General features: G+C 24.5%; 102 protein-coding genes, 3 tRNA genes and 4 pseudogenes (1 of these 109 cut by a window edge). 42 read left to right on the top strand and 67 right to left on the bottom strand.

Going from position 1 to position 115,343, the window contains the following annotated elements; translation table 11 throughout:
- Nucleotides 1-1,096: 1,096 nt before the first annotated feature.
- From pgsA to AUT07_RS00495, 4 genes are all read left to right on the top strand, one after another.
- Entirely contained in the window at nt 1,097-1,645 is a 549-nt protein-coding gene (pgsA, locus tag AUT07_RS00480; RefSeq protein ID WP_066282716.1) for a CDP-diacylglycerol--glycerol-3-phosphate 3-phosphatidyltransferase, read from the top strand.
- A gap of 122 nt (nt 1,646-1,767) precedes the next feature.
- Nucleotides 1,768-1,840 (top strand) — tRNA-Gly (locus AUT07_RS00485).
- A gap of 41 nt (nt 1,841-1,881) precedes the next feature.
- Nucleotides 1,882-1,952 (top strand) — tRNA-Cys (locus tag AUT07_RS00490).
- A gap of 36 nt (nt 1,953-1,988) precedes the next feature.
- Nucleotides 1,989-2,073 (top strand) — tRNA-Leu (locus AUT07_RS00495).
- Between the two features lie 209 nt (nt 2,074-2,282).
- Here AUT07_RS00495 and mscS read toward each other — a convergent pair.
- Nucleotides 2,283-3,110 carry a small-conductance mechanosensitive channel MscS gene (gene mscS, locus AUT07_RS00500; RefSeq protein ID WP_395496602.1) on the bottom strand — a complete coding sequence of 276 codons (828 nt, stop codon included), beginning with the start codon at nt 3,108-3,110 and terminating at the stop codon, nt 2,283-2,285.
- A gap of 1,045 nt (nt 3,111-4,155) precedes the next feature.
- On the opposite strand from mscS, the gene rpiA reads away from it, so the two are divergent.
- The 3 genes from rpiA (at nt 4,156) to AUT07_RS00515 (ending at nt 7,882) form a co-directional block, all read left to right on the top strand.
- Nucleotides 4,156-4,821 (top strand): ribose-5-phosphate isomerase RpiA, encoded by a 666-nt coding sequence (gene rpiA, locus AUT07_RS00505; protein ID WP_066282726.1) that lies wholly within the window; start codon nt 4,156-4,158, stop codon nt 4,819-4,821.
- Between the two features lie 629 nt (nt 4,822-5,450).
- Entirely contained in the window at nt 5,451-6,614 is a 1,164-nt protein-coding gene (gene ubiH, locus AUT07_RS00510) for a 2-octaprenyl-6-methoxyphenyl hydroxylase (protein ID WP_066282728.1), read from the top strand.
- Between the two features lie 44 nt (nt 6,615-6,658).
- Nucleotides 6,659-7,882 carry an FAD-dependent monooxygenase gene (locus tag AUT07_RS00515; RefSeq protein ID WP_066282729.1) on the top strand — a complete coding sequence of 408 codons (1,224 nt, stop codon included), beginning with the start codon at nt 6,659-6,661 and terminating at the stop codon, nt 7,880-7,882.
- Between the two features lie 190 nt (nt 7,883-8,072).
- Here the strand turns inward: AUT07_RS00515 and ygfZ are convergent, their stop codons facing one another.
- From ygfZ to prfB, 3 genes are all read right to left on the bottom strand, one after another.
- Complete coding sequence (gene ygfZ / locus AUT07_RS00520) at nt 8,073-9,029, bottom strand: tRNA-modifying protein YgfZ (protein ID WP_066282730.1); 957 nt, start codon at nt 9,027-9,029, stop codon at nt 8,073-8,075.
- 494 nt (nt 9,030-9,523) lie between these two features.
- Nucleotides 9,524-11,035, bottom strand: coding sequence for a lysine--tRNA ligase (gene lysS, locus AUT07_RS00525; RefSeq protein WP_066282731.1), 1,512 nt, complete (start codon nt 11,033-11,035; stop codon nt 9,524-9,526).
- A gap of 7 nt (nt 11,036-11,042) precedes the next feature.
- Entirely contained in the window at nt 11,043-12,140 is a 1,098-nt protein-coding gene (gene prfB, locus AUT07_RS00530) for a peptide chain release factor 2 (RefSeq protein ID WP_066282734.1), read from the bottom strand.
- An 815-nt stretch (nt 12,141-12,955) separates the two neighbouring features.
- On the opposite strand from prfB, the gene AUT07_RS00535 reads away from it, so the two are divergent.
- Together AUT07_RS00535 and galE are read left to right on the top strand one after the other, a co-directional pair.
- Nucleotides 12,956-13,888: a cation diffusion facilitator family transporter gene (locus tag AUT07_RS00535; RefSeq protein WP_066282735.1), complete on the top strand. Its 933-nt coding sequence runs from the start codon at nt 12,956-12,958 to the stop codon at nt 13,886-13,888.
- Between the two features lie 574 nt (nt 13,889-14,462).
- Nucleotides 14,463-15,506 (top strand): UDP-glucose 4-epimerase GalE, encoded by a 1,044-nt coding sequence (gene galE / locus AUT07_RS00540; protein WP_066282738.1) that lies wholly within the window; start codon nt 14,463-14,465, stop codon nt 15,504-15,506.
- Nucleotides 15,507-15,829: 323 nt separating this feature from the next.
- Here the strand turns inward: galE and pta are convergent, their stop codons facing one another.
- The 10 genes from pta to AUT07_RS00590 form a co-directional block, all read right to left on the bottom strand.
- Nucleotides 15,830-17,989, bottom strand: a complete 2,160-nt coding sequence (gene pta, locus AUT07_RS00545; RefSeq protein ID WP_066282741.1) for a phosphate acetyltransferase — start codon at nt 17,987-17,989, stop codon at nt 15,830-15,832.
- Between the two features lie 68 nt (nt 17,990-18,057).
- Entirely contained in the window at nt 18,058-19,272 is a 1,215-nt protein-coding gene (locus AUT07_RS00550) for an acetate kinase (protein WP_066282744.1), read from the bottom strand.
- A 526-nt stretch (nt 19,273-19,798) separates the two neighbouring features.
- Complete coding sequence (der, locus tag AUT07_RS00555; protein ID WP_083495537.1) at nt 19,799-21,220, bottom strand: ribosome biogenesis GTPase Der; 1,422 nt, start codon at nt 21,218-21,220, stop codon at nt 19,799-19,801.
- Between the two features lie 103 nt (nt 21,221-21,323).
- A complete protein-coding gene (gene bamB / locus AUT07_RS00560) occupies nt 21,324-22,502 on the bottom strand; it encodes an outer membrane protein assembly factor BamB (RefSeq protein WP_066282747.1) in 1,179 nt (392 codons plus the stop codon).
- A 13-nt stretch (nt 22,503-22,515) separates the two neighbouring features.
- Nucleotides 22,516-23,136: a YfgM family protein gene (locus AUT07_RS00565; RefSeq protein WP_071889669.1), complete on the bottom strand. Its 621-nt coding sequence runs from the start codon at nt 23,134-23,136 to the stop codon at nt 22,516-22,518.
- 10 nt (nt 23,137-23,146) lie between these two features.
- Nucleotides 23,147-24,397 carry a histidine--tRNA ligase gene (gene hisS, locus AUT07_RS00570; protein ID WP_417903564.1) on the bottom strand — a complete coding sequence of 417 codons (1,251 nt, stop codon included), beginning with the start codon at nt 24,395-24,397 and terminating at the stop codon, nt 23,147-23,149.
- A 166-nt stretch (nt 24,398-24,563) separates the two neighbouring features.
- On the bottom strand, nt 24,564-25,685 hold the full coding sequence (ispG, locus tag AUT07_RS00575; protein WP_066282757.1) for a flavodoxin-dependent (E)-4-hydroxy-3-methylbut-2-enyl-diphosphate synthase: 1,122 nt from the start codon (nt 25,683-25,685) through the stop codon (nt 24,564-24,566).
- A 568-nt stretch (nt 25,686-26,253) separates the two neighbouring features.
- A complete protein-coding gene (gene rodZ / locus AUT07_RS00580; protein WP_066282758.1) occupies nt 26,254-26,769 on the bottom strand; it encodes a cytoskeleton protein RodZ in 516 nt (171 codons plus the stop codon).
- Between the two features lie 246 nt (nt 26,770-27,015).
- Nucleotides 27,016-28,128: a dual-specificity RNA methyltransferase RlmN gene (gene rlmN, locus AUT07_RS00585; protein ID WP_083495538.1), complete on the bottom strand. Its 1,113-nt coding sequence runs from the start codon at nt 28,126-28,128 to the stop codon at nt 27,016-27,018.
- 1,157 nt (nt 28,129-29,285) lie between these two features.
- Entirely contained in the window at nt 29,286-30,431 is a 1,146-nt protein-coding gene (locus tag AUT07_RS00590; RefSeq protein ID WP_083495539.1) for an IscS subfamily cysteine desulfurase, read from the bottom strand.
- A 1,249-nt stretch (nt 30,432-31,680) separates the two neighbouring features.
- Here AUT07_RS00590 and suhB point away from each other — a divergent pair.
- On the top strand, nt 31,681-32,460 hold the full coding sequence (gene suhB, locus AUT07_RS00595) for an inositol-1-monophosphatase (RefSeq protein WP_066282768.1): 780 nt from the start codon (nt 31,681-31,683) through the stop codon (nt 32,458-32,460).
- Nucleotides 32,461-32,744: 284 nt separating this feature from the next.
- Here suhB and AUT07_RS00600 read toward each other — a convergent pair whose 3' ends face one another.
- Complete coding sequence (locus tag AUT07_RS00600) at nt 32,745-33,614, bottom strand: YicC/YloC family endoribonuclease (RefSeq protein ID WP_066282770.1); 870 nt, start codon at nt 33,612-33,614, stop codon at nt 32,745-32,747.
- Nucleotides 33,615-33,739: 125 nt separating this feature from the next.
- Here AUT07_RS00600 and rph point away from each other — a divergent pair, with 125 nt between their 5' ends.
- Nucleotides 33,740-34,456 carry a ribonuclease PH gene (gene rph / locus AUT07_RS00605; RefSeq protein ID WP_066282773.1) on the top strand — a complete coding sequence of 239 codons (717 nt, stop codon included), beginning with the start codon at nt 33,740-33,742 and terminating at the stop codon, nt 34,454-34,456.
- 98 nt (nt 34,457-34,554) lie between these two features.
- Nucleotides 34,555-35,201: pseudogene (gene pyrE / locus AUT07_RS00610) on the top strand (orotate phosphoribosyltransferase).
- 36 nt (nt 35,202-35,237) lie between these two features.
- On the opposite strand, the gene dut reads toward pyrE, so the two are convergent.
- Together dut and coaBC are read right to left on the bottom strand one after the other, a co-directional pair.
- A complete protein-coding gene (gene dut / locus AUT07_RS00615) occupies nt 35,238-35,693 on the bottom strand; it encodes a dUTP diphosphatase (RefSeq protein ID WP_066282779.1) in 456 nt (151 codons plus the stop codon).
- Nucleotides 35,671-36,885 carry a bifunctional phosphopantothenoylcysteine decarboxylase/phosphopantothenate--cysteine ligase CoaBC gene (gene coaBC, locus AUT07_RS00620; RefSeq protein WP_066282786.1) on the bottom strand — a complete coding sequence of 405 codons (1,215 nt, stop codon included), beginning with the start codon at nt 36,883-36,885 and terminating at the stop codon, nt 35,671-35,673. Before coaBC ends, dut begins: the two co-directional genes overlap by 23 nt.
- A 594-nt stretch (nt 36,886-37,479) precedes the next feature.
- Between coaBC and rpmB the strand changes: the two are divergent.
- The 5 genes and pseudogenes from rpmB to AUT07_RS00645 all read left to right on the top strand — a co-directional run.
- A pseudogene (rpmB, locus tag AUT07_RS00625) lies at nt 37,480-37,698 on the top strand (50S ribosomal protein L28); the annotation flags it as partial.
- A gap of 46 nt (nt 37,699-37,744) precedes the next feature.
- Nucleotides 37,745-37,912, top strand: coding sequence for a 50S ribosomal protein L33 (gene rpmG / locus AUT07_RS00630; RefSeq protein ID WP_066282789.1), 168 nt, complete (start codon nt 37,745-37,747; stop codon nt 37,910-37,912).
- A gap of 614 nt (nt 37,913-38,526) precedes the next feature.
- Complete coding sequence (locus AUT07_RS00635; RefSeq protein WP_066282793.1) at nt 38,527-39,642, top strand: glycosyltransferase family 4 protein; 1,116 nt, start codon at nt 38,527-38,529, stop codon at nt 39,640-39,642.
- A 179-nt stretch (nt 39,643-39,821) separates the two neighbouring features.
- The gene (locus AUT07_RS00640) at nt 39,822-40,847 is read left to right on the top strand and encodes a glycosyltransferase (protein WP_066282796.1); all 1,026 of its coding nucleotides are present in this window, start codon (nt 39,822-39,824) and stop codon (nt 40,845-40,847) included.
- A 65-nt stretch (nt 40,848-40,912) separates the two neighbouring features.
- The gene (locus tag AUT07_RS00645; protein WP_066282799.1) at nt 40,913-41,863 is read left to right on the top strand and encodes a glycosyltransferase family 8 protein; all 951 of its coding nucleotides are present in this window, start codon (nt 40,913-40,915) and stop codon (nt 41,861-41,863) included.
- A gap of 253 nt (nt 41,864-42,116) precedes the next feature.
- On the opposite strand, the gene rfaL is transcribed toward AUT07_RS00645, so the two are convergent.
- Nucleotides 42,117-43,319, bottom strand: a complete 1,203-nt coding sequence (gene rfaL, locus AUT07_RS00650) for an O-antigen ligase RfaL (protein ID WP_066282801.1) — start codon at nt 43,317-43,319, stop codon at nt 42,117-42,119.
- Nucleotides 43,320-43,417: 98 nt separating this feature from the next.
- On the opposite strand from rfaL, the gene mutM reads away from it, so the two are divergent.
- Nucleotides 43,418-44,227, top strand: coding sequence for a bifunctional DNA-formamidopyrimidine glycosylase/DNA-(apurinic or apyrimidinic site) lyase (gene mutM / locus AUT07_RS00655; RefSeq protein ID WP_066282802.1), 810 nt, complete (start codon nt 43,418-43,420; stop codon nt 44,225-44,227).
- On the opposite strand, the gene coaD is transcribed toward mutM, so the two are convergent.
- Nucleotides 44,218-44,730 carry a pantetheine-phosphate adenylyltransferase gene (gene coaD, locus AUT07_RS00660; RefSeq protein ID WP_066282804.1) on the bottom strand — a complete coding sequence of 171 codons (513 nt, stop codon included), beginning with the start codon at nt 44,728-44,730 and terminating at the stop codon, nt 44,218-44,220. The genes mutM and coaD overlap by 10 nt on opposite strands.
- A 198-nt stretch (nt 44,731-44,928) precedes the next feature.
- On the opposite strand from coaD, the gene waaA reads away from it, so the two are divergent.
- The gene (gene waaA, locus AUT07_RS00665; protein WP_066282807.1) at nt 44,929-46,203 is read left to right on the top strand and encodes a lipid IV(A) 3-deoxy-D-manno-octulosonic acid transferase; all 1,275 of its coding nucleotides are present in this window, start codon (nt 44,929-44,931) and stop codon (nt 46,201-46,203) included.
- A 277-nt stretch (nt 46,204-46,480) separates the two neighbouring features.
- On the opposite strand, the gene rfaC is transcribed toward waaA, so the two are convergent.
- Genes rfaC through rfaD form a run of 3 tightly spaced genes read right to left on the bottom strand, consistent with a single transcriptional unit; the run spans nt 46,481 to nt 49,467 of the window.
- Nucleotides 46,481-47,461, bottom strand: coding sequence for a lipopolysaccharide heptosyltransferase RfaC (gene rfaC / locus AUT07_RS00670; RefSeq protein ID WP_066282809.1), 981 nt, complete (start codon nt 47,459-47,461; stop codon nt 46,481-46,483).
- Nucleotides 47,442-48,512 carry a lipopolysaccharide heptosyltransferase II gene (gene waaF / locus AUT07_RS00675; RefSeq protein ID WP_066282811.1) on the bottom strand — a complete coding sequence of 357 codons (1,071 nt, stop codon included), beginning with the start codon at nt 48,510-48,512 and terminating at the stop codon, nt 47,442-47,444. Before waaF ends, rfaC begins: the two co-directional genes overlap by 20 nt.
- Before the next feature lie 16 nt (nt 48,513-48,528).
- Nucleotides 48,529-49,467, bottom strand: coding sequence for an ADP-glyceromanno-heptose 6-epimerase (gene rfaD, locus AUT07_RS00680; protein ID WP_066282813.1), 939 nt, complete (start codon nt 49,465-49,467; stop codon nt 48,529-48,531).
- Nucleotides 49,468-49,997: 530 nt separating this feature from the next.
- Here rfaD and AUT07_RS00685 point away from each other — a divergent pair.
- From AUT07_RS00685 to wecB, 15 genes are all read left to right on the top strand, one after another.
- Nucleotides 49,998-50,435, top strand: coding sequence for a rhodanese-like domain-containing protein (locus tag AUT07_RS00685; RefSeq protein WP_066282816.1), 438 nt, complete (start codon nt 49,998-50,000; stop codon nt 50,433-50,435).
- A gap of 87 nt (nt 50,436-50,522) precedes the next feature.
- The gene (gene secB, locus AUT07_RS00690) at nt 50,523-50,996 is read left to right on the top strand and encodes a protein-export chaperone SecB (RefSeq protein WP_066282819.1); all 474 of its coding nucleotides are present in this window, start codon (nt 50,523-50,525) and stop codon (nt 50,994-50,996) included.
- Complete coding sequence (gene gpsA, locus AUT07_RS00695) at nt 50,996-52,021, top strand: NAD(P)H-dependent glycerol-3-phosphate dehydrogenase (RefSeq protein WP_066282821.1); 1,026 nt, start codon at nt 50,996-50,998, stop codon at nt 52,019-52,021. Before secB ends, gpsA begins: the two co-directional genes overlap by 1 nt.
- Before the next feature lie 910 nt (nt 52,022-52,931).
- Nucleotides 52,932-53,330: an FAD synthase family protein gene (locus tag AUT07_RS00700; protein WP_066282826.1), complete on the top strand. Its 399-nt coding sequence runs from the start codon at nt 52,932-52,934 to the stop codon at nt 53,328-53,330.
- The gene (locus AUT07_RS00705; protein WP_066282829.1) at nt 53,327-54,463 is read left to right on the top strand and encodes a CDP-glycerol glycerophosphotransferase family protein; all 1,137 of its coding nucleotides are present in this window, start codon (nt 53,327-53,329) and stop codon (nt 54,461-54,463) included. Before AUT07_RS00700 ends, AUT07_RS00705 begins: the two co-directional genes overlap by 4 nt.
- Complete coding sequence (locus tag AUT07_RS00710; protein ID WP_066282830.1) at nt 54,432-54,707, top strand: hypothetical protein; 276 nt, start codon at nt 54,432-54,434, stop codon at nt 54,705-54,707. Before AUT07_RS00705 ends, AUT07_RS00710 begins: the two co-directional genes overlap by 32 nt.
- Nucleotides 54,708-54,796: 89 nt before the next feature.
- Nucleotides 54,797-55,558 (top strand): glycosyltransferase, encoded by a 762-nt coding sequence (locus AUT07_RS00715; protein ID WP_157871120.1) that lies wholly within the window; start codon nt 54,797-54,799, stop codon nt 55,556-55,558.
- On the top strand, nt 55,555-56,604 hold the full coding sequence (locus AUT07_RS00720) for a glycosyltransferase (protein ID WP_066282836.1): 1,050 nt from the start codon (nt 55,555-55,557) through the stop codon (nt 56,602-56,604). Before AUT07_RS00715 ends, AUT07_RS00720 begins: the two co-directional genes overlap by 4 nt.
- Before the next feature lie 7 nt (nt 56,605-56,611).
- Nucleotides 56,612-58,003 (top strand): lipopolysaccharide biosynthesis protein, encoded by a 1,392-nt coding sequence (locus AUT07_RS00725; RefSeq protein ID WP_066282839.1) that lies wholly within the window; start codon nt 56,612-56,614, stop codon nt 58,001-58,003.
- Nucleotide 58,004: 1 nt separating this feature from the next.
- A complete protein-coding gene (locus AUT07_RS00730) occupies nt 58,005-59,159 on the top strand; it encodes an EpsG family protein (RefSeq protein ID WP_066282843.1) in 1,155 nt (384 codons plus the stop codon).
- Entirely contained in the window at nt 59,159-60,256 is a 1,098-nt protein-coding gene (locus AUT07_RS00735) for a glycosyltransferase (protein ID WP_066282866.1), read from the top strand. Before AUT07_RS00730 ends, AUT07_RS00735 begins: the two co-directional genes overlap by 1 nt.
- Nucleotides 60,246-61,454: a glycosyltransferase family 4 protein gene (locus tag AUT07_RS00740; RefSeq protein WP_066282869.1), complete on the top strand. Its 1,209-nt coding sequence runs from the start codon at nt 60,246-60,248 to the stop codon at nt 61,452-61,454. Before AUT07_RS00735 ends, AUT07_RS00740 begins: the two co-directional genes overlap by 11 nt.
- 2 nt (nt 61,455-61,456) lie before the next feature.
- Complete coding sequence (locus AUT07_RS00745; protein ID WP_066282874.1) at nt 61,457-62,491, top strand: polysaccharide biosynthesis protein; 1,035 nt, start codon at nt 61,457-61,459, stop codon at nt 62,489-62,491.
- Between the two features lie 2 nt (nt 62,492-62,493).
- On the top strand, nt 62,494-63,621 hold the full coding sequence (locus tag AUT07_RS00750; RefSeq protein WP_066282877.1) for a polysaccharide biosynthesis C-terminal domain-containing protein: 1,128 nt from the start codon (nt 62,494-62,496) through the stop codon (nt 63,619-63,621).
- A complete protein-coding gene (wecB, locus tag AUT07_RS00755) occupies nt 63,611-64,744 on the top strand; it encodes a non-hydrolyzing UDP-N-acetylglucosamine 2-epimerase (protein WP_066282879.1) in 1,134 nt (377 codons plus the stop codon). Before AUT07_RS00750 ends, wecB begins: the two co-directional genes overlap by 11 nt.
- A gap of 123 nt (nt 64,745-64,867) precedes the next feature.
- On the opposite strand, the gene lpdA is transcribed toward wecB, so the two are convergent.
- The 5 genes from lpdA to trmB all read right to left on the bottom strand — a co-directional run bounded on the left by lpdA (nt 64,868) and on the right by trmB (nt 73,484).
- Entirely contained in the window at nt 64,868-66,304 is a 1,437-nt protein-coding gene (gene lpdA / locus AUT07_RS00760; RefSeq protein ID WP_236860978.1) for a dihydrolipoyl dehydrogenase, read from the bottom strand.
- Between the two features lie 193 nt (nt 66,305-66,497).
- On the bottom strand, nt 66,498-68,135 hold the full coding sequence (locus AUT07_RS00765; protein ID WP_066282884.1) for a 2-oxo acid dehydrogenase subunit E2: 1,638 nt from the start codon (nt 68,133-68,135) through the stop codon (nt 66,498-66,500).
- 12 nt (nt 68,136-68,147) lie between these two features.
- The gene (gene aceE, locus AUT07_RS00770; protein ID WP_066282886.1) at nt 68,148-70,811 is read right to left on the bottom strand and encodes a pyruvate dehydrogenase (acetyl-transferring), homodimeric type; all 2,664 of its coding nucleotides are present in this window, start codon (nt 70,809-70,811) and stop codon (nt 68,148-68,150) included.
- 765 nt (nt 70,812-71,576) lie between these two features.
- On the bottom strand, nt 71,577-72,179 hold the full coding sequence (gene coaE, locus AUT07_RS00775) for a dephospho-CoA kinase (RefSeq protein ID WP_066282889.1): 603 nt from the start codon (nt 72,177-72,179) through the stop codon (nt 71,577-71,579).
- Between the two features lie 612 nt (nt 72,180-72,791).
- Nucleotides 72,792-73,484 (bottom strand): tRNA (guanosine(46)-N7)-methyltransferase TrmB, encoded by a 693-nt coding sequence (gene trmB, locus AUT07_RS00780; RefSeq protein ID WP_066282891.1) that lies wholly within the window; start codon nt 73,482-73,484, stop codon nt 72,792-72,794.
- Nucleotides 73,485-74,139: 655 nt separating this feature from the next.
- Here trmB and AUT07_RS00785 point away from each other — a divergent pair.
- Nucleotides 74,140-74,370, top strand: coding sequence for an oxidative damage protection protein (locus tag AUT07_RS00785; RefSeq protein WP_066282896.1), 231 nt, complete (start codon nt 74,140-74,142; stop codon nt 74,368-74,370).
- Between the two features lie 73 nt (nt 74,371-74,443).
- Nucleotides 74,444-75,514 (top strand): membrane-bound lytic murein transglycosylase MltC, encoded by a 1,071-nt coding sequence (mltC, locus tag AUT07_RS00790; protein WP_157871132.1) that lies wholly within the window; start codon nt 74,444-74,446, stop codon nt 75,512-75,514.
- A 426-nt stretch (nt 75,515-75,940) separates the two neighbouring features.
- Here mltC and hemW read toward each other — a convergent pair.
- The 5 genes and pseudogenes from hemW to AUT07_RS00815 all read right to left on the bottom strand — a co-directional run bounded on the left by hemW (nt 75,941) and on the right by AUT07_RS00815 (nt 80,609).
- Nucleotides 75,941-77,079: pseudogene (gene hemW / locus AUT07_RS00795) on the bottom strand (radical SAM family heme chaperone HemW).
- A gap of 102 nt (nt 77,080-77,181) precedes the next feature.
- Nucleotides 77,182-77,769 (bottom strand): YggT family protein, encoded by a 588-nt coding sequence (locus AUT07_RS00800; RefSeq protein ID WP_066282904.1) that lies wholly within the window; start codon nt 77,767-77,769, stop codon nt 77,182-77,184.
- A 614-nt stretch (nt 77,770-78,383) separates the two neighbouring features.
- Complete coding sequence (gene ruvX, locus AUT07_RS00805) at nt 78,384-78,803, bottom strand: Holliday junction resolvase RuvX (protein ID WP_066282907.1); 420 nt, start codon at nt 78,801-78,803, stop codon at nt 78,384-78,386.
- 280 nt (nt 78,804-79,083) lie between these two features.
- Nucleotides 79,084-80,040: a glutathione synthase gene (gene gshB, locus AUT07_RS00810; protein ID WP_236860974.1), complete on the bottom strand. Its 957-nt coding sequence runs from the start codon at nt 80,038-80,040 to the stop codon at nt 79,084-79,086.
- A 230-nt stretch (nt 80,041-80,270) separates the two neighbouring features.
- Nucleotides 80,271-80,609, bottom strand: coding sequence for a MaoP family protein (locus AUT07_RS00815; RefSeq protein ID WP_066282913.1), 339 nt, complete (start codon nt 80,607-80,609; stop codon nt 80,271-80,273).
- A 2,142-nt stretch (nt 80,610-82,751) separates the two neighbouring features.
- Between AUT07_RS00815 and nlpD the strand changes: the two genes are divergently transcribed.
- Nucleotides 82,752-83,813, top strand: coding sequence for a murein hydrolase activator NlpD (nlpD, locus tag AUT07_RS00820; RefSeq protein ID WP_066282916.1), 1,062 nt, complete (start codon nt 82,752-82,754; stop codon nt 83,811-83,813).
- Nucleotides 83,814-84,036: 223 nt separating this feature from the next.
- Here the strand turns inward: nlpD and mutS are convergent, their stop codons facing one another.
- The 29 genes from mutS to rpsJ form a co-directional block, all read right to left on the bottom strand.
- Nucleotides 84,037-86,604 (bottom strand): DNA mismatch repair protein MutS, encoded by a 2,568-nt coding sequence (gene mutS, locus AUT07_RS00825; protein WP_066282919.1) that lies wholly within the window; start codon nt 86,602-86,604, stop codon nt 84,037-84,039.
- Nucleotides 86,605-87,036: 432 nt separating this feature from the next.
- Entirely contained in the window at nt 87,037-87,429 is a 393-nt protein-coding gene (gene rplQ, locus AUT07_RS00830) for a 50S ribosomal protein L17 (RefSeq protein WP_066282922.1), read from the bottom strand.
- 40 nt (nt 87,430-87,469) lie between these two features.
- Entirely contained in the window at nt 87,470-88,459 is a 990-nt protein-coding gene (locus AUT07_RS00835; protein WP_066282924.1) for a DNA-directed RNA polymerase subunit alpha, read from the bottom strand.
- A gap of 24 nt (nt 88,460-88,483) precedes the next feature.
- Nucleotides 88,484-89,104, bottom strand: a complete 621-nt coding sequence (gene rpsD, locus AUT07_RS00840; protein WP_066282926.1) for a 30S ribosomal protein S4 — start codon at nt 89,102-89,104, stop codon at nt 88,484-88,486.
- Between the two features lie 37 nt (nt 89,105-89,141).
- Complete coding sequence (gene rpsK / locus AUT07_RS00845; protein ID WP_066282929.1) at nt 89,142-89,531, bottom strand: 30S ribosomal protein S11; 390 nt, start codon at nt 89,529-89,531, stop codon at nt 89,142-89,144.
- A 19-nt stretch (nt 89,532-89,550) separates the two neighbouring features.
- Nucleotides 89,551-89,907 (bottom strand): 30S ribosomal protein S13, encoded by a 357-nt coding sequence (gene rpsM / locus AUT07_RS00850; RefSeq protein WP_066282934.1) that lies wholly within the window; start codon nt 89,905-89,907, stop codon nt 89,551-89,553.
- Nucleotides 89,908-90,039: 132 nt separating this feature from the next.
- Nucleotides 90,040-90,156, bottom strand: coding sequence for a 50S ribosomal protein L36 (gene rpmJ, locus AUT07_RS00855; RefSeq protein ID WP_066282937.1), 117 nt, complete (start codon nt 90,154-90,156; stop codon nt 90,040-90,042).
- Between the two features lie 42 nt (nt 90,157-90,198).
- Nucleotides 90,199-91,527, bottom strand: a complete 1,329-nt coding sequence (secY, locus tag AUT07_RS00860; RefSeq protein WP_066282941.1) for a preprotein translocase subunit SecY — start codon at nt 91,525-91,527, stop codon at nt 90,199-90,201.
- Between the two features lie 7 nt (nt 91,528-91,534).
- The gene (gene rplO, locus AUT07_RS00865) at nt 91,535-91,969 is read right to left on the bottom strand and encodes a 50S ribosomal protein L15 (protein ID WP_066282943.1); all 435 of its coding nucleotides are present in this window, start codon (nt 91,967-91,969) and stop codon (nt 91,535-91,537) included.
- A gap of 24 nt (nt 91,970-91,993) precedes the next feature.
- Nucleotides 91,994-92,170, bottom strand: a complete 177-nt coding sequence (gene rpmD / locus AUT07_RS00870) for a 50S ribosomal protein L30 (RefSeq protein WP_066282944.1) — start codon at nt 92,168-92,170, stop codon at nt 91,994-91,996.
- 8 nt (nt 92,171-92,178) lie between these two features.
- On the bottom strand, nt 92,179-92,679 hold the full coding sequence (gene rpsE, locus AUT07_RS00875) for a 30S ribosomal protein S5 (RefSeq protein ID WP_066282947.1): 501 nt from the start codon (nt 92,677-92,679) through the stop codon (nt 92,179-92,181).
- 19 nt (nt 92,680-92,698) lie between these two features.
- A complete protein-coding gene (gene rplR, locus AUT07_RS00880) occupies nt 92,699-93,052 on the bottom strand; it encodes a 50S ribosomal protein L18 (protein ID WP_066282950.1) in 354 nt (117 codons plus the stop codon).
- Nucleotides 93,053-93,075: 23 nt separating this feature from the next.
- On the bottom strand, nt 93,076-93,609 hold the full coding sequence (rplF, locus tag AUT07_RS00885) for a 50S ribosomal protein L6 (RefSeq protein ID WP_066282952.1): 534 nt from the start codon (nt 93,607-93,609) through the stop codon (nt 93,076-93,078).
- Between the two features lie 15 nt (nt 93,610-93,624).
- Nucleotides 93,625-94,017 (bottom strand): 30S ribosomal protein S8, encoded by a 393-nt coding sequence (gene rpsH / locus AUT07_RS00890; RefSeq protein WP_066282956.1) that lies wholly within the window; start codon nt 94,015-94,017, stop codon nt 93,625-93,627.
- Nucleotides 94,018-94,045: 28 nt separating this feature from the next.
- On the bottom strand, nt 94,046-94,351 hold the full coding sequence (gene rpsN / locus AUT07_RS00895) for a 30S ribosomal protein S14 (RefSeq protein ID WP_066282959.1): 306 nt from the start codon (nt 94,349-94,351) through the stop codon (nt 94,046-94,048).
- Nucleotides 94,352-94,365: 14 nt separating this feature from the next.
- On the bottom strand, nt 94,366-94,905 hold the full coding sequence (rplE, locus tag AUT07_RS00900) for a 50S ribosomal protein L5 (protein ID WP_066284140.1): 540 nt from the start codon (nt 94,903-94,905) through the stop codon (nt 94,366-94,368).
- Nucleotides 94,906-94,921: 16 nt separating this feature from the next.
- A complete protein-coding gene (rplX, locus tag AUT07_RS00905; RefSeq protein WP_066282961.1) occupies nt 94,922-95,236 on the bottom strand; it encodes a 50S ribosomal protein L24 in 315 nt (104 codons plus the stop codon).
- A gap of 19 nt (nt 95,237-95,255) precedes the next feature.
- Nucleotides 95,256-95,627, bottom strand: a complete 372-nt coding sequence (gene rplN / locus AUT07_RS00910; protein WP_066282964.1) for a 50S ribosomal protein L14 — start codon at nt 95,625-95,627, stop codon at nt 95,256-95,258.
- 306 nt (nt 95,628-95,933) lie between these two features.
- Nucleotides 95,934-96,188 (bottom strand): 30S ribosomal protein S17, encoded by a 255-nt coding sequence (gene rpsQ, locus AUT07_RS00915; protein WP_066282967.1) that lies wholly within the window; start codon nt 96,186-96,188, stop codon nt 95,934-95,936.
- A complete protein-coding gene (gene rpmC, locus AUT07_RS00920; RefSeq protein ID WP_066282969.1) occupies nt 96,178-96,384 on the bottom strand; it encodes a 50S ribosomal protein L29 in 207 nt (68 codons plus the stop codon). Before rpmC ends, rpsQ begins: the two co-directional genes overlap by 11 nt.
- Nucleotides 96,385-96,387: 3 nt before the next feature.
- Nucleotides 96,388-96,798: a 50S ribosomal protein L16 gene (rplP, locus tag AUT07_RS00925; protein ID WP_066282972.1), complete on the bottom strand. Its 411-nt coding sequence runs from the start codon at nt 96,796-96,798 to the stop codon at nt 96,388-96,390.
- Entirely contained in the window at nt 96,798-97,511 is a 714-nt protein-coding gene (rpsC, locus tag AUT07_RS00930; protein WP_066282975.1) for a 30S ribosomal protein S3, read from the bottom strand. The genes rplP and rpsC overlap by 1 nt, the downstream gene beginning before the upstream one ends.
- Nucleotides 97,512-97,528: 17 nt before the next feature.
- On the bottom strand, nt 97,529-97,861 hold the full coding sequence (rplV, locus tag AUT07_RS00935; RefSeq protein WP_066282977.1) for a 50S ribosomal protein L22: 333 nt from the start codon (nt 97,859-97,861) through the stop codon (nt 97,529-97,531).
- Between the two features lie 20 nt (nt 97,862-97,881).
- Complete coding sequence (gene rpsS / locus AUT07_RS00940) at nt 97,882-98,160, bottom strand: 30S ribosomal protein S19 (RefSeq protein WP_066282980.1); 279 nt, start codon at nt 98,158-98,160, stop codon at nt 97,882-97,884.
- A 19-nt stretch (nt 98,161-98,179) separates the two neighbouring features.
- A complete protein-coding gene (gene rplB, locus AUT07_RS00945) occupies nt 98,180-99,004 on the bottom strand; it encodes a 50S ribosomal protein L2 (RefSeq protein WP_066282982.1) in 825 nt (274 codons plus the stop codon).
- A gap of 13 nt (nt 99,005-99,017) precedes the next feature.
- On the bottom strand, nt 99,018-99,326 hold the full coding sequence (rplW, locus tag AUT07_RS00950) for a 50S ribosomal protein L23 (protein ID WP_066282984.1): 309 nt from the start codon (nt 99,324-99,326) through the stop codon (nt 99,018-99,020).
- Nucleotides 99,323-99,928 (bottom strand): 50S ribosomal protein L4, encoded by a 606-nt coding sequence (rplD, locus tag AUT07_RS00955; RefSeq protein ID WP_066282986.1) that lies wholly within the window; start codon nt 99,926-99,928, stop codon nt 99,323-99,325. The genes rplW and rplD overlap by 4 nt, the downstream gene beginning before the upstream one ends.
- 6 nt (nt 99,929-99,934) lie before the next feature.
- The gene (gene rplC, locus AUT07_RS00960) at nt 99,935-100,585 is read right to left on the bottom strand and encodes a 50S ribosomal protein L3 (protein WP_066282989.1); all 651 of its coding nucleotides are present in this window, start codon (nt 100,583-100,585) and stop codon (nt 99,935-99,937) included.
- 31 nt (nt 100,586-100,616) lie between these two features.
- A complete protein-coding gene (gene rpsJ / locus AUT07_RS00965; protein ID WP_066282993.1) occupies nt 100,617-100,928 on the bottom strand; it encodes a 30S ribosomal protein S10 in 312 nt (103 codons plus the stop codon).
- 905 nt (nt 100,929-101,833) lie between these two features.
- On the opposite strand from rpsJ, the gene yihA reads away from it, so the two are divergent.
- Nucleotides 101,834-102,451: a ribosome biogenesis GTP-binding protein YihA/YsxC gene (gene yihA, locus AUT07_RS00970; RefSeq protein WP_066282998.1), complete on the top strand. Its 618-nt coding sequence runs from the start codon at nt 101,834-101,836 to the stop codon at nt 102,449-102,451.
- A 147-nt stretch (nt 102,452-102,598) separates the two neighbouring features.
- Here yihA and polA read toward each other — a convergent pair whose 3' ends face one another.
- The 4 genes from polA to glyQ form a co-directional block, all read right to left on the bottom strand.
- Entirely contained in the window at nt 102,599-105,421 is a 2,823-nt protein-coding gene (gene polA, locus AUT07_RS00975; RefSeq protein ID WP_066283001.1) for a DNA polymerase I, read from the bottom strand.
- Nucleotides 105,422-105,644: 223 nt separating this feature from the next.
- Entirely contained in the window at nt 105,645-106,271 is a 627-nt protein-coding gene (locus AUT07_RS00980; protein ID WP_066283008.1) for a DsbA family protein, read from the bottom strand.
- A 99-nt stretch (nt 106,272-106,370) separates the two neighbouring features.
- Nucleotides 106,371-108,440, bottom strand: a complete 2,070-nt coding sequence (glyS, locus tag AUT07_RS00985) for a glycine--tRNA ligase subunit beta (RefSeq protein WP_066283010.1) — start codon at nt 108,438-108,440, stop codon at nt 106,371-106,373.
- A 16-nt stretch (nt 108,441-108,456) separates the two neighbouring features.
- Complete coding sequence (gene glyQ, locus AUT07_RS00990; protein ID WP_066284142.1) at nt 108,457-109,356, bottom strand: glycine--tRNA ligase subunit alpha; 900 nt, start codon at nt 109,354-109,356, stop codon at nt 108,457-108,459.
- A gap of 539 nt (nt 109,357-109,895) precedes the next feature.
- On the opposite strand from glyQ, the gene gmk reads away from it, so the two are divergent.
- From gmk to AUT07_RS01005, 3 genes and pseudogenes are all read left to right on the top strand, one after another.
- Nucleotides 109,896-110,519: a guanylate kinase gene (gene gmk / locus AUT07_RS00995; protein WP_066283012.1), complete on the top strand. Its 624-nt coding sequence runs from the start codon at nt 109,896-109,898 to the stop codon at nt 110,517-110,519.
- 50 nt (nt 110,520-110,569) lie between these two features.
- On the top strand, nt 110,570-110,803 hold the full coding sequence (gene rpoZ / locus AUT07_RS01000) for a DNA-directed RNA polymerase subunit omega (protein ID WP_066283014.1): 234 nt from the start codon (nt 110,570-110,572) through the stop codon (nt 110,801-110,803).
- Between the two features lie 64 nt (nt 110,804-110,867).
- Nucleotides 110,868-112,349: pseudogene (locus AUT07_RS01005) on the top strand (RelA/SpoT family protein); the annotation flags it as partial.
- Between the two features lie 453 nt (nt 112,350-112,802).
- On the opposite strand, the gene mepM reads toward AUT07_RS01005, so the two are convergent.
- Together mepM and znuA are read right to left on the bottom strand one after the other, a co-directional pair.
- Nucleotides 112,803-114,137, bottom strand: coding sequence for a murein DD-endopeptidase MepM (mepM, locus tag AUT07_RS01010; protein WP_204200683.1), 1,335 nt, complete (start codon nt 114,135-114,137; stop codon nt 112,803-112,805).
- A gap of 27 nt (nt 114,138-114,164) precedes the next feature.
- The gene (gene znuA, locus AUT07_RS01015) at nt 114,165-115,094 is read right to left on the bottom strand and encodes a zinc ABC transporter substrate-binding protein ZnuA (RefSeq protein ID WP_066283018.1); all 930 of its coding nucleotides are present in this window, start codon (nt 115,092-115,094) and stop codon (nt 114,165-114,167) included.
- Between the two features lie 105 nt (nt 115,095-115,199).
- Here znuA and znuC point away from each other — a divergent pair, with 105 nt between their 5' ends.
- A protein-coding gene (gene znuC, locus AUT07_RS01020; RefSeq protein ID WP_066283021.1) for a zinc ABC transporter ATP-binding protein ZnuC crosses the window boundary here: on the top strand, nt 115,200-115,343 show its 5' end (the start). It continues 558 nt past the right edge of the window; the window shows 144 of its 702 coding nt (coding positions 1-144); it begins with the start codon at nt 115,200-115,202; its stop codon lies beyond the right edge, outside the window.

A 115,343-nucleotide genomic window follows, 5' to 3' on the forward strand; every position in this document is an offset into this window, starting at 1 on the left:
TAATGTAATTATATAATTTATCTGGACAATTATTTATCTAAAAAAATTAAAAACTTAAATTTAAAATACATAAAATTATCAGGATTAAAGATAAATTTTTAAAACAATGACAGAAAATTTATTTATAGATAAATAATATATATCATTGGCATGATTGTGAATAATTTGACAATGACATGCATAAAAATAATTTTTATTAAAAAAGTAATAAGTCTTTATTGTATAAATATTAAAAAAACAAAATTAAGTAAAATAAGATAAATGTTTTTAGATCGATTGTATTAGCAAAATCATGAATAAACTATTTTACAAAAATAATATTATTAAATTTCCACTTAACTAAAATATAATCAAAAAATATTAAAAATTCGATATTTAAAATTAACTAAAATGAATGTATTAATAGTATTAAAAATAAAAATTATACAACAAAACTACTATTATTTAAAAAAGAGACTCCAGTAAACTTAATAAAAATAAATTAAAAATTTATATAATAAAATACTTTCATTCTAATTAAATACTATAAAATAACAAAATATCAGATTTTTAATATTTTTATAAAATGGATAGTTATATTATAAGTATATAAAACACAATATCGTTCATACTCATTAAAGAAGTAATTGTGACTACATGTATAGAGTATTAATAATATATCACAATAAATATGTAAATATAAATAGTTACGAATATAATTATAATTAAGAAAAAATACAACTGAGCTAAATAATTAATATTTTCTAAAATTAAATATTAATTTTGATTTAATCTATTCTAGATTCATATGAATAACTAAAGAAAATAATAAAAAAATAAAATTATTTTTTTGAAAATCTGGTAGTAATAATATAGGATTATTATCCTACCCGCCTGCATTATGTTTTATTTAAATATTCGTGATAAATCTCACAACTATGTTTTAAAGAACAATAAAATGTTACTTAAATATATTAATAAGATTTCATATACTATGTGATATGATCATTAATCAAATTATAAATATACAACTTTTTCATATACACTAGTAAAAATTATAATCTACAATAACAAGACTAATGTAGTATAGATTTTATCTAGATAATTATAAAGCATTATGCAATTAAATATCCCAACTTGGTTAACACTATTACGTATTATTTTAATCCCGTTTTTTGTTTTATTTTTTTCTCTTCCATTTCATTGGGCACCTTTTATTTCTGCATTTCTTTTTATTATTGCTGCCTTAACTGACTTAATTGATGGTTTCATTGCCAGACTATGGAAACAAACAACAAAATTTGGCGCATTCTTGGATCCAGTAGCTGATAAAATCATGGTAGTAACAGCATTAGTTTTAGTAACAGAATACTATCATACCTGGTTAGTTACATTACCAACTATCACTATGATTGCACGTGAAATTATTATTTCTTCATTTCGCACATGGATGATTAAAGAAGGAAAAAATAGTTGCACAAATGTTTCTTGGATTGGAAAGTTTAAAACTGCAATACAAATGATTTCATTAGTTGGATTATTATGGCATCCTAATATATATGTTGAAATAATTGCTATTATATTACTTTATTTTGCAGCTATTTTAGCATTTTGGTCTATGTTTAAATATTTATTTGCAGCTTGGAAATATTTTAATATAGTTTAATTAAAAGAATTAACAACAATAATAATAATTAATAAACAATAGTATTGACTCAATAAAATAAAGAAGTAAAATACAAAATAAAATAATGTAAATTTAATATTTCTATAAAATATAATTAAAGTGCGGGAATAGCTCAGCTGGTAGAGTACAACCTTGCCAAGGTTGGGGTCGCGAGTTCAAATCTCGTTTCCCGCTTTAATATTTTTTACTAGTGGTATTTGTAAAAACAAAAAAAAGGCGCGATGGCAGAGTGGTCATGCAGCGGACTGCAAATCCGGTCACCTCGGTTCAATTCCGAGTCGTGCCTAGCTATTTTATCTTATAATACGCTTATTTATAAAGAGCCCAGATGGTGAAATTAGGTAGACACTAGGGACTTAAAATCCCTTAGCTTAAAGGCTGTGCGGGTTCAAATCCCGCTCTGGGCACTAAATATAAATATATGTCATTAATCAAAATGATATTCTTTTAATTATATTTTTAAAATACATAAATATTTTTAAAAATTAAAAAATAAATAATAATAGCAATTAACTACTTTATTAAAAAATAAAAAATTATTTAAATTTTAAATTGACAAATAATTATCTAGTTATATTTAATAAATATTTTTATAATAAAAATTAATTTAAATTTATTACTTCTCTTTAAGAGAATATAGATGAACATCTAATTGTGGAAATGGAATGCTAATATTATGTGCGTCTAATTGTTTTTTAAAATTTTCCATTAAATCCCAATAAACATTACGGGCATCTATATTAGTAGTCCAAAAACGGACTATAAAATTAAGAGAATTAGGCGCCATTTCATGTAATCTAATAATAATACCTTTATCATGTTGAATACGATTATCAATAGCAACAACATCACCTAATATTTTTTTAACTTTATCAATATTAACATTATAAGACACACTAACTATAATTTGAGTACGCCTATTCGGTAGGCGAGAAGTATTAATAATGTTATTATTAATTATTTTACTATTTGGTATAATAATAATACGATTTTCATTAGTCCTTAATGTAGTTGATAAAATCTGTATATTCTCAACAATTCCTTCTACTGAATCTAAAATTACATATTCTCCTGATCGTAATGGTTTGAAAATAACTAATAATACCCCAGCAGCAAAATTAGATAAAGAACCTTGTAAAGCTAATCCAATAGCTAAACCTGCAGTACCTAAAACAGTAATAATAGAAGCAGTTTGTATACCTAACTTACCTAATACTGATATTATAGTAACTGCAATTATTCCATAACGAATAATTGCAGATAAAAAATTACTAACCGTTTTATCTATAATATGTAATAACATTAATCTATTAGTGATATTAGAAATCCATCTAGCAATAATTAAACCCCCCAATAAAATAAATAATGCAAAAAAAATATTTATAATATATTCAATTAAAATATTATGACGATAAATAAACCAAGTTTTTAATATTTCTATCATTTTTACTAATATCATATTATTGTCATTCATATTTATGATCTCTATTAATAAATTAAAAATTTATTTTTTGGTAAAATTTATATGATTTTAGATAATCACTGACATTAAAAATATTTTTTAAATTACATTTACATTTAAAAAAATTCAATAAATTCAATGATTGAAATTAGTTACATCTTTTATATCAATTAAACCTTTTTATATTTTAAATAATTAATTTAAATTATATTATTAAATATATTGCTTTTAAAAATATAATATTATTTAAAAATGTATTTTTTTAAATACTACTTAAAAATAATAATCAGATAAATGATAAATTTTTTATCTTAAGTATTTAGTTAACCATTAATTAGTTTACTATATACATATAAAAGCTATCGTCATACTATAAAATTATTATTTATTATTAATTTTTATAAGTTAATTATTTTATTTAATAATAAAATATAATAAAGATTTGTTTTTATAAATAAATATCCAAAAATTTTTCTATATAAATACTTTATATTAGTAATAAATACTTATGTATTTTTAGTTATGTTAATATATATTATACTTTACAAATATTTTATATGTAATATCAAAAATAACTTTAGAAAAAGTTATCATGATTATGTAAAAATAATAAAAAAAAATTAGATAAACTAGTAATTATTTATTGTAATTGTAAAATTAGTTATTCATTTCAACTTTTTCTATAATTTAACTGAATACAGTAGTCAAGCATAATTTTATCATCTATCAGCAGCAAAAATAATCTTATTAATAGATTTATAATTTATTTTTAGTAATTTTTATAAAAAAATCTAAAATGATTTATATCATATATATATTTTACATCTTATTAAAAAAATAAAAATGACTAATTTTTATTATAAAATTAAATTATGCAATGATCGATATTAATGATACTTAATCACAAAATTTATTAAATATAAAAACATCAAAATAATATTGTTTTTATTTTAAATCAATAACTATGAGAATTTTTCTCTAATAATTAGTTGGTAAATTTTTTAAGAAATAATAAGGTGAACTTATCATGACACAAGATGAATTAAAAAAAATGGTTGGCTGGGCAGTATTAGAGTATATAATGCCTAATACAGTAGTAGGTGTTGGAACAGGTTCTACTGTTTCACATTTTATTAATGGTTTAGCAACACGGAAGCATTTAATTACAGGTGTAGTGTCTAGTTCATCTTCATCTACTTATAAATTAAATGAATTATCTATCCCTATTCTTGATAGTAATTACGTCAATAATATTGATATATATATTGATGGTGTAGATGAACTTAATCCATCTTTAATGATGATAAAAGGTGGTGGTGGGGCATTAACTCAAGAAAAAATTATAGCTGCTATGGCTAAACAATTTATTGTTATTGCTGATAAATCTAAGTTAGTTAATACGTTAGGTGGATTTCCATTACCAATAGAAGTAATTCCAATGGCACGTACTTATGTATCACATCAACTAATTAAATTAGGTGGAATACCGAAATATAGAAAAAATGTAATTACAGATAATGGAAACATTATTATTGATGTGCAGAATTTAAAAATTCTAGATCCTATTAATTTAGAAAATAAAATTAATACTATTCCTGGTGTAGTGACAGTAGGTTTATTCGCTAATCGACCAGCAGATATTGCATTACTAGCTACTCAATATGGAGTACAAAAATTAATAGCTATAAACTAATATAAACTAATAATTTTACTATCCTAAAATCAAATTTTCTTTTGATAAATAAATATTACTACTCACTTTAATATAAATAATTTAATAAAAAATCATATTTATTTTAAAATAATAAAAAATAAGAAGCCTATAAAGTTATATATTATATATAATATATAAAATAATAAATAATATTCATTATTAATCATTCTAATATTAATTATATATTTTACTATTTTATAATATAGTTTTTATTATAAATATATATTTATAATAAAAAATTAAATATTCTTTTAATTTTAATCCATAATATAACTTATGATAATTGTTAAAATAATAATTAAATAAAAGATTATTTTTGTTAATTTCTGTTCATATTATAAATTTAAAAATTTAATTAAATCTTATTAAATTATATTTTATATATTTTTTATTTATTACGAATATAATGCTAATATTATTAGCATTGATTTAATATATTAATAAATTACTATTCAATACAAATTGATATCTTATGCTATTAATAAAAAATAATTGAATTGATAAATTTTCGTAAAAAAATAGCTTTTTATAAAAATAAAATAAATACTATTGAATAATAGTGTTAAGTATTTAATGGTAATAATAGATAAAATTATGGATTCAAGGTTATGCAAATAATTATTATTGGGGGTGGTATAACCGGAGCTTCATTAGCACTTGCTATTTCTAAATTAAGCAAAGAGCAAGTTCAAATTTCATTAATTGAAGCAATAGAACTTAACAAAAAAAATATGCATTTTAATAATAGAACAATTGCATTGTCTTATGGAACTTGTCAACAATTTAATCAAATTGGTATATGGGATGGATTAAAAAAATATGTAACTCCAATAACACATATTCATATTTCTGAGTATGGTCACGCAAGTATACTTAATATAAAAGCTAAATATTATTCTATACCAGCATTAGGTTATGTAATTAAATTATCTGATGCAAAAAATTATTTATTTGATCAGATAAAAAAAACACCAAATATTACGTTATTTTGCCCTGAAAAAACAATAGATATTATACGTACCATCAATAATGTATCTGTCAAATTAACAACTAACAAAATTCTAACTGGACAATTATTAGTAGCCGCCGATGGCAGTAATTCAATCATACGAAAAATAAGCAAAATTGACTGGTACAAAAAATCATATGAACAATGTGCAATTACTGCTAATATTTTAACTAGTGCTTTACCTAAAGGACGAGCTTTTGAACGTTTTACTCAATTTGGTTCATTAGCAATATTACCTGTATCTAAATACTGTAGTTCATTAATTTGGTGTTATCCATTAAAAAATAAACAACATATTATGCAATTGGATAATGATGAATTTGTAATGGAATTACAACAATATTTTGGGTGGAGATTAGGTGAAATTAAACTTATTAGTAAACGCTACTATTTGCCATTATTTCTATATCAAGCAAAAAAAATTATTAGTCATCGCTTAGTATTAGTTGGTAATGCAGCTCAAACCGTACATCCTATTGGCGGACAAGGGTTTAATTTAGCTATGCGAGATATTATGATTCTTGCTGATATAATTAGTAAAACAGCTAATAATAGAGAGGATATTGGTAATTATTCTGTTTTAATAAATTATCAAATAAAACGTAATAATGATCGTCAAAATATCATAAAAATAACAGATAATTTAGTACGTTTATTTAATAATAAACATATTATTTTTATTATTTCTCGTAATATTGCATTAATAGCAATGGAAATCTTAAAACCTATAAGTAATATTTTAATTCGTAAAGCAATTAGGTAATAAATTTATCTATAACTATTTAATTTAATAAGGAATATTTTATTATGCAATCATTTGATATAATTATTATTGGTGGAGGGATGATTGGACTTTCACTAGCTTGTGGATTACGTAATTGCGGCATGAATATTGCCATTATTGAAAATTCTTTAAATAAAGATGAATTTGATCAAAAAAATGAGCCAGAATCAAAAGTTTCTGCTATTAATTTAGCGAGCCAAAAATTACTAGATTATTTATCTGTTTGGCAAATAATAATACAAAAAAAAATTGGAATTTTTCATCAAATTAAAGTTTGGCAAAAAGATAGTTTTGGATATATTAAATTTAATGCTAATGATTATTATTTACCACATCTTGGTCATATTATTAAAAATTCTACTATTGTAAGAATATTATGGCAACAAGTAAAATTAAGTACAGACATTACATTATTTACAGATAATAATGTGAAAACAATTATGTGGGGGGATAATGAAGTATTTATAACATTTGATAATGAGCAAATGTTGACAACAAAGCTAGTTATTGGAGCTGATGGTGCTAAATCATGGTTAAGAAAACAAGCTGACATCCCAATTAAATTTTGGAATTATGAACATACGTCGTTAATAGCTACCATTAAAACTGAAATACCTCATATGGATACTGCTTTGCAAGCATTTAATAATTACAGTATTTTAGCATTTTTACCGCTACATGATCAGTATATTTGTTCAATTGTCTGGTCATTACCAACAATTCAGGCACATAGATTAGTTAATTTAAAAGTTTCTGCATTTGAAAAAGAATTAAGTGTAGCTCTAGATATGCGGCTCGGATTTTGTCAATTAATTAGTGAACGTCAAATTTTTCCACTTATTAGTCAATATGCTTGTAATTTTGCTAAACAACGTATTGTTTTAATAGGTGATTCAGCTCATACAATACATCCACTAGCTGGGCAAGGTGTTAATTTGGGATTCATGGATGTTGCTGAGTTAATTGGACATTTACGTGATTTAAATATCAAAGGCAAAGATATAGGACAGTATCTTTATTTACAAAGCTATGAACGCAAACGTAGATACAGTACTATGTTAACATTATATAGTATACAAATGTTAAAAAAAATATTTAATGGTAATAATGTAATAAAAAAAATAACTTGTGATATTGGATTATTATTAACTAATGCAGTACCAGGAATAAAACTAAAGTTAATTAACTATGCTTCAGGATTACATGATATTCCTGAATGGTTGGCAAAAAATGATAAATTAATTTAGTACAAAATTATTTAAATATATTTATTTAATATTTAAAACTAATGAAATACGTAAAATTTTTTAATTAAATGTCTAGTTTTAAGGTTATTTTTATTTATTTAATATTATATATTTTATATTACTTAAAACAATCTCATTGCTACATGTTTTTATATTTATAATAATTCAAACTCATTTATTATTATATAATTTACGATATTACATCATAAGGTAATGGTTGAATTGTTAAATTGCTTGTTTCCACACCAGGAATACGAAAAGTACTTTTTATAGACATATCATGATTCATAATAACTTGTACACTTATAAAGTTATTAGTTAATTTAACTGCTGCTAAAATTGTACCAATACTTCTCCAGCAGTTATTACCTATTTTCCACTCAATAGGTGATCCAATTTTTGGAATTATATTTGATATACCTGTTAACCAAAACATAGAACGTTTATTTAAACCGCGATATTTTACACGAGCTATTATTTCTTGACCACTGTAACAACCTTTTTTAAAACTAATACTAGATTTTAATGCTTGTAAATTAACTGCTTGAGGAATAAATTTCTGACTGTTTTCAATATCAATATTAGCGAATCCAGAGGCAATATCAAAAGATAACCATTGTTGACTATTTCCATGTTTTGGAAAATCTTTTTTTAAAGTAAGTGCTGTATTACTATCCGTAATAATTAAGAATCGTTCATAAGGTAAATTGAAATATAATAAAGTAGTTTTTTTTAAATGTATTATTGGATTTTCCAAATCTGGTAACTGAGAAAAATAGTTACTTAATTTATTACAAGCTTCTTGGCCTATAACACCTAATAAAGTGATATCATGCTGTTCTCGGATTGTTATTTGAGAAAAAACTGCGTATTTAGTTAATTCATATAATTGTTTAGCAGCTACACTAGTTCTTAAAATATAAGCAAAACCTTTTTTATAATAAAATAAACGAATAATACTTAATATTTTTCCATTAGCATCACAATGGGCGGTTAATATATGTTGTTGTCTAGTTAATTTTGTAATATCAGCAGTTAACTTTCCTTGTAAATATTGCACAACATCAATGCCAGTTGCAGTTATAAAACTCCAATCATTGAGTAATAGCAAAGTTAATGGATATTGATTATGTATTTCATAATTCATCTTTGTGCTCAATTTATTTAAATTAAGTAAAATATTTAATATTAATTAGTTTAATATTTGAATATAAATCATCTAAAAAATTTTTACATTAAATATCTAATATTTTGATTATTAATTAATATCTTAAAAATCATCGTATAAATTTGCTTAATATAATATAATCTCTTTAATTTAATCAAACATCTTCCTAAAGACTAATTAATATTTATCAAAAATATTAGTATTAAATTATATATTTTAATTTTAAAAAATATTTTTGAAATATACTTTTGCAATAAAATTATATGTATTGATATAAGAAATATAAAAATAATTTAATATTATTAATTAAATTAAAATAGTATTTTAAAAATATATTTGATATTACCTGATTTAGAAAGATTTTTTTTAATTAACTATAATTTATTAATAAAATCATAAATGTGTTAATAACAATTTTATTAAAAAAATTCCAAACTCACTATATTTAACATCATTAGATATTATAAAATGATTTATTTATTAGGTCGTAATGCTGGAAATAATATAACATCTCTAATAAAATGACTATCTGTTAATAACATAATCATCCTATCAATACCAATACCTAAACCAGCTGTCGGTGGTAACCCATGCTCTAAAGCAATAATATAATCATTATCAAAAAATATAGATTTATCTTTGCTGTTATTTTTTTTAAAAACTTGTTTAGTAAAACGTTGTGCTTGATCTTCTGCATCGTTTAGTTCAGAAAAACCATTACCAATTTCATAACCACCAATAAAAAATTCAAATCGATCAGTAATAAATGGATTTTTATCATTTCTACGAGCTAACGGCGATACTTCTACTGGATATTCAGTTATAAATGTAGGTTGAATTAAACAATTTTCTACTAAATTTTCAAAAATTTCACTTTGTAAACGACCTACTCCCCATTCTTTTTTTATCTTAATATCCATACTATTTGCAAATATTTCCAATTTAGAAATATCATCTAAATCATTCAAAGTTATTTTAGGAGTATATTTGATTATTGCTTCTTTCATAGTCATCCTAATAAAAGGAATTTCAAAATCAAACAAATATTTTCCATATTTTACTTGAGTTGTACCTAATACCTCTTTTGTTACCACTTTAAATAATTCTTCAGTTAAGATCATAAGATCTTTATAATCTACATATGCCATATATAGTTCCATCATAGTAAATTCTGGATTATGTCGCGCAGAAATACCTTCATTACGAAAATTACGATTAATTTCAAAAACTCGTTCAAATCCACCAATAACTAAACGTTTTAAATAAAGTTCTGGTGCAATACGAAGATACATATCAATATCTAATGTATTATGATGTGTAATAAATGGCTTTGCAGCTGCACCACCAGGTATAACTTGCATCATAGGTGTTTCAACTTCTATAAAATCTTTTTTGATCATGAAGTTACGTAAAGCTGATAATAATCTTGAACGAATCATAAAAATATTACGTGATCTATCATTAACAATGAGATCAAGATAACGTTGGCGATAACGAATTTCTTGATCTATCAGACCAAAATATTTGTCTGGTAAAGGGCGTAATGATTTAGTTAATAAGTAAACTTCATAACAATAAATTGTTAACTCATCTGTTTTAGTTTTAAATAATTTACCTTTAACACCTAAAATATCACCAAGATCCCATTTTTTGAACTGTTTTTCATAAAAACTCTTTGACAAATCATAACATGAAATATAAATTTGAATACGACCACTCATATCTTGTAATGTGGCAAAAGAAGCTTTACCCATTATACGTCTAGTAATCATACGTCCTGCTACAGAAACGTTAATATTTAATTTGTCAAGTTGTTTTCTATTTTTATCATCATATTTATAATGTAAATTACTAGATAAACTATCACGACGAAAATTATTAGGAAAATCATAACCATGACGCTTTAATTCTACTAATTTTTCTCTACGAGTTTTTAATTCATTATTTAATTCGATTAATTGTTTAATATCCTGTTGTTGAGACATTTCTTCCTCATAGACCAGCTCTTAAACTTGCTTCGATAAATATATCTAAATCACCATCTAATACAGCTTTAGGATTACGATTTTCAACACCTGTTCTTAGATCTTTAATTCTAGAATCATCTAGAATATAAGAACGAATTTGATTACCCCAACAGATATTAGATTTGTTTTCTTCTAATATTTGTTTATCTGTATTTTTTTTTTGTATTTCTAATTCATATAATTTTGCTTTGATTTGTTTTAATGCTTGAACTTTATTTTTATGTTGTGATCTGTCATTTTGACATTTACTTACTATTCCAGTTGGGATGTGAGTTATACGTACAGCTGATTCAGTTTTATTAATATGTTGACCACCAGCACCAGATGCCCTATAAACATCAATACGTAAATCAGATGGATTTAGTTCAATTTCAATATCATCATTTACTTCAGGATAAATAAATGCTGAACTAAAAGAAGTGTGACGCCTTCCTCCTGAATCAAAAGGACTTTTTCGTACTAATCTATGAATACCTGTTTCAGCATGTAACCAACCATAAGCATATTCACCAATAATCTTTATTGTAGCAGATTTCAAACCAGCAATATCCCCGTCTGCAATATCAATAATCTCTGTTCTAAAACATTTTGATTCAGCCCACCGTAAATACATGCGCATTAACATGCTTGCCCAATCTTGGGCTTCAGTTCCACCAGAACCTGCTTGTAAATCAATATAACAATTAGCTATAGCATTTTCTACCGAAAACATATGTTGCAATTCTAATTGGATAACTTTTTTTTCTAAACATAATAATTTCGTTTTTATTTCACAATAAATTTCTTCATCATACTCTTCAATTATAAGATCTAATAAATCATTTGCATCATATAAGCTATGTAATAATACATCAATAGTTTTTATTTTTTCTTCAAGAGAAACACTTTCTTTACTTAAAAGAAGAGCTCTTTTAGGATTTCTCCATAAATCAGAATATTCCAATTCGATTTTTATTTTTTCTAGATGTTTTTTTTTAGTATCATAACAAAAAATATTTATTAAAATTTTAACTCTTTTAAATAAATCCTGAATATGATTTTTCATTTGATTAATATCAAACATGTCTTTATATCTTTATTAGTAATTGTATTATTTAAAGTAAAAGTTAGAAAAAACTAATTTTTTATAAAATTTATAATTATTATAAAATAACTGGTTTTAAAAAAAATATTATTTTTAATAATATTTATACAATTATAAATGACAATTTAATATTTATAACTATTAAATGAATAAATCACATATATAATTGATAATATTACTAAACTATATAAAAACTTTACAAAAGTTGTACTACTATAATTTCATTTATTTGATAATATCAAACAAATAATTAATTTAATATTTTATATTTATAAATAATAAAATAATTAATTAATAGAATTAGCTTATCAATTTATTTTAAAATTTAAATAATAATTAAAAAATAAACAGTAACTTATTAATTTAGATAATTTATTTTGATATAAATTTGTAACTAACACTATAATAATTATTATTATTTAATAATAATATATTAAAATTTGAATTTTAATTTACTAATCATGAATAATAATTATTATTAATATTTTTATAAAACTTGCAATTATTTTATTTTAATTAATATTATTTTAATACAACTAAAAATATGACATTTTATGATAAATAATAAATTAAATTAATTTTAAAATATAATAAATATTGCAAATAAATAATTAATTTTACTAATAATTAATCAATAAATTAAAAAAAATATTTATATTTTTATTTTAAATAAAAATATAAATATATCAAAATGAATATAATTCATATATCATTTATATTTAATTAAAATAATATTTATTATTAATAAATAATTTAAAATAACTTATTTAAGTAGTTAATTTGAGAATTTGATTATGACACAAACTCAATATAATAAAAAACATAATGTAAAAACTATATTCTTTTCTGATAAAGATAAAAAAATAAAATTTAAAGCTACTAAAAAAATTACTATGATTAGTATTTTTATAAATTTTTTTTTATCTTTATGGCAAATTATTATTGGCTTTTTATCTCAATCACAAGGACTAATTGCTGATGGGCTTCATTCATCATCAGATTTATTAACAGATTTTATAGTACTGGTTGCTAATAAGCATAGTCATAAACAACCTGATGCTAAACATCCGTACGGTCATTTTCGTTATGAAAATGGAGCATCTTTAGTATTGGGAGTAATTTTATTATTAGTAGGTATCAATATGATGTGGAAAGCTTTCAAAAAAATTTTAAACCCATCTGAAATTTCTGATATACATATTGCTGCGCTAATAGTATCTATATTATCATTAATTATTAAAGAAAGTTTATTTCGTCATATTTCTAATGTGGCATATAAAATTAATTCAAATATGTTAATTAGTAATGCATGGCATGCTCGTTCAGATGTTGCTTCTTCTTTAATTGTTACTATTGGTATTATTATTAGTTTATACGGTTTTAAGGTATTTGACTCTATTGCTGCATTAATAGTAGGCATTTTAATTATTAATATGGGATATAAATTTACTTATAAATCATTTAACGATCTTATGGATGCAGGAGCGGATGAAAAAACACTAGCTATTATTAGCAAACAATTATTAGAAATAGATGGAGTACTTAATATTCATGACCTTAAAACTCGTAAATCTGGTGATTATTTATTAGTAGATGTACATCTTGAAGTAGATGGTCTTCTAACAGTAGAAGAGGGTCATCAAATTGCTTTTTTTGCAAGAAAAAAACTACTTACAAATTCAAACATATTAAATGTTATGATTCATGTCGATCCTGTTAAAATTTAATAATCTTGATTATTCTTTATTATTAATATAATTTTAAAATTATACTTATTTAATTTTAAAGAACATATTTTAAAATTAATCTAAAATTAAATTATTAAAAATAATAACAATTCTAAAAATATAAATAAAAAATTATTTTATTACATTTAATCTAATTTATATTTATTCATATCTATTTCTTTTATAATCAATTAATGTATATGATTATTACATGATTCTTATTTAACTATTGTAAATAAGATAGAATGATATAATATTTTATAAATTAAATTAAAATCTATATATTAAGTATCACTTCTTCTTTAAGAAGAAGTGATACAGTTTTTTATTGATAATTAATCATCACTTAATTTAATAAAAATTTATATTATAAATATAATAGTTTATTAAAAACTTTTTATTAATATATATTATACTAATTTATACTTACAAAAAACAATACAGTCAATATATTACTATAATTATCTATTTAATATTAATTAATAATTATGAATATATATTCATAATTATTAATTTTATAAAAATATATAGATACGTTTAATTATTTAATTTAATTATATATAAAGAGGTTAATGTGGAAATATTAGTAACAGGTGGGATGGGTTATATTGGCAGTCATACTTGTGTTCAAATGTTATTAGAAGGAATGCAACCCATTATTTTAGATAATTTATGTAATTCTAGCAAAGAAGTATTAATTAGAATAGAAATAATAACTGGTTATCGCCCTATTTTTTATTATGGTGATATACGCGATGAAAAATTACTAGATAATATTTTTACTAAACATTATATTAAAGCAGTTATACATTTTGCTGGATTAAAATCTATTAATGAATCTGTAAATAAACCACTTGAATACTATGATAATAATGTTTATGGTACACTAATGTTGATACGCAGTATGTATAAAGCTAATATAAAAAATATTATTTTTAGTTCTTCTGCAACAGTATATGGTAATCCAGAAAAAGTGCCTATTACTGAAGACTTTAAAATTGGTAATACTAAGCATCCATATGGTAGAAATAAATATATAATTGAACGTTATTTATCAAATATTCAGCATTTGGATAATAGTTGGTCTGTTACTTTATTGCGTTATTTTAATCCGATTGGCGCATATCCTTCTGGTATAATAGGAGAAGATTCACACTATGAACCTAATAATTTGATACCATATATTTCTCAAGTAGCTATTGGAAGAAAAAAAAAATTAATTATTTTTGGTAATGATTATCCTACCTCAGATGGTACAGGAATTCGTGATTATATTCATGTTATGGATGTTGCTGATGGTAATATTATGGCACTTAAGTCTATTAGTTTAAAACCAGGATTACATATATATAATTTAGGTAGTGGTAGAGGAACAAGTGTATTAGAGATTTTAAAAATATTTGAAAAAATTTGTAATAAAAAAATTGCATATGAAATACGGTCTCGAAGACCAGGAGATATTGCTGAATGTTGGTCAAATCCAATAAAAGCTAAATCTGATTTTGGATGGACAGCAAAACATTCTATCGAAACCATGCTTGTTGATACATGGCGTTGGCAATGTAAAAATCCATACGGTTATAAACAATTACTAGATAAATTTAATTTAAATATTTAGTTTTTAGATTTAATACAATAAATAATATGATTTATATTTTATAATTACGGCCAATTTTCCAATTGATATTAATTAATGCTTACCATATTAATAAGTTTTATTTATAAAACAAAAATAAGTTAATTCAGATTAGAATTAATCTAATTAAATCTAATTAATTTTAAAATAAACATCTAATTTTTGTTACATCATATACTATTAAGGTAAATATTTTGATACTTTTGAGTATTATCGCAAAGTAATATTGCTCTATATTTTTATAATATAAAAATATTATTTTGAAGATTTAAATTAAAATTTTTAATTATAAAATCTAATTGCTTTTAATGATTTTTATGGTTTATTGATTGAATTGCAGTAATAGCAATTGTGTAAACAATATCATCGACTAATGCACCTCGAGATAAATCATTAACAGGTTTACGTATACCTTGCAACATTGGTCCTATAGAAACTATATTAGCTGATCGTTGCACTGCTTTATATGTAGTATTTCCAGTATTTAAATCTGGAAAAATAAACACTGTTGCTTGTCCTGCAATAGGTGAATTAGGTGCTTTTGATTTAGCAACATCAACCATAATAGCGGCATCATATTGCAATGGGCCATCAATTATTAAATCAGGACGTTTTAATTGTGCTAAAACAGTAGCTTTGCGAACTTTATCTACATCATTACCAGTACCAGAATTTCCAGTAGAATAAGAAATCATTGCTACTCTAGGTTCAATACCAAATGATTTAGCAGAATCAGCGGATTGTATAGCAATTTCTGATAATTGTTCGGCAGTTGGATCTGGATTTATAGCACAATCACCATAAACTAACACTTGTTCTGGTAATAACATGAAAAATATTGACGATATAATTGAATTACCTGGAGAAGTTTTAATTAATTGCAAAGATGGACGGATAGTATTAGCAGTAATATGTACTGCACCAGAAACTAAACCATCAACTTCATCATTTTCTAACATCATTGTACCTAAAACTACATTATCTTTTAACTGATTAATTGCTATACTTTCTGTCATACCTTTATTTTTACGCAATTCAACTAAACGGTTAACATAATTCTTTCTAACTAACTTTGGAGATAGAATTTCTATTCTTGTATTTCTTGTATAAAAATCAATTCCTTGTTTAACAGCTACTTGTTTTATTTCATCTGGATCTCCTAATAATATACAAGTTGCAATTCCTCTTTCTGCACAAATAGCAGCAGCTTTTATTGTACGAAATTCGTTACCTTCGGGAAGTACTATACGTTTGTTAGCTTTACGAGCTAATGAAGTTAATTGGTAACGAAAAACTGGTGGAGATAACCTATTAGACCGTATAGAATCAGTAGTTAATGAATTAATCCATTGATGATTAATATGCAATGCAATATGATTTTTAGTTTTTGTAATTCTTTCATGATCATCTACATGTAAATATAAACTAAAATTCTGTAAATTTAATGAAGTTTTCCAAGTATTTGTATTCACCATCAAAATAGGCAATCCAGTTGCAAAAGCACGTTGACAAAGATTGTATATTGATTTATTAAAATTATGTCCTCCAGTTAATAGCAAGGCACCAATTTTAATACCATTCATAACTGCTAAACAAACAGCTATAATCACATCATATCGATCAGAAGAAGTAACTAATAATGCACCTATACGAAATAATTTCACTATTTTAGATATATTACAGGAGCAAAAAATAACTGATTGTATTCTTCTTGTTTGTAGTTCTCCTTCATGTAATATAATAGCATTTAAATAATTAGCAATGTCAACAACACGGGTAGCTATAAGATCAATATTCCATGGAATACAACCTAATATTGGCAAAAAACAATCGTTTACTAAATTTTTAAATTTAGTTTCTGTTGTAATTCCAGTAACTTTGTTAGATTTATAAAATATTTCTGATAAAATAGGATGTTTTTTATCGTATTCATCAATAGGGGCATTAATTTTGTTAATAATTACTCCTGAAATATTTATATTTTGTAAACAACTGAATTCATATCGTAATAATTTAATACGATTTGTTAATTGTTTTTGAGTTTTATTAATCGACGAAGTTATAAAAATAACATTAGCACCTAGCATATTGGCAATATCATAATTTAATGATTTAGCAAAAGGGTGCTGGGGCATAGGTATTAAACCTTGAATCAAAATAACTTTAGTATCTTTTTTGTTATCGTAATAAAGTGCAACAATTTTTTCCATTAGGATATTTTTTTGATTTTTTTTCAATAAAGATTCAACATAATCTATTTTTAATGGTTTAATTAAATTAACATTAGTATGAAACCGCAATATTTCAGTTGTCTGATCTTTATTTTTATTAAAATTAGGTTGTTCTATAGGTTTAAAAACCATTAATCTCAACCCTTTTTGTTCCATTAAATTGATTATGCCTAAACTGACACTAGTCAATCCAACATTGATATCAGTCGGTATCAACATAAATGTATGAGACACAGCTTCCTCTCTTTTTCATAGTTAAAAGATATTTAATATCTATTAATTATTACATGATTATTTTTTAATCAATTTAAATTGTTAATCACTAATCTATTAGTGTCTTGTGCAATAACTAATTCTTCATTTGTTGGAATCACAAAAACAGGTATGCTATCGTTAGTAGCAATATTACCTATTTTGCCAAATCGTACCGCTAAATTACGATCGTGATCGTATTTAACACCAATTAAAGATAATTTTTTAAGTGTTAACTCACGTACTAAAGCTGAATTTTCTCCAATACCACCAGTTAAAATAATTGCATCTAAACGACCATCCATTAATGAACAATAACTTGATATATATTTAGCTAAACGATGACAATAAACATCCATAGCTCTTTTTGCATTTGACTTAGTATAATAATTCTTTTCAATATAACGACAATCATTAGTTATTTCAGTCAATCCAAGTATACCAGATTTTGTAGTTAATAATTTCTTAATTTCACAAAGACTCATACCCAATATGTCGTATAAATAGAATATGATAGCTGGATCAATATCACCACTTCTAGTTCCCATAACTAATCCTTCTAATGGTGTAACACCCATTGAAGTATCAACAGATTTTCCATTTACTACTGCAGTAATAGAACTACCATTTCCTAAATGGCAACTAATCACATTTAATTTATTTATTGACTTATTAAGTTGTTTAGCTGCTTGATTGGAAACATAATAATGACTAGTACCATGTGCACCATAACGACGAATTCCATATTTCTTGTATAAATCATAAGGTAATGCATATAAATAAGATGCATTTGGCATTGTTTGATGAAATGCTGTATCAAATACAGCTACATGTTTTTTATTTAAGTGAGGAAATGCTTTTTTAGATTCTTCTAATCCAATAAGACCAGCAGGATTATGTAATGGGGCAAATGGAATAGATTCTTTAATAACTTGAATAACTTCATCATTGATAATAACAGATTTAGTAAATTTTTCACCTCCATGAACAATACGATGACCAATTGCAGAAATAGCTTCAGTTAATCTTGGTTTTTTAATGAGTATTTCATTAACTAAAAAAGTTATTGCATCACTATGTGCAGAACCTCCAGGTAAAGGCATTTCGTTTTTAATATTATCTATTTTCCATTTAATACGAGTTTCTGGCATATAAAAACATTCTGTTAAACCAGTTAATTGTTCTTCGCCACTAACTGGATCAATGATCGCAAATTTAAGAGAAGAACTACCACAATTAAGTACTAACACCAGCTTACTTGACATGAAATTACCTACTATATTGTTATTATTTAGTAATAATATATAAAATATTAACTAAATAACTATGTAAATCAATATTAATTTAATTAAATTCTAAGATTATTAAGGTATTAATATTAAGTATCATTTTCATAAAATTATGATTCTTTCATTTATTTATCGATATAATTTTGATATAATAATGAATTACTAAAGTGATATTAAATTTAGATATAAATATCTGGATGTTTAGATATCTGTTAGCGGTGTAAATATTTTTATAAAATAAATTTATTACTCTATTACTTATTTAAATTTTATTTTTTTAAAATATAAAATAATCTATAATTTTCATATATTTTTATTTATAGATATAATCTTTGTTTCATTACTAATACCAATTTACCAAATAATCATATCACTATAAATGCTAAATTTATTATAATCAATCAAAATATACAAATATAAAATTAAGAGATAATTATTTTAAACTTATTTCATTGCATGTTTTATAATTTATGATTTTTGCTTTTACCTAATTTTATTAATATTAATTTTTAATTTTATTAACATAAGGATTATAATCTTCTTTAAATCTAATTTTAATTGGTGTCCCATTAATTTTTAATTTTTTCCGAAAATAATTTATCAAATAACGTTCGTAAGAATCAGGTAAATCAGTTACCTGCTTGCCATGAATAATCACAATAAGCGGATTATAACCACCAACATGGGCATATTGCAGTTTTACTTTTCGTCCTCGTATTAATGGTGGATAATGCTCTTCTTCAGCAGCTTTCATAATACGTGTTAGTAACGCTGTACCAATTTTACGTGTTGCTAATTCATAACTTTCATGAATAGATTTAAATAATTTTTTAATACCACTACCATACAATGCTGAAATAAAATGAATATTAATAAAATTAGCAAAACCTAAGCGAAAATTTAATATATTTTTTATTGTTTGACGATTATCCTGTAATAAATTATCCCATTTATTGACTACAATTATCACAGATCGCCCAATTTTTAAAATAAAACTTAATAATGATAATTCTTGATTTGAAATACCTTGCATAGCATCAATAACTAGTAAAACAACATTTGAATTTTTAATTGATTCCAATGTTTTAATTATAGAGAATTTTTCTACAGTTTTATTTACTTTACTACGCTTACGAATACCAGCAGTATCAATTAATATATATTCATATTTATTACGTTTCATTGAAATATAAATACTATCTCTAGTAGTACCAGGGATGTCATAAACAACTACTCTGTTTTCACCTAAGATACGATTAATTAATGTAGATTTACCAACATTAGGACTTCCTACAATAGCTAACTTAATCTGTAATAAGCATGGATTAAAGACTTTTTTTATTCTATTTTTTTCGATCAAGATTTTATCTTTTATGGTGTCAACTGTATTAACTTTCTCTTTAAAAAAATTTATATTGTTGAATGATTTTTGTATTGAATAATTCATAGATACTTTTTCAATTAATTTGCTAATACCTTTTCCATGAGATGCTGTAATAGGATAAATATTTTTAATGCCTAATTCATAACAATGATTTAATGACAAATTAACATCTAAACCATCTATTTTATTAGCTATTAAATAAATATATTTATTAAGACTACGTAGATTTTGCGCTATATTATAATCTATAGGCATTAACTCAGATCGCGCATCAATTAAAAAAAAAACAATATCAGCTTCCTTGATAGCGACTGTAGTTTGATAAGTGATATTATTTTCTATTCCATTTTTTGAATTATTCATTCCTCCAGTATCTATAATAATAAATTCCTGACCTGAGAAATATGCTTTACCATATTTTCTATCCCTGGTTGAACCTGGACAATTAGATACTATTGCATCTCTAGTATGCGTTAATAAATTAAATAAAGTAGATTTTCCTACATTTTGTCGGCCGACTAAAGTAATTACAGGTATCATCTTAAAAATACCCTCTTATGAAAACTAAATTTGCTATTTTAGCATTACATAAAACAATAATTTTATAGAAACAAAAAATTAACTTTTCTAAAAAATTAATAAATTAACGTTTAATAAGATATAACGTGCCATTTTTAGATTGAATTAATAATTTATTATTAGCTATTATAGGATGACTGCGTAATCCAGATTTATCAATTTTATTTTGTGCTACAAAATGACCATCTTTAATACTTAACCAATGAATATATCCTTCTGAATCACCAATAACTAAATAGTCATCATAAATAACTGGATCTGTTAAATTACGGTGCAATAAAGCATTCTGTATCCATAAAATAATACCATCATTTTTACGCACTGACAGTACACGATCATTTTGATCAACTAAGTAAATATTTTTTTTATCGCCAACAATATCATTTACTGATCCTATTTCTCGTTTCCAAATAATTTTACTCGAATTGATATCTATCGCAACTAAATCACCATTATATGCAATAGCAAAAATATTATTTCTATTAATATCAATCAATGGCATAATATTAACATCATGCAACCGATCAATTTCAGTTACACCATGTATTTCAGAAATATATTGTTGCCATATAATTTCACCTTGAGGAAGCATTATAGCAACAATTCGACCATTATCACTACCAATAATAGCAACTCCATGAACTATACTTGGTGATGACTTTCCTCTTATTGAAAAAATAGAAGTTTCTAAATTAATACTCCATTTAATTTGCCCATTTTGAATATCTAATGCATATAATACTCCATTACTGGTATGTATTAATACTATAGTATTACTAATTATTGGATTCGATAAAACCTCTCCATCAACTTCAGTTTTCCACACTACTACACCATTATTCTTATTCAATGCAATTACTTTACCAGTTTCTGTACCCATATAAATATTATTCCCTGAAATAGTTAATCCGCTAGAAATTAATGCAGATACATGATTTGTAAATAATCCTACTGTTTTTGACAAATCAATTGACCATAATATTTTACCTGAATCAAAATTTATTGCTTTTACTATTCCTTGACGATCTGCTGCATAAACCGCATAATCAGCATAAGTTGGGGCAAGTTTAGAATAATATTCTCCACTTCCTATTCCAACAGGAATAGACCATACTATAGATGGATTAAATTGATTCTTAATTTTAGGCAATGAAGATTTCATAATTGAATCTTTTTCCATTGTACATCCAATTAATAAATTCATTACTAATAAACTAAATAAGAACTGGTTATTAAATTGCATTCTAAAGTTCCTCTTAGTTTGGTAAATTATTTATTTTCATCTTTAAAATTGTCTGGAGCATTTTTGCATTACTTGATTCTAATCCTTTAAAATAAGCATTACGAGCATTAATAATATCCCCTTGTTTTAAAAAAAGATCACCACGAATATTTTCAACAATTGTATTCCATTCTTTACTATGTACTTTAGTTAAAGTATGAAAAGATTTATCTATTTTATTTAAAGCTAATTGTACACGTGCTAATCTAATATTGATCAAATTTTTGAGATCAGCTAATTTAACAATTTCTAATGTCTTTAATAATATTTTTTCTGCACCAAGAATATCATTCTTTTCAACTGCTATTTTTGCTAATTTAATATTTAGTAATACAACATAGATATTATCTATATTATTAATATTTTTTTTATCAGATAAAAATGATAATTTTGATGTTGTTTCTAATTGCGAGGAAATTTCTTCAAATATTTGAGCACTTTTTTGTAAATCATATTTTTTATATGACTTCCAATAAATTGAACTAATAATACTAAAAACTATTATAACTAATAAGACTACTAATATTTTTATATATTTAATAAAAAAATATTTTATAATATATATGTATTTATTTTTATGACTACAAATTTCCACAAAATCTCCTCTAACATAAAAGTTCATTTAAACGAACAATGATATTCTGTTGAGTAATTTTTTCTTGTTTACCTGTACGTAAATCTTTTATTGTAATTTCACCAGATTTATATTCATTTTCACCTAGAATTAAAACAATTTTAGCTTGATATTTATCTGCATGTGATAATTGTTTTTTTAAATTACCACCACCATAGTGAGTTATTATTGTAAAATATGGTAAATGATCACGAATTATTTCAGCTAAAACTAACATAGACTGTCTACTTACTTTTCCAGAAGTAATCAGATAAACATCAACTATATTATACTCGTCAATAAAATATGGATTTATCTGTTTAATCAATAAAACCATACGATCTATTCCAATAGCAAAACCTATAGCTGGAGTAGCTTTACCTCCCAATTGTTCTACTAAATTATCATAACGTCCCCCAGCACATACAGTATTTTGAGCACCTAATATATCCGTGATCCATTCAAATACAGTACGATTATAATAATCTAAGCCACGCACCAAACGATGATTAATTCTATATTTAATATTTGTTGCATCAAGTAGTTTACATAGGTTAATAAAATGGTATTTAGATTCACTATCAATATAATCAGCAAGTAATGGGGCATCAATGAGTATTTCTTGTATTTTAGGATTTTTTGTATCAAGGATACGTAATGGATTAGCTAATAACTGATGTAAACTATCTTGATCTAATTCATTTTCATATTGATGCAAAAAATCCATTAATACACGACAATATTTCTCTCTTGATGATAATGAACCAATTGAATTTATTTCTAATGAAATATATTTAATTATTCCTAATTCACGAAATAACCGTGCTGTAATATTAATAAGTTCTGCATCAATATCTGGACCAATAAAACCAAAAACTTCTGCACCTAATTGATAAAATTGTCTATACCGTCCTTTTTGTGGGCGATCATAACGGAACATTGGCCCTAAATACCACAGTCGTTGTTGCCGTTTTTTATACAAAAACCCATGCTCAATTCCTGAACGCACACAACCAGTTGTATTTTCTGGACGTAAAGTTAAACTATTACCACTTCGATCATTAAAAGTATACATCTCTTTTTTCACTACATCAGTAACTTTACCTATAGCACGAGAAAACAATGATGTTTGTTCTATTATTGGGGTCCTTATCTCACTAAATCCATAATTAGTAAGAATCTGTTTACATTTATTTTCAATTTTTTGCCAGAATTTGATATCAGGTGTGAAACAATCATTCATACCACGAATAGATGTGATATTTTTATTCACAGTATTCCTCTTGATTAAAAATATATAATTAATTATATATAAATTAAATAGTTGTATATAATTTAAAAATAAATAGATAGTTAATAAAATTCAATATATATTGATATATATAAAGAGATATATTACAACTAATCTATTATTTATTTTTAGTTTTAATATAAATTAGATTGTTTTTATCTAACATTATAGCTTTTGCTCGAATTTTAGCTTCTATTTCATCAATTATATTAGCATTATTTAAGTGCTCTTTTTGACGTATACCATCTTCATAAAATACACTTCTAGTTCTTATACCAGTTATACCTAATGCAGAATACTTAGCTTCACCAGGACCATTAACTACACAACCAATAATTGAAACATCCATTGGAGTAGTAATATCTTTTAATCTTTCTTCTAATACATTAATTGTATTAATAACATCAAATTCTTGACGTGAACATGTTGGACAAGCAATAAAATTAATACCTCTAGAACGAATACGCAGTGATTTTAAAATATCAAAACCAACTTTTACTTCTTCAATAGGATCAGCAGCTAGTGAAATGCGTAATGTATCACCAATCCCTTCAGATAATAATATTCCTATTCCAATAGCAGATTTTACTGCACCTAAACGTGCTCCACCTGCTTCGGTAATTCCTAAATGTAAAGGTTGATCAATTTTTTTAGAAAGTAAACGATAAGCACATACAGTAAAAAGAACATCTGATGACTTAACACTAATTTTAAATTGATAAAAATTTAATCTATCTAATATATCAACGTGACGCATAGCTGATTCAACTAAAGCTTCTGGTGTCACCTCACCATATTTTTCTTGAATATTTTTTTCTAGTGAACCAGCATTAACACCTATTCTGATAGGAATATTTTTATCACGAGCACAAGCAACAACTTGACGAATACGATTTTTGTTACCAATATTACCTGGATTAATTCGTAAACAATCAGCACCATATTCAGCAACTTTTAGTGCTATACGATAATCAAAATGTATATCAGCAATAATAGGTACATTAACTTGCTTTTTGATAAGTTTAAATGCTTCAGCTGCATCCATCGTAGGCACGGCAACTCGTACAATATCAACTCCTACTTGTTCTAATAATTTAATCTGCTTTACTGTAGATTGTATATCTGTAGTACATGTATTTGTCATTGACTGTATTGTTATTGGGGCTCCATCACCAATAGGAACATGACCTACATAAATTCTTATTGATTTACGTCTTTTTATAAAAAATTTATGATGCATAATTATCATTCCTTAATATAAATATTGAATAATTTATGCTATTTTTATTACTAAAACTAGTAAATATAATTAAAATTAATAAAAAAATTATTTATTCATTTAAAGTTCAGTGCTTATTATTTTTAATAGAAATATTTTTAATATTATGAAGATAATTTGAACAAAGATGGATTGAATTTAATAAAATATTCCAAATCAACAGTATTTATTACATTAGGATAAGTAATAAATTTTAACAGACATTTTTGTATTTTAAAATTTAATCGCTAATATACAAGTATTTATGATAAAATAATTTCACTACAAATAGATTTTTTATTTTACGTAATATTTTAAATATTACCAGATATTAAATAATATTTTTTAAACTTTATCCAAATTAGATAAGTAGTATTTACTATAGTATTTAATCTATAGTATTTAATCAAAATATGCTTATCAAGCATATTTTGATTCTATTCAATTATATTAAAACATTTTGAATATCACTTCATACTGTAATCACTTCATACTGTATTCATCTTTACTTTCTTTATTATAGATATTTATATGGACTTTAAATAATTTTTTAAAATATATACAATCTTTCTATAAAAGATAGAACCGAGTTATCTAAAACTTTAGCAATATCAGATGAACCTTGTTTAGCCATAGTAGTAATCTCTTGTTTTTGTATTTTATAACCCTGCCACCACCATATTCCGATCATTGTAATAAAAATAATAATAATTAACCAAGTAAATTTCATTAACCAACCTTCTCTTCTTTTATATATTTTACCTAAATAATAACTATGCATCTGAGAAACCACGGATGTTTTTACTGGCGTACACTTATTTAATAATTCAATAATCTCATTTTCTGGAATTTTAACTAATTTTGCATAAGAACGTATATAACCGCGAAAAAAAGTTGGATCAACATTATGTGAATTGCTATCTTCTTCTATCTGGCGGACAGTGTATACTTTTAAACAAAGTCGTTCAGCAACGATTTCACGAGACAAACCAAGTATTTCTCGTGCTTGTAATAATCGTTGACCAACAGTTATTTCTATTTTTTCTGATTTATGGTTACTGTTCATTACTGAAAATATTAATCTTTTAAATTTTAAAAAAATTCTCTAAGTATTATTTTCTATTTTAGCGTTAATTAAACTTTTAAATTCAAATATCGAAAATATAGTAACATAATTTATAATTAAAATAACAAATAAAAAATATTTACATTATTTATAAATACTGTTTGAAGATATTAGTCATAATTTTAAAAAATAAATGATTTTTAAAGTTATAAGCATATATTTTAATGGCTATATATTTGGCGCTATTTAAAGTTCTTTAACTATTATTGAATTAGGTATTGATTTTTTTAAAACCATCCTTGTTTTATTAACAACATAACCAGATAATTGACCACAAGCAGCATTAATATCATCACCTCTAGTTTTACGTATAATAGTTGTAAAACCATATTTCATTAGTATCTTTGCAAAATTATAAATACACTCATTAGAACTACATTTATACAAAGACCCTGGAAATGAATTCCATGGAATTAAATTAATTTTACTAGGTGTATCACTGAGACATTGAGCTAATTGATGTGCATGATGAATATTATCATTTATACCATGTAACATAACATATTCAATAGTAACACGTCCATGATTAGCTTTAGATTTTATCAAATAACGACGAGCACTAGCTAGTATAGCTTCAATATTGTATTTTTTATTTATTGGTATAATTTTATTACGTATTCTATCAGTTGGAGCATGTAAAGAAATAGCTAAGGATACATCAAGCATATCTCCTAATTTATCAAGTGCAGGTACAATACCTGAAGTAGATAAAGTAACTCTTCGTTTCGATAAACCAAATCCAAAATCATCCATAATAATTTTAATAGCTGGAATGACATTCCTTAAATTTAATAATGGTTCTCCCATACCCATCATAACAATATTAGTAATTGGGCGCCTATTTTTATAATTCAAATCACAAGATCTAAGAATTTTAGCAGCTAACCATACTTGACCTATAATTTCTGAAACTCGTAAATTACGATTAAATCCTTGTTTTCCAGTTAAACAAAAATTGCATCTCAAAGAACAACCTACTTGAGATGAAATACAAAGAGTCCCTCTATTATTTTCAGGAATATAAACTGTTTCTACTTGTTGGCTACCTACTATGATTGACCATTTTATGGTACCATCAAGAGAATGTTGTTCTTGTGCAATTTTAGGTGCTAAAATTTCAGCAACTAGTTTTAATTTATTCCTAACAACTTTATTTATATTAGTCATTAAATCAAAATTATCACAAAAATAATGATAAATCCATTTCATTATTTGATCGGCTACAAATGATCTTTCTCCTATGTCATATAAAAAATTACGCATTTGATTACGATCTATATCCATTAAATTAATTTTCATTGTTTTATTTTTAATATTACTAAAAATTATAACGATAATAATGATTGTTTTTATTCCGTATTATTATGTAATTATGTGCTCTTTTAATCATATTAACATCTATTATATTAATATAAATAAATATATTCATTACGAGTAAATTATATTTATTTACTATTTAAAAATAAAACTAAATGAACCATGATTGTATTTGATGTAATCTTATTTTCGCATAATTAGCAATATAGAGCATCTGATAAATGCCTTATTTAAATTTATATCTCTAATTAAATTAGATAACGTTAACACGTCTTTTTCTGTTAACATTTATAATATAATAAATACTAGAATTATAAATATAAATAATTTAGTGAGGAAATATTTATTTTTATATTCTAACTATTTTTTATTCTAGATAAAAATTTTTACCTATCCAATGCTTAAATAAATAATTTTAACAGCAATAACTAAGAATCTTAGTTTCTTCTCAAAACGACCATAAATTTCACTAATTATATTTTTCAACTGCATTTAGCTCAATAATAAATAACATAAATTGTATTTTTACTAGGTATTTGCTTACTTTGTATATAAATTATTTTTATTAAAAATTTTAGTCTTTTATTTATTATCTGTGATAATTTAGATAATAATTTTAAATATAATATTTATTATATCAATTTAATAGTTTTATTCAAAATATTTAATTAAATTTAATTTTAAACATTAAACAATAACTGAAATTAAGCAATTATAAACAATATCAAAAAATAAATAATTATAATTTTATATATTTTAAAACTAAAATTATTAAATAAAATTTGATAAATAATTAATTTTATAGTTAATATAATCTAATTTTTCTTAGTATATTTATTTTATAATATTTATAGATTAATTTACTTGATTATAAACTATTAATAATATTCATAAAATGTTTACTTTGCTTTTATAGCAAAAAATATTGATATATTGGAATATATACAAGTATTTTTTAAATATCTGTTGTAATAATACTACGTAATTAATTATATAGATAATATCTTATAAATTTATAAAATACTATAATTTTTTATTAAATATACTTAGTGAAATAAAATATAAATTTAAATAATTTAAATTAGATAAATATATTGAAATAATAATTTTTTTATTATTTGTGACATAACCATAATAATTTATCTCAAATGAGCTATTTTATTATTAATCAATTGAATAGTATAATCAATTTCTTCTTCTGTAGTATACCTGCCAATAGAAAATCTAATTGAACTATATGCTAGATCATCATTGACTCCTATAGCTTTTAACACATAAGATGGCTCAAGATATGATGCAGTACATGCCGAACCTGATGAAACAGCTAAATCTTTTAGAGCCATAATTAATGATTCACCGTTTACGTAATTAAAACTGACATTTAGAAGATGAGGGGCGCTATTTACTAAATCACCATTAAGATAAACTTCTTCAATATTTTGAATACCATTCCATAAACGTTCACGTAAATTACTTAGTTTTTTAGATTCTACTTCCATTTCTAATTTAGCAATTTTATAGGCTTCTCCCATTCCTACAATTTGATGTACGGGCAATGTTCCTGAACGCATACCTCTTTCGTGACCACCTCCGTGTTGTTGAGCTATCAATTGAACACGAGGACTATTACGCACATAGAGTGCTCCAATACCCATTGGTCCGTATAATTTATGTGCTGAAAAAGACATTAAATCAACTTTTAATTTTTCTAAATCAATCGGTAATTTACCGACTGATTGTGTTGCATCAACATGAAATATAATGTCATTATTACGACATATTTCACCTATAGACGAAATATTTTGAATAATTCCAATTTCATTATTAACATGCATTATAGAAATTAAAATTGTATTAATACGTATAGCCGATTTAATATCATGCAAATCAATAATACCATTACTTTTAGGAGAAATATAAGTAACTTCAAATCCTTCATTTTCAAGTTGCTGGCAAGTAGCTAAAACTGCTTTATGTTCTGTTTTACTAGTAATGATATGATTACCTTTTTTTTTATAAAAATTAACAACACCTTTAATAGCTAAATTATCTGATTCAGTAGCTCCTGAAGTAAAAATAATTTCACTTGGATTTGCATTAATCAAATCAGCAATATGATTACGAGCAATATCAACAGCTTCTTCAGCCTGCCAACCAAAATAATGAGATAAGGATGAAGGATTACCAAAATTACCATCTATAGTCATATACTGCATCATTTTTTTAGCAACACGAAAATCAACTGGAGTAGTAGCTGAATAATCTAAATAAATTGGTAATCTCATTACATTTTTATCTCCAAAAAATTTGTTATTATATTTTCATGTTGTAAGAAAATATAAATTCATATATTAAAAATAAAATTAAATAAAAATAATTTTTATTATAGTTATAATTTAATTGATCATTAATCGCTCTTCATATTTAGAATAAGTAGTTAAATTATGGAATTTATTAATTGTAAAACAATTGCATGTAAAATTAATAATTTAATTTATTCATGTTAAAATTTATAAATATAATAATAAGATCACATTTAATTTTTTTTTAGTCTAATCTATATTAGACAAATTTATCAACATAAAATAAACAAAAAATAAAAATATTTTTGCTTATTCACTAAATAAATAACTGTTACCAAAAAGTATAAAAAATGATGATTAGTTTAATTTTACATAGTTTATACTAGACTAAAAAAGTTGTTAAAATATAACACCTTATCGATATCAAATAACTTTAATACTAAATTTATTATAAATATATATAGCTATAAATAGCATCTTAAGTTTTTATAACTGCATAAAAATTTTTAAACATAAATTTTACAATTAAATAATAAAATTATTTAATTCATTACTATTAGAGTATAATTTAATATTAAAATTAATTAAATTTAATAAAATGTATATGATATAGATAATTTAAATACAAAAATGCATGTTGTATCATACAAAATGTGATTTTTAAGTAATCAATAAACAAATATCATTTTCAAATATCTAAAAATTTATTAATAAAATAAATGGTAGTGAATTAAAAATTTATTAAAACGAAAAACTACACCACTATTTAAATAAATGGTTAAAAAATAACATATCAGCAATATAATAAATTAATTAATTTTTAAAATTGATACATAATGGACAATTATTTATATGCTTTATAATATTATATTAAATATTATTTATACATTTATATTTTTATTCTTAACTAATAGCATAAACAGAACCTTATTACATTATTTATAATAATTATAAATAAATGAAATTTATGATTTTTTCAAAAATGTTAAAATTTAACATAATAAATTTATTAACACAAATACGCGACTAATAATTTTTCTAATTTTCTATAGATAAATGATTTTATATTCTTGGTTTAATAAATTATAAAATAATATTTTTTTACTAAATTTTTTAAGATTATTTCAATATATTAACAATATCTATTAAGTAGTTATTTTAAAAAATATTTGTTATATTTTAGATGCGATATGAAATTATTCATATTAAATATTACTTGGAATTATAATCAATGCATCCAATGCTAACTATTGCTATACGTGCAGTCCGCCAAGCTGGTGACTTTATTAATAAAAATTATGAAAACTATAATGTTTTAAAAAAACAAAACAATTTTTTAACTAATATTGATAAAAAAGTAAAACAGATTATTATTACAACCATAAAAAAATCTTATCCTACTCATACAATTATCACTAAAGAAAGATACCAGATAATTGATAAAAAAAATAGTATTCAATGGATAATAAATCCATTAGATGGTATAATAAATTTTATAAAATTATTGCCTAATTTCTCTGTATCTATAGCAGTACGTATTAATTGTCGTACAGAAATAGCTGCTATTTATAATCCTATTCTTAATGAATTATTTACTGCAGTACGGGGTCAAGGAGCACAATTAAATAATTATAGACTTCGTATTAAAAATAATAATGAATTAAAAGTGATAATTATAGCTACTGGGTTTCCTTTTAAAAAACAACAAAATACATCAATGTATATTGATGTTATTATTGAATTAATAAAGAAATATACTAATTTGTATAGTACTGGTGTAATATCTTTAGACTTAGCATATGTTGCTGCCGGGCGAATTGATGCTGTTTTTAAAGTTGGATTAAAACCTTATGATTTTATGGCTGGTGAATTATTAATACGTGAATCTGGCGGTATTGTAACCGATTTTTTAGGTGGTTATAATTATCTTTCATCAGGCAATTTTCTCGCAGGTAATTTAAGCATAGTAAAAAAAATCATAACAGAAATAAAACAATATTTAAAATATTAAACAAATCATTTAAATATTTTAATTTATTTGTTTTTAAAATGTTAATTTTATAAAAATTATATAATATAACGATATTACATATAATTATTAAAATAATTTAAAAATAAACTTATAAGAATATAATTATACTTATTTAAATAAATAATAAATTAAAAATCGTAAACAGTATTAATTATATAAATTATCTATTATATTATTATTTACATTAAAACTAAATATAATCTCATTAATAATGAGATTATTTATACAAATAAACATTCATAATGTTATAAAAAAAATACTATTTATTCAATATTTTGAATTTGCTCACGCATTTGTTCTATTAACACCTTTAATTCAATAGCAGCATTAGTTATTTGACTGTTAATAGATTTAGAAGCTAACGTATTAGCTTCACGATTAAACTCCTGCATCATAAAATCTAATCTACGACCTACCGCTTCTTTTTTTTTGAAAATATTATATGTTTCTTTCACATGAGCATCTAATCTATCAAGTTCTTCTGAAACATCAATACGTTGAGTCAATATAACAAACTCTTGTTCTAAACGATTACTATCTATCTGAATTTTTGCTTCTTCTAATTTTTTTTGTAATCTATCCTTTTGCCATTTTAAAATATCTGGCATTTGATAACGAATAGATTGAATTAAATCAAAAATAGTATTTAATCTTTGCTTAATCATATTCATTAATATAATTCCTTCACTCTCTCTATTAAGAATAAAATCATCTAAAACAAATTCTAATTCTTTAAGAAGATACATGTTAATAAAATCAAAATTTTTCTCCTGATACGAGATAACACCAGGCCATTTTAGAAGCTCTAATGGATTAATTTCCCCTTCACCACTAATTTTTTTAATCCAATTAGCATTTTTGATTAATTCATTAACTAAATTTTTATTTAAAACAAATTCACTTAGTTCATATTGATCTGTGTTAAATGTAAAATATAGAATACATTCTATTTTACCTCTTGTTAATCTTCCACGTAATTGTTCACGAATAATAGGTTCCAAATTTCTAAATTGTTCAGGCAAACGAATATAAGTTTCAAGATATCTTTGATTTAAAGAACGTAATTCCCAACATAAATTTCCCCATTTAGTTTTCAAATCTCTTCTTGCAAAAGCTGTCATACTATGCACCATATATTATTTCCTAAATGTAAAAATAAAAAATTATATTATAGCTTTTAGTTTAACCATAGAATAGTTATTTAGTATTGAAAATACTGTGATATATAAGTAATATATTAAATTAAGAGGATAATATTATGCGACCAAAAAATAGAAAAGCTGATCAAATCAGACCTATAAAAATTACTAGAAAATACACTAAGTATGCAGAAGGTTCTGTTCTAATTGAGTTGGGTAATACAAAAGTATTATGTAACGCCACAATTGAAGAGAGAGTCCCAAAATTTTTAAAAGGACAATCACAGGGTTGGATAACAGCTGAATATGGTATGTTACCTCGTGCGACAAATTTACGTAATATACGAGAAGCTATAAAAGGCGGCCAAACAGGACGTAGTATAGAAATACAACGACTTATTGCACGATCTTTACGAGCTACTGTTGATTTAAAGCAATTAGGTGAATACACCATAATATTAGACTGCGATGTCATTCAAGCTGACGGAGGAACTCGTACTGCTGCAATTTCTGGTGCTCATGTTGCTTTAACTGATGCATTAAATATGATATCTGTAAAAGAAAAATTCAAAAAAAATCCTATTAAATCAATGGTTGCTGCTATTTCTGTTGGTATAGTTAATGGAAACACTATTTGTGATCTAGAATATAGTGAAGATTCTATTGCAGAAACAGATATGAATATCGTTATGATGGATAATGGTAAAATAATTGAAATTCAAGGTACAGCTGAAAGCAAACCATTTAGTCATGAAGAATTAATATCATTACTATATTTAGCAAAAAATGGATTACAAATTATTTTTTCCGCACAAAAACAATCATTAAAAACATAGAATTAAAATTCTATTTTTATTGTTTAATATTTTTATTGTTTTACGTTTTATTATTTATTAAAATTAAAAACAGATTATCTAAAAAAAGAGAAAAATTAATGAAAGATTATCAGAGAGAATTTATTAAATTTGCCATAAAAAAAAAGTATTACAATTTGGTCGACTTAAATTAAAATCTGGTAGAGAAAGCCCTTATTTTTTTAATACAGGGCTATTTAATACAGGAAAGGATTTAATTGAACTAGGTTCTTTTTATGCTCATACTTTTATGAATTATAATCCTGCATGTGATATCATTTTTGGTCCAGCATATAAAGGTATTCCAATAGTAACAGCTATGGTTGTTGCTCTGTATCAACACTATAATTTTAATAAATCATATTGTTTTAATCGAAAAGAAATAAAAACATATGGAGAAAAAGGTAAATTAATTGGTAGTCCATTAACAGGAAATGTTGTAATAGTAGATGATGTAATTACATCAGGCACAGCTATTCAAGAATCAGCAAAAATTATTAAACAACATAATGCTAAATTAAGCGCAGTTATATTAAGTCTAGATCGTCAAGAAAAAGGAAAAACAAATTTATCAGCTGTTCAAGAAATTAAAAAAAAATTAAAATGCCACGTATTTTCTATTATCACATTAAATGATTTAATCAAATACTTAAGCGAAAACTCAAATATGTCAAAATACCTAACCATGATGAAGGATCATATTAATGAATATGGTTTTATTGATTAAAGTCAACAAAATATTTTATAATGTGCATTAATATCATTAATAACCTGAATGACCAAATCCATTACAACCTCTTTTTGTTATTTCAAAATTTTGTACAAATTCACATTCAACTTGAACAACTGGTACAAAAACTATTTGTGCTATTCGATCACCAGGATTAATAATAAATCCTATATTACTACGATTCCAAATTGAGATTTTCAATTCACCTTGATAATCAGAATCTATTAAGCCTACTAAATTACCTAATACAATACCATGATTATGTCCTAAACCTGAACGTGGAATAATAACAGCAGCTAATTGTTTATCAGCAATGTGTACTGCTAATCCAGTGGATAATAATTTAGTTTGACCAGGATCTAGTTTTAAAGAGTGATATAAACAAGCTATTAAATCTAATCCAGCTGATCCTGCTGTAGCATAAGTAGGGAATGGGAATGTATTCCCTATACGTTTATCAAGAATTTTAATATTTATTTTTTTTTTCATAACTTTTAAGTATTTCATCTAATAGGCGGTGACTAAGAACTAACTTATGACTATAAGATAAATACACTTCCTTATCCTTCCAGAATAAATTTAAAGCATTATTTTCTGTATTAAATCCATGATTAATTAATGAAATATCATTTGCACAAATAAGATCTAAATTCTTTTTAATGCGCTTATTTTGAGCATTTATTTTAATATTTTGTGTTTCTGCTGCAAATCCAACAACATAAGGGCGATTTTTAATTAATTTAGCTACACTTGCTATAATGTCAATGTTTTTTATAAATGTAATATTTATTTCATCTTTATGTTTTTTTATTTTTTCTTTTATAACTTCTTTAGGGCGATAATCAGCTACTGCTGCACATCCAATAAAAATCTCTTGATGATGAATGATATCATGTACTTGTTTATACATATCTAATGCACTTATAATATTTATACGTTTAACACCTTTTGGTGTTGATAAATTTACTGGGCCACTAATAAGAGTTACTTCAGCACCACGTTCCGCTGCTGCTTGGGCGATAGAATAACCCATTTTACCAGAACTATGATTAGTAATAAACCGAATAGGATCTATATCTTCTTGTGTAGGCCCAGCAGTAATAGCTAAATGTAGCTTTAGCATATCTTTTTTATAAGATAAGCTATTTTCAGCTAATTCAATTATGGATAATGGTTCCAACATTCTACCTGGACCAAAATCACCACAAGCTTGCTTTCCTTCATCTGGCCCCCAGACTAAAATATTATGTTCTTTAAGAATTTTAATATTTTTTTGAGTAATATTAGCTCGATACATTTGCTGATTCATAGATGGAACAACAGCTATTTTTGCATCTGCAGCTAAACATATTGTTGTTAATAGATCATTAGCCATACCAATAGATAGACGAGCCAATAAATCTGCAGTAGCAGGAGCTAAAATAATTAAATCTGCCCATTTAGCTAATTTAATATGAGGCATTTCTGATTCTGAAGTATAATTTAATAAAGCATTAAACACTGGAGAACCAGAAACAATCTCTAATGTTAACGGTGTAATGAAATATTTGGCTGCATCTGTCATAACTACCTGTACAGTTGCACCTCGCTCCCGCAAACCACGAATTAGTTCTGGTATTTTATAAGCTGCAATACCTCCACTAACACCAAGTAAGATATGTTTCCCTATAAGTTTTACCATAATATCTATCCAAACTCAAAATTATGAGTTTACTAACATTAAATTTACTAACATTAGTATAAACTAAAAATTGAATATATAGGAAAATTTTATAAGGAATTATTCTTATTGCAAAAAAAATATTTTTAAGTATTTATAATTATAACTTATTACTAAGTACTAAATTATTGGTATATCACTATTATATACTTATCAAAAATACTTATCAAAATATTATAAAATATTACTGATAGCTAAAAAATAAATTTATTATTGTTAAATTTATTTTAAATAGTATAATTAAATAATTATTTTTATCTAAATTATTTTATTAAATTTAAAAATTTAATAAAATTAAAATAAAATCATTAATAAATATTATTAATGATAAAAATATAAATATTTTATCAGTACACATAATTTATATTATAAAAATAATATATTGTTAACTATAGAATCGATAATACAATTAATTATCATTACTTCAATATTTTAAAATACTAAAGTTAAATATGTTTAATGTATACTTGAAATTTATAACTTGACAAATATAAGTTTATTCTATTAATTTAAATTTATTAGAACTAGAATTAATTATATTTTTGGAGGAAGTACATGTCAAAAATATGTCAAGTTACTGGTAAAAAACCTATGTTAGGTAATAATAGATCACATGCAATGAATGCCACTAAACGTCGTTTTTTACCAAACCTACATTATCATCGATTTTGGATTGAATCAGAAAAAAGATTTATAAAACTTCGTACCTCTGCAAGAGGTATCAGAATAATTGATAAAAAAGGAATCGAGGCAGTTCTTACTAAACTAAATAGCTTAAACAAAAATAAATTAAATATAACAAAGATCAAAGGAATTGAAAATGGCAAAAAACATGCGAGAAAAAATTAAACTAGTTTCTTCTAAAGGCACAGGACACTTTTATACAACAACAAAAAACAAACGCTCTATACCTGAAAAACTGGAAATAAAGAAATTTGATCCAATTATCCGTAAACATGTTATATATAAAGAAATTAAAATTAAATAATTACTAAATATAATTGCCGTATAATTGCTGTTTTTTACAAATTGTTAATTATAACAATAATTATTGTAAAATCATTAAATACTATCCGAACTATCCGGTAGTGTTTATATTTATCATTTTAATTGCATTTTAATTAAGTTCACTATTTTGATTTAAAATACAAAAACCACAATACTGAATAAAAAATTTAAACACAAAAAATTAAATATTAGGATAATAGTTTATTAATGGGTTGAAAAATCATATTTATAAAAAACTACTGTACTATTAGTATATAGTATGTTAATAATTATAACAGTGAATGACTATTTGATTCTATTTAATAGAAATTAAATAATGAATCTTTATAAAACACTATACCTACCGTATATTTTATAAAATAAAATTAGCTATTATAAGAATAAAATGTAATTGATAGTAATTTAAAATTTTTAAATTTAATTTATATTACAAAAAAATAATATTTGATATATTATATTTGCATAGTAATGCTACTACTTATAATTATACTACATAAAATAACATACATATAAAATAACATACATATTATTAGCAATACATTAAAAAATAAGAACTATTCACTAGAGTTAATTTAATTTTTTAATAATATTAATATGAAAATCGCATTTTGTTTATATAAATATTTTCCATTTGGTGGAATACAAAAAGATTTAATACAAATTATTTCTGAATGCCAAAAAAGAGGGCATCAAACATGTGTTTATACAATGGTATGGGATGGTATAATTCCTAATAATATTAACGTAATTATAATACCAGTTACATCATATACAAATCATGGACGTAATAAATCTTTTTATCATAAGTTAAAAAAATATTTAACTAAATATCCAGTCGATTTAATAGTTGGTTTTAACAAAATGCCAGGATTAGATATCTATTATGCAGCAGATACATGCTATGCAGAAAAAGTTAAAAAAGAAAAAGGATTTTTTTATAAATTAACAAAACGTTATAAACATTATATAACTTATGAAAAAACTGTATTTGATATAAATAGTAATACTAAATTATTAATGCTAACACAACATCAAATCAATAATTTCAAAAAACATTATCAAACACCTGATACACGTTTTTATTTATTACCGCCTGGAATTAATATTAATAAAAAATATGATAGACAAATAGCAAATGCAAAACAAATTTATAGAAAAAAAAATTTTATTTCTTATGATCAAAATTTTTTATTACAAGTGGGATCAGATTTTAAACGTAAAGGTGTGGATAGAACACTTAAATCAATAGCAACATTACCTTCGTTTATAAAAAATAAAACTATATTAATAGTAACAGGTCAGGATAATCCTATACGGTATCAAAAATTAGCAAAAAAATTAGGAATATACAAAAATATTTTATTTTTTTATGGACGTGATGACATTACTGAATTGATGTCTGCTGCTGATATATTAATTCATCCTGCTTATCAAGAAGCAGCAGGTATAGTATTAATAGAAGCTATCGCAGCTGGGCTGCCTGTTATTACAACAGAAATTTGCGGTTATTCATCATACATTAAACATGCAAATTGTGGTATAGTAATAAATGAACCTTATATTCAGGAAAATCTTAATAATGCTTTGATAACAAGCTTAACAAATAAATCTATATTAAGTCAATGGACTAATTCTGCTCGCTATTTTGCTGATACACAAGACTTATATAGCTTACATAAAAAAGCTACAGATATTATTTTAGGATCTTAACATAATTGAACTTAAAAAAGCTTTTAAAAAATTAAAGCAAGATAAAAATATTTTCATTAAAATATAAAAAATTTCCAAAAGTTAGAAATTAAAAAAGAATACATAAAATACTTGTATATAATAATATGATATATATCATACATATAACATAATAATTATTATATTACATGTAATTTAAAATGCGTAAAATTATTACAAAAATACTTTGCTTAAAACAAAATATATATAAACCTTATTATCCTAAATTTAATATTGCTTATGGAGTTGATAAAAATTTTTTATATGGTTGTGGAATATCTATAGCATCAATTGCATTGCAAAATACTAAATTTAACTATCGCTTTCATATATTTACTAGTTATTTTAATGATGATAATAAAATATTATTTTTTAATTTATCACAACAATATAATCTTAAAATAAATATTTATCTTGTAAAAGATCAGAGTTTAAAATTATTACCTAACACAAAAAATTGGTCTTATCATACTTATTTTAGATTTATAATTGCTGATTATTTTGTGGATAAAATAGATAAAATTTTATATTTAGATGCAGATATGATCTGCAATAATAAATTAGATAAATTGCAAGAAATTAATTTTAATAACAATGAAATTGCAGCAGTTGTAATAGAAAAAGATGAAAAATGGTGGAAAAAAAGAGCTATTGCATTAAAAACAGTAAATATATCAAAAGGATATTTTAATGCTGGATTTTTACTTATTAATTTAAAACGTTGGGCTGAAGAAGAAATATCAACTAGAGCTATGAAATTACTTAGAGATAAAAACTCAAAAAATAAATTTTCTTTCTTAGATCAAGATGTTTTAAATATTTTATTAATGAATAAAGTAATTTATTTAGCAAAAAAATATAATACTCAATATAATATAAATCATGATTTACAATCTATTCAAAAGCAAGCATTTAATATTGATGCCGTTTTTATTCATTATATTGGTCCAACTAAACCATGGCATGAATGGGGGACATCTCAATTTTTGCAACCATTCATAAAAGCAAAAAATGCATCTCCTTGGAAAAATAAACCATTATTAAAAGCAAAAAGTATACATCTTTTAAGGTATTGTGCTAAACATAAATTTAAACAAAAAAAATACTATGATAGTATAAAATATTTTATTTTATATTATTTAGCTAAATCTAAAAAAATTTTCAAGAGATTAAAATCTAATGTTTAATATTCACAGTATTATAAAAAAAAATTAAAATTAATACAAAACAAAAATATACCTATAAAAAAAAAATGAACTACAATATAGTATACGGAGTTGATAGAAATTTTTTACTTGGAGCAGCTATATCAATAAATTCAGTCTTAATACATAATAATATAAATTTTAATTTTCATTTATTTACTGATTATATTGATGATAAATATATAAATAATTTTCAACAAATAATAATAAAGCATAAATCTAGTATGATAGTTTATTTAGTCGATGTTGAGCATTTAAAGCCACTATTAATTTCAGATGTTTGGTCTTATGCTACCTATTTTAGATTAATTGCCTTTGAATACTTAAGTACTGATATAAATTATATCTTGTATTTAGATGCCGATATTATTTGTATAAATAGTTTAAAAAAAATATTTCAATTAAATTTAAATAATTTTTTTGCAGCAGTAGTTCTTGATATTGATAAAATGCAACATTTACATGCTAATAGATTAAATATAGCAATATTAAATAAAAAATATTTTAATGCTGGTGTAATATACGTGAATTTACAAAAATGGATTAAAAATGATTTTTATAAAAAATCTATAGAATTAGTATTAGGAAAAACTAATTTTGGTAAATTAAAATATCTTGATCAAGATGCATTAAATATACTATTTAATACTAAAAATATTTATTTATCACGAGATTTTAATTGCATATATACATTAAAAAATGAATTAATTTATCGTGATTTTTTAAAATATAAATTATTTATAACAAATAAAACTATTTTCATACATTATACTGGTATTACAAAACCATGGCATACATGGGGTATTAATTATCCAGTTAGCAAATTTTTTTTAAATTCATATAAGTGCTCTCCTTGGAAAAATCAACCACTAAATGAAGCAAAAAAGAAAAATGAAATGCAAGAAAAATATAAACATTTATTTATACAATATAAATATATAAAAAGTTTTATATGTTTAATTAAATATAAATTATTAAAAAATAAATTATTAAAATAATCATCAATCATATTAAACTACACATTATAAATTTTATATCATAATTATATAGATAATTAAAATGTATATTTAAATAAACTTTTTTAACTTATTTGAGTTATACATATTATTTATTATTTAATATAAATCAGTTTATTTGCTATATAATCTAGCACAAAAAATAAATATCAAATATAAAAATATTTTTCATACAATAAAGAATCATGATAAATAAAAAAAACAAACTTTAAATAGATTTTGGTTTAAGAACTAATTATTTATTACCATTCAATGCTAATGCTATTCCTATAATAACAGACATATTTGAAATATGAACTGTTTCAAATAAACCTCTAATTATTATATCACCAATAAATATTAACATTAAAATTAAAAAACCATCTTTAATTTTATTATTACGATATTTTTTCAATAAATATATAAAGGTTGAAATAAAAAAATATAGAATAGCAACTAATCCTAGTATACCAGCAGCAAACCAAATTGATAGAATAGTATTATGAGGTCCTATTGACTGTTTAAAAATCCATTCAGGATAATCTATTACTCTTTCATTATAAATTTTATAAAATAATTGTTCTCCATAACCATAACCTATAATAGGATTATCTTTGATAAGATCTAAAGCAGAATCTTGAGTACCATTACAATATCTATGACTACTATCCATTTGTTTTAACTTATAGAATAATTTATCATATTGACCTTGATTAATTATAGCTAGTTGAATTAACAAAATACTAAGTAAAATTATAGCAATATTAGGTAATTGAATCTCTTTTTTTATCAAACACCAAATAATAAATACTATAGTAATAGATAACCAAGTGCCTCTTTGTAAGGTGCCTATAGTTATTAGAACAAAAATAAGTGAAAGTAGTAAAAATAAAATTATACTTTTTGTGTTTTTATATAACCAAAAAGAGAGCAAAGAAGGCATAATAAATATTAACCAATCTGAAATATATCGATGTTCAAATGTTGATAATGGTAATATACCTTGATGATATTCATTAATATATTGTCTGATTTCCTTAATTGTTAATGGCAAAATAGAAAAAACTAAAGAAAAAATTAACAAATTAGTTATATTTTCTTTTTTTTCTCGATAAAGAACAATAGCAATAGCTATTGTATTAATAAATAATTTTTCTAAAATTTCTTTATTAAAAGCTTTAATTGAAATATTTATATCTCTAGAAATAATTAATGAATAAAGAATTGCTACTACAAAAAATATTAAAGATAAAAATAAATTATTTTTAAACATATTAAAAACAGTTCTTTTTTCCATAATTAAGGAGATAATAGCGGTAAAATATATTAATCCTGTTAAAATATGCTTATAACGAGTAATACCATCAGCAAAATAGATAACAATAAAAAAAAATACTATACCTAAATTCCAATACGACCTGTAACTAAATTTTTTATTAATTGTTGGTATACTCTTCATCTGTTCTCCAAAAAAAAATTAAATTTAATTTTATTTATATAGACTAAAATATAAAAAATGATATATAATATAAATTATTGTTAGGTAAATAAATTTATATGCCAGAACTACCTGAAGTTGAAACTACTAGACGTGGTATTAAATCCTATTTAGTTGGTAACAAAATAAAATATAGTATAGTACGTAATAGAAGATTACGGTTTCCTGTCGCAATAGAAATTTTAAATATAAATAATGAATTAATTTTAAATATCAAACGACGAGCAAAATACTTGCTCTTTGAACTAAAATATGGCTGGATAATAATTCACTTAGGAATGTCAGGTAATTTACAAATTCTAACAAAAAAACAATTAGCATTAAAACACGACCATATCGATTTAGTATTAGCTGATGGAAAAATATTGCGTTATACGGATCCAAGACGTTTTGGGTTTTGGTTATGGGCTAATAATTTGCATAATCATCCATTAATGATACATTTAGGTCCTGAACCACTTTCGAATAATTTTAATGTAGAATATCTGTGTCAACGAGCAAAAAATAAAAAAACTGCTATAAAACCTTGGTTAATGGACAATAAAATTGTAGTAGGTCTTGGTAATATTTATACTAATGAAATATTATTAGCATCCAAAATATTACCAACTAGAATTGTTAAATCTCTAAATAAAAAAGAAATTACTAATTTAGTTATACAAATTAAATATATTCTTAATAGTGCAATAGAGTATGGTGGCACTACATTAAAAAATTTTTTGCAGTTTGATGGGAAACCAGGTTTTTTTAATCAAAAATTGCTTATTTATGGAAAAAAAAACGAACATTGTACAATATGTAATCAAAAAATAACACTAATCAAACAAAGAAATAGAAGTACTTATTTTTGTTATAATTGTCAAAAGTAATTTTGATTTAAATTAATTTTTTTTAGTTTCTGTAATATAGCTTTTATTATAGATTTTGGTAAAAAAGATGAAACATCACCACCAAGACTAATTACTTCCTTAATCAAAGAAGAAGAAACAAATGATAATTTAGGAGATGATAATAAAAATATAGTTTCTATATCAGTAATCAAATAATTATTCATATTAGCTAATTTAAATTCATATTCAAAATCTGATACAGATCTTATACCTTTAATTAAAATATTAATGTGTTGCTTTCGGGCATAATTTACTGTTAATCCATGAAATCCTGTTATTTCAATATTTGTTAAATGCTTTGTATATTTTTTAGCAAAAAAAATACGCTCATCAAGATTAAACATTAGTTTTTTTTGAGAATTACCTGAGATAGCTAATATTAATCTGTCGAATATTAAAGATGCTCGTTCTATAATATCTAAATGACCATAAGTTATAGGATCAAAACTACCTGGATACATAGCTGTGGCTGTATTTTTCATTTTATCTCATAAACAGTAAATAAAATATTTTCTCATTTAAATGCATTAAATAAATCATATTGATTACATTGTTTTGTTAAATTATGAAGAAAAAAATTATTAAATATATGTTTAAAAATTAATAAAATATAAAATAAGTATTAACATATTTTATATGTACAATCACTTTAGTATAATTACTTAAAATTATTTTATAAAATGTTATTATATTTATATCAAGTATTTATTTATCTTATTCAACCTATTATTTGGTTAAATTTATTATGGCGTAGTCGTAAATATAAATCTTATCGTAAACGTTGGAAAGAACGATATGGTTTTTGTAACAATAAATTAATACCATATGGTGTATTATTACATGCTGTTTCAGTAGGAGAAACATTAGCAGCTTTGCAACTAGTAAAAGCATTACGTCATAATCATCCAAAACTACCAATTACAGTCACTACAATGACACCAAGTGCATCAGCACTTGTTCTATCAAAATTTGGAGATGATATTCAACATGTATATTTACCATATGATTTAATAGGTTCTATACATCGTTTTCTTAATTGTATTAATCCTAAATTAACCATTATTATGGAAACAGAACTTTGGCCAAATCTTATTTTTCAACTAAAAAAACGAAATATCCCTTTGATTATCACTAATGCTAGATTATCTGAAATTTCAGCAAAACGTTATCAAAAAATAAAATGCCTTACAAAAAAACTATTACAAAATATTACTATTATAGCAGCACAAAACCAAGAAGATGGTGAACGTTTTATTAAATTAGGTTTAGCAAGAAAAAAATTATATATTACAGGTAATTTAAAATATGACATTACTATATCATCTGAATTATGCCTAAAAAATATAAAATTACGTCAACAATGGGCTCCAAATCGTCCTGTTTGGATTGCAAGTAGCACACATGAAGAAGAAAATTCTATTATCTTATTTAGTCATACTAAATTATTAAAACGAATACCTAATTTATTACTTATTCTTGTCCCTAGAAATCCAGAATGTTTTATGAACATCAAACAATTAACAAAAAAATTTAAGCTATTTTATATTTCTCGTAGCGATAACCTAATTCCTAATGATAACACTCAAGTTATTATTGGCGATACTATAGGTGAACTAATGTTATTATACGGTATATCTGATATTGCTTTTATAGGAGGTAGTTTAGTCAAAAAAGGGGGTCATAATCCTTTAGAGGCAGCAATATATTCTATTCCTATTTTAATGGGTCCTTATACTCATAATTTCAAAGATATTTGTACGAAATTAAAAAAAGAAGATGGTCTGATTACAGTATACGATAGCACGTCTTTAATTTTTAATATTTTATATTTAATTAAAAATAAAAATCATCGAATATACTATGGTAATAAAGCAGCAAAAGTTTTATACAAAAATAAAGGTGCATTACAAAAATCATTAAAATTAATAGAACAATATTTGCCACGAGTAAATTAAAAAATATTATTTAACAGAGAAAATATATTAAAAATTAAATAAATTTATAGTTTCACATTAATACTTAAAATTTATATTTAATTAAAATTACAAATATCTACTCTAAGTAGATATTTTACAGTATGTTAAAATTATAAAAAATAACTTAATAAAACCATACATAATTAATTTTAAATAAACTAAATTTACTAATTTAACATCTTTTAAAAGGTAATTAAAAATTATAAATTTAAAATTTTTACATAATTATTATATATTTTTATTTAATAAATATTATCTAATATTTATTATTAATTTTTAAAATTAAATGTTGATAAACATCATGAGGTTTAATTGTCGACATCTTGCCATCAGATGAAATAATAATTTGTTGTGCTGCACCACCATAAACACCTATTAAATGCGGTTTTGTAGGACCATAAAGTGTAATATTAGATTTATTAAGAGCAGCAGCTAAATGACTTAATCCTGTATCAACAGACACAATAGCCTTAGCCATAATAATTATTTTCGCTAATTTAGCTAATGATAGCTTAGGTAATACTTCAACATTATTAAAACCATTAGCTAGACTTACTGCTCTTTGATATTCTAAACTAGTCCCCCAAGGCAATTTTATCTTAATTGCTTTTATTTGTAAAAAATTAATTAATTCTCTCCAATAAGATTCAGGCCAATGTTTTTCTTTACGTGTCGTAGAATGAAAAAAAATAACATATGGGTAATTTTCTTTTTCATAAGTTAATGGCAAAAAATACTGTAAGATACCATAATCGCCAATAATAGTTGGTTTAGCATAATATAAGCTATCAGCAAACAATTGACGTATACGCTCAACAGCATGTTGTTTTTTATTAACACTATAACAATAGTCACAAAATAAGCTTGCTAAAGGTTCTCTAGAACTTTTCCAATTATAACAATGTGTTACGCCAGAAACCAACCGAGTTATAAAAAAAGAACTTTTTAATAATCCTTGTGCATCAATAACAGCATCATAACTTCTTTGTTTTAATCTACTATGAAAAAACGCTATTTGCTGTCTAGCTGTTTTTCCTAACCAGTTTTTTCGCCATCGTCGGATAGCAACCGGGATTACCAGATTAACAGCATCATGCCAATTAGGAATTTCAACAAAATTTTCTTCAACAATCCAATCAAATCTAATATTAGGATATTTTATAACAGCATCAGTCAATGCTGGTAAAGTATGTAATACATCACCCATAGATGAAGTTTTAACAATTAATACTTTCATTCTTGCTGATTTCCGTTAACAACTGAATTAATACAGTAATCACATATTCAGGTTTAATATCAATTAAACTTTTATGATAACCATTATCCATATTTCCTTTTCTAATTTTGTAATAACCATTAATTAAACGAATCATTTTTACTTTTTTTGACAAGGAAGGAGTAAAATCTGGACTACTTGGCCCATATAATACTACAAGAGGTATGTTTAATGCTGAAGCAATATGCATTAAACCTGAATCATTAGTTACTATAACCTGGCAAGATGCTAATAAATTAATCACCTGTTCTAGAGTTGTTTTACCAGTCAAATTAACACAATATTGTTTATAATCATTAGATAACAATTCTCTAATATTTTTAGCTATAACATCATCTTTTTTTGAACCAAAAATTAAAATTCGACAACGATTATAAATAGAAAATAATAATTTAGCTAATTTTGCATAATGATAAAACGGCCAACATTTAGCAGGTCCAAATGCCGAACCTGGACAAAAACCAATAATAAATAAATTTTCTGGAATATGAAAAATTTGTTTACTTTGTATTAATTCTGTTTTTGTTACTGATAATTTAGGTAATAAAATGGGTTTAGGTATTTCATCAGCATTATTAATTAAATTTTTTTTATAAGCTAATACGACATAACGTTGAAACATTTTAGGAAAAGCGGATTTATTTAATAAACGAATATCATTTAATAATCCATAACGCATTTCACCAATCCATCCAATTCTTTTTGATATTCCAGCAAAAAAAGGCACTAATGCAGATTTAAACGAATTAGGTAGCACATACGCTTGATCATAATGTCTAGATCGTAATTTAATACCAAATTGACGACGCATATTTATAGATAAACATTTATGTCCCCAAGGCATTGATATAGCTTGATTTATTTCAGGCATTTTATGTAATAATGATCGACACCAATCAGGTGCTACAACATCAATCTCTGATTTTGGGTATTTAAATTTTAAAGTGCGATAAAGGCTTTGCGACATCATCATATCACCTATCCATGAAGGGCCAATAATTAATATTTTCATACCCTTTATTACCCATTTAACTATTACTATTTAATAATCTCATATAATCATAAATCCCATCTTTTAAAGTTTTAAATGGTTTATCATAACCAACAGATTTTAATTTAGTAAGATCTGCTTCAGTAAATTTTTGATAAGATTTTTTTAATTTATCTGGAAAAGCAACATATTCTATTGAAATATTTTTATCCAGATGAAAATGCTTTATTTCATCAACTACAGACTTAAAGGAACTTGCCTTACCACTACCACAATTAAATATGCCAGAAATTTTATTTTGCCAAAACCATAAGTTAATAGAAACTACGTCGCTTATATGAATAAAATCTCGTTTAAACTTTTTACTACCAATAAAAAGTTTCGGATGTTGTCTATTTATAATTTGATTATTTAAATGAAAAATTATGCTAGCCATGTTTCTTTTATGATTTTCACGTGGGCCATAAACATTAAAATAACGAAAACCACTAACTTGGGAAGTAATATTAGGTAAAACTTTACGAACATACTGATCAAATAAAAACTTAGAGTAACCATATATATTTAATGGTTTTTCATATTTTTGATCTTCAATAAAATTATTATAACGATTACCATATATCGCAGCAGAAGAAGCATATAAAAATGCGATATGACGTTTAATACAATAATTAAGTAATTCTTTTGAATATTGATAATTATTATTCATAATATACTTACCATTACATTCAATAGTTGATGTACAAGCTCCTTCATGAAAAATTACATCAATATTACCTATATTATCATCAGATATAATACGTTTAATAAATTCTTCTTTATCAAGATAATCTGCAATATCTAAATCAATTAAATTAATAAATTTATCATTTTTTTTAAGATTATCTACTACTATAATATCACTACGACCAATATTATTTAATGATTTTATAATATTGCTACCAATAAAACCAGCACCACCAGTAACTATAATCATTAGATTTACCTTTATACTATTAATATAAATAATTAATTACATTAATTTAATTAAATCTTAACCATTCATTATAATATAATAACTAATATGATCTTTTTAATTTTCTATTATTTAATAACATATTTTTATAATATTTAATAATAAATATTAATTTATTAACTTGATATTATTAATAATAAAAATTATGTTCTAAACATATATCAATAAAAATAAATAGATCTATATCTAATCATTTTTATTAAAACTTATAAAAACTAAAAAATATTCTATTTCATAATAAGTTATAATATTAACTATTAACAATTAGTATTTAATATATAGATAAATATATTTATAAATATTAATTTCAAAAATATTTTTTTAAATTAATATTTATTTTGATAATATTAAAATATAAATATTATTATCAACTAACTTTATTAAAAGTTAATAAAATTTAAATATATTTTTTAAAAAAATTATTTTCATTTTATTATGAAGTAATATTAACTTAAAATTCATGTTAAATTATAAAATAAGGAGTATGAAATATGATACAAGAAGTAATACAATTTACTAATCGACATGCAATACTTAGTATAACATGGATTACTTTATTATTATCTGTAATTATTTTGACCTTTAAAAATTTGCTGAGTAAAACAAAAAATATAACAAATATTCAAGCTATACAATTAATAAATAAAAGCGATGCTATTACTATAGACATACGTCCAAATGATGATTTTTATAAAGGACATATTATTAATGCAATTAATTTGACCTCATTAGAAATAAAAAAAAATAATTTAAAAAAAATAGAAAATTACAAACAAAAATTCATTATTGTTGTATCAGCTAATGGTTTAGAATCATCTAAACCTGCTGATAAACTTGTACAATATGGTTTTAAGCATGTTTTTATTTTAAAAGAAGGAATAAAAGGATGGTATAATGAAAATTTACCATTAATATGCAATAAAAAATGATCTATTTAATTAATAAATTAATATAATTAATAAATTAATTTATATATATGCATATAATCATAAAAACATGCAAAGGTAATCAATATTATGTCAGAACAAAATCATGAAAAAATAATATTCATTCAACGGATCTATAGTAAAGATATTTCATTTGAAGTACCTACTGCACCTAATATTTTTCAACAAAAATGGATGCCAGATATCAAATTAGATTTAGATACATCTTCTACTCAATTATACAAACATATTTATGAAGTTATTGTACATATTACAGTTACTGCTAGCCTAACTAATGTAATTGCTTTTCTATGTGAAGTAAAACAAGCTGGTATTTTTTCTATTAATAATATTGAAAAAGAAAAAATGACACATTGCTTAGGAGTTTACTGTCCAAATATTTTATTTCCTTATGCACGAGAATGCATTGCTAACTTAGTTAGCAGAGGAACTTTTCCACAACTAAACTTAGCACCTGTTAATTTTAATACATTATTTATGAACTATCTAAAACAACATTATTCTGATAAAAATAATGATGTAACACATCATCAGGAATTCTAATGAATACTACTGTTTCAATAACAGTTATCGGTGCTGGATCTTATGGTACTGCATTGGCTATTACACTTACTCGTAATGGTCATAAAGTATTTCTTTGGGGGCATAACCCTCAACATATAAAAAAATTACAAAAAGATAGATGTAATAAAAAATTTTTACCTGATATTACATTTCCAGAAAATTTATTACCTGAAATTTCTTTAAAAAGAGCAATAAGTATAAGTCGCAATATATTAATAGTAGTTCCAAGCCATGTATTTAATCAAGTACTGCAAAATATAAAACCATACTTGACAAAATATTCTCGTGTTATTTGGGCGACAAAAGGATTAGAACATGGTACTGGACGTCTATTACAAGACGTAGCCAGGGAAATAATAGGAGATAAAATACCAATTGCTGTCCTTTCTGGACCAACTTTTGCTAAAGAATTAGCTATTGGTTTACCTACTGCTATTGTAATATCTGCTTCCAATATTAAATTTAGTGAAGAATTACAATATATTTTTCATTGCAGTAAAAATGTTAGAGTATATAAAAATCAAGATATGATTGGAGTTCAATTAGGAGGTGCAGTTAAAAATATTATTGCTATTGGGGCAGGTATGTCCGATGGTATCGGATTTGGTGCTAATACTCGTACAGCATTGATTACACGGGGGTTAGCAGAAATAAGTAGATTAGGCATAGCTATAGGTGCTAAATCATCTACATTTATGGGTATGGCTGGATTAGGGGATTTAGTTTTGACATGTACTGATAACCAATCGCGTAATAGAAGATTTGGTATAATGCTAGGACAAGGAATGAAAATTAAAGATGTAGAAAAAAAAATTGGGCAAGTAGTTGAGGGATATTTAAATATTAAAGAAGTTCATGCATTAGCAAAACGTGTTGGGGTTGAAATGCCTATTACCGAACAAATTTATCAAGTTTTATACGGCAATAAAAATATACTAGAAGCAGCATATACATTATTAAATAGACAAATTAAAGATGAAATTAATGATACATATACTATCTAATTTACCAAAAATAATAAACTAAACTTATATCTTAATCTGTAGTAAAATACAACTAAACATAATAAAATTAACAAATTATTAAATATTGTTACTATCTGTTATGATATTATAATTAAATAAAATTTATTATATTAGTTTTTAAAACTCTATATAAAATCATATTATCAAATATACCGTTAATTTTAAAAAAATTACAATAGTAACTTACTAATATATTTAAAAATTAAATCTTAACATATTTCATATAAATATTATTTTAAATAATAAAAATTTTCTTTGATTTTTTTAAATTTTTAAAGATTGATATCTTATAAAAATGATATATACATATAAAAACCAAATTTTAAGTATTATTATCATTAATAATATTTAATATTTTGTTATATTGATCAGTCGTCAAATTAATAAATAACTTAACTATAAGTTATAAATTAAACTAAATTATCTAAAATAAAAAATTGTAAAAGTTATAATAATAAATAGCATTATATAGCTATAAATTCAATTATTACAAAATAGTATCTATTTAAATATATAAAACACATAAATAATTTAATATTCTAGTAAATAAACTTTATAATAAATATTTTTATTAAAAATATTTATTATTTAATTGTAAATATAAAATTATCACTTAAGTATAAAATATATTTTATACTTAAGTGATAATTAATACTGAAAATAAATCTAAAAATAATTTTTACATCAAATAAGCTAATGAAATATTTTAAATATTCAAACTATTTTTATTATAATAAAAAAATCTAATACAAAGTTATAATAGTCTAATATTAAATTGTTAAAATTTATATATTTAATATAGCAAATTATGTAGTAAATTTCAATTTTATATATTTTTTATAAAATTATATTTTAATTTTATTACGTATGCTCACTTATTAGATTAATCATGAAAAATATTATTACTTTTGGAACATTTGATGTTTTCCATGTTGGTCACATAAATATATTAGAGAGAGCCGCATCTTATGGAGATAATCTCATTGTTGGTATTTCATCAGATGAACTAAGTTTTAGCAAAAAGAAAAGATATCCTATATATTGTCAAAGTGATCGCATGAAAATTATTAATTCATTACGATGTGTAAATAAAGTTTTTATTGAAGAATATTTAGAATTAAAATTAGATTATATAAAACAATATAATGCTACACTTTTAGTAATGGGGGACGATTGGATTGGTAGTTTTGATTGGGTTAAAAAAGTATGTGATGTTATTTACTTACCAAGAACACCATCAATATCAACAACAGAAATTATTGAAATTGTAGGGTTAATGCCAAAATGATAAGCAGGAAAAAATTTATTAAAATTATAAAAAAAATAATTAGTATTTTAAGTTTATTTATACCTAAAAATAACAAAAAAATAATATTTAAAAGCATACCAGATCTTTCAGGCAATGCTAAGGCATTGAGTGAATTTATTAGTAAAAACTGTCATGGTTATCAAATTCTTTGGTTAGTATCTAGTAATATAGAATCGGATAGTTTTAATGTTATTAAATCAGGAACGTTGAAATCGTTTTATCATTATTTTACAAGTAAATATGTTGTAACAACACACAATGAAATGATTGGGACTACATCAAGTTCACAAACTTATATCAGTTTATGGCATGGAATGCCATTAAAAAAAATAGGATATTTAGGGTTTGATAGCATTGGAATGGAGGACTATTCAGCTAATAGAATAGCAACATCAGAAATTACACGTTCTGTTATTTCTGCTTGTTTTAGAGAAAAAGCTAATAATATTTTTATAACTGGTCAGCCTAGAAATGATTTTCTATTTGAAAATCGTATTATAGACTTTATAAATAACAATGATAAAAATAAAATAATCTTTACACCTACTTTTAGAGTAAATCAAAAATCATTAAAATATTCAGATGGTATTGCAATTAAGAATAATAATTTTTTTCGTGTAACTGATTTTAATATAAAAATTTTAGATTCTTTTCTTGAAGAACAGAATGCAGAGCTTTTTATTAAGCTTCATCCTTTTGAAGAAAACACATTAATTTCCACTGAATTAACTAAAAATATAACTATAATAAAAACAGATATGCTACAAAAAAGAAATTTAGATATAAATCATTTGCTTAATAAGATGGATATTTTAATTACAGATTACTCATCAATTTATTTTGATTATCTATTACTAGATCGACCTATTTGTTTTCTTATTCCTGATATTGATATATATCAATCTTTAAAAAATGGATTTATACTTGAACCAGTTAATTTTTGGATGCCGGGGGCACATATATTTAATCAATACTCATTACAGAATGAATTAAAAAAAATATTATCTGGTAAAGATAAATATCAGAAACAACGTGCTATAATTAACAATTTAATCAATTTTCATAAAGATGAGAATAGTAGTGAACGGGTATTCCAAAGATTTTTTTTCTAAAATAAATAAAAAAATAAAAATTAAGATTTTATTAGGAGATATCTCTTCAAGAGGTGGGATAGAGAAAGTATCTATTTCTTTAGCCAATGTACTTTCAAATAATTATGACATTACAATAATAAGCTTATATAAATCTAATCCAGAAATATATTTTAAATTATCAAAAAATGTTAATATTTATATATTACACGATGGATATGAAGAAAGCATGTATAATAGAAAAAAAAATTTATTCAAGGAATGATATTTGATTTACGATATATATATAAAAAAAATAAATTATTAAAAAAAGTCATTAATAACAATGATATTATCATATCCAGTGATACAAAAATGTCATTTTTAGCAAAATTATCTAGTAGTAGATATATTGTTGCAATTGAACATTTTGAATATGATATCATAAATCCACTTTTAAAATATATTCGAAAAATTATCTATAAAAAAATTTCAGCAGTTATTACATTAACTAATGAAGATGTAAAGAAATATTCTTGGTTACCAAAAAATAAGCACAAAATTATTCCAAATATTGTTGAAATTCCAAAAGAAAAAAATTTTTTAAAAAAAAGTAAAAAAGTATTAGCTATCGGACGTTTTGTTGAGCAAAAAGGATTTGATCTTTTACTTTCTGCATGGTCTAAAATTTCAACTGAAGGATGGTCATTAACTATAGTTGGAGATGGTAAAGATAAATTTTTATTGCAAAAAATTATCAAAAATAATGAATTAAATAATGTATTTCTGGTTCCTTTTACAAAAAAAATAGAAAACCATTACAAACAAGCTGAAATATTTATTTTATCGTCACGTTATGAAGGATTAGGAATGGTTCTTCTTGAAGCTCTCTCATATAGCATACCATGTATAAGTTTTAATTGCCCTGCAGGGCCTAAAACAATTCTTAATAAGAATAATGGAATTTTAGTTAAATCTGGAAGTATTAAAGAATTATCAATAGCAATAGAAAACCTTATGAAGGATGAAAATTTAAGGAAATTATATTCAAATAAAGCATTATCTAGTATTAAAGAATATAACAAAGAGCAAATATTAAAACTTTGGATTAAAACAATCGAGCAAATATACAAATGAATGTATTATATGATTTTATTTTTATTACTAATATTCCTGCATTTTACAAAGTTAATCTATTAAATAGATTAGCAAAAAATTGTTCTATAAAAACAATTTTTATAGGGAAAAAATCAAAAATAAGAAATAATGATTTTTATAATTATCACCATGAATTTGATAGTGAATATATAAATAATGGAAATTTTGAGGATAGAAATAAGTTAAAAACATTTATTAAAATATATAAAATCATAAAAAATATTAAATATAATAAACTAATTTATCCTGGATGGGAAATAAAAGAATTGTTTTTTTTATCTTTTTTAGCAAAAAAAAATAATAATTCAATTATTATTGAAAGCACTATAAATGATACAAATATACAAGGTTATACATGGATTTTAAAAAAAATTTTTATTAATAGGATGAGTTCGGCATATATTTGTGGAAATATGCAAAAAAAAATACTTGAAAAAACAAAATTTAAAGGAAAAATTATTATGACATATGGTGTAGGTATTCCTAATTATATTAAATATCCTTTAAAAAATTATAATAAAAAAAAAAATAAATTAACACTAACTTATTTATATGTTGGAAGATTATCTAAAGAAAAAAATTTATCATTTTTAATAAAAATTTTTAATAAAAGATCAGAAAAATTAATTATTGTTGGTGATGGTCAAGAATTTTATAATTTAAAAAAACAGGCTAATAATAATATTATTTTTTTAGGTTATATTAATAATAAAAATTTAAATAAAATTTATAAATTAGTAGATGTGTTTATTTTACCATCAATATCAGAACCATGGGGTTTAGTAATAGAAGAAGCTCTTGTTTTTAATTTACCTATAATAATAAGCAACAGAGTAGGATGCAAAGAAACTTTAGCTTTAAACAAAATTGGATTAATCTTTGATATCAATAATAATAATTCATTAAAAAAATGTTTAGATGATATGAATAAAAATTATAAAAAATATTTTAAATATGTAAGTAATGTAAATATGAATTCTGTATACAATAGACAAGTAAATTCTTATTTAGAATCCATTTCTTAAAATAAAAATGCAATCTAGAACACTAAAAAATTTTTTAAATTATGCTATAGGGGATATATTAATTAAAGGATTTTTATTCATATCAATGCCTATATTTTCATATTTATTTGATCCAATTCAATATGGATATTACTCTCTTATAAATAATTCAATAATAATTTTATATGTATTTATAAGTTTAAATTTACAAAATGCAGTAATCAATAGATGTATGATAACCAAAAAAAATCTTTATAGTTATTTGTCAACTATAATTTATTTTATTATACCATTTCAAATAATATTAATATTATTTGAACCTTTTTATAGTGCATTCATTAGCTATTATCTTGGCATAAATCAAAAAGATTTTATATTTATATTAATAATATGTATAATGTTGACATATATATATATATATACTGCATATCTTCAAGCATCAAGTCAAAGTTATCACTATATCATGATTAATACGATTTCGAAAATTATCGAAACAATCTTAATTTTTTACTTTGCATACTTTTTGACATCAAATAAATACATGTCAAAAATATATGCACAAATAATTATCAATATTATAATTATAATATATATAATAGTATCATTTAAATTTAAATTTAGCAAATTTAAATTTAAATATTTAAAAGAAGCATTAATATTTTCAATACCATTAATGGGACACGTTATATCAAATGCACTATTAGCTCAAATTGATAAAATTATCATAAGTAAATTTATTGGATTATATGACGCTGGAATTTATTCTTTTACATATAACTTTAGTATTTGTATTATCATTATTATTATAGCATGGAATTCTGCATGGCGGCCAAATTTTTATTATTTTTTAAATAATAAAAATTATTGTGTCATAAAGAAAATAACATATGGTAGTACAATATTAATTTTTTTAACTTGTATAATTAGCATGTTATTTTCTAAAGAAATGATTTATTTTTTAAGTAGTTATAAATATCATAGCAGTATACCCATACTACCATTAATAATTATTGGAAATGCATTAATTCATATTTATCTAATTTATGTTAATTTTCTTTTTTATAAAAGAAAGACAATCATTATTTCTTGTGCTACATTTGGAGTATTAATTATTAATATAATACTAAATTACTATTTAGTTCCTAAATTTAATATTACAGGATCTGCTTGCTCAACAATTATCTCTTACTTCTTCTTAGCATTGCTAAACTACTCAATAACAACATATATTACTAAAAATAATATTATTTCATTTAAATATCTTATTTTCTATACAATAGGATTGTTATCAACATATCCAATAATTTTATATTTAAATAATTTAAATTTAATTATAAGTTTACTCATTAAATTTATTATTTTTAGTATTATCATCATGTTTATCAAAAAATTTGCAATTCTGAAATTATTAAATAATTAATATGATGATTTATACTTTATATTCTATAATAATATTATTAATTGCTAATATTGATGTCACTTATAGAAAAAATAAACTAATAACTAAATATATTTTATTTGCACTTATTATCTTGGTAGTTGGTTTACGTTACGAATTAGGTGTAGATTGGTTGTTTTATAGAAACATATTTAATGGCAATAATAAAAATACATTAATAATAGAATTTGGATATAAATTATTATCTTCATTTATAAGTTTTCTTGGTTTTAATTTTTGGCTTTTTGTATGTATGATAAATATATTTATATTATTAATACTTTATCATTTTTTTAAAAAATATTCACCATTCCCATTTTTTTGTTTAAGTATTTATTTTATTTCATCGTTTGGATTTAATATTGAAGCATTAAGACAAATAATTGCAGTTGCAATTATTTATATTGCATTAAATTGTTACTTAAACAACAAAAAAAAATATTATACAATTTTATGTTTATTAGCTTCATCTTTTCATATATCTGCAATATTATTTTTAATTTTACCATTTATAGATTGTCATTTTTTTAATCAATTAATGAAAATCGGCACTCTAATTGGTTTAGTCATACCTACTATAGATTTCTATCCTATGAAAATAATTTTCATTATATTAGATTTACTACCAAATAATGCATTTTTAGAAAAAATACTATTTTATTTTTTACATGAAAATACTAGTAATTTATTTTCATTTAACTTAATATTTAAAATCGTAATAATCTTTTATTACTTTTTTAAAAAAAAATATATTTGCTATGAATTAATGAACAAAAGAATATCATTAAAAACATTATTTAGTTTAGAATCTCTTATATTAATAATGCTAATTATTAATATTTATTTTAGCAAATGTGGAACAATAACATCTAGAATAAACGAGTATTTTGCACCAATATTTATTTTATTAGTCAGTTATTTAATTATGATTAATAAAGAATTAATTAACAAATTTATATTTTCGTTTGCATTTTCATGTTGCATATTAATTTCTTTTATTAGATTTAGTTTAAATGATTATTTTCAAAAACAATATATTCCATATAGAAATTATCTTTATTTTATAATAAATAAGAATGAAAATTCTTCTACTAGAGAACAATCTGTAAGATTACATTGGATTGAAAGGAAAAAATAATGCTATTAGTTAACGTTAGTAATTTATATACTGGAGGAGGACTACAAACTGGTATTTCTGTTATTGAAGAATTTACAGCACTAAAAGTTAAGTATATAGCTGCTATATCACCTCCAATATTTGAACAATTATCTGATGAAGCAAAAAAATTATGTGTAGTGATAAAATTAACACCATCAGGTTTATTGAATTTTTCAGCAAGAAAAAAATTAACTAATTTAGTGCAAAAATATCAAGTAACAGATGTATTTACTGTATTTGGTCCAAGCTATTGGATACCTAAAGTAAAAAATCATCTAGTAGGATTTGCACAAGCTTGGATAATTTATGATACAACAACTATTATTGACACTCTTTCTTTAAAGGAAAGAATTAAGAGAATAATTCTTAATTTTATACAAAAATTTTTTTTTAAGTATAATGCTACTAAACTTGTAACTGAAACAAATGATGTTAGAAGAAAAATTATAAGTCTGTTTAAAACTAATCCAAAAAATATATTTACAGTTTCAAATGCTATTTCATCTGCATTTTATGATAAAAAAAAATATGATTACAAAATTTTAAATAAACTTCCTACTAAGAATAATGATATATGGTTGCTTACAATAGCATATGATTATCCACATAAAAATTTAAAAATCATTACTAAACTTATAAATAAGTTACCTTATAAATTTAAATTTATTTTAACAGTAAATGATGAATTTAAAAAAAATTTTTCAAAAAAAAATCAAAATCGTATTATAACTTTAGGGAAAATAACTAATGTACAATGTCCTCCTATATACGAAATCTGTGATGCATTATTTTTACCTACCTTATTAGAATGTTTTAGTGCTTCTTATATAGAAGCAATGTATATGGAAAAACCTATTTTTACATCCAATAAAACATTTGCAAAAGCAATATGTAAAAATGCTGCTTATTACTTTAATCCACTTAATATTGATGATATAAGTAAAACTATTATTAATGCCTACGATAATAAAACAATGATTAATAAAAAATGTTTGCTGGGAAAAGCACTTATAAAAAAATTGCCTTCTGCAAAAGACAGGGCTAAAAAATATTTAAATATTTTATATGCTAAGTAATTTAAAAAAAAGAAATATTATAATACTTATTGATGACTATATTCCATATAGCAGCAAAATTGCTGCAAAAATGATGCATGAACTTGCCTATGAATTAGTTAAACGTGAAAATCAAGTCACTGTAGTGACACCATATAATAATTTAAAAAAATATTGTGTAATTGAATACATTGATAATATTGAAATTGTAAGATTTAAATTAGGAAAAATTAAAAATTGCTCATTTATCAAGCGAACTATAAATGAATCATTAATGCCATTTAAAGCATGGTTTTACACAAAAAAATATCTAGAAAATAAAAAATATAATTTAATTATTAGCTATTCTCCATCTATTTTTTGGGGACTATTTACCATAAAAATTAAAAATAAATTTCAATGTTCTGTATATTTAATTCTACGTGATTTTTTTCCTCAATGGATAATTGATATTGGTATTATCAAAGATAATACTTTTATTGCTAAATATTTTAGATTTATAGAAAAAATAAATTATAAATCAGCAGATATTATCGGTATTCAATCTCCTCGCAATATAGATTACTTCAAACAAATATTTGGAGAGCAATATAATACCAAGTTATTATTTAATTGGATAAATCCTAAAATAGAAACAAAAGATATAAATTTTAAAAAAAATAATGGATTAGACGAAAAAGTTTTATTTTTTTATGGTGGAAATATTGGTAAGGCACAAGATACTAAAAAATTAGTAAAATTATCTCAAAGACTTCAACATAAATCTACCGCACATTTTGTTTTTTTAGGACAAGGAGACGAATTTTTTATTATTAAAAAATTAGTAAAACGTAATAAAATCAATAATATTACTATTTTACCTAAAGTATCACAAAAAAAGTTTAATGCAATTTTAAAAGAAGTTGATATTGGTATGTTTTCTCTCAATAAAAATCATAAAAGTCATAATTTTCCTGGAAAAATTTTAGGTTATATGGTAAATAGCATTCCAATTCTAGGAATTGTAAATCCAAATAATGATCTAAAAGATATTATAGAAGAATACAATGCAGGTTTTGTTTCTATAAATGGTGAAGATGATATTTTATATAAAAATGCATTAACTTTACTAAAAAATAAGTTATTAAGAAAACAGTTAGGAATTAATTCAAACCGTCTATTACATAAAAAATTTACAGTTTATTCAGCTATTGACGAAATTTTAAATAATCAAGGTTAAAAATGCTTAATTCAAAAAAATTACTTATTACTGGAGGAACAGGTTCATTCGGTAATGCAATACTAAAGCGTTTTCTAAAAACAGATATCACTGAAATTCGTATTTTTAGTCGTGATGAAAAAAAACAAGATAAAATGCGTAGGAAATATAAAAATAATAAGTTAAAGTTTTATATAGGTGATATCAGAGATTACCAAAGTTTATCAAATGCAATTAAAGATGTAGATTATATTTTCCACGCAGCTGCTTTAAAACAAGTTCCTTCTTGTGAATTTTATCCTATTGAAGCGGTTAAAACTAATATTTTAGGCACTGAAAATGTAATTGAATCAGGTATAAATAATAAAGTTAAACGTATTATCTGCTTAAGTACAGATAAAGCAGTATATCCTATTAATGCTATGGGCATTTCTAAAGCTATGATGGAAAAAATTATTTTAGCAAAAGCTCGTAACTTATCAAAATCATCTACTGTAATTTGTGCTACTAGATATGGAAATGTAATGGCATCAAGAGGTTCTGTAATTCCATTATTTGTCAATCAAATCTTAAAAAACAAACCTATTAGTGTAACTAATCTTGAAATGACAAGATTTATGATGACCATTGAAGATGCAGTAGATTTAGTAATGCATGCCTTTTCTAAAGGAAAAAATGGTGATATTTTTGTTCAAAAGACACCAGCGGCTACAATTGAAGTTTTGGTAAAAGCTATTACTGAATTAATGAATAAACCAAAACATCCTATAAATATCATAGGATTTCGTCATGGTGAAAAGCTTTTTGAAACATTATTAACTAGAGAGGAAATGAGTTATGCAGAGGATCAAGATAACTATTACCGAATTCCATTAGATAATCGTAACTTAAACTATAGTAATTTTTTTAAAACAAAGGAAAAAAAAATCACTGAAATAACTGATTATAATTCTCATAATACAACAAAACTACTTATTGATGATATAAAAAAACTACTATTAAAATTGAAATTTTTCAAAAAAATTATTAGTAGTAATATTGCAACGTTAGAATATTAAATATGAAGCAAAATGTACTGATTACTGGTTCTAATGGATTTATAGGAAAAAACCTAAATTTAGCTCTTAAGGAAAGAGGGGTTCCAGTTTTAACATTCACCCGTGAAGATGATTTAAATATACTTAAAAATAAAGTTATAGATGCAAATATAATATACCATTTAGCTGGTGTTAATAGACCATTAACTAATAATGAATTTATTTCTGGTAATACTAATCTTACAAATATTCTAGTTAAAATTATTGTAGAGAATAATCCTAGTATTTCATTAATCTATGTATCATCTAAACAAGCAGAAAATGATAATCCATACGGAAAAAGCAAATTAAATGCAGAAAAAATTATTTTTAATGCAATTAAAACATCAAATATTAATGCATATATTTATAGATTAAATGGAGTATTTGGAAAATGGTGTAAACCAAATTATAATTCTGTTGTTGCAACATTTTGTTATAATATAATTAATAATATACCATTAATAATTAATAATCCTTCATTTAATTTAGAAATTATTTATATTGATGACTTAATTGATGAATTTCTTAAATATTTAGATTTAAAAAAAGATAATAATTATAATATATATCATGATGTTCCAATTAAATATAAAATTTCAATTCAAGAATTAGCAGATAAAATTATAAGTTTTAAATATTTTCGAAATAATTTAACTATTAATTCAGTAGGTAATGGTCTTAATCGTGCCTTATATGCCACTTATTTAAGCTATTTACCATCTAGAGAATTTTCATATTCTATTCCAACACATAATGATATGAGAGGTACATTCGTTGAATTAATAAAAACATCTAATTGTGGTCAATTTTCATTTTTTACTGCAAAACCTGGAGTAACACGTGGTGGACACTATCATCATACTAAAAATGAAAAATTTGTTGTTATATACGGTAAAGCACTATTTAAGTTTGAAAATATTATAACTCATGAAATTATTGAATTAGAAAAAGACTCATCTAATATAGAGATTGTAGAATGTATACCTGGTTGGGCCCATAATATTAAAAATATAGGATCTAGTGAATTAATTGTAATATTATGGGCTAATGAAATTTTTGATATTAATAAAACAGATACAATACCATGGGATATTCCATATGAACGATAAACTATGTATACTTAGTATTATTGGAACGAGACCAGAAATTATAAGACTTTCTGAAATATTTAAGAAGCTTGATATATATTGTAATCACATAATTGTTCATACTGGTCAAAATTATGATTATACATTAAATGAAATTTTCTTTAATGATTTAGGTGTTAGAAAACCAGATTATTTTCTTAATTCTGCAGGTAAAAATGCAGCAATTACAATTGGTAATATTATAATCAAAATAGATAAATTACTTTTTAAAATAAATCCAGATGCAATATTAGTATTAGGTGATACAAATAGTTGTTTAGCTGTATTATCTGCTAAAAGAAAGAAAATACCTATTTTTCATATAGAAGCAGGTAATAGATGTTTTGATCAAAGAGTTCCAGAAGAAATTAATAGAAAAATTATTGATCATATTGCAGATATTAATTTAACTTATTCAGATATAGCTAGAGAATATCTACTAGCTGAGGGTTTTAATCCAGATCGAATAATAAAAATTGGTAGCCCCATGTATGAAGTTATTCATAAACATATTAATAAAATTAATTCATCAAATATATTAAATCGTATTAAGCTTAAAGCTGGCAAATACTTTATTATCAGTGCTCATCGCGAAGAAAATGTGGAAAACGCAAATAATATTAAAAAATTAGCAGATATTTTAAATAAAATTGCAGAAAAATATGATTTTCCAATAATAGTATCAACACACCCACGCACTAGAAAATGTGTAGAAAAAAACAATCTTATTTTCCATTCAAATATTCAACTAATAAAACCACTCGGTTTTACTGATTATGTAAAATTACAAATTGAATCTAAAGCTGTACTTTCAGATAGCGGAACGCTTATAGAAGAATCTTCTATTCTTAATTTTCCTGCATTAAATATTCGTGAAACACATGAAAGACCAGAAGGAATGGAAGAAGCTTCAGTAATTATGACTGGTTTAAGTACAAAAAGAATAATACAAGCATTATCTATTTTAGAAAACCAACCAACTGGAAAACATCGCTTATTAAAATTAGTCAACGATTACTTTATACCTAATGTTTCAGATAAAGTGATCCGTATAATATTTAGCTATATTGATTATGTTAATCGTATTATTTGGAAAAAATATTAGAATTTTATTATTTTTAAGTAATAGTGTTAATATAAATATTATAAAATATTAAAATAATTAAATAACTTTCTTATTATTTTAATTAACTAATGTAGTTAACTTACATCTCAGATAAATTATATATTAAAAATGTAATTTATTTTTTACTTGTGGATTTAATAAATCAGTAATACTTCCTTCAAATATCTTAGCTGCCATACCAATTGATTCATATAATGTAGGATGCGCATGAACAGTTAATGCAATATCTTGTGCATCACATCCCATTTCAATTGCTAATCCAATTTCACCAAGTAATTCTCCAGCATTAACACCAACAACCGATCCGCCAATAATACGATTAGTTTTTTTATCAAAGATAAGTTTAGTAATACCATCTAAATAATTAGATGCAATAGCACGACCAGAAGCAGTCCATGGAAAACTAGCTATTTCATAATTAATATCTTTTTCTTTAGCTATTTTTTCAGTAATACCAACCCAAGCAATCTCAGGATCAGTATAAGCAATTGAAGGAATAATTTTTGGATCAAAATAATGTTTTAAACCAGAAATAACTTCTGCAGCAACATGACCTTCATGAATGCCTTTATGTGCCAACATAGGTTGGCCTGCAATATCACCAACAGCATAAATATTTTGGATATTAGTACGCATTTGTTTATCAGTATTAATAAATCCATGATTGTCTACTTCTATCCTTAAATTACCAAAATCGATTAAATCACTATTTGGAATACGACCAGTTGCAACTAAAATAGTATCATAAAAATTTTTCTTAATAGATCCATTCTTATCTTCCATTGTGACATATAAACCGTCTTGTTTTACTTCTACTGAAGTAACTTTAGTTTCTAATAACAAATTAAAATTTTTACTTATCTGCCTAGTAAAAACTTTAATAATATCTTCATCTACTGCAGGAATAACTTGATCAAATATTTCAATAATATCTATTTTAGATCCTAATGCTTGATAAATAGAACTTATTTCTAAACCAATAATACCACCGCCAATAACTAACATATATTTAGGTACTTCCCTTAATTTTATAGCATCAGTAGAATCCCATATTCTAGGATCATTATGGGGAATAAATGGAAGATGTATTGGACGTGAACCAGCTGCAATAATAGCATTATCAAATTTTATAGTTATTCTTTCTTTTTCAGAGTCAACTATTAATGTATGATCATCAATAAACTTACCTATTCCATTAATAACCTTAACATTACGATTTTTTGCCATTACTTCTAAACCAATTGTTAATTTACTAATAACTTTATCTGTCCATAATCTTACTTTATTAATATCTATATTATGTTCACCACATATAATACCATGTGATATCAATGACTGTACTTCTTTAATAATTTTAGAAATATGTAATAATGCTTTTGATGGAATACAACCTACATTAAGACATACTCCACCTAATGTAGAATAACGTTCTATTAAAATAGTTTGTAAACCAAGATCTGAACAACGAAAAGCTGAAGAATATCCTGCTGGGCCAGCTCCTATAACTACTACTTGAGTTGTAATTTCAATACTCATTATGACCTCTTAATTTCATCTATCAGATATATTATACAAAAAAATTATATAAATATACCATAGATAATTTATAAAATAATTATATTGCTAAAATATACTAACACAATAAAAATTTAAAATTTATGTTAAAATACAATAATTCTATAGATAAATAAATAATTAAAATAACACTATATTGTTTTATAAACATATTTAATTACATAATTAAAAGACGAACATCACTCATTAGCTGTGAAATCCTAATCATAAAACGAGCTGCATCTATACCATCAATTACACGATGATCAAATGATAGTGACATAGGTAATATTAATCTTGAAATAAATTCACTACCATTCCATATTGGTTTAATTACTGAGCGAGATAATCCTATAATGGCTACTTCTGGAGCATTAATAATTGGTGTAAAATTTGTAGTACCAACATTACCTAAATTAGAAATAGTAAAACTACCACCTTGCATTTCAAATGAAGTTAACTTACCAGAACGTGCTTTTTGTGATAATTCTATCAATTGTTTTGAAAGAGTAATTATACCTTTTTTATTTACATCACGAATAACAGGCACAACCAAACCATTATGAGTATTAACAGCAATACCAATATTAATATATTTTTTTAAAATTAACTTTTCAGTGTTATCAGAAATTGAACTATTAAACTTAGGCATTTCTTCTAGTACTCTAGAAACAGCTTTCATAACAAAAACCAACTGAGTGATTTTTATACCATTTTGTAACTTTTCTATTTCTTTATTTTGTTGATTACGAAAACTTTCTACTTCTGTAATATCAGCATTTTCCATTATAGTGACGTGTGGAATACTAATCCAATTATTACTTAAATTAGAACTAGATATTTTTTGAATACGTCCTATATCAACTTCTTCTATTTCACCAAATTTACTAAAATCAGTTTTTGAATATGATAAAAACCCTTTAAAACCTCTTATAGACTGTTTATTTTCAGCAATCCTTATCATTTCTCTAATATAAATAATTACATCTTCACGAAGAATACGCCCTTTGCGTCCGGTTCCAACTATATTAGCTAAATTAATGCGAAATTCACGTGCCAAGCGGCGGATAATAGGTGTGGCATGTACATAAACTTCATTTTCAATAAATTTATACATATTATCAGAAATATTATTTTTCTTAGTTATAAAGGAATCATCTTGAAAATCTTTAGAGCATGAAATTAATGATTTTTTATCAATTAAACTACTAGAGTCCATTACTTTAGATTGCATGAATTTAATTTTATCAACTATAAAAATCATTAATAATGATCCTGTTTTGATTTTATCGCCTCTTGTAATTTTTATGCTTTTAACCTCACCGGCAAAAGGTGCTGGAATTTCCATAGAAGCTTTTTCTCCCTCTACAGTAAGCAATGATTGTTCAATAGAAACTTTATCACCAATATTCACCATTACATCAATTACTTCAACAAAATCATAACCGATATCAGGTAAAATAACTTCTTTTAACTCCAAATCACTTTTTATTTCATAGGTATCTTTATTATCTTTTTCATTTTTTAATTGTAAATTAGAATGTGTTCTAGCGCTAACTAATGTTTCTTCTTTATCTTTCTTAGTAAATTCATCAAAAATCATGATTAATTGTCCAGCTGCTACTTTATCACCAACTCCAATTTTAATCTCTTTCACAATACCAATTTGAGGTGATGGGATCTCCATAGATGCCTTTTCACTCTCCACGGTAATTAAATGTTGCTCCACATCAACTATATCACCAATTGTTACCATAATTTCAGTAACTTCAACTAAATCATGATCAATATCAGGCATATTAATTTCAATTGACATTGATTGTACTCCTTATGCCAAACGCGGATTTATTTTTTCTGGATCAATTTTGTATTTTTTAATAGCTTCCTCCACAATTTTAAAATTAATTTGATCACATTTAGCTAATTCAACTAAAGAAGCTATTACAATATAAAATGTATCAACCTCAAAATAATGACGTAAATTTGCACGACTATCTGAACGACCAAACCCATCAGTTCCTAAAACACGATAATTAATTGCAGGAATATAACAACGAATTTGTTCTGCAAATAATTTCATATAATCTGTTGATGCAACTGCAGGTGCATCATTCATAATTTGAGCAACATATGATATTTTAGGTTTAGCAGTTGGATGTAACATATTCCAACGTTCACAATCCTGTCCTTCTCTAGCTAATTCAGTAAATGATGTTACACTATAAATATCAGAACCAATACCATAATTAGTCAATAAGATTTTTGAAGCATCTCTAATATGACGCATCATTGCACCAGATCCTAATAATTGAATCTTGCCATTTTTACCTTTAAGTGATTCAATTTTATATATACCTTTTCTAATACCTTCTTCAACACCAAATGGCATTGCTGGCATATGATAATTTTCATTTAAAACAGTAATATAGTAGAAAATATTTTCTTGTTTTTCTCCATACATACGAACTAAACCATCATGTATGATAACAGCAATTTCATAAGCATATGCAGGATCATAAGAAATACAATTAGGTATTGTCAACGATTGTATATGACTATGCCCATCTTCATGCTGTAATCCTTCACCATTTAATGTCGTACGACCAGAAGTTCCACCAATTAGAAATCCTCTAGCTTGTTGATCTCCTGCAGCCCATGATAAATCACCAATACGCTGAAATCCAAATATAGAATAATAAATATAGAATGGTATCATGGGTAAATTATTCGTGCTATAAGATGTAGCTGCAGCTAACCAAGAAGAAAAAGCACCTAATTCATTAATACCTTCTTGAAGAATTTGACCTTCTTTGTCCTCTCTATAATAAAAAACTTGTTCTTTATCTTGAGGAGTGTACTTTTGCCCACTTGAATTATAAATACCGATTTGACGAAATAAACCTTCCATACCAAACGTGCGAGCTTCATCAGCTATGATTGGTACTATACGATCTTTTATTAATTTATTTTTTAATATTAAACTTAAAAAACGAACAAAGGCTATTGTAGTAGAAATATTTTTCTTTTGATCTACTAATAATTGGTTAAAATATTCTAGATTAGGAATATTTAATTTTTCACTAAATATAGGATTTCGTGTTGGTAAATATCCACCTAATGCCTGACGATGTGAATGTAAATATTTATATTCATCTGAATCTTTCTTAAAAGAAACAAAAGGTAATTTTTCTAATTGATCATCTGTTACTGGAATATTAAACCGATCACGGAAATAACGAATACCTTCTATATCCATCTTTTTTACCTGATGAGCAATATTTTTACCTTCAGCAATAGTACCCATACCATATCCTTTAATTGTTTTAGCTAAAATAACAGTAGGTTTATCTTTGGTATCTTGTGCTAACTTAAAAGCAGCATAAATTTTTTTAGGATCATGACCACCACGATTTAATGACCAAATTTCATCATCTGTCATATCATTTACTAACATACTTGTTTCAGGATAACGATTAAAAAAATGCTTACGAATGTAAGAACCATCTTTAGACTTAAATGTTTGATAATCACCATCTAAAGTTTCATTCATTAATTGAATTAACTTACCTGAAGTATCTTTAAGTAATAATTTATCCCATTTACTTCCCCATAATACTTTAATAACCTGCCATCCTGCACCGGTAAAAATATCATTTAATTCATTAATAATCTTACCATTACCTATAACTGGACCATCAAGTCGTTGTAAATTACAATTAATAACAAAAACAAGATTATCTAATTTTTCACGAGTTGCTATTGTGATAGCTCCTTTTGACTCCGGTTCATCCATTTCACCATCACCAAGAAAAGCATATACTATTTGATCTTTGGTATTTTTTAATTCTCGATTTTGTAAATATTTTAAAAATTTTGCTTGATAAATAGCAGTAATTGATCCTAACCCCATAGATACTGTAGGAAATTGCCAAAACTCAGGCATTAATTTAGGATGGGGATAAGATGAAAGACCATTACCATGAATTTCTTGTCTAAAATTATCCATTTGTTCTTCAGTTAAACGGCCTTCTAAAAATGCACGAGAATAAATACCAGGAGAAATATGTCCTTGAAAATATACTAAATCTCCACCATTTACATTATTTTTTGCACGAAAAAAATGATTAAAACATACCTCGTATAAAGTAGCAGAAGATTGAAATGAAGATATATGACCTCCAAGATCTAAATTCTTTTTAGAAGCTCGTAAAATCATCATTAGAGCATTCCAACGAATTACAGATCTAATACTACGCTCTACACCCATATCTCCTGGATAATCCGGCTCATCCAATACCGAAATGGTGTTTATATAATCATCATTTTTGGTGCCTGCTATTATATTGATACCTGTTTTACGTACTTGTTCTAATATTTGATTAATAAGATAATAAGCACGATTAATACCTTCTTCACGGATTACCGATTCAATCGCCTGCAGCCACTCGCGAGTTTCAATCGGATCCACGTCATTTTTTAACACATCTGACATGGTATATTCCTTAAATATAAAATTTTTATAAAAAGAGCATTGTAATTCTTATTTATGATTAAATAAATGTACTAATAAAAAAATTAAAAATATTTTTATATTTTATAATTTTTTCTAAAAAATCATATTGATATTTTATGTTTATAACCAAATATATATTAATAACTAAAATTATAGATTCGTATTTTTAAACACTAAAACTATTTTATTAATATTTAGTTATATTAAATTAATAAAATAAACATAAAAACATTAATAAAATGCTTTTAAAAACAAAATTGATATAATTATTATAAAACACTATGAATAAAAAAATTTTTAGTAAAAAACTTTATTTTACCCACATAGAATATTAATAATTTCTCATAGACTTATTTTGATATGTATATCATTTCTTTTAAACTAAAAGAAGATATTTAATTTACGATTTTTGGATTATATTTGAAATTAATAAGTAATTTAAAATAAAAATCTCTAAATTTAAGATAATCACTTATATTATGTAATAAATTGTATTAAAAAATACTATATCATGGTATTTATATAGAATTCCATTCTAATATAAAAATATATTTTTTAAAAATTTATTAAATATTAAATAATTATTATAATAATTTAATCATTTAAACTAAAAATTGAATAAATCTAGTGAAATTGTAATATATAAAACTATATGTTTTAAATTCTGTTTAACATTCTTAAAAACTTTTATTTAAATTTATACTGTTATTTATATACATTAATTTATAAGTACATATTTTAATATTAATTAATAGCTAATCCTAAATATTTCTGATGTAATTTTATTACACTTTTATTTAATTGTAAAAAATCTTCATCGTTATTATTAATTACATCATCAGCTCTTTGTAATCTTTCTCTACGATTAATTTGATTAGATAAAATATTTTTTATTTCTTGTTCACTTATACAATCTCGTTTAATTATACGAGTTATTTGTTCCTCTGGTTTCACATCAATAACTAATACTCTACTAACCAAAAGATCCAGGTTCTTTTCTATTAATAATGGCACAACCCAAACTACATATGGATAATTAACCAAAACTAGCTGACGTTGAGTTTCTTTATATATCAAAGGATGAAGCAAATTATCTAACCATTTTTTTTCTGTTGAATCGCTAAATATTTTTTTTCTTAATTTTACACGATTTAAAGAACCATTATTATTAAGAATAGTTAACCCAAAATGTTTTTTAATCATATTAAAAGCATAAGTATTTGACTGAACAATTTGTTTTGAAATAACATCTGTATCAATTATTGGTACACCTAATAATGCAAATTTTTTTGATACAGTACTCTTACCACTTCCAATGCCACCTGTTAAAGCAACAATATAACTCATCTATTTTACCGTTCTATAATATGTGTATTAATAAAAAATACTTAGCTAATATTTTTATATTATCATTATTATACAGTATACTTATATATTAAAAAATAAAATTAATTATCACTAAATATATATCTAAATATCATGTGATATCATTTTATATATTTTAATATCATTAAATTAACATAATATTAATATATTAATTTAATATAGAAAAAGTATATTAAAAAAATTTTGTAATAATATAATTGACAAAATTTTAAAAAAATTATTTACAAAATAAGTTATTTACTGTTACTTTGGCAATATTTGATGTAAATAAATATATATGATTTAGTAATTTTATATCATACAAAATAATATATATATAAACTATATGACTGTCATACAATATACTAATGACATTAGTACATAATACAATAATAATTTTTTATAATTTTAAAAAGATATTTTTATATTTTATAATAACATAAAATAAAAATTGTTAAATATATTATAATAATGATATAATTAGTATTATTAATAGAATATCCATGCTAGAATTAATAAGATCAATATTCATAATATTTTTATTAAATAATTATTTAACTATAGTTATTTTAAAACAATAATTATTAGTAATTACTATTTTATTTTTTTAAACATAAGATCAAATATCTTATGACCTAATTTTTTTCCTTTTATTTCAAATTTAGTCATAGGTCGTGTAACAGGTCGCTCAATATAATTACCAGATACTGATAAATTTTTATAATTGCTGATTTGACACATTACATCTAAAATATGGTTAGCATACGGATACCAATCAGTAGCTATATGAAATACACCACCTAACTCTAATTTATGTAAAATAAGTTTAGCAAAATATGGTTGTACAAGTCTGCGTTTATGGTGTCTTTTTTTAGGCCAAGGATCTGAAAAAAAAAGTTGTACCATATTTAATGAATTATTTGGTATCATTTTTTCTAGTACTTCAATTGCATCGTGGCATATAATACGTAGATTATTTAAATTATAATTATGTGCAGATAATAAACACTTAATTACTCCAGGAGTATAAACTTCAATACCTAAAAAATTTTTAGTAGAATTTTGTTGCGCTGTATAAATCAAAGACGTTCCTATACCGAAACCAATTTCTAAAATTATTGGTGCAATATTACAAAATAATCTATCAAATGATAATAATTGGTCAGTATAATTTACACCTAAATTAGGCCATAACTTTTGTAAAGTAAATTTTTGTTGATAAGTTAATCGTCTTTGACGAATTACAAAACTACAAATACGATTAACTATTTTACCATTTTTACTCATTTTAATGTTTTAATAATATTAATTATTACTCATATATTAAATATAATTTTATCAAAAAATATTTTTTCTGATTTAATAGAGGTTATTTTAAAATTAATAAAAATAAATATTAATTATTTATATAAAATTTATTTTTATGTAATTTAATAAAAAATTATATAAATATATATAATAGAATATAATTTTTATATAACTATAAATAATAAAACTATTATAAAAATATATTTTATAAAAAATAAAATAAATAATTTAAGATTTAAAAAATCAAATATTGTATTTTGTAATAAAAGATCTATTGTTATATATATAATTATTAAAAATAAATCATGCTATCATTATAAAAAATTTTAAATAATTAATAAAAAATAAATTATTTTAATTTGAAATAATAAAATAATATTTATATGTGATCTTTTGCCTATAAAAGTTTTTTTAAATATAAAAATATAGCTATAGTAAGTAAAAACATTTACTTTACTCTTTACTATAAAATTATATATTACTATAAAAAATAATTAGCTATGTTAATACTAAAAATAAATGCATAAATATTTTAATATTATGAAAAATAAAATATAAAATTAATAAACTAAGATTATATAAAAATAGCTAAAATAATTTATAAGATAAATTTAATAATTTTAAGGGTTAATTAATGAATAGAACTATTTTTTGTACTTTTTTACAACTAGAAGCTGAAGGATTAGATGTTCCAGTTTATCCTGGTAAAATAGGTAAACGCATATATGATAATATATCAAAAAAAGCTTGGAAACAATGGATAAATAAACAAATAATTCTCATAAATGAGCAAAAACTTAGCACTTTACTTGATAAAGATAAAAAGATACTTGAGCAAGAGATGGTAAAATTTCTCTTTAAATGAAATATTTCATATATCAAAATATATCAAAATTAAAAATAACTACTTTTGTATTTTTATGTAAAAGTATATGTATATAAAAAAGAAACTACTTTCTTTCGTTATTATTCAAATTTTACTAGGTTGTTCCAGTAAAAGAGAAGTTTTTTCGAGTAATGAATATGTTAAAAACACAAATGGATTTGACATTCTCATTCAACAATTTGCCCATAATATTGATAATATTTGGGGCAATCAAGAAATATTAATTACTGGACCAAAAGATTATGTAAAATACACTGATCAATACCAAACTCGTAGTCACATTAATTTTGATAACGGCAATATAACTATTGAAACTATTTCAAAAAAAAAACCAAAAGAATGCTTAAAAAAAAATATTATTACTACTTTATTAATGGGTGTTAATTCCAAAGAATTTAATTTTTATTCTGATATAAATCTAATTAATATTAGCAAAAAACCATTTTTATATGGACAAGTACTTGATCAAACAAATAAACCTATTTTACAAGAATGGCATGCAGTAAAATTTAGCAATTATTTATTAAAAAATAAATTACAAAAACGTAAATCAGGATTGCATGTTATATGGCTAATTAATATTCAATTAATGCCTAATAATATAGATAAACGTGCTCATAAATATTTACCATATATCCGTAAATCAGCAGCAAAATATGGAATTGATGAGTCATTAATTCTAGCTATTATGCAAATAGAATCAAATTTTAATCCTTATGCAGTAAGTAGTTCTGATGCATTAGGTTTAATGCAAATTATGCCACACTATGCAGGCAGAGATGTTTTTCATGCCCAAGGAAAATTAGGAATACCAAGTAGAAATTATTTATTTAATCCAGCTAATAATATCGATTTAGGAGCCGCATATTTATCTCTATTACAAAATACTTACTTAGGTGAAATTACTAATGTTATTTCACAACGTTATGCTATAATCACAGCATATCATGGCGGTTCTGATACTGTATTAAAAGTATTTCATAATGACAAAAAGAGAGCAGTACAGATTATTAATCAAATGCTACCAAAACATGTTTACCAAAAATTGGTAACTAACCATCCAGCAATGCAATCACGTAATTATTTGGTAAAAGTTAATAATGCACAAAGAAAATATCGTTAATTATTTATATCTCTAATTTTAGAAGACAAAATATATTTTTTAAATTTAAAAAAAATTTAGTTTTAGTTTATTACTTCAATACATATAAATTATTATAAAATCATAAATAATTAGAAAAATCCTAAAATATTAAATTTTCATTTAAATATTTAATTAAAATATCTTTTAAAATCATATACAAATAATCAGTAAATTTGTTGCAAAACAAAACATAATCAAAATACAACATTAATAAGATATTTATAAGATATAGATCTTATGCTATATTAATTTTCTATAAATTTCTATAAATATAGAAATTATATTATATAATATATGAATATAAACTAATTTTTAAATAAAACTATAAAATATTTTTATATTTTATAATAATAGAATTTATTAGTATAATAATACTATATCTTATTTATTTAATAATAAATTCATTTATAAAAATAATGTTAATAAAGAATTAAAAAATAACATAACTTTCTTAGTTATCTTCCAGTTATATTTTGTTTCTTTTACATAACCTTATCGTATGGCCTGATCAAGCTGATGATTAATAATGTTTTTTGATAATCCTGTATAATTAATAAAACCTTGCTTTGGAATTTCCTCAAATAATCGAAACCGATTCATAAAAAATTCAAATGGTCTATCCAATATTTTTACTTCTTGTTGCTTATATAAATATATACCATCCATATAACCTTTGGGGTGTTTCGTTTTTATAGTTCATAAAATACGACCATCAGAAAAAGAAATTTTTCCATGAGCTCCACAGCCAATACCTAAATAATCTCCAAAACGCCAATAATTTAAATTATGTTGACATTGATATCCAGGTTTATTAGCATAATTAGATATTTCATACTGATTATATCCTGAATTATTTAATAATTTATTTCCTTTATAAAAGATATTATCTTGAATATCATCATTAGGTAATTTAGGTGGTCTATAACCAAAATATGTATTAGATTCAATAATTAATTGATACCATGAAATATGAGAGGTAGGGAAAAATTAATTGCTTGTTGTAAATCAAAAATAGCTTCTTCAACTAATTGATCAAGTAATCCATACATTAAATCGAGATTAAAACTTCGTAAATTTAATGTTGTTACTAAAACAATTGAATTTATAGATTCTGTAAATCCATGTATTCTTCCTAACTGAGTAAGCTTATTAGTAGAAAAAGTTTGGATCCCAAAATAGGAATTCTATTAATACTAGTTTGTTGATATTGATTAAAACTATTGGTATTAATTAAATTTGGATTTGCCTCTATAGTAATTTCAGCATTATCTGATAAAAATAATCTTTCATTTATACTATCTAATAAATACTGAATAGAATCAATATTAAATAAACTAGGAGTACCTACCCGCCAATAAAAATACTATTAACTTAGCGATTGTTTATTGAAGTAATATCAGATTAAAGATCAGTTAATAGATGATTAATGTATTTTTTTCATCTATATCATCTTTTATAATGTGTGAATTATAATCACAATAGTAGCATTTTTGTATACACCAAGGGACGTGCACGTACAAACTCAAAGGTGGTAATTTTACTATAACTTATAAGTTTAAAATAAAATTTTTATATTACCATAAATTAAATAGCTAATTTTTTTAAAAATGATAGCATTGATTTAAGAATATACTATACATATTTTTTTATATCATATAACCTATAGAATATAATATATTGGTTACATCAGGATCAATAAATAAAAGAATATTTAACCGTAAATAATCTAATGCAATTAATATTAATGTAACTATCATAGGAGAGAAATCTATTCCATTAATAATGGGAACAATCTTACGAATAGGTGAAATAATAATTTCAGTTAATTGCATAATAGCATAATCAATAGGATTACTTCCTTGACTAATCCAGCTAAAAAATACACGAATTAAAATTAACCAAAAAACTAACTTTCCAGAATAAGTTAATAACTGAATAATACTAATGAGTAATAGCTTTATACTAATTAAAGTTAATGTATTTGATACCCACATTATAAAAATAATATTAACTACTGTTAAAATATATGACACTAATAAAGTAGCTGTATCAAACATATTAATAGAAGGAATAAACCTATGCAATGGCCTCATAACTAATTCAGTTAATTTTACTACAAATTGAGAAACGGGATGATAAAAATCAATTTTAACTAATTGCATCCATACTCGAAAAAGTAGTATAATAATATATAGCTGAGTTATAGTTGAAACTATAAAAGTTAAAAATTGCATTTAATTACCCTAATCAGTTAAAATATTTTTTAAATATGACGATATTCTGTATACGATCAATTTATGATATTTTATGGTAGTAGAAATTACTGTTGTTACTTTAAAACTTCAGTTATTTCACAATCAATAAATGATTCTTTTAAACTATTAAAAATTTAATTTACTATTTTATAAAAATATTAATAAAATTTATAAATTAATACAATATTGCTTTATAGCAAAAATTATAACTACTTTGTAACATATAAATTAATTACTAACTTATAGATGAATATTCATTAAACCATATTTCATTAATCAAATTGTATCCTTTATATATTTTAAATATTAAAAAATTAACTTTGAATTAAATTGTAACTTTATTTAATTAATCATAAATTGTTAATTTATGATTATAAATTTGTACTTAAAAATAAATAACTAATTATAAAATAGCTTCTCAGCTATCTACTGGCATATGATTTATTTTTTTATAAAATATTTTTTGTTTACATAATCAATTAAAAAGAGTTTTCTATTTATATAGGAATATGATTTTGATAGAGGTAAAATTACCTATTGCTAAATAACCTATTTATATTTAGTAAAAGTAATAATTAATTCTTAAAAAACTGTTAAATATTTTGTTCAAACCAACTCTCTAAAATAATCACTGCAGAAAAAGAATCAATTTTCTTTTTATTTAAAGCTCTATAACCACCATAATTAAACAATTTTGATCGTGCTTCAACAGTTGTTAACCGTTCATCATGTAATATTACTTTGATACCAAATCTCCATTCTAAGTTATAAGCAAACTTACGTGCTTTATTACTTATTATTTGCTCTGTTCCATCCATATTTAAAGGAAGTCCAACAATAATTAATTTAGGATGCCAATCTTGTAAAATTTTATTAATTTCTACCCAATTTGGGTTACTATCTTTTACTTTTATTGTTGTCAAAGGTCTAGCTGTTGTCGTAATTTCTTGTCCAATAGCAACACCAATACTATTGGTACCAAAATCAAAAGTCATAATTGTTTTCTTTATCATTATATAAAAACTCTTTAATATACAACTATAAATTATTTAAAAACCAAAATATTAACTAATAAATTTATATGTATTCATATATAAAAAGTATATTTTTAATTAAAATTTAATAATCAGCAAAATAATATTTTTTATCAAAAACAAAATTATTAATATAAAAATATACAGTATTTAATATATTTTTAGAATAAGTAAAACTAACCCTATATTAGTTAATTATTCGTTAAACGTAATATAAATTATTATTTATTAATTCAAATGTAATATAAATTATTGGTTATTAATTCACTTTATAAACCATTTTTTCTATTGCATCAAATAACATACCAGTAATTGACATATTAGACAATTCTATTTCAATTTCACGTATACAAGTAGGACTTGTAACATTAATCTCTGTTAACCGATCACCAATAATATCTAATCCAACAAAAATTAATCCTTTCTTTTTTAGAATTGGCGCTACCTCTATAGCAATTTTCCAATCACTAATTGTCAATGGTCTTACTTCACCATATCCACCTGCAGCTAAATTTCCTCTCGTTTCACCTTTAGAAGGTATACGAGCCAAACAATAAGGAAAAGGTTCACCATCAATAATTAATATACGTTTATCACCATATTTTATATCAGATAAATAATTTTGTGCCATACAAAACCGTTGTCCATATTTAGTTATGATTTCAATAGCAACACCAATATTAGGATCATATTTTGTTAATCTAAAAATAGACATCCCTTTCATTCCATCCAAAGGTTTTAAAATTATATCACCATGTTTTTGATGAAATTCACGTATTTTTTTATTATTTCTAGTTACTAATGTATCAGGAATTAAATTAGCAAACCATATAGTAAATAGTTTTTCATTACAATCTCTTAAACTTTTTGGTTTATTAATAATTAAACTACCTGAATATTCCGCTATTTCAAGAATATATGTAGCATAAATATATTCAAGATTAAAAGGAGGATCCTTACGCATTAAAATAACATCAAAATTTCTTAAAGGGGATTCTTGTTCAGATCCAAATTCATAACATTGTTTAACATCTTGTTTAATCTTTATTAACCTTTTATTACGACCATATGCTTCACCATGCAATAAATATATATCACCTATTTCCATATAGTAAATTTCATAACCACGTTGTTGAGCTTCTAATAGCATAGCTATGCTACTATCTTTTTTAAAATCTATAGTAGCAATAGGATCCATTACAATACCTAACTTCATGAGTTTATATTCCATGAAAGAAATTTTTTAAAAAATATGATTCTTTAATAATAGTTATTATAACTGTTTCTTTTTTAAAGCAAAATAAAAAATAGATAATATATTAAAATTTTTATTAAAACTAATTACATAAATTTTTAAAAAATTAAACATTTTATATTAAATAACTATGATGATTATCATTTAAAATGATAGTAAGTATATAATATATATAAAATATATAAAAAATATCAAAGATCAATGTCGATATAATCTTCTAAAGGATCTAATTGTGGTTTACCGCCAGATAAAGTATGAAATCGTTTTGGTTTATTAATAAGAGTTATATATTTATACCATACTTTTTCTTTTGATGTCATAGGTTCACGTTTACCACGACACATAGCAACAAAAAACTGTTCTTCTTCTGTTTGTGGCTTACGCTTACCTAAATCAAGTTCATAAAAAACTTGACCATAATGTTCTAACAACTTAGCTTCTTTAATAGTGAAATCACCATGACGAGAAAACCCCCTGGGATAATTTTTACTATCAAAAAATCGATTAGTTGTAATAAAACTTTCTACCATATAACACACTCCATACCTATTTCATATAATATTTTATTTATGGTGCGGAAGTATTCATTAGCAATTGTATTTTGCAAAATAAAAATTTTAATTATCAAATATTAAAAACTATAAAGACTACTATGGATATTGAATTATTAAAAACTGACTTAAAAGTTAAAAAATAGATATTTTTATCAGCAAAAGTATTTTTGCAATAAAAATTATTTATAATTTTCTGTATTTATTAATTAGAAATTGAGTTTAGCATTACCTCATCTTTACTATTTCATAATGAAATTTGTTTAATTATAGTAAAAAACAACTGAATTTCTTACACTAAATTACTTAATAAATATGTAGCAAAAAGTTAAGAAAAATTTCTCATCAATTATTATATACACTATTTTTAATAAGTTTTACAATATTACTATGGGGGGTAATTCAACAAAATATATGAGAAAACTATTTTTAGTGATGCGATAAATTTAAAAAAATAACAAATTAAAAAATTAAATTTATCTTAATTATATTTAATATTTAATTAAATTATAATAAAGTAATATTTTTAATATCATAAAAATAACATTTTTATTTAAAATTTATTAAAATTAATAACAATATCATCTAAATCTTACTAAAGAATTATTCTACTTAATTTAATTTGCTATTTTATTTTTATTAATATATTAATTAATATCTAATATTATAATTATTATTATACATTACATATAAAAATAATTTTTAATATCTATTAAAATATACTATACTAGTAGTGGTATATTAAAAAATAATCAAAATATATATTAATAAATGAAATTAATAAAAAATTTATATGTATTAATATTAACTTTAGAAAAAATTATTAAAAATAATTATATTTTTTTTACATAAATATATTTTTTTTACATAAATATCATAATAAATAAATTGTAATATTTTATATCGAGTTAATAAATTAAAATAATCAAAACTTAATAAACCATTACGAGCTATGATATGTATATAATATAGATATAATAATTAATAACAAAAAAACTTTAACTAATCATATTTATTTAAGTATTAATGAAATAATCATTTTAAAAATTAATAGTAAATTAAATTTAAATAACTTTTAAAAAAAATATAAAATTTATGATATAATCATAAAAATTATTAATATTTACAGTTTTTATTAATAAATTGAATTTTAAGAAGCTAAGTAAATAATAACTTGTTATTAATTAAAATTATTTAATAATTTTATTAAATAAAACAAAAACTTAGTTTATATAAAACATACCTAAATTTATTTCAAAATAAAAAATAAAATATAGATGTATTAATAATATTTTATAATATGAGTATATAATATTACCATAAATACTAATTTATAAATAATTGTATTATTTATATTATTATATTTTTATAAACTTACTGATATTAGAAATCAACTAAGCATTAGGATTTTTTTATTAAAAAAACTATAAAATATGAAATAATAAATAATTGACAAAAAAATAAAATTATCAGTGAATTATATTCAAATGAAACAGTTATAACTATTTGCAAAAATTCTTAATTAGAATTTTATAAATAAAGATTTTATATAAAATCTTTTAAAAATATTTACCTGATGATAAGCATTTCTTAAACTATTTTACAATTTAATATCATTATATTTATAAAAATTAATTTATATTTCTTTTATACATTTATACATTAGTATCAGATATTAATACAGGAACTGTAATCCACATATATTATTTTAATATAAAATTTTTATAAAACGTATTAGATAGCTATAAAGTATAGTAACTATAAATATTCTTGATCTATATCATATTTTATTACATTTATCATAACATAGTAGTAATGATTAAATGTATCCTAAGATATTATTTATTCACAATAGTCAATAATAACATAGTTTCCTTTCATATTTACTAAAATTATTGAAAAATGATAAACTAATACTTTCTGTGCCGGTTAAAAATCAAATATTAAAAGTAATTCAAATTAAAATTAATAATTTGCATGTCATAAAAGTAAAATCAATAAAATTGGTTTCTTTAATTTCTAGATTTTTAGCATAAAATCAAATGATATAAATATAATACATTATTAATAATAATATACATTATCTCTTTTATATTTAAATTATTTTATGGAAAAAGAAGTATGAATGTTAATAGTTCAGTATTCAGTATTCTATGGAAAAATATGTACATATTAACATGTATATTTCTAATAGGATGCTCAGAATCATATCATTCTATAGCTCCTATTTACAGCATTCATGATCATCATTACCAACAAATAGATACTTATCCTATCAATATTAAATTAAATATAATGAATAAAATACTTTCTACTAAGCAACATATTTCTATCAGAAATAGAAAATTTAATGTGAATAATTCAATAAATCATACAATTATATCAACATCTAAAGATGTTAAATATAATTTAATAAATTATAACAGAAATTATAAAAATATTTTAAAAGGAAGTTATAAGGACAAAACTTATACTATTAAAAAAGGTGATACATTATTTTATATTGCTTGGATAACAGGCAAAAATTATCATGACTTAGCTCAATATAATAATATTAAAAAATACCAAAATCTACATATTGGACAAATAATAAATATTAATAATAATACTAATAATAAATTAGTACTTATTGATAATCTTGCAAATAAAAAAAATATAAATAATACTTATCAGTTAAATGACACAAAAATATCATCTATAAATGATAAAAATTTAAGAAAAAAATTATTAAAAATAAATAAGTCATTAGTTTCTAATAAAAAACTTAAAATAAAAAAAAATTCTACATCAAATAATAAAATATCAAATTCAATAAATAATTGGATTTGGCCGGCGAAAGGCAAAATTATTTCTCCATTCTCTAACATACAAGGTGGAAATAAAGGAATTGATATTGCTGGATTTAAAGGTCAACCTATTTTTGCAACTACATCAGGAAAAGTAGTTTATTCTGGAAATGCATTGCGTGGATATGGAAATCTCATAATAATAAAGCATAATAATGATTATCTAAGTGCGTATGCTCACATTGATACTATATTAGTCAATGAGCAACAGAAAGTTAAAGCAGGAGAAAAAATTGCCACTATGGGTAACAGTGATACAAATTTAGTAAAATTACATTTCGAAATTCGTTACCAAGGAAAATCAGTGAATCCGTTAAATTATCTGTCAAAAAAATAAAAAAATAATTTACATCTAAGTTATAGAATAACACTGATTTAATCAGTATTATCAATGCATATTAAAAAATAAATTAAAAATATAATATTTCATTCTAATTTTAATAAATTTTATTTTTAATAGTAATTAACTACTGTAATACTTTTTATTTTTAATAATTTTTTATTTTTAGCATAAAAATAAACTTATATACATTAATCTTGTATAAGATTATATTAGAGAGTTATCTTTTTACCATTTCTTTTAATCTGAATATCAATTTTAATGCTTGAAATGGTGTTAATCTATTAGGATTTATTTTTATTAATATTTCAAAAATAAATTCAAGAGAATTTTTAACTGTTTTTTCTATTAATGAATCACTAATAACTTTATCATTTGATAAAGTATACATTAATTCTAATTCTTCTAATTTTTGTTTTGCTCTTTGAATAACATTATTTGGAATACCAGCTAATGAAGCCACTGCTAGGCCATAACTTTTACTAGCAGCACCTTCTTGTATATTATGCATAAATGATATAGTTTTATTGTATTCTATCGCATTAAAATGGATATTGAAAGCCCCTTGTTGTTTATTTGCCAAATCAGTCAATTCAAAATAATGTGTAGCAAACAAAGTCATAGCTTTAATATTTTTAACTAAATTTTCTGCACAGGCCCATGCTAATGAAAGCCCGTCATATGTTGAAGTTCCTCTACCAATTTCATCCATTAATATTAAACTATTTTGTGTAGCATTATGTAAAATATTAGCTGTTTCTGTCATTTCTACCATAAAAGTAGATTGACCAGCAGCAAGATTATCAGATGCCCCAACTCTAGTAAATATTCTGTCAATTGGACCAATAATAGCTTGTTCAGCTGGCACAAAACTACCTATATAAGCAAGCAAAGTAATAAGACCTACTTGACGTATATAAGTACTTTTACCACCCATATTTGGTCCAGTAACAATCAATAACCGACGATGTATAGATAAATCTACTGAGTTAGAAATAAATGGTGTATTAATTACATGTTCGACAACAGGATGACGTCCAGCAATAATTTTTATGCCAGGTTTTTTATTTAATATTGGACAACAATATCCTAAAGTATCTGCTCGTTCTGCTAAGTTATTAAGCACATCTAATTCAGATAAAGCATCAGCACTAGTTTGTAGTTCTGATAGATATGGTAACAATAAATCAAATAACTCTTCATAAAGCCTTTTTTCAATTATTAATGCTTTACCCTTAGATATCAAAATCTTATCTTCGTATTCTTTTAATTCAGATATAATATATCTCTCTGTATTTTTTAATGTTTGACGGCGAATATAATATAATGGCACCATATGACTTTGTACACGATTAACTTGTAAATAGTAGCCATGAATAGCATTAAAACCAATTTTAAGACTATCAATACCTAATTTTTCTTTTTCTCTTAATTCAAGTTTTTCTAAATAATCACTTGCACCATTAGCTAATGTACGTAATTCATCAAGTTCACTATTATATCCAGTTTTAATTATTCCGCCATCTCTTATTAATACCGGAGGTGTATCAACTATGGCTTTCTCTAATAAATTTTGCAACTCTTTAAAAGAGTTAATACGTGATTGTAATTTTTTTAAATAAGAAAATTCTATTTTATCTAATATAAAATGAATTCCAGTAAATTGTCGAAAAGCATGACGCATCTTAGCTAAATCTCTAGGTCTAGCTGTACGGAGTGCTAACCGAGAAACTATACGTTCTAAGTCACCAATTTGACATAAAAGAGGTTTTAATTCATGATAATACTCTTTTAGTCCTATTATCGTCTGCTGACGATTCAACAAACTATTAACATTACATAATGGAATATTTAACCACCGTTTTAACATACGACTACCCATAGCAGTCATACATTGATCTAATATAGATAATAACGTATTCTCATTGCTACCAGATAAATTTTGTGTTAATTCAAGATTACGCCTTGTTGCTGTATCAAGAATAACAGTATCTTTTTGTTGAATCATTGCAATACTACGAATATGCGGTAAATTTGTACGCTGAGTATCTTTCACATATTTTAATAAACAACCAGCTGCACATAATGCTAATGAAGCATCTTCAACACCAAATCCAATAAGATTTTGTGTACCAAATTGAAGATTTAATTGTTGTTTGGCACTATTTAATTCAAATTCCCATAATGGACGCCGCCGCAATCCTCTATTATTTTCAAATAATTGAATATCAATAAAATTTTCAGGATAAAGTAATTCTACTGGACTAGTACGATGTAATTCAGTTCTAACAGAACTGATATCAGATATTTCACTAATATTAAACCGACCTGAAGTAATATCTAAAGTTGCATAACCATAATGATGATCTTCTTGATAAATAGCAGCTAAAAGATTATCCTGTCTCTCTTGTAGTAATGATTCATCTGTAATTGTTCCTGGTGTTACAATTCGTACAACTTTACGTTCAACTAGTCCTCCTTTATTAGTATTCGTATCTCCTATTTGTTCACAAATAGCAATCGATTCACCTAATTTTATTAACTTAATTAAGTAATTATCTACTGTATGATAAGGTATACCAGCCATTGGTATCATCTGTCCACTAGAATGACCACGTTTAGTTAAAGAAATATCTAGTAATCTTGATGCTTTTTTAGCATCATCAAAGAATAATTCATAAAAATCACCTATTCTATAAAATAATAAAATGTCATTATATTCCTTTTTTAATCGTAAATATTGTTGTATCATAGGTGTATGTATCAATGAATTTTTAGAATTAATCATAATTTATATTTTAAATCTTTATCTTTAATTTTATAACTTTATATTATAACTTTATATCATGAATATTCATTTAATAATATCGTTTAAAATAAATAAAAGTATACTTTATTCTTATAGTATAAAGTTTTATAAATTTTTTGTACGTAAGAATTTTAATTTAATAGAATTAAAATAAATATAATTATACTAAACTTAATAAGATAAAATAATATCTAATTGTAAGTAAAAACGATAATTTTTTAAAATCTATCGATATATAAAATATAAACTTATTATCAAATTTAATTTTAAACAGAATATAATTCTTATTATATTATATAATTCTTATTATATTCTTATAGTTTTGATAAAATATTAAATTAACAATTATATAATTATATATTGTATTCAATTACAATACTATTTTAAACTATAAATAGTTAGATCATACATTTATTTTTTGATTATTTCTTTATGACATTCAATAACACGACGATCAACAAGTTCAATATAAGCCATTGGGGCATTATCCCCTACACGAAAACCAGATTTCATAATACGAGTATAACCACCTGTACGAATAGCAAAACGTGGTCCAAGTTCATTAAATAATTTTGTAACAATTTCATTATTATGCATACGGGAAAATACTAATCTACGATTAGTTATCGTATCAATTTTTGCTAAAGTAATTAACGGTTCAACTATACGACGTAATTCTTTTGCTTTTGATACAGTTGTTTTAATAATCTCATAATGGAATAAAGAAATAGCCATATTACGAAACATAGCTCGTCGATGACTGCTATTTCTATTTAATTGCCGACCACTCTGACGATGATGCATAACCTTATCCTTTTTTTAGTAAAATCTTAAAAATTTTATCTTATTTGTCATCAACACTTACCGGTGGCCAATTTTCTAGACGCATACCAAGTGATAATCCTTTTATAGCTAAAACATCCTTAATTTCAGTCAGTGACTTTTTACCTAAATTAGGAGTTTTTAGTAATTCAACTTCAGTACGCTGGACTAAATCACCAATATAATGAATAGCTTCTGCTTTTAAACAATTAGCAGATCGAACAGTCAATTCTAAATCATCTACCGTACGAAGCAAAATGGGATCAAATTCTGGCTTTTCATCCTTAACTTCAACCTTTGCAACATCACGTAAATCAACAAAAGCTTCTAGTTGTTCAACTAATATAGTGGCAGCTCTACGAATTGCTTCTTCTGGATCTATTGTGCCATTAGTCTCCATTTCAATAACTAATTTATCTAAATCAGTACGTTGCTCTACACGAGTTGCTTCTACATTATAGACAATACGTTCTATAGGACTATAGCATGCATCAACTAATAGGCGACCAATTGGTCGTTCATCATCTTCAGAATGAATACGAGCAGAAGCAGGCACATATCCACGTCCGCGTTGAACTTTAATATGCATATTAATAGAAGCACTATCATCAGTTAAATTACATATAATGTATTCTGGTCTAACAATTTCAATATCATCATTAGGACTAATATCAGCAGCAGTAACAGGGCCAATTCCAGCTTTATTTAAATGCAAGATAACTTCATCCTTACCATGCACTTTTACCGCTAATCCTTTTAAATTAAGAAGAATTTCTAATATATCTTCTTGTACTCCCTCTTTAGTACTATATTCATGTAGTACACCGTCAATTTCAACCTCAGTTACAGCACATCCTGGCATAGATGAGAGCAAAATACGACGTAGTGCATTACCAAGAGTATGTCCAAAACCACGTTCTAATGGCTCAAGCGTTACCTTGGCATAAATTAAATCAATATGCTCAATATCAACTAAACGTGGTTTTAAAAAATTTGTTACAGAATCATGCATTCTATCCTCTCTTTAGTACAAGCTTTATTTAGAGTAAAGCTCGACAATCAGGTGTTCATTAATATCAGCAGATAAATCATTACGTTCAGGAATATGTTTAAATATTCCTTCCATCTTAATGGTATCAACTTCTATCCAATTAGATTTTTCACGTTGTTCAGAAAGCTCTAAAGCAGCTTTAATACGCAATTGTTTTTTTGCTTTTTTACGAACACTAATAACATCATTCTTGGTAATCTGATAAGATGCTATGTTAACAACTTGACCATTTACCATTATAGCTTTATGATTAACTATTTGACGAGCTTCTGTACGTGTTGCACCGAAGCCCATACGATACACAACATTATCTAAACGAGACTCAAGCAAATTCAATAAATTTTTACCTGTATTACCTTTTAAACGTGTTGCTTGCTTATAATAATTACGAAATTGACGTTCTAAAATTCCATAAATACGACGAACTTTTTGTTTTTCACGTAATTGAATACCATAATCAGATAACCTAGGTTTACGTAAACCGTGTTGTCCTGGTGCTTGTTCTAATTTACATTTAGTTTCAATAGCACGTATTCCAGATTTAAGAAATAGATCAGTACCTTCACGACGACTTAATTTTAACTTAGGACCTAAATATTTAGCCATTATATTTCTCCAATATAATTATAAAAACGTAAAGTAATTAAACACGACGTTTTTTTGGTGGACGACAACCATTATGAGGAATTGGAGTTACATCAGTAATATTAGTAATGTTGAATCCAGCAGCATTTAATGCACGAATAGTTGATTCACGACCAGGACCTGGTCCTTTAACCATAACTTCTAAATTTTTAATTCCATATTCTTTAACAGATTCAGCGCAACGCTCTGCTGCAATTTGAGCAGCAAATGGAGTAGACTTGCGAGAACCACGAAAACCAGAATCACCTGCAGTTCTCCAACCCAATACATTACCTTGACGATCAGTAATCGTAACTATTGTATTATTAAAAGAAGCATGGATATGAGCTACACCATCTATAATTTGTTTTCGTATACGCTTACGTACACGAGTAGGTTCTTTTACCATTATTTCATAAACCCCGAATTTATTTTTTAATTATCTTACGTGGTCCTTTACAAGTACGAGCATTTGTTTTGGTACGTTGCCCACGTACAGGAAGACCTCGTCGGTGACGTAAACCACGATAACAACCTAGATCCATTAGACGCTTGATGCTTAAGGTAACTTCACGACGTAAATCACCTTCAACTATATATTTAGCAACTTCGTCACGTATTTTTTCTATTTGCTCTTCAGACAACTCCCTGATCTTACTATGCTCAGCAATACCACTTGCTATACAGATTGACTGAGATCTCTTTTTACCAATACCGTAAATTGATGTTAATGCTATTACAGTATGTTTGTGATCAGGAATGTTAATGCCTGCTATACGGGCCACACTATGCACTCCTATATTCAAGTATATTATAACTTTATTTTTAATGATTATTTTAAATAATATTAAATAGTTATTTTTTTTGAAAAAATTAACTTATTTAGATATAGCTAAAACATAATCTAAAATAATTTTTTATCCTTGACGTTGTTTATGTCTTGGTTCAACATCGCAAATTACACGAATACTACCGTGACGTTTAACAAATTTACAATTACGACATAATTTCTTAATTGAAGCACGAACTTTCATTAATTTACCCCCTATATAAAATTTTATAATATTTTCAGTAATTCACTTACTTTTCAAATTTACTTTTTTTAAAACCGACTCATATTGACTAGACATCATAATAGTTTGTACTTGAACTATAAAATCTATAATAACAACAACAACAATTAAAAGTGAAGTACCTCCAAAATAAAATGGAACTTTCATTGCATCACGCATAAATTCAGGAATTAAACAAATAAAAGTAATATATAATGCACCTATTAATGTAAGACGAGTCATAACTTTATCAATATATTTAGCAGTTTGTTCTCCAGGACGGATGCCAGTAATAAATGCACCTGATTTCTTTAAATTATCTGCTGTTTCTCTGGGATTAAAAACTAATGCTGTATAAAAAAAACAAAAGAAAATAATTGCAGATGCATAAAGTAATACATAAAGTGGTTGACCAGGTTGCAAATATATTGCAATAATTGTTAACCATTGCCAACCTGTTCCATCACCAAACCAAGATGCTACTGTAGCTGGAAATAATACAATACTAGAAGCAAAAATCGCAGGAATTACTCCTGACATATTTATTTTTAGAGGTAAATGTGTGCCACCTTGCGTTGCATAAATATGACGACCTTGATGACGTTTTGCGTAATTAACTAGTATACAACGCTGGCTACGCTCCATAAAAACAACAAAATAAATAACAGCAAATATTAAAATTATAATTAACAGTAATGACATTAAATGCAAATCACCTGCACGGGCTTGTTCAATAGTATGACCAATTGCCGGTGTTAATCCTGCAACTATACCTGTAAAAATAATAATAGAGATACCATTACCAATACCTCTTTCAGTAATTTGCTCACCTAACCACATCAAAATCATTGTACCTGTAACTAAACTAATAACAGCCGTAAAATAAAACGATAAACCAGAATGAATTACTAATCCCTGCATTCCATGCATATTAGGTAAACCTATAGCAATGCCAATAGATTGGAATATAGCTAATAAAATAGTACCATAACGAGTATATTGACTAATCTTACGTCTACCTGATTCACCTTCTTTTTTAATTTCTGCTAATCTAGTGTTAATTACAGTTAATAACTGAACAATAATTGAAGCTGAAATATATGGCATAATACCCAATGCAAAAATAGAAGCACGACTAAGTGCTCCACCAGAAAACATATTAAACATTTCAAGAATACTACCTTTCTGATGTTCCAGAAATTTAGTTAACACAGTTACATCAATTCCAGGTATAGGAATAAAAGAACCAATACGAAAAATAATTTGAGCTATGACAACAAAAAAAATCCTACGTTTAAGTTCTCCTATACCACTTTTAGCAATTTGAAAATTTAAACCAGGTTGCTTCGTCATTTATAACTTATTCCTCAACTTTACCACCAATTGCTTCAATTACAGTTCTTACACTTTTTGTGACACGTAATCCATGTACAGTTACTGGTCTTTTAATATCACCAAAAAGAATAATTTTTACAAATTTTGTTTTAGTGCTAATTAAATTAGCGGTTTTTAGTGTATTTAAATTTATTAGATCTCCTTTAATTTTATTAAAATCTGATAAACGTACTTCTGCAGTAACCATTCTCTTATGTGAAGTAAAACCAAATTTTGGTAGACGGCGATATAAAGGCATTTGACCACCTTCAAAACCACGATTTATACCACTAGAAGAACGAGATTTTTGCCCCTTGTGACCACGGCCACAAGTTTTACCAAAACCAGAGCCAATACCACGACCCATACGTTTTGATGCTTTTCTAGCACCTTCAGCAGGAGACAAGGTATTTAACCGCATATATTGTTACTCCTCAACTTTAACCTACTCCTCAACTTTAACCATATAGGAAACTAAATTTATCATACCTCGAATAGCTGATGTATCTTCTCGCTCCACTGTATGACCAATATGACGTAAACCTAACCCTATTAATGTGGCCTTATGCTTTGGTAAACAACCAATAGAACTGCGTACTTGTGTGATCTTAATACTATTCATAATTAAAACTATCCTAAAATTTCTTTAACTGATTTACCTCGTTTAGCTGCAATCATTTCTGGAGAATACATATTTTTTAAAGCCACCATTGTTGCACGAACAACATTAATTGGATTAGTAGAACCATACGTTTTAGCTAATACATTATGTACACCAGCGACTTCTAATACAGCACGCATTGCACCACCTGCAATAATACCAGTACCTTCATGAGCAGGTTTCATAAATACATGAGAACCTGTATGTGCCCCTTTTATAGAATGATATAAAGTACCATTATTGATGGCTACATGTTTCATATTACGCTTGGCTTTTTCCATTGCTTTTTGTATTGCATATGGAACTTCACGGGCTTTACCATAACCAAAACCTACAAAACCGTTACCATTACCGACAACAGTTAGTGCAGTAAAACTGAAAACACGACCACCTTTAACAGTTTTAGCAACTCGATTTACCATAACTAACTTTTCTTGTAGTTCACTATTTTGCTTTTCTATGTGAACCATTTTACACCCCTAATTTATTTCAGAATTGAAGTCCCGATTCACGAGCCGCATTAGCCAATGCTTGAACTCGACCATGATATTTAAAACCAGAACGATCAAAAGCAACTTTTTTAATACCTTTCTTTAATGCACGCTCAGCAATTAATTTACCAATTACTGTAGCAGCTTCTTTATTACCTGTATATTTTATTTGCTTACTAACAAACTTTTCTATAGTAGAAGCCATCACTAATATATCAGATCCTTTTGATGGAATAATCTGTGCATAAATATGACGAGGAGTACGATGTACTACCAACCGTATTACATCAAGTTTATAGAATTTATAACGAATTTTAGTAGCACGACGTAACCGAGCTAATTTTTTATCCATATCATATATTACCTTTTAATTTTTTATTTTTTCTTAGATTCTTTATTACGTACTACTTCATCTTCGTAACGAATACCCTTACCTTTATAAGGTTCCGGAACACGATAAGAACGTAATTCTGCAGCAACTTGTCCAATAACTTGTTTATCTAAACCCTCTAATATAATTTCAGTTTGTGAAGGACATTTCGCAATAATGCCTTTTGGTAATTTGTAATTTATAATATGAGAAAAACCTAAAGATAAATTAATAACATCATCTTTAATAGTTGCACGATAACCAACACCAATTAACAAAAGTTTTTTAATAAAACCTTTAGTTACACCAATAACCATTGAATTTAATAAAGAACGTGCTGTTCCTGCTTGTGCTCTTGAATTATAAAATTCTTTACGAGGTATAAAAATCAGTTGATTATTAAAATACTTTATTTTAACAGCCTTACTAACTGTACGATTAAGAGTACCATTTTTACCTTTAATAATTATTTCCTGACCATTAAGTGTAACTTCTACATCATCAGGAATACTAACAGGTATTTTTGCTATACGAGACATTCTTTTCTCCAAATTTTAAGCGACATAGCAAATAACCTCACCACCTAAACCTATTTGTCTAGCCAAACGATCAGTCATAACACCTTTAGAAGTAGAAATGATAGCAATTCCTAAACCATCCATTACCATAGGTAACACATTACTTTTCTTATAAACACGCAAACTTGGACGACTTATACGCTCTATTATTTCTATTACAGCTTTCCCTCGAAAATACTTTAAAGTAATTTTTAATATTGGCTTAACATTATCTTCAACTTCATAATTATTTATATATCCTGTATCTTTTAATACTGCAGCAATGGCTACTCTCAATTTAGAAGATGGTATAGTAACTAAAGACTTATTAGCCACTTGGCCATTACGAATACGTGTTAACATATCTGCTATAGGATCTTGCATGCTCATTTTAATTTCCTTATTTAATTACTAACAATTACCAACTAGCCTTTTTAAGTCCTGGAATTTCACCACGCATAGCTGATTCACGTACTTTAATACGACTTAAACCAAATTTTCGCAAAAATCCATGTGAACGTCCAGTTTGTCGACAACGGTTACGCAGACGAGATGGACTGGAATCACGTGGTAATGTTTGTAACTTAAGAATAGCATTCCAACGATCTTCACTAAGTGAATTTACATTAGAAATAATGTCCTTTAATTCTTTTCTCTTTGCAAAAAATTTTTTAGACAATTGTTCACGTTTTATATTACGTACTTTTATTGATTGTTTAGCCATGCCTAAATCCTATATCACTTACAAAATGGAAAATTAAACGCCATTAATAATGCAAAACCTTCATTATCTGATATCGCGGTAGTAGTAATAGTAATATTTAACCCACGTATACTATCTACTTTATCATAATCTATTTCAGGAAAAATTATTTGTTCTCGTATACCAATATTGTAATTACCATAACCATCAAATGATTTAATTGGTAATCCACGAAAATCACGAATACGTGGTATAGCAATAAAAATTAAACGCTCGAAAAACTCCCACATACGCTCACCACGTAGAGTCACTTTACATCCGATCGGATATCCCTGGCGTATTTTAAAACCAGCAATAGATTTACGCACTTTTGTAATAATTGGTTTCTGACCAGTTATTGCTGCTAAATCAGCAATTGCATTATCAAGCTGTTTTTTATCAAAAGTTGCTTTACCAACACCTATATTTAAAGTTATTTTTTTGATCTTAGGAACTTGCATGATAGATTTATAGTTAAACTTAATCATTAGTTTTTGAATTACATTTTTTTTATAGTAATCATGCAATTTTGACATCTTTTTACTCCAAAAATCACTTAATAATTTCATTATTAGATTTAAAGAATCTAAATTTCTTTCCATCTTTAATTTTAAAACCTACTCGATCAGATTTACCAGTTTTTACATTAAAAATAGCGACATTAGAAATATCAATAGTTGCTTCTTTTTTAATTATACCACCTAATTGTTTGATAGACGGAATAGGCTTTTGGTGTTTCTTAATTAAATTAATCCCTTCAACAAGCACTTTACTGGAAGAAAAGACCTGAATAACTTTTCCACGCTTACCTTTATCTTTTCCAACTAATACCATCACTTCATCACCACGACGTATTTTAGATGCCATTATAATGGACTCCTTTTATTTAAAGGACTTCTGGTGCTAAAGATATAATCTTCATAAATTTTTCAGTTCTAAGTTCACGAGTTACAGGGCCAAAAATACGTGTGCCAATAACCTGCTCAGTAGTATTATTTAATAATACACAAGCATTACTATCAAAACGAATTACAGAACCATCATGACGTCTAATATCTTTTTTAGTACGAACCACTACTGCTTTAAGAACATCACCTTTTTTTACTTTACCTCTTGGAATAGCTTCTTTAATAGTAATTTTAATAATATCACCAACTTCTGCATAACGACGACGAGAACCACCTAAAACTTTTATACACATTACACGACGTGCACCAGAGTTATCAGCTACGTTTAACATACTTTGTTCTTGGATCATTTTTACTCCGATAAATATGAAATACAATCAAAGACCAAATTTTAAATTAAATTTAAAACTTAATATAAGAATTTTTTATTTTAAAATTATATAATAATGCAAAGTTTTATAAACTTCATTAATAAATATTAATACTATTAATAAAATTTATATAATATAACAAAATTTATATAATATAAATGAATAAAAATAATATAAATGAATAAAAAAACAAACGGCACTCTTAATTAAGAGCCGCTTTATAGCTTATAATAAAACAACTATTTAGTTATTTTAGAAAAACTTATGAAATTATTTTAGAAAAACTTATGAAATAGCCTTTTCCATAACACGAACAAGTATCCATGATTTTGTTTTAGCTATTGGTGCACATTCGCGAATTTCTACAATATCACCGATACCACATTCATTTTTTTCATCATGTACATGTAATTTTGTTCTACGACGGATGAACTTACCATATAAAGGATGTTTTACCATACGGTTAATAACCACAACGACAGACTTATCCATCTTATCGCTAGTTACAACACCTTGTAAAGTATTAATTTTATCTTTCATTCATCATACCTTTACTTTTTTCAGTCAATAAAGTTTTTACACGTGCGATATCACGACGTACTTGTTTTAACAAATGAGTTTGTTTTAATTGTTTACTTTTAGACTGAATATTTAAATTAAATTGTTCACGTAGCAGATTAAATAATTCAGTATTTAACTCTTCTATACTTTTTTTGCTAAGATTTTTTATCTTCATTCACTATATTACCGTTTTATTTACAAAAATAGTTTTTAATGGCAATTTATCTGACGCTAACTTGAATGCTTCACGAGCTAGATCTTCTACAACACCACTTATTTCATAAAGCACTTTACCAGGTTGAATTAAGGCTACCCAATACTCTACATTGCCTTTACCTTTACCCATACGTACTTCAAGTGGTTTCTTAGTGATAGGTTTATCTGGAAAAACCCTTATCCAAATTTTACCTTGACGTTTAACTGCACGTGTCATGGCACGTCTTGCTGCCTCAATTTGACGAGAAGTCAACCGTCCACGATCTATTGATTTTAAACCAAATGTTCCAAAATTAATATTCATTCCAATAGCCAAACCACGATTACGTCCTTTTTGCATTTTACGAAATTTAGTACGCTTTGGCTGTAACATTAGCGGTTCTCCTTATGTCCCTTACGTTGCTGTTTTTTATATTGAATTATTGAATTATCTAATAATTTATCAACAGCAATTATACCACCAAGTATTTCACCTTTAAAAATCCATACCTTAACACCAATCACACCATAGGTAGTATGAGCTGCTGAAATATTATAATCAATATCAGCTCTTAAAGTATGCAATGGCACTCTACCTTCACGATACCACTCAGTACGTGCAATTTCAGCACCACCTAAACGACCGCTAACTTCTACTTTTATACCTTTTGCTCCTAAACGCATAGCATTTTGTACGGCTCGTTTCATAGCTCTACGAAACATAACACGTCGTTCAAGTTGTGCGGCGATACCATCAGCAACTAATTGAGCATCAAGTTCAGGTTTACGAATCTCAACTATATTAATTTGTGCAGGAACACCAGAAATATCTGTTACCATTTTACGCAATTGCTCAACATCTTCACCTTTTTTACCAATAACTATACCAGGACGGGCGGTATGAATAGTTACACGAATGCTTTTTGCAGGACGCTCAATAACTATACGTGCTATAGATGCTTTTCCTAATTTTCTATTTAAATACTGACGAACTTTAAAATCACTATATAAATTATCAGCGAATTCTTGCGTATTCGCATACCAAGTAGAATTCCAATTTTTTATAATACCTAGGCGAATACCATTAGGATGTACTTTTTGACCCATTACCAATCTCCAAAATATCAGATATCTGATACAATCACAGTAATATGACTGGTGCGCTTGCAAATACGATCAGCACGACCTTTAGCACGAGGCATAATGCGTTTCATAGTTGGTCCTTCATTAACATAAATTTTTTTTACTATTAATTCATCCATATCAATACCATTATTATGTTCAGCATTAGCTACAGCAGATTCAAGTACTTTCTTAACTAAAAAAGCAGCTTTTTTGTTAGAAAAACTTAAAATTTTTAAAGCTTGTGACACTTTCTTACCACGAATCAAATTAATTACTAAACGAATCTTTTGAGCAGAAGAACGAGCACGTTTATGTATAGCTATAGTTTCCATCTATCTTCCTCTATCCAACCTTAACGTTTCTTAATTTTTTTATCTGCAGTATGACCACGATAAGTTCTAGTTGGAGCAAATTCACCTAACTTATGACCAACCATTTCATCCGTAATATAAATTGGAATATGATGTCGACCATTATGGATAGCAATAGTTAGACCAATCATATTAGGAAATATAGTTGAGCGACGTGACCAAGTCTTTAAAGGCTTTTTATCTCCAGTTTCTACCGCTCTTTCTACTTTTTTTAATAAATGCAGGTCAATAAATGGACCTTTTTTAAGAGAACGTGGCATGTGATTAGATCCTGTTTATTTATTTTTTAGAACGATGATGTATGATATATTTATCAGTACGCTTATTTCTACGAGTCTTTTTACCCTTGGTTTGAATACCCCAAGGTGTTACTGGGTGTTTACCAAAATTACGACCTTCACCACCACCATGTGGGTGGTCTACTGGATTCATTGCCGTACCCCGAACTGTTGGACGGATTCCTCTCCATCGACTAGCACCAGCTTTACCTAAAACACGTAACATATGTTCAGAATTACCAACTTCACCTAATGTTGCTCGACAATTAGAAAAAATTTTACGCATTTCCCCAGAACGTAATCTGATGGTTACATAACTACTATCACGCGCAACAACTTGTACATAACTACCAGCTGAACGAGCTAACTGACCTCCTTTACCCGGTTTAAGTTCAACATTATGAACTATCGAGCCTACAGGAATATTACGCATAGGTAAGGCATTACCTATTTTAATTGGAGCACCTAAACCGGATTGAATTTGATCTCCTAATTGTAAATTTTTAGGTGCTAAAATATACCTTCTTTCTCCATCCTTATATAGAACTAATGCAATATTAGCAGATCTATTAGGATCATATTCCAGACGTTCAACAATAGCAAAAATACTATCTTTATTACGCTTAAAATCTATCATACGATAATGTTGTTTATGTCCACCACCGATATGACGAGTAGTAATACGGCCATTATTGTTACGTCCTCCAGTTTTATGACTTTTTTCTATTAATAAACTATATGCTTGTCCCTTATGTAATTCATGGTTTACCACCTTGACTACATGTCTTCTGCCAGGAGAAGTTGCTTTACATTTAACAACTACCATTGTTTTTGATTCCTCAGACCGACTCTGAATTACCGATGAAGTCTAAACTATATCCTTCTTTTAAAGTTATGTAAGCTTTTTTCCAATCACCACGACGGCCAATTCTATTGGCATGGCGTTTCTTTTTGCCTTTTACTATTAAAGTATTAATAAATTTAATTTTAACTTCGAATAAAAAATTTATAGCATTTTTAATCTCCAGCTTAGTTGCATTTTTAGCAACTTTAAGCACTATAGTATTATTTTTTTTCATAATAATAGAAGCTTTTTCAGATACATAAGGAGAATATAATATTTTCAATAGACGTTTATTATACATCATGTTAAAGTATCCTCAATTTTTTTTATAGCATCGATAGTAAAAATCACTTTATCATAAGTAATCAAATTTATTGGATTCACATTTACTATACTACTCACTTTAACTTGATATAAATTACGAGATGCCAAACTTAAAATTTTATCAACTTCTTGAGTAATAATTAATACGCTATCTAAAAACATTTCTTTTATTTTTTTTAATAATAGTTGAGTTTTTGGTTCTTCTAAAACAAAATATTTAACAATAATTAAACGATCCTGACGAACTAATTCAGATAAAATACTTTTTAAAGCACCGCGATACATTTTTTTATTTACTTTTTGACTATGATTCTGATTTTTAGCTGCAAAAGTAATTCCTCCTGATCGCCAAATTGGACTCTTAAATGAACCAGCACGAGCTCTACCCGTGCCTTTTTGACGCCATGGTTTTTTATTAGATCCTGTAACTTCAGCCCTACTTTTTTGAGCACGAGTACCTTGACGATTACCAGCTGAATATGCAACAACTACTTGATGGACGAGATCTTTCTTAAAAACACTACCAAAAATATCTTCCGAAACAGTCAATTTCATTTGAGTATCTTGAATTATTAATTCCATTTTTCTTTAACCTCCTTGTTGTCTGTATGATGCTTTAATAGCAGGTTTTATAATTAAAGTACTACCAGGCATTCCAGGAACAGCACCTTTAACTAATAATAAATCACGCTTAATATCAACTTTTACGACATCCAAACTCTGAATAGTTACACGTTCATTACCTAATTGACCAGCCATCTTTTTACCCTTAAACACCTTACCTGGAGTTTGATTTTGACCGATAGAACCGGGCACACGATGTGATAACGAATTACCATGAGTAGCATCCTGACTACTAAAATTCCATCGTTTAATTGTACCAGCAAACCCTTTACCCTTTGAAATGCCAGTAATATCTACTTTCTTAGTATTAGCAAAAAGATCAACATTAATAATTTGGCCTACAATAAATTTCTCATTCCTACTAAAACGAAATTCTCGCAAAATATAACCAACTTCAACACCAGCTTTAGAAAAATGACCAGCTTCTGGTTTTTTTATACGATTTATTTTTTTATTACCAGTAGTCACTTGAATTGCATTATAACCATCTATATTTAAACTTTTTACCTGAGTTACTCGATTATTTTTAATTTCAATAACAGTTATAGGAATTGCAATACCTTCATCCGTAAAAAGACTAGTCATTCCTATTTTTTTTCCTAATAATCCAATCATTATTGCAACCTCATTAATTAAAAATATTTAATTAACCAAGACTAATCTGTACATCAACACCAGATGATAAATCAAGGCGCATAAGTGCATCAACAGTTTTTTCAGTTGGCTCTACGATATCAACTAAACGTTTATGAGTACGAATTTCGTATTGATCACGAGCATCTTTATTAACATGTGGTGAAATTAAAACAGTAAATCGTTCTTTACGTGTAGGTAACGGAATCGGACCACGTACTTGGGCGCCAGTGCGCTTAGCAGTTTCAACGATTTCCGCTGTTGATTGATCAATTAAACGATGATCAAAAGCTTTGAGACGGATACGTATTCTTTGGTTCTGCATGCGAACATAGCTCTCCAATTTGTAAATTCATAATATACACATCCCTTTTAATAGGGAGACTATAATCCTAATAATTTTAAAAAATTAGATCAAAAAGTATTGTTTTATACAAATAAAATTATAATTAATTTAAAATACTATTTATAATTTTATTATTTATCAAACAACAATAAATCTTTTTACGATCTACTATATAATATGTTATTTTAAAAATAAGAACAAGACTTGTAAACAATTTAAATAATTTTTTTAATAAAATAAAAATGTTAAATAAGCATAAACCATTTTTTAAATATTTTTTTCTGTATAAATTTTTGTATTTATTTTCTTTAGTTATATTATTAATATTTCAATTATATCTGTTAATTATACGTAGGATAAGTATATAACAAAAAATAAAAAATTTCATAAATTTAATTCAAAAATTATACTAAAATAAAATAATCCAAAATTTTACATCTATTATATTATATAATAACTTTTATAAAGTATAAGTATTTAGAAAATAATAATAAAAGATATTATATTAGTTATTCAATATTATATATTCAATAATATATCCATTGATATAAAAACCATTGGGTTATTTATTTTACATAAATATTTAATGATACTAATTTTATTTAATTTGTTTAATAATCTATTTTACATTAATAAAATTATCACTATAATTTAAAATATTAATAAAAAAATGTTGTATACATAATAAACATAATAGAAATAAGATACTAGTAAAAAAAATAATATTTTAATTTATTAAATCATAAATTTTACAATATAATTTACGTAAAATATATTAATACATAGTTATTAATTCATTATAATTAATAAACAATATGTTTTTTATATTATGAAATATGTAATTATGTAATAATTTATAATACTAACATTAGTAAAATACAATAATGTCAAATAATTACAATTATCAACGCACAAGATTTATAAAAAGCATATCTCATCTTAAATATTTACCGACTTATGGTATAGAAATTGCTTTTATTGGTAGTTCTAATACTGGTAAATCTAGTATATTAAATACAATTACACAACAAAAAAATCTAGCAAAAACTAGTAAAACAGCTGGTAGAACACGATTTATAAATATATTTGAAATAAAAGATGGAATCAGATTAGTGGATTTACCTGGTTATGGTTATGCAAAAGTGCCAAAATTTATTCAGCATAAATGGCAAAATATAGTTAATGAATATTTACAAACAAGAACATGTTTAAAAGGTTTAATAATCTCAATGGATATTCGTCATCCATTAAAAGATATGGATATAAAAATAATAAAATGGGCTATAACAATGCATATACCAATACTTATATTACTGACTAAAGCTGACAAGCTAACATATAACAAACAAAAAAATCAAGCTATAGTAGTAAGCAATAAATTAAAACTTATAGATAATGTAACTAATGATGTACAAGTAGTAAATTTCTCTTCATTAAAAAGAATAGGTGTAGATAAACTACAATTTAAATTAGATGAATGGTTTAAAATACATAATATATAATAAATATTATTAAAATAATTAGTAAACAAATATTTGCATTTTGTTATCAAATATGAATTTATTTATAAAATATAAATACCTTACTTTATTTGATAAATTGAAATTCATTCTTTATTAAATTTTATCTTTTTAAAATATTTTAATTATTTAATGCGCTTCATCCCAATTATCACCAACACCTATATCAACTTTCAAATTAACAGCTAATTGTACGCTTTGTTCCATCAGTTGACGAATTTTTTGTTGTGATTGAATTAATGCTGATTTTTTTACTTCAAATACCAGTTCATCGTGTACTTGAATCAACATATAAAGATTTGGAGTTACAGTTTCAATCCATTTATCTAATGAAATCATAGCACGTTTTATAATATCAGCTGCGGTACCCTGCATAGATGCGTTAATTGCCTCACGTTCAGATGCTTTACGTTTTATTGTGTTATTAGAGTTAATATCAGGTAAATATAATCTACGGCCTTCTAGTGTTTCAACATATCCTTTTTTGGCAGCTTTCTTGCGAATAAATTCCATATAACTTAGAATACCTGGATATCTTTTAAAATAACAATCTATATAAAACTTGGCCTTATTAAGGCTAATTTTTAATTGACGAGATAACCCAAAAGAACTCATACCATATATCAAACCAAAATTAATTGCTTTTGCAGTACGACGTTGTTCATTAGTTACATCTTTTAAAAATATATTAAAAATATCTGCTGCTGTAACACTATGAATATCTTGTCCTTCAGCAAAGGCATTAAGTAATCTTTGATCTTTAGAAAAATGTGCTAGAATACGTAATTCAATTTGTGAATAATCCGCAGATAAAATTTTATAACCTTCACGAGCTATGAAGGCTTGACGAATCCTTCTGCCTTCTTTAGTACGAATAGGAATATTTTGTAAATTAGGATTACGAGAAGACAATCTACCTGTAGAAGTTACTGTTTGATGATAAGATGTATGTATTCTTTTTGTTTTTAAATTAATCATCATAGGAAGCTTGTCTATGTAAGTTGATTTTAATTTTGATAATCTACGATATTGTAAAATAATATTTGGTAGTTCATGACTATTAGATAAATATTCTAAAACTATCTCATTTGTAGAAGGTAAACCACACGAAGTTTTTTCTATAACTGGTAATTGTAATTTTTTAAATAAGATAAATTGCAATTCTTTAGGTGAAAATAAATTAAATTTTTGTTCAGCAACAATATAAGCTAATTTTTCAATCTTTATTAAACGATTACTTATTTCTTGAGATTGTTTCGCAAGCTTATTTTTATCTATAAGCACCCCAATTTGTTCCATCTTTGCTAATACTGGAACTAGCGGTATTTCTATCTGTTGAAAAATATTTTTTAATTTAGGTTTTGCTTCAATCTGAGGCCATAAGATATTATGTATTAATAGTGTAATTTTTACATCTTCTTTTATATAAGAGTTAGTTTTTTTAGAAGTGCTGTTACTAAATAATAATGACGGTTTTTCATAATTTTTATTAATGATTTTTTTTAAAGTTACATTTTCACTATTAAAATATAGTTTAGCTAAACTAGCTATATCATGACCACCAAAACCAGCAATACTATTTAATATATATGATTCTAATCTTATATCAAAGGCCATATTTTTTAATATAATATCATAATTCTTCATTACACTATAATTAAATTTTGTGTTTTTACCAATTTTTTGAATCTTATCATCAACTAAAACTGGTTTTATGATATCTAATACTTCATTTAATTTTAATTGTTTAGCAAAATTAAGACAATCATACTTTAATGGAATATAAGCTGCTTGCCATTCTTCAATAGCAAAATATAGTCCAATAAGATTAGTCGATAATGTATCATTACTATCAGTTTCTATTTCAAAAACAAAACTTTTTGCGGATTGAAGTTTCTTCATCCATTCTATTAAATGATTTTTTTCTAATATTATTTGATAATTTTCTATTAAAAATGATCTAATAGAGTTTTTAATTGAAATTAAATTTATACTACTAGTAAGATAAGTACTATTCATATTATTAGATATACTAATGAAAGATTTATTTATTTTTTTTGTTAACCATATACCATTTTTTAAATCATTTAACCAACTCTTAAATTCATAAAAACTAAAAATCTTGTATAATTTTTTAGTATCAGTTTCCTTAATAATTAATTCATCATAATTTGTATCTAAATTAACATTAGTATTAATTGTAGCTAATTTATATGATAAAAAAGCAATATCTTTATATTCGATTATCTTTTTTAATAATATTTTAGAACCACGTAATTTTAATGATGAAATTGCTGATAAATTATTGTAAATAGTTTCAAGATTACCAATACCTTTTAATAAAGCTAAAGCAGTTTTTTTTCCCACACCAGGTATTCCTGGTATACTATCAGTACGATCTCCCATTAATGCAAATAAATCAATTATTAGCTTTGGTTGAATTCCATATTTATCAATAACATCAGTTGGCCCAATAATTGCATTCGACATAGTATTGATTAGCTTTATATTATTAGTTACTAATTGAGCCATATCTTTATCTACAGTACTAATTAATACAGGAATACCTATCTTGCCTGCTTGTATCGCCAATGTACCTATTACATCATCAGCTTCTACACCAGATATAACTAATAAAGGTAATCCCATAGCAATAATTATTTCGTATAATGGCATTATTTGTTTACATAAATTATCAGGCATGCTAAGTCTATTAGCTTTATATTTTGCAAATAACTTATCACGAAAAGTTTTCCCTTTATCATCAAATAATACAGCAATATTACTAGGTTGATATTGAATAATTAAACTACGTAATATATTAATAACACCATAAATAGCACCTGTAGGTTTACCTAAACTATTAGTTAATAATGGAAAAGCATGATAAGCACGATAAAGGTAATATGATCCATCAACTAAAATAAATAGATCTTTTTTAATTATAGACATAATCTATCCATCATAAAGAAAAGATATTAATTAATAATTATATTAATTTTTATTTTTAAAATCTTAATTAAGACAAAAAACTATTAAAATAATTCTATATTAACATTTTTATTATTTATCACTAAAAATATTTTAAAATAGTACTTATATGTGCTTAAATAGAACATGCAATAAGTGCACTAATAATCCATAAAACATTATATCTTTAATAAAATAGAATGTTTTATTTATTAATTAAAAATTTCACAATATCAGAATAAGCATTAGCATAATAAATTATGTCATTACCTATTATATACTTATTATGAATCATATATTTACCATTAACAAAAATTGCTGGAACACCTACTAATTGAAAATCTTTCACTGCTTTTTGTTGCTTTATAACTAATGATCTAACAATAAAACTATTTAATGCTGCATCATATTCTTCACTTTTAATGCCCATATTAATAAATACTGCTTTAATATCAGCGCTAGTATTTATTGATTCTTTATTTTGTATTCCTTCAAATAAAATTAATGCAATTTTATCTTCAATATTTAACACCATAGCTAACGTCCATGCTTTTGTTAAATCACTACCTAATGGACCTAAAAAATCTATATGATAACGCTCTAACTTAATTTTAATATCCTTAAAGAATTTTCCTGATATCATTTTAGATACATGGTAAATGGATTCAAAATTATAACAATGAGGACAATAAAAAGAAAAAAATTCTACTACACGAGGCGCATCTTGCACTGCGTTTTTTATTTGACTAAATTCAATACCTTCAGTATAACCTATTGCAGAAAGATTATAAAATACAAATAACCATATTAAATTTAAACAAAATTTGTTCATAGCAAATAATTCTTTGAAAATTAGATTTACAAATTTATTAAATTATAAAAATAGATAAATATTATTATATTTTTTGATATAGTAATATTTAAAATTCTGTTAATGTAATAAAGAAATATTACCTATTCGTAAAAATAAACTATACAACTGATTTAATAATGTCAAACGATTAATCCTCAATATTTGTTTAGAGTCCATAATCATAACATTATCAAAAAAATCATCTATAACCCCGCGTAATGAGGCTAATTCAATTAGGGCACTTTTGTATTTTTTATTAGCAAAAAAAGATTCTAATTTAGTTTGTAAAATCATTACACGAGATGCTAAATTAACTTCTTCAGGTAGTATTAACATACTAGTTATAATATTTTTATTTAATTTTTCATTTGCTTGATTCAAAATATTAGCTATACGTTTATTAGAGATTATAAGTGCCTCAGATACTTCTAAAGTTCTAAAAAAAGTAATAGCTTTTACACGAGCATCAAAATCTAAAGGTTTAGTAGGTTTCATAGCTAAAACAGATTGAATCGTATCTATACGATATCCTTTTTCTTTATAAAAAGATAAAAATCGTTTAAACATAAATTCTATTACATCATTAATAACATTTTTATTACTTAATTTATTTCCATAAAAATAAACAGTTTGTTGTGTTAAAGATAATAAATCTAAATCATAACCTTTTTCGATAATAATACGTAATAAACCAAATGCAATCCTACGCAATGCAAATGGATCTTTATTACCTTTTGGATGTTGTCCAATACCAATAATGCCTACTAGTGTATCAATTTTATCAGCTAATGCTAATGTAACTGCAATTAAATTAGATGGTAATTTGTCACCAGAAAACCGAGGTTGATAGTGTTCTTTAATTGCTACTGCTACATCATTAAATTCACCATCTAAAAGAGCGTAATGCATACCAATAATTCCCTGTATAGAAGGAAATTCAAATACCATATTTGTAACTAAATCGCATTTTGATAATAGAGCGGCACGTACAGAATGATTAACATATGCACCAACTTTAGAACTAATCCACTGAGTCAAAACTTTTAAACGATCAGTTTTATCACGCAATGTACCTAATTTTTCTTGAAATACAATGGTTTCCAATTCAGGTAAATAATCTTCTAAACATTTTTTGCGATCATATTTATAAAAAAATTCAGCATCTACTAAACGTGGACGCATTACTTTTTCATTACCTATAATAATCTCTTTAGGATTAACAGATTCAATATTAGCAACAAATATAAAATCAGACATTAAATTACCAAAATGATCATAAATTGGAAAATATTTTTGATCATATTTCATAGTGTGGATTATAACTTCTTTTGGTATTGATAAAAATTTATTTTCAAATTTTCCATGTAATACAACTGGCCACTCAACTAATGAAGTTACTTCTTCCAATAAACTATCAGTAAATAAAGCAATACCACCTAATTTTTGTGCTATCTTATTTATTTCATGTTTAATTAATTTTTTACGATCTTCATAATCAGCAATAACTTTACCACGTTCATATAATATTGCTGGATATTGTTCAGCTGAAGTAACGATAATTTTAGATTCACCAATAAATCTATGTCCATAAATTACACGACTACTTTGTACTCCAAATAATTCACCATCTATTAAATTATCACCAAATAACATAATTAAAGTATGAACAGGTCGAATAAAAGGTGCATCCTTATTACCCCATCTCATTAATTTTGAAATATGTAATTGTCTTAAAGAATTAATTACTATATCTAAAAGAAGTATTCTTGTATCATTACCTTTTACAACAGAAAAATAAAATAAATATTCTCCTTTATCTGTGATTAAACGTTTTGCCTGATTTAAATTAATTCCACAATTATGTGCCCATCTTTTCGCAGCTTGGGTAGGATTACCTTTAGAATCAAAAGCTTGATTAATTGCTGGACCACGGTTTTTTACTTGACGATCATTTTGATATTTAGCTAAATTTATTACTTTTAATGCTAAACGACGTGGAGATGCATACCATAATACTTCATTATACTGAATATTAATTAAATTTAATTGATTTCTAAAATTTTTTGCAAAGGATTCTGCTAATGAACGAAGAGATTTAGGTGGTAATTCTTCTGTACCTATTTCCACTAAAAAATTTTGTTCCATAATAATAACCTTTTAATTTTTACAAATTTGGAAAACCTAATTTCTTACGGGAAATATAATAAACTTCTGCTACTCTTTTAGTTAAAGTACGAATACGTAAAATATATCGTTGTCGTTCAGTAACCGAAATTGCTTTACGTGCATCTAATAAATTAAATAAATGAGTAGCTTTTAAAATACATTCATAAGCTGGTAAGGGTAGTGAAATTTTTAGTGAAAGTAAATCTTTAGCTTCTTTTTCATACCATTCAAAACTTTCAAATAAAAAATTAATATTAGCACATTCAAAATTATAAACTGATTGCTCAACTTCATTCTGATGATAAATATCACCATAAGTTATTTTGCCTAATAAGCCATCTGACCAAAGTAAATCATATATATTATCCACTCCTTGAATATACATAGCTAATCTCTCAAGACCATAAGTTATTTCACCTGTAACAGGTTTACATTCCAAACCACCTACTTGCTGAAAATAAGTAAATTGAGTGATCTCCATTCCATTTAACCAAACTTCCCAGCCCAACCCCCAAGCTCCTAAAGTTGCATTTTCCCAATTATCTTCTACAAATCGGATATCATGAGTGGTTAAATCTAATTCCAAAGCTTTTAATGAATCAAGATACAATTCTTGAAAATTATCTGGTGATGGTTTAATAATAACTTGAAATTGATGATACCGTTGTAAACGATTAGGGTTTTCACCATAACGCCCATCAGTTGGTCGTCGAGATAGTTGCACATAAGCTGCAGCTACTGGTTCAGGACCTAGTGCCCTTAAAAAAGTCATTGGATGAGAGGTTCCTGCACCTACCTCTATATCTAATGATTGGATAATACTACAACCTTGACAAGCCCAGTAGTCTTGCAATGCAAAAATTAACTCCTGAAAAACCTTAATATTAAATTTTTTTATATTAAACTTACATTGCATACTGAATTTACAAATAAATTATAATTATTAACATCGTTAACTATATAACATAAAATGTCAATATTTATGTATTGAAGTAAAATTAATTCATAAACAAAAATAATAATGCAAAATAAAAAATATAAGACAAGCTTTCATTATTATTTTATACATATACTGTTATTAGATTTTAATATATAATATTCTATTAATAATATTATTATAAATAATAAAGTACATATACAGACATTTTATATATAATGTTAATGATTCTTTATTTCTATTTTATAAACTATTAATATAATTTTTTTGTTTTTAATATGTCAATATTAATACATTAAATAAACATAAAAAATGATCCAAGAAACTTATATTATAAATATAAAATTTATTTTCTTTTTTATTACAGATTTTTTATTACAAAATAATCATCAAAATATTAATTTTTATAACTAATTAAAATATTATTAATGCATTTATAATTTTGTGATAAAAATTTATATTTTGAGAATATTCAATTATTAACTGAATAATTAAAAACTATGATACAGGGAACATTGTATGTTATATCTGCTCCAAGTGGTACTGGAAAATCCAGTCTTATCAAAGCTTTATTAAAAACTCAATTATCTTATAATATAAGAGTATCTATTTCACATACCACTAGAATGAAACGTACTGATGAAAAAAACGGAGAACATTATTTTTTTATTACCAAAGAAAAATTTCAAAAAATGATTAAACATAATGATTTTTTTGAATATGCTTATATTTTTGGAAATTATTATGGAACTTCTCGTTCAATAAATGAAAAAATTCTTAATAGTGGTGTTGATGTATTTCTAGAAATAGATTGGCAAGGAGCACAACAAATCAGAAACAAAATGCCTAGAGTTTGCACTATTTTTATATTACCACCATCTAAAAATGAATTAATGCATCGGTTATATACACGTGGTCAAGATAGTGAAGAAAATATCAATATACGTATAAAACAAACAATTACTGAAATAAAACATTATAGAGAATATGATTACATCATTATTAATGATGATTTTAATATTGCATTAGATAATTTAAAATCTATTATTAAATCTAGACATTTAAAATTGAAATATCAAATGCATAGATATGATAATTTAATTAATAAATTATTGGAAGATTAAAAAATATTTAGTATAATAAATAAAATTTTTTTATCTTTGGATATTATAATATGGCTCGCGTAACAGTTCAAGATGCAGTAGAAAAAATCGGTAATCGTTTTGATTTAATTTTAGTAGCCGCATGTCGTGCTAGGCAATTACAAATAAAAGGTAAACATCCTTTAATTAAAGAAAATAACGATAAAGTCACAGTAATTTCATTAAGAGAAATAGAATCTGATTTAATTAATATTAGTATTTTAGATATGATTGAACATAAGGAATCACAAAACAAACAACTATAGAAATGTAAAAAAGTATCTAAATATTATTAAAAAAGTACATTGTTAACTTGAAGGTAAGTGTAAATTGTGCCTATTTGAAGTCCTAAATAATTTTTTTCGGGAATATCTCTCAAAAAAACAGATCTTATTGCTACAACAAGCTTATATTGTTGCTAGAGATGCACATAAAGGACAAATACGTTTAAGTGGTGAACCTTATATCACTCATCCAGTAGCAGTGACATGTATTTTGACAGAAATGCGTTTAGATCATGAAACATTAATGGCTGCATTACTGCACGATGTTATCGAAGATACATCTACATCTTTTCAAGATATAAAACAACTGTTTGGCAAGACAGTTGCTGGACTAGTTGAGGGGGTATCAAAACTAGATAATTTTAAATTTCGTGATAAACAAGAGGCTCAAGCAGAAAATTTAAATAAAGTTATTATGGCTATGGTTCGAGATATTCGCGTAATTTTAATTAAACTAGCAGATCGAACCCATAATATGCGTACTTTAGGATTCCTAGGTATAGAAAAAAGACGTAGAATAGCAAAAGAAACATTAGAAATTTATAGCCCACTAGCACATCGTTTAGGCATTAATCATTTAAAAACTGAATTAGAAGAATTAGGATTTGAAGCACTCTATCCTAATAGATATAAAATGATTAAAGAAATAGTAAAGACGTATCATTATAATAGAAAAGAAATAATAAAAAAAATAATAACAGAAATAGAATATAGATTATTAAAAGCTAAAATACCTTCTAGGGTATACGGTAGAAAAAAACATTTGTATTCAATATACCAAAAAATGTGCCTTAAAGAACAATGGTTCCATTCAATTTTAGATATATACTCCTTTCGCATCATAGTTCATGATATTGATACTTGTTATCGTGTTCTTAATCAAATACATTGTTTATATAATCCTAGGCCAGGACAAGTAAAAGATTATATTGCTATTCCAAAAGTAAATGGTTATCAATCTTTACATACATCAATGATTGGACCGCACGGTATACCAATAGAAATACAAATTCGTACTGAAGACATGGATCAAATAGCAGAAATGGGTATAGCAGCTCACTGGAAATATAAAGAACAAGAAAATTCTTGTATAACTACTCAAATTAAAACAAAACGTTGGATACAAAGTCTATTAGAACTACAAAAAAATACAGGTAATTCTTTTGAATTCATAGAAAATATAAAATATGAACTTTTTCCAGATGAAATTTATGTTTTTACACCTAAAGGTAGTATTATAAAACTACCTACTGGAGCAACTCCAGTTGATTTTGCCTATGCTATTCATACAAATATAGGTCATGCATGTATTGGAGCTAGGGTAGACCGTCAACCTTATCCTTTATCTAAATCTTTAAGTAATGGACAAACCATAGAAATTATTACTTCTCCTAGAGCTCAACCAAGCTTAACCTGGTTAAATTTTGTTGTTAGTTTAAAAGCAAGAACAAAAATACGTCAAACACTTCAAAATTTAAAACTAGAAAACACTATTAATTTAAACAGTAAATTACTAAATCAATCTTTAAGTAAAGATATAAATATAAGATAATAATAAAATATTATAGCAAAAAAAATTGATATTAGATATTTATTTATAAATATTTATTAATTAATAATATAAATCTTAAATTTGCATTAATATTACGATGATTATTATTAAATAATAGGTAAATAATTTTAGATTTAAAATTATTTAATTAACGTAATTTTATATTTATAGTTATTTACTATACTAAAAAATAATAAAAATATAATAGAAAACTGCATAAAATCTATAAAACAGATTAAATTTATTTAATTATCCTTATTTTTTATAAATATATTATGTCAACTAATATTAGTCACTAAACTACACTTTTAATGTCTTAGATTTAAATAAAATAAAATAATAAATATTAAAAATATATTTTTAATATTATAGTTTATATTTTATTTTTAATAAAATATAAACTAGTAAATACAAAAATAACTTTATAGATTAATTGATGTTCAGTTTTAATTTATTTTCTTTAACAAATGCTAAAAATAGTTGACGCTCCTTACCTGTTAATCTGCTTGTATAAGGTAAATTTGCAACTAATGGATTAACTGCATGCTGATTAAACCATAATTCATAGTGCAAATGAGCACCTGTAGTACGTCCTGTATTACCTGATAATCCAATACGATCACCTTTTTTTACTTTCTGTCCTGGTTTAACTAATAATTTACATAAATGCATATAACGGGTAGTATATTGAGGACTATGACGAATAGCAATAAAATTACCAGCTGCAATACTGTATTTAGATACAATAACTTCACCATCCCCAACTGCTAATATTGGAGTACCTACTGGCATAGAAAAATCTACACCCTGATGAGGTGAAATACGTCCAGTTACTGGATTAATACGTCGTAAACTAAAAGGAGAAGAAACTTTAAAAATATTAGCAGTAGGATAACGTAGAAATTCTTGCTCTAAACTATTAGCTTCACTATCATAATAGTGACCATTTTGAGCTCGAAATGCATAGTAATTTTTACCGTTAGTTAATATATATACACCTAATAAACGACTTTGTTTACTATGACCATCAATTATTTCACGACTTAACAAAATAGAAAATTTATCACCAGATTTTAGTTTTCGTAAATCAATTTGCCATTGTAGTGCTTTAGAAACCTCATGTGCTTCGTTATATGTTAAACCTGCATTAACTGCACTAAAAGTAAAATTGTTATTTATTTTACCTTGAATAACTACATCAGACCAAACACCACGACGAATTTGTTTTTCTTCATTAAATTTAGTTGATTTACCTTGTCTAGTAAATATACGAGTTTCACGTTGTGATATAATCCATTTTAATGTTTGTAATCTTCCATCTTTATTTAACTCCCAACTTAAAGTTTGTCCAACTTTTAAATTACGTAAATCTTGATATTGATTAGATAATGCTATAATATCATTAATATCTAAACTATACTGTGTTAAAACACCAGTTAAATTATCATTATATGAAATAATATATGCCTCTGTAGAAACAATTCCTTTTTCATTAATTACTCCTTCATCAGGTAATTGTTCGCTATTATTACTATCTAAACTATTTAACTTATTTTTATCAGATTTTATCTGATCTTTATTAGGAATTATAATATTTGATTTTATTTGTAATTCTTGTGAAGTAATTTTTACTTCTTGATCGTCTGATAAAATAATTATAGGTTGCCAAAATGTTATAGCTAATGTTATTACACTTAACGTAAATAACATGATTTTATGTGGTTTAGGTGAATTACTGTATGCTTGAGCTATAATTTTAGCCATCTGATACACGTTTTTAATTCCTTCTAACTAATTTTTATCTAGACAATTTTTAAATTGATTAGATAACTTTGCCAAAAACTCTACATAGCTATCTTTATTTAATTCAATACCCCCACCTAATGGATCTAATGTTCCCATATGTACATTAGTATCTTTTATAACCGCTTGAATAATAGCTGGCCTAAATTGTGGTTCAGCAAAAACACAAATTGCCTTTTCTTGAATTAACGTAGTTCTTATTTTATGTAATTTTTTTGCACCAGGATGAATATTAGGATTAATAATAAAATAACCTAATGAAGCTAAGCTATAACGTTTTTCAAAGTAACTATAAGCATCATGAAATACAAAATATCTTTTATATTTAATTGTTTGCAACATTTTATTAAGATTTTCATCAGTTTTAGTTATTTGTTCTTCAAAATAACGCAGATTTTTATCAAAATATTTTTTATATTTAGGATATAAAATAACTAATCTATGATGTATTATATTAGCTATAATACGTGCAATACATGGTGATAACCATATATGCATATTATACTCAGCATGTGAATGATAATGAAAAATATTTTTACGATTCTTATCCGGCAGATTGTTATCTATAACATGATTATGATTAGTATTTTTTAATAAAAGCTTTTTAATAGCTTGATCTTCAATTAATGATACTCTTTTATGATTTGGTAATTGAGATAATGGTTTTTTTAAAAAAGTTTCCAGATCTGATCCTACCCAAATAAAAAGATCAGCTGTTTTAATTTTTATTAAATCTGAAGGTTTTAAGAAATAATCATGCGGCGAAATACCATCAGGTAATAATATTTTTACATTAGTAACACCATCAGTTATAGCTGCTGCAATAAAACCTAATGGACGTATTGATGTAACTACATCAGCATAAGTAGTAGAAAAAATACTTAATAAAAATCCTAAAAGAAAATGTTTTTTTTTCATAATACTAAAAACATTTTTTTTTATATAACATAGATAGTATCCATAAATATATTTTATATTATGTTATAATATAATATTTTAATTATCCTGCAAGAATTATTTATAATGCAAACATTATTGAGCTTAAAAAATATCTCTGTTAATTTTGGTTCATCTAAAATTATCGAAAACATTTCCTTAGATTTACACGCAGGGGAAATATTAACACTATTAGGCCCAAATGGAGCTGGCAAATCTACATTAGCTAAA

The organism is Candidatus Arsenophonus lipoptenae, assembly GCF_001534665.1.
GTDB lineage: Bacteria > Pseudomonadota > Gammaproteobacteria > Enterobacterales > Enterobacteriaceae > Arsenophonus > Arsenophonus lipoptenae.

Coding starts and splice junctions, on each gene's coding strand:
- AUT07_RS00980 (WP_066283008.1), bottom strand. CDS start 106,271: ATGAACAAATTTTGTTTAAATTTAATATGGTTATTTGTATTTTATAAT.
- rpsH (WP_066282956.1), bottom strand. CDS start 94,017: ATGAGCATGCAAGATCCTATAGCAGATATGTTAACACGTATTCGTAAT.
- AUT07_RS00635 (WP_066282793.1), top strand. CDS start 38,527: ATGAAAATCGCATTTTGTTTATATAAATATTTTCCATTTGGTGGAATA.
- rfaL (WP_066282801.1), bottom strand. CDS start 43,319: ATGAAGAGTATACCAACAATTAATAAAAAATTTAGTTACAGGTCGTAT.
- rpmG (WP_066282789.1), top strand. CDS start 37,745: ATGGCAAAAAACATGCGAGAAAAAATTAAACTAGTTTCTTCTAAAGGC.
- rplR (WP_066282950.1), bottom strand. CDS start 93,052: ATGGATAAAAAATTAGCTCGGTTACGTCGTGCTACTAAAATTCGTTAT.
- rplV (WP_066282977.1), bottom strand. CDS start 97,861: ATGGAAACTATAGCTATACATAAACGTGCTCGTTCTTCTGCTCAAAAG.
- pgsA (WP_066282716.1), top strand. CDS start 1,097: ATGCAATTAAATATCCCAACTTGGTTAACACTATTACGTATTATTTTA.
- rplF (WP_066282952.1), bottom strand. CDS start 93,609: ATGTCTCGTATAGCAAAAATACCTGTTAGTATTCCTGATGATGTAGAA.
- nlpD (WP_066282916.1), top strand. CDS start 82,752: ATGAATGTTAATAGTTCAGTATTCAGTATTCTATGGAAAAATATGTAC.
- gpsA (WP_066282821.1), top strand. CDS start 50,996: ATGAATACTACTGTTTCAATAACAGTTATCGGTGCTGGATCTTATGGT.
- AUT07_RS00745 (WP_066282874.1), top strand. CDS start 61,457: ATGCTTAATTCAAAAAAATTACTTATTACTGGAGGAACAGGTTCATTC.
- waaA (WP_066282807.1), top strand. CDS start 44,929: ATGTTATTATATTTATATCAAGTATTTATTTATCTTATTCAACCTATT.
- rplC (WP_066282989.1), bottom strand. CDS start 100,585: ATGATTGGATTATTAGGAAAAAAAATAGGAATGACTAGTCTTTTTACG.
- mscS (WP_395496602.1), bottom strand. CDS start 3,110: ATGATAGAAATATTAAAAACTTGGTTTATTTATCGTCATAATATTTTA.
- AUT07_RS00835 (WP_066282924.1), bottom strand. CDS start 88,459: ATGCATGATTCTGTAACAAATTTTTTAAAACCACGTTTAGTTGATATT.
- ispG (WP_066282757.1), bottom strand. CDS start 25,685: ATGCATCATAAATTTTTTATAAAAAGACGTAAATCAATAAGAATTTAT.
- rfaD (WP_066282813.1), bottom strand. CDS start 49,467: ATGATTATAGTTACTGGTGGTGCTGGTTTTATTGGTAGCAATATTATA.
- rplB (WP_066282982.1), bottom strand. CDS start 99,004: ATGGTAGTTGTTAAATGTAAAGCAACTTCTCCTGGCAGAAGACATGTA.
- rplQ (WP_066282922.1), bottom strand. CDS start 87,429: ATGCATCATCGTCAGAGTGGTCGGCAATTAAATAGAAATAGCAGTCAT.
- yihA (WP_066282998.1), top strand. CDS start 101,834: ATGTCAAATAATTACAATTATCAACGCACAAGATTTATAAAAAGCATA.
- AUT07_RS00700 (WP_066282826.1), top strand. CDS start 52,932: ATGAAAAATATTATTACTTTTGGAACATTTGATGTTTTCCATGTTGGT.
- AUT07_RS00715 (WP_157871120.1), top strand. CDS start 54,797: ATGTCATTTTTAGCAAAATTATCTAGTAGTAGATATATTGTTGCAATT.
- AUT07_RS00785 (WP_066282896.1), top strand. CDS start 74,140: ATGAATAGAACTATTTTTTGTACTTTTTTACAACTAGAAGCTGAAGGA.
- hisS (WP_417903564.1), bottom strand. CDS start 24,397: ATGAATGATTGTTTCACACCTGATATCAAATTCTGGCAAAAAATTGAA.
- coaBC (WP_066282786.1), bottom strand. CDS start 36,885: ATGGTAAAACTTATAGGGAAACATATCTTACTTGGTGTTAGTGGAGGT.
- gshB (WP_236860974.1), bottom strand. CDS start 80,040: ATGAAGTTAGGTATTGTAATGGATCCTATTGCTACTATAGATTTTAAA.
- AUT07_RS00515 (WP_066282729.1), top strand. CDS start 6,659: ATGCAATCATTTGATATAATTATTATTGGTGGAGGGATGATTGGACTT.
- rpsJ (WP_066282993.1), bottom strand. CDS start 100,928: ATGCAGAACCAAAGAATACGTATCCGTCTCAAAGCTTTTGATCATCGT.
- rodZ (WP_066282758.1), bottom strand. CDS start 26,769: ATGAACAGTAACCATAAATCAGAAAAAATAGAAATAACTGTTGGTCAA.
- rpsD (WP_066282926.1), bottom strand. CDS start 89,104: ATGGCTAAATATTTAGGTCCTAAGTTAAAATTAAGTCGTCGTGAAGGT.
- AUT07_RS00645 (WP_066282799.1), top strand. CDS start 40,913: ATGAACTACAATATAGTATACGGAGTTGATAGAAATTTTTTACTTGGA.
- rplN (WP_066282964.1), bottom strand. CDS start 95,627: ATGATCCAAGAACAAAGTATGTTAAACGTAGCTGATAACTCTGGTGCA.
- rph (WP_066282773.1), top strand. CDS start 33,740: ATGCGACCAAAAAATAGAAAAGCTGATCAAATCAGACCTATAAAAATT.
- ubiH (WP_066282728.1), top strand. CDS start 5,451: ATGCAAATAATTATTATTGGGGGTGGTATAACCGGAGCTTCATTAGCA.
- rpsK (WP_066282929.1), bottom strand. CDS start 89,531: ATGGTAAAAGAACCTACTCGTGTACGTAAGCGTATACGAAAACAAATT.
- der (WP_083495537.1), bottom strand. CDS start 21,220: ATGATACCTGTAATTACTTTAGTCGGCCGACAAAATGTAGGAAAATCT.
- rplW (WP_066282984.1), bottom strand. CDS start 99,326: ATGATGTATAATAAACGTCTATTGAAAATATTATATTCTCCTTATGTA.
- rplD (WP_066282986.1), bottom strand. CDS start 99,928: ATGGAATTAATAATTCAAGATACTCAAATGAAATTGACTGTTTCGGAA.
- rpmC (WP_066282969.1), bottom strand. CDS start 96,384: ATGAAGATAAAAAATCTTAGCAAAAAAAGTATAGAAGAGTTAAATACT.
- mepM (WP_204200683.1), bottom strand. CDS start 114,137: ATGGCTAAAATTATAGCTCAAGCATACAGTAATTCACCTAAACCACAT.
- AUT07_RS00800 (WP_066282904.1), bottom strand. CDS start 77,769: ATGCAATTTTTAACTTTTATAGTTTCAACTATAACTCAGCTATATATT.
- rpiA (WP_066282726.1), top strand. CDS start 4,156: ATGACACAAGATGAATTAAAAAAAATGGTTGGCTGGGCAGTATTAGAG.
- AUT07_RS00750 (WP_066282877.1), top strand. CDS start 62,494: ATGAAGCAAAATGTACTGATTACTGGTTCTAATGGATTTATAGGAAAA.
- secY (WP_066282941.1), bottom strand. CDS start 91,527: ATGACGAAGCAACCTGGTTTAAATTTTCAAATTGCTAAAAGTGGTATA.
- ygfZ (WP_066282730.1), bottom strand. CDS start 9,029: ATGAATTATGAAATACATAATCAATATCCATTAACTTTGCTATTACTC.
- dut (WP_066282779.1), bottom strand. CDS start 35,693: ATGAAAAAAAAAATAAATATTAAAATTCTTGATAAACGTATAGGGAAT.
- AUT07_RS00705 (WP_066282829.1), top strand. CDS start 53,327: ATGATAAGCAGGAAAAAATTTATTAAAATTATAAAAAAAATAATTAGT.
- AUT07_RS00815 (WP_066282913.1), bottom strand. CDS start 80,609: ATGGTAGAAAGTTTTATTACAACTAATCGATTTTTTGATAGTAAAAAT.
- mutM (WP_066282802.1), top strand. CDS start 43,418: ATGCCAGAACTACCTGAAGTTGAAACTACTAGACGTGGTATTAAATCC.
- gmk (WP_066283012.1), top strand. CDS start 109,896: ATGATACAGGGAACATTGTATGTTATATCTGCTCCAAGTGGTACTGGA.
- AUT07_RS00590 (WP_083495539.1), bottom strand. CDS start 30,431: ATGAGATTACCAATTTATTTAGATTATTCAGCTACTACTCCAGTTGAT.
- AUT07_RS00765 (WP_066282884.1), bottom strand. CDS start 68,135: ATGTCAATTGAAATTAATATGCCTGATATTGATCATGATTTAGTTGAA.
- AUT07_RS00735 (WP_066282866.1), top strand. CDS start 59,159: ATGCTATTAGTTAACGTTAGTAATTTATATACTGGAGGAGGACTACAA.
- rpmD (WP_066282944.1), bottom strand. CDS start 92,170: ATGAATAGTATTAAGATCACACAAGTACGCAGTTCTATTGGTTGTTTA.
- rplX (WP_066282961.1), bottom strand. CDS start 95,236: ATGGCATCTAAAATACGTCGTGGTGATGAAGTGATGGTATTAGTTGGA.
- rfaC (WP_066282809.1), bottom strand. CDS start 47,461: ATGAAAGTATTAATTGTTAAAACTTCATCTATGGGTGATGTATTACAT.
- rpsS (WP_066282980.1), bottom strand. CDS start 98,160: ATGCCACGTTCTCTTAAAAAAGGTCCATTTATTGACCTGCATTTATTA.
- rplP (WP_066282972.1), bottom strand. CDS start 96,798: ATGTTACAGCCAAAGCGTACTAAATTTCGTAAAATGCAAAAAGGACGT.
- rlmN (WP_083495538.1), bottom strand. CDS start 28,128: ATGAAAATTAATTTAATGGATATAGATCGTAATCAAATGCGTAATTTT.
- AUT07_RS00535 (WP_066282735.1), top strand. CDS start 12,956: ATGACACAAACTCAATATAATAAAAAACATAATGTAAAAACTATATTC.
- aceE (WP_066282886.1), bottom strand. CDS start 70,811: ATGTCAGATGTGTTAAAAAATGACGTGGATCCGATTGAAACTCGCGAG.
- rpsE (WP_066282947.1), bottom strand. CDS start 92,679: ATGGTTCACATAGAAAAGCAAAATAGTGAACTACAAGAAAAGTTAGTT.
- AUT07_RS00600 (WP_066282770.1), bottom strand. CDS start 33,614: ATGGTGCATAGTATGACAGCTTTTGCAAGAAGAGATTTGAAAACTAAA.
- prfB (WP_066282734.1), bottom strand. CDS start 12,140: ATGTTTGATATTAATCAAATGAAAAATCATATTCAGGATTTATTTAAA.
- AUT07_RS00720 (WP_066282836.1), top strand. CDS start 55,555: ATGAATGTATTATATGATTTTATTTTTATTACTAATATTCCTGCATTT.
- znuA (WP_066283018.1), bottom strand. CDS start 115,094: ATGAAAAAAAAACATTTTCTTTTAGGATTTTTATTAAGTATTTTTTCT.
- AUT07_RS00730 (WP_066282843.1), top strand. CDS start 58,005: ATGATGATTTATACTTTATATTCTATAATAATATTATTAATTGCTAAT.
- bamB (WP_066282747.1), bottom strand. CDS start 22,502: ATGCAATTTAATAACCAGTTCTTATTTAGTTTATTAGTAATGAATTTA.
- lysS (WP_066282731.1), bottom strand. CDS start 11,035: ATGTCTCAACAACAGGATATTAAACAATTAATCGAATTAAATAATGAA.
- secB (WP_066282819.1), top strand. CDS start 50,523: ATGTCAGAACAAAATCATGAAAAAATAATATTCATTCAACGGATCTAT.
- coaD (WP_066282804.1), bottom strand. CDS start 44,730: ATGAAAAATACAGCCACAGCTATGTATCCAGGTAGTTTTGATCCTATA.
- polA (WP_066283001.1), bottom strand. CDS start 105,421: ATGTCTATAATTAAAAAAGATCTATTTATTTTAGTTGATGGATCATAT.
- rpoZ (WP_066283014.1), top strand. CDS start 110,570: ATGGCTCGCGTAACAGTTCAAGATGCAGTAGAAAAAATCGGTAATCGT.
- AUT07_RS00740 (WP_066282869.1), top strand. CDS start 60,246: ATGCTAAGTAATTTAAAAAAAAGAAATATTATAATACTTATTGATGAC.
- AUT07_RS00640 (WP_066282796.1), top strand. CDS start 39,822: ATGCGTAAAATTATTACAAAAATACTTTGCTTAAAACAAAATATATAT.
- wecB (WP_066282879.1), top strand. CDS start 63,611: ATGAACGATAAACTATGTATACTTAGTATTATTGGAACGAGACCAGAA.
- rplE (WP_066284140.1), bottom strand. CDS start 94,905: ATGTCAAAATTGCATGATTACTATAAAAAAAATGTAATTCAAAAACTA.
- AUT07_RS00685 (WP_066282816.1), top strand. CDS start 49,998: ATGATACAAGAAGTAATACAATTTACTAATCGACATGCAATACTTAGT.
- coaE (WP_066282889.1), bottom strand. CDS start 72,179: ATGAGTTATATTGTTGCTTTAACAGGTGGCATTGGAAGTGGTAAGAGT.
- suhB (WP_066282768.1), top strand. CDS start 31,681: ATGCATCCAATGCTAACTATTGCTATACGTGCAGTCCGCCAAGCTGGT.
- rplO (WP_066282943.1), bottom strand. CDS start 91,969: ATGCGGTTAAATACCTTGTCTCCTGCTGAAGGTGCTAGAAAAGCATCA.
- trmB (WP_066282891.1), bottom strand. CDS start 73,484: ATGAGTAAAAATGGTAAAATAGTTAATCGTATTTGTAGTTTTGTAATT.
- mutS (WP_066282919.1), bottom strand. CDS start 86,604: ATGATTAATTCTAAAAATTCATTGATACATACACCTATGATACAACAA.
- AUT07_RS00550 (WP_066282744.1), bottom strand. CDS start 19,272: ATGTCAAGTAAGCTGGTGTTAGTACTTAATTGTGGTAGTTCTTCTCTT.
- rpmJ (WP_066282937.1), bottom strand. CDS start 90,156: ATGAAAGTTCGTGCTTCAATTAAGAAATTATGTCGTAATTGTAAATTT.
- rpsQ (WP_066282967.1), bottom strand. CDS start 96,188: ATGAAAGATAAAATTAATACTTTACAAGGTGTTGTAACTAGCGATAAG.
- rpsC (WP_066282975.1), bottom strand. CDS start 97,511: ATGGGTCAAAAAGTACATCCTAATGGTATTCGCCTAGGTATTATAAAA.
- waaF (WP_066282811.1), bottom strand. CDS start 48,512: ATGAAAATATTAATTATTGGCCCTTCATGGATAGGTGATATGATGATG.
- AUT07_RS00725 (WP_066282839.1), top strand. CDS start 56,612: ATGCAATCTAGAACACTAAAAAATTTTTTAAATTATGCTATAGGGGAT.
- rpsN (WP_066282959.1), bottom strand. CDS start 94,351: ATGGCTAAACAATCAATAAAAGTACGTAATATAAAACGTGAACAATTG.
- ruvX (WP_066282907.1), bottom strand. CDS start 78,803: ATGATAAAGAAAACAATTATGACTTTTGATTTTGGTACCAATAGTATT.